The organism is Pseudomonas bharatica (assembly GCF_048586865.1).
In the GTDB taxonomy this organism is placed as follows: Bacteria; Pseudomonadota; Gammaproteobacteria; order Pseudomonadales; family Pseudomonadaceae; genus Aquipseudomonas; species Aquipseudomonas bharatica.
In genome coordinates this window covers 110253-225595 of the sequence record NZ_JBMAWR010000001.1, presented here as the reverse complement: position 1 = coordinate 225595, position 115343 = coordinate 110253, and the positions used below count along the sequence as shown (strand labels likewise).

Here is a 115343-nt window from a genome sequence, read left to right as displayed (position 1 = left end):
CGAACCGCAGTGGTCTGTCGCGCAAGCACATCTTCAATGCCATCGAAGCCAGCCTGACCCGCCTGGGTACCGACTACATCGACATCTATTACCTGCACCGCGAAGACCACGCCACCCCGCTGGACGTCACCGTCTCGGCCATCGGCGAGCTGCTGCGCCAAGGCAAGATCCGCCATTGGGGCGTGTCCAACTTCCGCGGCTGGCGCATCGCCGAAATCTGCAACCTGGCCGAGCGCCTCGGCGTGCCGAAGCCGGTGGTCAGCCAGCCGCTGTACAACATCGTCAACCGCCAGGCCGAACCGGAACAATTGACGGCTGCGGCGTACCACGGCCTCGGCGTGGTGCCCTTCAGCCCCTTGGCCCGCGGGGTACTCAGCGGCAAGTACGCACCCAACGTCGAACCCGAGGCCGGCAGCCGCGCAGCGCGCCAGGACAAGCGCATCCTCGAGGTGGAATGGCGTGCCGAGTCCCTGGCCATCGCCCAGAAGATCCACGCCTATACCGAAGCCAAGGGCGTGGGCATGGTCGAGTTCGCCATCGCCTGGGTGCTGAACAACCAGTCGGTCAGCTCGGCCATCGTCGGCCCGCGCACCGAGGCGCAATGGGACACCTACGGCGGCGCGTTGCAGGTGAAGATCAGCGCCGAGGACGAAGCCTTCATCGATTCGCTGGTCACCCCGGGCCATGCCTCGACCCCGGGCTTCAACGATGTCGCCCACTTTGTCAGCGGGCGTGCAGCACGCTGAGTTCGTTACCGAGCAGGTGGCTGATGGCGGCCTTGAGCTTCATCGGCCGCACCGGCTTGTGCATCAGGGTATGGCCCAGCTCGCGCACCTGCTGCTTCAATTCGTTGCTGTAGTTGGCGGTGATCATCAGCGCCGGCAGGGGTGAGACCCGCCGCGCGTTGATCGCCGCCACCGCGTCCAGGCCATTGCGATCGTTGTCCAGGTGATAGTCGACGATCAGCAACCCGGTTTCCTGCGCGGGCAACTGTCCGGCCAGTTCCTCTTCGTTCAGCGCGGTATTGACCCGGCAGCCCCACTGCTCCAGCAAGGTCCGCATGCCGGCGCAGATCGCTGCATCGTTATCCAGCACCCAGATCCGCGCCCCTTCCAGACGCTCCAGCGACGGCAGCGGCTCCGGCACCGTGACCAGGGCCTGCGGCGGCTGGCGGCTGAGCGGCACCTCGATGGCGAATACCGAGCCCTTGCCCGGCGTCGAGCGCAACTGGATGCGATGGCCCAGAATCCCGGCGATCTTCTCGACGATGGCCAGGCCCAGCCCCAGGCCCCGGTCCTGGTCGGGGCGCTGGGAGTCGCCGCGCTTGAATTCCTGGAAGATTTCCTCGCGCTTGTCCGGGGCGATGCCGATGCCGGTGTCCCAGACTTCGATCCACAGGCGCCCCGCCCGGCGCCGGCAGCCCAGCAGCAGGCGCCCGCTCGGCGTGTAGCGAATGGCATTGCTCAGCAGGTTGCGCAGGATCCGCGCCAGCAGTTGCATATCGCTGCGCACCCGCAGGCGGGTCGGCACGTAGTCCAGGCGCAGGCCCTCGCTGGCGGCGGTGGCGGAATATTCAGCGGCCAGGTTGTCGAGCAGGTCGCTGACGGCGAAGGTGGCGATATCGGCCTTGATCACCCCGGCGTCCAGCTTGGAGATATCCACCAGGGTGCCGAGCAGGCTTTCTACATCGTCGAGCGCATTGCTGACGTTGCGCACCAGCGCCGGGCTGCCGCTCTGCTCCTGCAAGGCGCTGGTGAACAGGCGTGCGGCGTTCAGCGGCTGCAGCAGGTCATGGCTGACGGCGGCAAGGAACTTGGTTTTCGACAGGTTGGCCTGCTCGGCTTCCTGCTTGGCATCGCGCAGCCGCGACTCGGCGCGGCGACGCTCCTCGATCTCGCGCAGCAACTGCTGGTTGAGCTGGGTCAGCTCGGCGGTGCGCTCGCGCACCCGCAGCTCCAGGTGCTGGTAGGCCTGGTGCAGCGCCTCGGCGGTCCGCCGGCGCTCGGTGATATCGCGGATCATCACGAAGATCCCCACCACCTCGCCGCTGGGCAGGCGATTGGGCACATAGGAGCGCAACATGTAGCGCTCCTGGCCATGGGCGTTGGTTTCGGCGAACTCGAAGGTCACGGCCTCGCCGGCCAGGGCCTGGGCGATATAGCTTTCCAGACGCTGGTAATGCTCGGCGCTGTGCACGTCGCGCAGGCGCTGGCCGAGCATCGCCTCGTGGGGCCAGCAATACCATTGTTCGTAGACCTTGTTGGTGAACTCGTAGACCAGGTCGGCGTTCAGGTAGGCGATCAGCGCCGGCACCTGGTCGGTGATCAGGCGTATCCAGCGCTCACTCTCGCTCAGGGCTTCGGCATGCTGATAGCGCTCGGTGATATCGGTGAAGGTATTGACGAAGCCACCGGTGGGCAGCGGGTGCGTGCGGATCTCCAGCATGCGCCCGTCATACAGGCGTTGCTCCAGCTCCCGCAGCGGCCGACCGTTGGCATCGCGGCTGGCGGGGGTCAGCAGGTCCAGCTCGCTGTCACCGATGACATCGGCGAACTGCCGGTGTGCGGCAATCGGCGCCAGGCCGCTGAGTTCGAGAAAACGCCGGTTCCACAGCTCAAGCACGCCATCGGCATTGACCATGGCAACGCCTTGGGACAGGTTGTCCACGGCACGTTGCAGCAAGTGCGACTTCTGCGCCACGGCCTGCTCGCGGCGCTGGGTTTCGCTGTGCTTGACCTCGGTGATATCGGTCAGCAGCACCACGCGCCCGCCGCCCTGGGTCGGGCGTTCGGACACCTGCAGCCAGCGGCCGTCACGCAGCCGGTAAAGCAGGTTTTCGTCGTTGATGCTGCGCGGCTCCTCGGTGAACAACCCGGTACGCAGCATCAAGCGGCGCACCTCGGAAAGGTGCATGCCGCTGATGATGCGGATCCGGCTATTTGCCCAGAGCGCCTTGAAGCGCTGGTTGAACAAGACGATGCGCAGGTCGGCGTCGAACAGCACGAAGGCGTCGGAGATGCTCTCGATCGCATCCACCAGGTATTGATGAGCGGTTTCCGCGCGGTGGCGGGCGTCGCTGAGCAGGTGATTGCTTGCCTTCAGCTCGGCCATGGCCTGGTTCAGCGCGTCGGTGCGCTCGCGCACCTGCTCGGCCAGCACCACCGAGTGCTGGAACGCCGCATAGGAATCGTCGGGGCGCGCCGCACCGGACTCCAGGCGCTCGATCAGCGCTGCATTGATGCGGCCGAGCTTGTGGTTTTCATGGCGCAGTTGCGCGATCAGCGCCTGGGCTTCAGTCGAATCGGCGGGCACGGGAACGTCCGATGGCAACGCCGGTGAAGGTCTGGTTGATGTGCATGCCATTGAACTGTTCCCCATAGGTGTTGAACCCCACCACCGCATGCCGGCGCAGGATCGCTTCGACCTGGGCTTTTTCCGGCTGGCCTTCCAGCTCCAGGCGGCGCAGGAAACAGTCGCAGCCGATGGTCAGGACCAGCGTGCCAAGCCGCTCGCAAAGGCCGTCGAACACCGCGTTCAAATTCGGAACCAGCGGCCCCGGGTGCATGGCGGTGAGGACGATGCCGTTTTCCACGGCGCAATAGAAACTCAGGCTCAGGTCGTCGTGGACCTGCTGGATCGCCCGCACGTAGTAGCGCTCGTTGATGCGCACCGCCAGCGGATGGGCAGCGAAGGTGCGCTGGTCGATCTGCGCCACCGGCACGCCGAGCAACTGTGCATAGGCCAGGGCGGCGGGCTCGGCATTGAGCTCGTAGACCCGGCGCAGGGCGCGGTCGGCGCGGGTTACCACGAGCTTTTCCTCGCGGGGCTGGATGTGATGGGTGGTGAACACCTCGAAGTCCAGCCAGGTGTTGACCAGCAGCACCACCGCCGCGCCGCTGTGGAAGGCGCCGTCGTAGTAGACGTGGGTATGGTCCAGGTAGTTGTCGTCGCCGGCCGAGCCGCCGAAATGGGGAATATCGCCGAGGGCAGCGTTAAGCGCGGCAAGCAGCATTTCCTCGCGGCTCGACAGGCCATCGAGCAGGGTCAGGGCGAAGCTGTGGCCCTTGATCGGCGCCAGGGTGTTGCCGCGGCATTCGTTGACCAAGCGTTCGACGCAGCGCTGGGCGTCGATCAGGGTGAAATCGTGGATCGGCGCGATCAATTCGGCGGCGATGGAGAAGTGCCGGTGATCGAAACCCAGGGCGGTGATGCAGCCGCGACCGTAGCCTTCCGGGGTGATTTCCCCGGCGCTGGTGCAGCCGGCCAGGCGGATCCCGCCGAGGCTCTGCTGCAGGGCCTCGGCCAGGGCTGGAAGGTCGTATTCGGCGGAGCAGAAGAACAGCACGAAGCCCAGGTGCGGGTGCATCAATTGCCGGGCGAGGTCCTGGGCGGCCTCTTCGGCGATCACGGCGCGGGATACGGCACTGAGAACGCCTTCGGCGTTGGACTGCGGCATGGCAGCCTCCAGCGTTTTAATGGATGTATGGCGCAATTCTAGGGGCCGGCGGGAGGGGCTCGAATGCTACTTGGGTAGTGGGTGGTGGTGGCATTGGTTGTAGATTGTGAATGTGTGGTGTTGCTGATGGCCCTATCGCTGGCAAGCCAGCTCCCACAAGGACCGCGTGCACCGCTGAACCTGTGGGAGCTGGCTTGCCAGCGATAGGGCCCGAGAGGCCACCGCAAGACAGGGCTCTTGAGCCGGCAGGATGCGCCTTGCCGACCGAAAGGCCCCGCCCCGCGATGGTGGGGTTCACCAGGTGAGCACGGCACCCAGGGCCAGGGTGTCGGTGTCCTCGTTCTGCGCGTCGCCGTGATGGCCGTCGATCTCGAACTGGTTGTACTCGGCTACCAGCTTGAGGTTGTCGTTGATGTCGTGGAACAGCGCGATGCCGCGGGTTTCATAGTCCGCGCCGGTGTTCACCGCGCCGTTGCCGTCGTCCTTGGTCTTGCCATACGACAGCGCCAGGCGGTTCTTGCCGAACTTGTACGAGCCCTGCACCAGGTAGCCCTTGCTATCCACTTCGCGCAGGGTCGCTTCGCCGGCATTGTTGGTGAAGAACGGGTTGATGCCCTTGGCGGTGAAACCCGAGCCGGTCAGGGAGAACGCGCCCATTTTTGCCTGCACGCCATAGCCCAGGCCCTTGGAGGTGACGCTGTCGACGTTGTGGTCGGTATTGTCGGAGGTCTGGTAGCTGCCGTTGATCCAGCTATAGATCTGCGCGCCGCCAAGGTCGAACTGGTAGGTGATCTCGCTCTCGGTACGCGGGTTCTTCTGGTAGGCCTTGCCCACCGCGCTGTCGTCGTTGGTGTCCACCGGGTCGAGGACGCCCACGGCGATGCGCAGGCCGTCCATCACCGGGGTGCGGTAGGTGATCTGCGCCGACGGGAACGGGTACGGATAACCGCTGCCGATGTTGCCGAACGACACCCCGCCGCCATCCACCAGGCCCAGGGTGTCGCTGACCTGCCCGTAGCCGGCCAGCAGCTCGTCGAGCAGGATGTTGGAGCGGGCGAACAGGCCGAAGTCCTTGCCGATCAGCACTTCGCCCCATTCGGGATTGGCTACGGTGCCGTAGAACTGGCGCACGTCGATGGCGGTATCGGTGCCGTTCTGCTCGCTATCGTTGATGGTGACCCAGAACGAGGCGCGGCCGCCGAGCTTGAGGTTGCCCATCTGCTTGGTCATGTTGAAGCCGAGGGTGTTGGGCAGAAAGCCCATCTTGATCCGCGATTGACGGCGGTCGTACTGCTCGCCGGCGCGGTCGATATCGCTGTTGACGTAGAAGGCGTTAACGTAGCCATCGGTGGAGAAAGTCGTTTCATCCTTGTCGTACAGCATGATTTCCGCCTGGGCCAGCGGGGCGAGCCCGACGCTGGCGAGGCCGGCCAACAGCGGCAGGAAACGGGCATTGGCATTCTTATTGTTGTGCATGACGCTCTCCGCGAACGGTGGGGACGGTTGTCGGAGCCGATTATCGAAAGCCCGGACGCCCTGCCCTACGCTGCCTTGGACGCGGATTCGCGGTGCTTTGGCCGCGGCCATGGGCCGGGCGGTCGAGGGAACTAAGCCCCTGTGCGGGCGGGTCACAAGGCTAAAGTGTCGAGTGCGGGGCCCAAGGTCGGGGTTGCCCATGCAAATTTGCAGATTGGCCTTGCAGTTTTGTCGATTGAGCTTGGCAAATTTGCACTGCTACGATCCGGGCGATCCTTGGCCAATACTCCACGCCTCGATAATTCATGTGGAAAATCAATAACAAAGCAGGGAGACAGCGATGACTGCGCCAGTTTCGACTACCGACAATTTCCAAGCGCAAACCGCTCAGGTCCTTTCCGAAGTCCGCAACCATATCGGCCACTTGACCCTCAACCGCCCCGCCGGCCTCAACGCCCTCACCTTGCAGATGGTCCGCGACCTGCGCCGGCACCTGGAGGCTTGGGCGGCGGATGCCGATATCCATGCCGTGGTCCTGCGCGGCGAAGGCCCCAAGGGCTTCTGCGCCGGCGGCGATATCCGCTCGCTGTACGACAGCTACAAAAGCGGTGCCACCCTGCACCATGATTTCTTCGTCGAGGAGTACGACCTCGACCTGTTCATCCATCACTACCGCAAGCCCATCGTCTGCCTGATGGACGGTTTTACCCTGGGTGGCGGCATGGGCCTGGCCCAGGGCGCCGAGCTACGGGTGGTCACCGAGCGCAGCCGCCTGGCCATGCCGGAGGTGGGCATCGGTTATTTCCCGGATGTCGGCGGCAGCTACTTCCTCTCGCGGGTGCCGGGTGAGCTGGGCACCTACCTGGGCGTGACCGGCGTGCAGATCCAGGCCGCCGACGCGCTGTATTGCGGGCTGGCCGACTGGTACCTGGAGAGCGACAAACTGGACGATCTGGACCGGGCTCTCGATCGGTTGAGCTGGGGTGAATACCCACTGAAGGACCTGCAAGGCGCCCTCGCCCGCCTCGGTAGCCAGACCCTGGCCAATCCGCCACTGGCCGAGCTGCGCCCGGCTATCGACCACTTCTTCGCCCTGCCGGATATCGCCGGCATCCTCGAGCAATTGCGCACGGTGAACGTCGCCGGCAGCCATGAATGGGCGCTGAAAACCGCCGACCTGATGGACAGCCGCTCGCCGCTGGGCATGGCGGTCACCCTTGAGTTGCTGCGCCGCGGGCGTGGCCTGTCCCTGGAGGACTGCTTCAGGATGGAGCTGCACCTGGACCAGCAGTGGTTCGAGCATGGCGACCTGATGGAGGGCGTGCGCGCCCTGCTTATCGACAAGGACAAACAGCCGCGCTGGAACCCACCGACCGTAGCAGGCCTGGACCGCCAGCGCGTCGACCAATTCTTCGAAGGCCTCTGAGAGCCGGAGCACCGCTATGCAAGACCTGGAACTGACTGAAGAACAGAGCATGATCCGCGACATGGCCCGCGACTTCGCCCGCAACGAAATCGCGCCCCATGCCCAGGCCTGGGAAAAGGCCGGCTGGATCGACAACGAGGTGGTGCGCAAGATGGGCGAGCTGGGCCTGCTCGGCATGGTCGCGCCGGAAGAATGGGGCGGCAGCTACACCGACTACGTGGCCTATGCCCTGGCCGTGGAAGAAATCGCCGCCGGTGACGGTGCCACCGGGGCGATGATGAGCATTCACAACTCGGTGGGCTGTGGCCCGCTGCTGGCCTACGGCAATGCTGAACAGCAACAGGCCTGGCTGCCGCGCCTGGCCAGCGGCGAAGTGATCGGCTGCTTTTGCCTGACCGAACCGCAGGCCGGCTCCGAAGCGCACAACCTGCGCACCCGTGCCGAACTGCAGGACGGCCACTGGGTGATCAATGGTGCCAAGCAGTTCGTCAGCAACGCCCGCCGCGCCGGCCTGGCCATCGTCTTCGCCGTCACCGATCCGGAACTGGGCAAGAAAGGCCTGTCGGCGTTCCTGGTACCGACCGACAACCCCGGTTTCGTGGTCGATCGCAGCGAGCACAAGATGGGCATCAAGGCGTCCGACACCTGCGCCGTGACCCTGAACGATTGCCGGATCCCCGAGGCCAACCTGCTGGGCGAGCGCGGCAAGGGCCTGGCCATCGCCCTGTCCAACCTCGAGGGCGGGCGCATCGGTATCGCCGCCCAGGCGCTGGGCATCGCCCGTGCGGCGTTCGAAGCGGCGCTGGTGTACTCCCGCGAGCGCATCCAGTTCGGCAAGCCGATCAACGAACACCAGAGCATCGCCAACCTGCTGGCGGACATGCAGGTGCAGATCAATGCCGCACGCCTGCTGATCCTCCACGCCGCACGCCTGCGCACGGTCGGCAAACCGTGCCTGAGCGAGGCCTCGCAAGCCAAGCTGTTCGCCTCGGAAATGGCCGAGCGGGTGTGCTCCATGGCGATCCAGGTGCATGGTGGGTACGGGTATCTGGAGGATTACCCGGTGGAGAAGTACTACCGGGATGCGCGGATCACGCAGATCTACGAAGGCTCCAGCGAGATCCAGCGCATGTTGATTGCCCGGGAATTGAGGAATTATCCGTTGTAAGTGCGGCTCCCACAGGTTCAGGTCGCTGCGAACCCTGTGGGAGCTGGCTTGCCAGCGATGAGGCCTCCAGCTACCCCACCTTCCTGGCCGTGCACCGCTCAGTCGGCATCGCGGCCGGTGAACGTCACCCGCGCGGTTCCCTTCGGCGGGGCGATGACACCGTAAACGTTCTGGGTACCGTGGCAGATGACCCGCACATGGGTCGCCTGGAAGGACTGCGGTACGTTGAAGTGGAAGCGGTTTAATTCATTAGTGTTCAAACGGGTGCCGTGAAGCACGAAGTACAGACGTTCGTTCCTGGCATTACTGATCCACGCATAGCATCGAGCGGCGTCAACCTCCGCAGCGCTGGCAGCCGGATGAATAACCCCGTAGGCGCAATGCAGGGCTGGGTAAGCGATTCCGGCCCGCTGCAGGTCGGGATCGTAGAAGCCAACCAGCGTAGTGGCTGGCACACCGATCTGCTGCGGGCGGCCAGCGACATGCTCGGGAAAGTCTTCATACGGCTCCCAGGCCCTGCCATCCGAGACGAAGTTCAGCACATCGCCCTTGTTCAGTTGCAGGGTGGTGCCGTTTAAATGAAGCGTGGTCTCGTAGGTTGCCTGGTGAATGATGCGCACGCCTTTCCCTCGATTGGCGGTTTCCGGAATGGGCAGGAAGATCTCTGCAGCCCAATGCCCGTCGAAAATATCCACTTCCACCCGCTGGAAACTTCTCAGCAATGGCATAAGCCCGCCCTGACCCGCCTCTTCGGGGGCGGCGCGATACAACTCGCCCCACTCGACCATGCTTTTGCGGCCTTCATCCCACTTCATATAGCCAGTCGAGGATGTCTTGCTGAACACCGCCTTGCCCTCGATGAAGCCCTGCGCGATCTTCAGGCTGTATGGGGTGAGCATGGTGTAGCGGTTGGTGTCAGGGTACAGCGGGTAACCTTCCGCCATGGTGTCCTTGCCGAAGGAATGGCCATGGAAGGGCTGTTCACACCGGCCACTTTGGCACGTCGGCACGCCGGTTATGGCTTTTTCGAAATTGGGCAGGAAGACATTCCTGTCGCTGTCCCAGCCCCAGGTTGAATTCGGTGAAAAGGCGGCGCGGTGGATGGACCCATCGAAGCCGCCGGGGTAGTGATTGATGCCGAAGTTATGCCCCAGTTCATGGCTGAACTCGTTCCCGTCGCAACCATACAGCGTCACGATGCTGCCTCCACCGGAAAGACCGTGCACTACACGGCCATTGCTGTAGTTGCCCACCGAGCTGTGCGCCGTCAGCTGCGCCACTACCCAATGTCGGTTGAGCCCGTCCTCGCCACTGCCGGGTGAGCTGTGCACGCCAACGGCCGCGTTATTGATTCCCAGGGAGATCAGCTCCTTGCCGATGCGTTGGCGCAGATCACCGCCATGCACCTCGCCCTTTTCCGCGGAGTGGTCGGTGTAGTGGGTGCCGTCGGCCATTTCAATGACCTCGCAGTGCACCGGCTCGTACTGGTTGACGATCAGGCGAGAGCACGGAATGGTCTGGTAGTACTGGCGTTGCAGCTCATCGGTGAAATCATCGATGAACACGCGTTGGTTGGGAGTGAGCATGCCGATATCGATGGTGTTGAGCAGCAGCTCGCCAGCGGCGCCGACATCCGGGGAATAGCTGCCTTCACGTCCCAATGCCTTGAAATCGAGCCTTAGACCCGGCATCACGAAGCGATAAGGTAGGAAGACGGACCAGTACCAACTGCTATAGACGATCCTGGCATACTCGTCATCGCTGGAGCGCTCGGTGACGGGCGGCACATATTCGGGCTTCCCCATCTGGAGTTCCTGATCACCGACCCACACTTGCACGCGGTCAACATAGAGGCCATCGAGGTTCGTCGGTTTGAACAACACCAAGGTATGGCGGTTCGCCACAAGCCGGGGTTTGAATTCGTCGGGAATCGGCTCGTTGGGCTGGGGCAGCGTCGAAGCCTGGGCGAAGACCACCGCCCCCTCGAGGTTGCCTCCGGTCAGGTTGTTTCGCGCTACGGCCTGGTTGAAATACAGCGGGGGCTTGACGGTAGACATGTTGATACGCCTCCTGGGCGGATAGGACGTCGAACGTGGCCAATCACAGTCAAAAAACCTCCCGGCCGGATCAGTCCCGGCCAGTGAACGTCACCCGCGCAATCCCCTCGGGCGGGTCTATCCCCCGCGAGGCGTTCTGGATGTCGGCGCAGTAGACCACGATGTAGATGGCCTTGAACGCCTGCGGAATGTTCAGGTGCAGGCGGTTGAGTTCGCCCGGGTTGACCCGGCTGTTGCGCAACGGGAAGTACAATCGTTCGTCTTGCGCGTTGGTCACCATGGCGTAGGCATGCAACTTCAGGGAGATCTCCTCGGGAACGCCGGGATAGGTCATGCCCCAGGCACAATGCAGCGCCGGATAGATAATGCCGGCGCGCCCCAGCTCCGGATCGTAGTAGCCGAGCACGGTGGTGACCGGAACCCCCACCTGCTCCGGCTGGCCGGCGACGTTCACGGAGAAGTCCTCGACCCGGGTCCAGGTGCCGTCCATTTCGTAGTTCAGGAAATCGCCCTTTTTCACGGTGACGCGGGTGCCATTGACATGCAGCACGCTGTCGGCCGCCGCCGTGCTCAGGATGCGCACGCCCCGCAGCCTGTCGGCCGTCGCGGGCAGGTGGATGTCGGCGGCCCAGTGCCCCTCGCCCAGGTCCACCTCGATCCGTTTGAACCGTTTGAGCAGCTCGGTCATCGAGGCCAGGTCCAGTTCATCCACCCCGGCGCGGTGCAGTTCGCCCCACGGCAACATGGCCTTCTGCTGTTCGTCCCATTTCAAATGGCCGGTGGCCGAACGGGTACTGAAGATCGCATTGTTCTCCAGGTAGCCCTGGATGGTCTTGAGGCTCCAGGGAGTGAACTGGGTGTAGTGGTTGACCGAGGGATAGTGGGCAAAGCCATCGGACATGGAATCGCGGCCGAACTGATGCCCATGGAACGGCGGCTCGCAGGTTCCGCCCTCGCAGGTATCCTCACCGCTGCGTTCCTTGAGGAAGTTGGGCATGAACACGTTGTTGTCGCTGTCCCAGCCCCAGGCCGAGTTGGTGCCCCGGGCTGCGCGATGCACCGAACCGGCGAAGCCGCCGGGATGATGGGACAGGCCATAGTGATGGCCGAATTCATGGCTCAGTTCGTTGCTGGCGATGTATTGCAGCGTCACCATCCCGCCACCGCCCGAGCCACCATGGATCACCACGCCGTTGCGGTAATTGCCGACCGAGGTGTGCGCCGTCAGCAAGGCGATCACCATATGCTTGTTCAGGCCGTTCTCGCCGCTGCCGGGCGAGGAATGAATGCCCTGGCTGGCATTGTTGATGCCCAGGCACACCAGTTCCTTGCCGATGCGCTGGCGCAGGTCTCCAGCGTGCCAGGTGCCTTCATCCTGCGAGCGCTCCAGGTACAAGGTGCCATCGGCCATTTCGATGAACTGGAAGTGCATCGGCTCGTACTGGTTGACGATCAGGCGGCTGCACGGAAGGGTCTGGAAGTACTCGCGATGCAGTTGGGTGATGAACTCGTCGGTAAACTTGCGCCGGTTGGGGGTCAGCATGCCGATATCGATGGTGTTGACCAGCATTTCGCCTGGCGCGCCGACATCGGCGTCGGCGAAGGTCCCCGAGAGGGCCCCGGCCCTGAACACCAGGTCCATGCCGGCCATCACCTGCTGCCAGGGCAGGATCGCGCTCCAGAAGTTCTCGCCGTAGACGATGCGGCCATATTCCGCATCGCTGTCGCGCTCGGCGATCGGCGGCAATTGCTCCGGCGGCGCCATGGCCAGGGTGAAGTCGCCGACACTCAGCTGGATACCCTCGGCAGCGTCAATGGCACTGATGGGTTTGAACATCACCAGGGTATCGCGCAGGCCGGTCAGGCGCGGCTGCACATCGCCGGCAATCGGCGAACTGCGCGACGGCAGCACCGAGACCTGGGCGAACAGGACACTGCCCTTGAGCTCGCCGACCAGGTCGTTGCCCAGGTCGCGGTCGTTGAAATACAGCGGGGATTGGCTGCTGGACATGGTGACGGGCCTCGTGGCGGAATGACATGGCTGTACGAGGCCCATTCGAACACCGGTGGGAAAAGCCAACAACTGACAGAAATATCAGGTGCCCACCCGGATTTGTCACACCAAAGTGAAGATCATCCGGCTTGTCAGCCCCTGGCTTTCGGAACCGACCAGCTCGAACTTCCCGGGACGGGCCTGCGGCGTCACTTCGATGACATGCTTGAGCATGGCTATCCCGTCGTAGGGCAACGGCAGGTCGACCGACCATTGCCAATACGCCGGCTCGTTGTACGGCAAGCGTGCGTCGTTCTCGTCGTAGAAGGACACCAGGGCAACCACGTAGATCGATTTGTCCGTGGGAATACTGATCGGCTCGCCCGCCGGCGGGGTTTTCCATTCAGCGCGAACCGCAGGCAGCAGGTCGGTGCGCAGGTTATGCATCACCACCTCGCCCACTGCGACTTCCTGGAAGTTGTGCACCACATGGATGTTCACCGTCACGGGCCAGGTACCGCGCCAGGTGTCGAGGAAACGGTGGTCAACCTCGATCCTGCCGCTCTGCGTCTCTTCGTTCTCGCTGATGAACAACCCCGTGAACGGGCCTTGCTCGCCGTTGATCTTGACGACATAGCGCACCAGGCCCACTGCTGGCTCGGCCGGCGCATAGGTGATGTGCACGGTCGGCGCTCCGATGGTAGCCGGGGCATAGAGATGCTTGTGACTGACGATCAGCTCGAAGTCGGCAGCAGAGCCGGCCCGCGGGGCGGAAACCACCGGTGCTGCTTGCTCCAGTGTCAGGGTCATCATCAACTGCAACCCATAGGCGCTATGGAGCATGGCCTGGACCTTGCCGGCCTGCGCAGCGGGGGTGATCTGCAACACGTGACCGTGGGGGACGACTCCCGTGGGCTGTCCGTAAAGCTGAACGAACCAGTCCAGCTCTTCAACCGGCAGGACAACACCCATACGGTCGTAGAAGGTCGGCATTATCACGACCCAGGCATCGTCGCCGCTCGGGATCTCGATCCGCTCCGCTGGGTGGATGTTTCCCTCCATCCGGGCCGGGGCGATCTTGCGGGTGTCATGAAGGGATAGCGTTGCCTCGTCCAGCAAGGTGCCATCATGCAGCGCCAGCAGTTTCAATTGCACGGGCCAGGTGCCCTTGTAATGTTCGATAAATCTCCTGTCCACGAGCAAATGGCCGGTGCCCTGTTCCGGCAAGAGGTTCAGTTGCATGCCTTCGGGGATGCCTGGCTGGCCGTTGAGCGTCAGCTGGAAGCTCAGCTCCTTCGGTGCCTCCTGCGGCACCATGCTGACCTGGATGCGCGCAGTAGTAGCGCGCAGCGGCGGGTAAAGGTCACTGGAAGAGAATTCCAGGTCGATAAGCCTGGCGGTGCTGCCAAGCGGAATCCGGTTCATAGCGATCTCCTGAGGATGGTGCCAGCGGGATGAACGATCCGATTGCAGCAACATTCACCTGGAGCCACAACTGACAGAAATATCAGGTGCCCCCAGGCAAATACCGCGCACTTACATCAAGGTCAGTACCTTGGCCCGGTTCACGCCATTGGCAACGACGATCGTCGGTGCCGGCTCAGCCACCTGCGACAACGCGTCCTTGCCCGGCCGGTTGGCCCAGAAGCGGTCCCAGCATGTCTGGGTATCTACACATCGTTTCCCGAAGACCAGTGGCGACCCTGTGTCGCTTGTCAAGAGACCGCATGATGACCACCAAGCGCAAGCCGACAAATCTTCAGCGTTCTCCAGATCGAGCGCCGCCCGCGCGGCGCATCGCCGGCAACACCGGCTCCCACCCATGGCCCGTGAATCTGCGCTGCCAGCCTTTGGATGTTCGGCGATCTACTGCGGGGAGACTGTTGGGTTCGACAGGGTATCGCGTCGTACAAGCAAGGCGATCACCATGGCCTGTCAGGCATAGGTACGTTGCAACAAATGTGGGAGCCGGCGTTGCCGGCGATGCGCCGCGCGGGCGGCGCTCGATCTCAAGGGCGCTGGAAACGTCATGGCAAGCACCTGTCAGCCCTGATGCGATCTACTGACAGGCCTCTCACATTAAAAGATGTGTAGATACCCATGCCTAGCACAGGGGACTGTTCGATCGCAGTTGCCTGTAGTTCCTGCAGTTCGGTTGAGTCGCGGTTTTCCCGCACTATCGGTAATATCCCGCGCCAACGAATACAGGCCCCTCCATGAACGGCGTCCCGGTTCCTGCCAGCCGGACGCCGCTCGACACTGCGAGCCTCATTCCCCGATACAGGAAATCACCATGGCACGCCTGGCCGCACTTACCGTTGCAAGCGCCCTCTCCCTCCTCAGCATCGACACGGCGCTGGCCGTGGATGCCAGCGCGGGGACCTTCACCATTACCCAGAGTTGCGAGGCCTTCCAGTCTTTCAAGAACCGCACCAACCCCGGTGGGCTGTCCGTGCAGCCTGGCCAGGCGTTGCCCATCGCCGAGGTCAATCGCGAGCAGTACCAATGGGTGCGGGTCAATGTCGGCAGCGGTAGCAAGGACCTGCGCTGGGTCGCCGCCGAGTGCGGCCGGGTCGAGGGCTTGCACATCGCCCAGCCCGGCGCGCGTGCCTGCAGCGTTGCCGACCAGTACGACAGCCACGTGCTGGCGATAACCTGGCAGCCGGGCTTTTGCGAGCACGACCGCAGCGGGCCGGGCAAACCGGAATGCCAGGCCATGCGCGAAGGCGAGCTGAAGGTCGATCATTTCACCCTGCACGGCCTGTGGCCGAACAAGCAGGCCTGTGGCATCGACTACGGCAGTTGCGCCGGCCCGGCGCTGGACCTGGACCAGGCCACGGTGGACTACATCAAGCCGTGGATGCCCAACTTCCACTACGACACCCGGTTCGGCAACCACGAATGGAAGAAACACGGCGTCTGCCAGACCGCCATGGACGATGACCAGTACTTCAGGCTCGCGGTGGACCTGGTGAAATCCTTCAACGATTCGTCGGCCGGCGCCTATGTCCGCGAGAACGCCGGCGGCTCGGTGTCCAGGGAACAGTTCCAGGCAAAGCTGGCGGATGATTATGGCAACAAGGCCGCCGCCAACAACTTCCAGCTGATCTGTACCGGGGAGTACCTGGAAGAGGTCCGCGTCGCACTGCCCAGAGACTTCAAGGGCGAACGCAGTTTAAAAGGCGTGCTCGGCCAGGACTTCCTCGCCGAGCGCAGGAGCGACCGCAACGAGTGTCGTGGCGAGCGGATCCGGATCGAGGCCAGTGGGATGGCGAAGTGATTTCCTGCGCAAGGACCTGGCAGGCGTCGACGAAGGGGGCACCGGGCCCCCTTCGTGGCGTTCACCCCTGCTATTTGAGCAGGTCCTCCCGGCCCAGCATCGGCAATGCCACCAGCGACCTTATTTCCGTTTCGCTGACCATCGGTGGTATGAACTTCTGACCCAGCACATTCGGGCCCGTATAGAAATCCATGGTGTATCCAAACAAATCGAACAATTCCTCATCGAATTGCCGAACCGTGCCCTTGTACAGTTTCCGGGTGGTGGAAGTGATCTGCTGTTTGAACCCGCCGCTCAAGAACAGTCCCCCCGCAGCCTCCGTACCGTTGTTGAGGTAGGCCGCCTTGAACGCATCGAACTTACCCGTAGCCTTTGCCTCGTCCACATGCTGGACCAACTGGGTCAGCGCCTTGGCCCGTGCTTGCTGGGCGAACCGCAGTTCACTGGGCACCGTGGGCCACTTCGCCGGAACCTTGGACAGCGGCCCGCCCCGAGTACGGAACCAGTTGCGCGGAAGCCCCTTCAGACCGTGCAGGCCCATGGAGATCCCGGCCGCCGCGCTGGCGATACCGAAGGCCTGTCCCCAGGCTTCCAGCGTCCTGGAGAGTTGGGGATCACTTTCCGCAATGATGATCGAGGCCACGTCGAAGGCGAAGGAAATCGCTGCCAGGGCGGTGGTCGCGACCGCCAGCAGCATCGAGGTGCCAGCAGTGAACGGAGCCAGCAGCACCCCCACCGCACCTGCCACGATACGGAATGCCGTGCTCTGGATGGCTGGCGCATTGTTCCAGCGCGAATACTGGGCGACCACTGCTCGGCCACTGGGGTCTGCGTTGTTGACCGGATCGGCATTGCCGAACACATAGCCTCCGGCACCACCGATACCGAACGGGCTGTTGCTGTCGCGAGAGAGGAACCGGCCAAGCGCCGGGTCGTACAGGCGATAGCCATTGCCCGGGTGGTATAGCCCCAGACTGTTCAACGGTTCGCCCTTGAAGCCCAGCCAGTTGGTTGCTTTCGTGCCGGAATAACGCTGGCCGTAGGGCTCGTAGCGGAAATAGGTGATGGCCTTGGTTGTCAGGTCGACGCTGGCGAATACCGTACCGTTGGCATCGCGCAATTCGAAGGAACGGCTTTCGTTGCTGTCGGTGATGGCATCCTGCAGCAGGCAGGCTCGGCTTTCGTTGCGCACGATGAGCGAACGCTTCTTGAAGCTGGCTCCTGTTGTGCTGTCCGTCTGCACCAGCGCATAAACGCAATCACCCCGATAGTGGTAGGTGTCCGTCATGTTGCCGATAGTGCCGCCGCGTACCCGGCCTTCCTTGTCATAGCTGAAGGTGTACTTGGTCTTGTCGCCATCGGCGGAATAGGTGTTGACCTGACCGTTGCCGTGGTAGCTCAGCCTGCGGGTGCCCCCCCCGATGCAAAGCAGGTCGTCACCGTCACCGAGCAGGAGGTCAACAGCTACGAGTACGACAAGTCCCTGAGCCAGTTGCTGGAACTCGCGATCGTGGTGATGACCTGCACGTCACGCCCGGTAACGTTCCAGAACTTGTTGAGATAGGAACTGCCCGGGATCTCCAGCCTGGTATCGGCCTTGATCCCGGCCTGAATCAGTTGCATCCGGGCATTGACCTGCTTGCACAGGTCCATCACCCAGGTGTACTGGCCTAGCCGACCTGGCAGCGGCACGAAGGTAGTCTGTTCCAGTACGCTCTGCGTCGCCTTGTCGAGCACGCTGACCGTGATCCGTTCGCCCTCGGCAAGATCACGGCCAGACCAGACACTACCCAGGTCCACCCAATTATTCGCCATCGCGCAAGCTCCTCGGATGAGCGTCGCAGGACGGTTGCGGAAGGCATCGTCGGGCCGACGCGGAAACCACAAGAAAGGGAGAGATGCGCTTTACGCTAGAGCGGGCCGGGCCGGGCCGGCTCACAACTGACAGAAATATCAGGTGGGTGGTTATCCAGTGGTTCTTTCGGAAGCTGGCCCTGGGCAGGATTTATAGAGTCCGGCGCGGACTCGTAGGAGCGAGGCTTGCTCGCGAAGGACCGCGCAGCGGTCCCGGATTTGCGGCGACAACACAATTTTGGGACCGCTGCGCGGTCCTTCGCGGGCGAGCCTCGCTCCTACAGAAGCAGCGCGCGTGGGCGCGTGGTATCAGGCCGCCGAGCCGCTGGTGCGACACTGCGCCGCACCCCGCACCACCTGTCGGCCCGCCCCCGAAACCCATTAGAATTGCGCGCCCCTTTTTCGCCTCATCGCATCGAGCAGCGACAACCCCAACAAAAACCAGCAGCCCCGGCCCGCAACGGTCCGGCTGACATGCGCGCGCGTCCCGAGGGTGTCTGTCCGCTGTTCAATCGATTTTCGAGGTACCTATGTCTCCGCGTTTGCTGGCGATGGCGCTGGCACCCCTGCTCGGGCTGTTCATCATGGCCCTGGGCAACGGCTTCCTGTCTTCCCTGACCACGCTGCGCCTGGATGAGGCCGGCGAGTCGGCCACCCTGATCGGCATGGTGTCGTCCGCCTACTTCATCGGCCTGACCCTCGGCGCCGTGTTCAATGACCGCCTGATCCTGCGCATCGGCCATATCCGTGCCTACAGCAGCTTCGCTTCGCTGATCGCCGTGACCATCCTGCTGCAAGGCCTGTTCGTCGATACCTGGGGCTGGATGGTGCTGCGCCTGATCAACGGCTGGGCCACGGTCGGGGTGTTCCTGGTGATCGAGAGCTGGCTGCTGATGGCCGGCGATACCAAGGTGCGCGGGCGTCTGCTGGCGCTGTACATGATCGCCTTCTACGGCGCCGGCGTATTGAGCCAGGCCGGCCTGGGCGCCCTGAGCGGCTGGGGCGACACGGCACCGTTCATGGTCGCCGGCATGCTGGCTTCGCTGTCGGTGCTGCCGATCGTGATCCTGCCGCGGGTTTCGCCGATCCTCGAACATGTCGAACCGCTCAAACCGCGCCAGTTGCTAAGCGTCACCCCGACCGGGCTGGTCGGTTGCTTCGGCTCGGGCGTGACGATCGCCGCGGTCTACACCCTACTGCCGCTGTACCTGCAACGCAGCGGCCTGGACGTGGGCGAAGTCGGCCGGATGATGGCCTGGGTGATTCTCGGCGCCATGCTCCTGCAATATCCGGTGGGCCGCTGGTCCGACCGCAAGGACCGTCAGGACGTGCTGATCGCCCTTGCCGCGCTGTGCGTGGTGCTGTCGGTGGTGATCGTGCTGCTGCCGTCCAATTCGGTATTGTTGCCGGCCATGCTGTTCCTGCTCGGCGGCGGAGTGTTCGCGGTCTACCCGGTATCGGTCAGCCATGCCGCCGACCGCGCCCCGGTGGAAGCCTTGGTGCCGATGATCCAGGGCATGCTGCTGATCAACTCGCTGGGCTCGGCCTTGAGTCCGCTGGCGATCTCGCCGGTGATGAACAGCTACGGCGCGGCCGGGCTGTTCTGGGCTTTCGCCGCGGTCAACCTGGCGATGGTCGGCTTCTTCGTACTGCGTCGCGGCAAGCGGCCGGTGCCGGCCAACCCCGCGCCGTTCGTGCCTTCGGCCACCTTCTCGCCGACCGGCGCGGAACTGCGGGTTACCGACGACCTGCGCCACGCCGCCCAGGAGCACCCGCCGGTGCCCGAGTGCGACAACGCCCATTCGCCGCCCGTGCCCCGCGCCGGGGTGGAGTGACGCACCGCGCGGCCGTCTGCCCCGCCCTGGTCAGGGCGTGGTCTTCGGCCGCGGTACCAGCCAGCCGAGAATCACGCCTTTCTTCGGCGCCGCCTCGATCAGTGGCCTGGCGTCGTACCAGCGCACACGATCGAGGGCATCCTGCTTGTCGCCCCAACTGTTGCGCAGGCGCAAGCCGTAGCGGCACTCTCCCGAGGCTTCGCACAGCCTGGCGTAGCCATAGATCACGTAGGAATGGGCGAAGTCCTTGCTGCAGCCCTTGGCTCCGGTCTTTTTGAGCGCGCATTCCACTTCGAGGATCAACGGCGAACCGCCATCGATGGCCTTTTTGATCACGGCCAGGGCGCCGGCATAGGTGTGGGGCTTTTTCTCGCTGTCGGGGTATTCCACCAGCTTCATGTTGCGCTCGAACAGCACATGGTTGGGCAGGCGCTTGCAGCGGTCCGGGATCACCACCCGCAACAGGAATTCACCGAATTTCCTGCCATTGAGGCCCTTGGCCAGTTGCGGGTTATCGACCGAGGGCACGATCTGGCGCAGTTCGGCCAGGACCGTCTCGGGAATGTCGGCGGTAGTGGCGAACTTGCCGTTGTACTTGCGGTAGAACGCTTGCAACTGCCCGAGCAGTTCGCGCTGTGCCGCCACCGAGGCCTCGCTGATGCTGCCGTCTTCCACATAGCGGCTGCCCAGGAACGCACGTTCATCGATGCAGGCCTGGTCGATGGCCGAACCCCGGATTACCGCGGTATTGAACAATGCCAGGATCGCGCTGCCGCCTTCGGTCAGTTCCTCGGGTTTGTTGAAGCTGTAGCCGCCTTCGCCGTAGACCGGCATTTCCTGGCCCCAGACCGCCACGCCCAGCGGTGACACCAGGCGATTGGGCTCCACCGCGGTGCAGCTTTCCTTGTAGGCCTGGCAGTTGTGGTAGTTGAACACCGTAGCGGCAGAATGCCCGTAGCAGAAACCGAAGCCCTGCTGGCTGGTGGGCGCGGGCATGTTCTCCAGGACCTTGATGTCCTTGTCCGAGACGGTCCATTGCTCGTCGAAATAAAGGTCGGCACGCACGTATTGGTACTTTTCTTCGGCATGGACGAAGACCGGCAGCAGGCACAGGACGATCGGCAGGAGGCGCTTCACGGCAGGAGTCCCCGGGAGGAGGCTATCAAGCGAAGCGTACAAGCAGGTATGTCGTTACGCCACTAGTTGATGTGCCTGCCTTGCAATATCAGGTCAAACCGGCCCCCAGGCGGTCATCAACGGGCCCTCGATACCGCCCAGAGGATCGGCCTCCGGCAGCGGCACCCGGGCGATGCGCGCTTGCGAACCGGCATGCCCGGCGCTGCCGGGGCGCTGGATGTCGTAGTCTTCCTGCCCGCGCGGGTAGGCGCCGACCACCAGGAAGTCCTTGCTGCACTCGACGCAACGGTGGCCGGTGCCGGCTGGCAGCACCAGCACGTCCCCCGGTTCCAGGCTCAGGGTCTGCCCCGACTCGCCGCCCAGGGTGACCCGCGCCCTGCCCTGCACCACGGCCAGCGCTTCATGGGCCGTGGAATGGTAATGGTGATAGTCGAAAATGCCATCGCGCCAAAGCGGACTCCAGTGGTTATCGCGGAACAGGGCCTCGAAGGCGGCGGCTGCATCGCTGCCCGGCCTGGGGCGCAGGTGGTAGCGCAACACCGGCAGGTGGCTGTTGGGCGTGGCGCCGTCGTCATGGAAGTACAGTTGCTGGACCTTGGGCAGTGCGCCGGGCAGGTCATCGAAAGCGTGCATGGTTCACCTCTTCTTGCGCGCGCCCAGTTCGATCCAGGTTGGCGCGTGGTCGCTGGCCTTGGGCTCGTTGCGCACCCAGGCATCGACCCCGGCGTTCTTCAGGTAGGGCGCCAGGGATGGATTGAGCAGCAGATGGTCGATGCGCAGGCCGGCGTTCTTTTCCCAGTGCTGGCGGAAGTAATCCCAGAAGGTGTAGATGCGCTCCTCGGGATAGACGTGGCGCAGCGAATCGACCCAGCCCTGCTCCAGCAGGCGCTGGTAGCAGGCGCGGCTTTGCGGTTGCAGCAAGGCGTCCTTGAGCCAGGAACGCGGGTTGTAGATATCCTGGTCGGTCGGCACCACGTTGAAATCGCCGGCCAGCACCACCGGGTGTTCGCTGTCGTGCAGCGCCCGTGCATGCTCGATCAGGCATTCGAACCAGGCCAGCTTGTAGTCGAACTTCGGGCCTGGCTGGGGATTGCCATTGGGCAGGTACAGGCAGGCGACGATCACGCCATTGGCGGCGGCTTCCAGGTAGCGGCTCTGGGCATCGTGTTCCATGCCCGGCAGCCCGCGGCGGATCTCCAGCGGCTCGGCGTCGCGGGCGAGGATGGCCACGCCGTTCCATGAAGGCTGCCCCAGGAACAGGCTGCCATAGCCGGCTTCGGCGATTTGCTGGGTGGGGAAGTCGGCGGCCTTGAGCTCCTGCAGGCAGACGATGTCGGGTTTCTCGCGCTCCAGCCAGGCCAGCAGATGGGCCTGGCGTGCGCGGATGCCGTTGATGTTGAAGGTGGCGATCTTCAGCGCTTTCATGCGTCGGGGTCCGCCAGCCGGCTGTCCAGCGCATCTTCAAGCGCGCGGGCATGCCCGCTGTTGGCCAGCGCCTTGAGCGCCATGTACTCGTCCCAGTCCACCACTCCGCTGCTGAGCAGTTCCTCGGCGCCCTGCAACAGGCTGGTGTGCCAGGCGTCGGGTGAGTCAAGGCGGTAGCCGTCGTCCATCAGCATGTCGTGCCAGGCCTGGAGTTCCGGGCGATGGGGTTTGTCATTCATGGCGATGTCCTGGTTCGGTATCTGTTGGTTTGAGCCCGGGCGGGCGGCGGGCGTTCAGAAAAAACAAACTTTTCCCGCTGCCCGTGCCTCAACACCCAGGAGGCGGCAAGTCGCCGCCATGACCTGAACAGGAGGAGCTCACTCATGGCTCAGCAACTGCAAGGCAAGAACATCCTGGTAATCACCTCGAACGCCGGGGTCGAACGGGACGAACTGCTCAAACCGCTCGAAGAGCTGCGCAGCCAGGGCGCGACCCTGGTCCACGGCTCGATCGAGGGCGGTACGGTGCAGACCTTCCTGCATGACACCGAGAAGGACCGCACCGTCGAATCCGATGCCCGGCTCAAGGACATGCACGAAGCCGACTTCCACGCCCTGGTGATCCCGGGCGGAACGGTCAATGCCGATACCCTGCGTACCGACGAGGATGCCCGCCGCCTGATCAAGGAATTCAGCCTGGCCGGCAAGGTGGTCGCGGCGATCTGCCATGGCCCCTGGGCGTTGATCGATGCCGGCGTCGCCGAAGGCAAGACGCTGACTTCCTACCCCAGCCTGAAGATCGACCTGGCCAATGCCGGGGCCGAATGGGTCGATAAGGAAGTTCAGAAATGCGGGGCCAAGGACTGGACCCTGATCACCTCGCGCAAGCCGGATGACATTCCGGCGTTCAACCGGGCGATCGGCGAGGCGCTGGTGGCCTGACGGCTCGAGTGCCTGGACGGGCCTCATCGCCGGCAACGCCGGCTCCCACAGGTTTTGTGTGCACCGCGAACCTTGTGGGAGCCGGCGTTGCCGGCGATGAGGCCCTCAAGGCTGTCAGTGATCCATCTCGTCCTTGACGATCTTGCCGCTGTGCGGGTCGACCTTGAATTCGTATTTCATGCCATCGGCCTTGACCCCCTCGCCTTCCCAATAGCCGTCATCGGCTTCGATCTTGGTGATCTGGGTGTAGCCGGCCGCCTTGAGGGTGGTTTGCGCCTGGTCCTGGGTGACTTTCCAGTCCGCGCCGGGCTGGTCGGCAAAGGCCGGCGCGGCCAGCGCGCCGACCAGGGCCAGGCCGGCGAACATCGAGGTCAGTGGTTTCATGGGGCATCTCCTTGTTTTGCATGAAAGGTCTGTGGTGGACCCGTACGCCGATACCAAGGTTCAGCCGGATTCGCCGCAAGCGACGGCACGGCTTACACTGTGCGGCCGTTTTACTCGTCAAACCCAGGGGTTATCCATGGCCAAACACGACATCACCTACATTCCCGACCCGGACCCGGAGTCGATTTCCTCCGATGTGACCGGCTTCAACGGCATCCTGATGTCCACGCAAATCCCCACCCGCGCCGACGGCAGCCTGGAACTGGGCGATATCACCGCGCAAAGCGAATGCACGCTGCAGGCGCTGAAAGTGGCGCTGGAAAAGGCCGGCAGTTCGATGGACCGCGTCCTGCACCTGACCATCTACCTCACCGACATGGCCGAACGCGCGGCGTTCAACGAGGTATACCAGCGTTTCTTCAAGCAGCCCTGGCCGGTGCGTGCCGCGGTGGGCGTGGCGCAACTGGCGGTGGAAGGCATGAAGGTGGAAGTCACGGCGATGGCAGCGAAGGCCTGATTTTCCCTGCTCTACACAAAACCTGTGGGAGCGGGTTCACCCGCGATGGCTATGGTGTATCCACTATCGTAATCGCGGGTGAACCCGCTCCCACAGGGGACGTGTGCGACAGCGTTGTCCGTCCCGCCTGGCAGCATTCGGATGCCCCCCGGCCAATTCGCCGCTACAATGCGCGCCTTGACCGTGAAGCAGCCCGAAAAAAACATCATGTCCTTGCCCAAGCATCACCTGGAATTGCTCAGCCCCGCCCGCGATGTCGCCATCGCCCGCGAGGCCATCCTGCATGGCGCCGACGCCGTGTACATCGGCGGCCCGAGCTTCGGCGCGCGGCATAACGCCTGCAACGACGTCAGCGATATCGCCGAGCTGGTGACGTTCGCCCGTCGCTATCACGCGCGCATCTTCACTACCATCAACACCATCCTCCACGACAACGAGCTGGAGCCGGCGCGCAAGCTGATCCACCAGCTCTACGATGCCGGCGTGGATGCGCTGATCGTCCAGGACCTGGGGGTGATGGAGCTGGATATCCCGCCGATCGAACTGCACGCCAGTACCCAGACCGATATCCGCACCCTGGCCCGGGCAAAGTTCCTCGACCAGGCCGGTTTTTCCCAGCTGGTACTGGCCCGCGAGCTGAACCTCAAGGAAATCCGCGCCATCGCCGACGAAACCGACGCGGCGATCGAGTTCTTCATCCACGGCGCGCTGTGCGTGGCCTTCTCCGGCCAGTGCAACATCTCCCACGCCCAGACCGGGCGCAGTGCCAACCGTGGCGACTGCTCCCAGGCCTGCCGCCTGCCCTACACCCTCAAGGATGAAAAAGGCGGCGTGATCGCCTATGAAAAGCACCTGCTGTCGATGAAGGACAACAACCAGAGCGCCAACCTGCGCGCGCTGGTCGATGCCGGGGTGCGTTCGTTCAAGATCGAAGGCCGCTACAAGGACATGGGCTATGTGAAGAACATCACCGCCTACTACCGCCAGCGCCTCGACGAGATCCTCGAGGAGCGCCCGGACCTGGCCCGCGCCTCCAGCGGCCGTACCGCGCACTTCTTCGTGCCGGATCCGGACAAGACCTTCCACCGCGGCAGCACCGACTATTTCGTCAGCGAACGCAAGATCGATATCGGAGCCTTCGACTCGCCGACCTTCACCGGCCTGCTGGTGGGCAATGTCGAGAAGGTCGGCAAGCGCGACCTGAGCGTGGTCACCCATGAGCCACTGTCCAACGGCGACGGGCTGAACGTGCTGGTCAAGCGCGAGGTGGTGGGCTTCCGCGCCAACATCGCCGAGCTCAAGGGCGAGTTCGAGGAAGACGGCGAGAAGCGCTACCGCTATCGCGTCGAGCCCAACGAGATGCCCGAGGGCCTGCACAAGCTGCGCCCGAACCATCCGCTGAGCCGCAACCTCGACCACAACTGGCAGCAGGCCCTGCTCAAGACCTCGGCGGAACGCCGGGTCGGCCTGTCCTGGGTGGCCCGCCTGCGCGAGGACGCCCTGGAACTGACCGCCACCAGCGAGGAAGGCGTCAGTGCCACTGCCCGCCTGGCCGGTCCGTTCGGCGCCGCCAACAAGCCTGAACAAGCCCTGGAACAACTGCACGACCTGCTGGGGCAACTGGGTACCACCCAGTACCACGCCGACGCCGTGGAACTGGATGCGCCGCACGCCTTCTTCATCCCCAACTCGCAGCTCAAGGCCCTGCGCCGCGAAGTGATCGAGGCCCTGACCGAAGCGCGCATCGCCGCTCATCCTCGTGGTGGGCGCAAGGCGGAAACCACGCCGCCACCGGTCTACCCCGAGTCGCACCTGTCGTTCCTGGCCAACGTCTACAACGAGAAGGCCCGGGCGTTCTATCACCGCCATGGCGTCGAGCTGATCGATGCCGCGTACGAAGCCCACGAAGAGCCGGGCGAAGTGCCGGTGATGATCACCAAGCACTGCCTGCGCTTCTCGTTCAACCTGTGCCCCAAACAGGCCAAGGGCGTGACCGGCGTGCGCACCAAGGTGGCGCCGATGCAACTGATCCATGGCGATGAAGTGCTGACCCTGAAGTTCGACTGCAAGCCGTGCGAGATGCACGTGATCGGCAAGATGAAGGGCCACATTCTCGACCTGCCGCAGCCGGGCAGCGCCATCGTCGGGCATATCAGCGCCGAAGACCTGATGAAGACCATTCCCCGCGGGCCGCACTGAGGCCCCACCTGGCATTCGTTTTGCGTCGAAATCGTCCTCCTAGACGATCAATTCCCCTGTGGGAGCGGGTTCACCCGCGATTGCTATGGTGACTTCACTACCGTAATCGCGGGTAAACCCGCTCCCACAGTGATCGCATTCCGCCATTTATCTCCACCTTCGATCCGACCACCAACCGGTAGCTCTTTGCGCAACCTGTAGGAAATATTGCTATCATCCGTAAGCTTTTTCCTACGCGACTCAGGGCCCGCCTGAGCGCCATGTCAGGGAAAAACCCAAAAAACGGCATTCAACTTTTATCGACACAGGCCGATGCAGGAACGCAGGCCGTGCCAGAGCGGCTCAGGATCAAGTCAAAATTTCGGCGCTTTATTTTCGTTGCTCCAGCAATCGGAAACACCGGCGTAGAAAAAACAAATTATTGACACCGTCATTTTGATATCACACCCTTGCCTCCTTGGAAGACTTTTGATCTGCCCCTTCTGTAGTCCAGATAGCCGTTGGCTGGAAGTACATATATGAGTCAAGCAGACGATATTGGAAATCTGTTCCTACGCTTTGGGGCCAGCGCCGACAGCTACCGGGAAATCAACACCGAGTTCGAGTACCTCGAACCGCTGCCCGGCAGGACCGAGCCGGCGCCGCTTGCGCCCGCTGTGGTGAAACCCGCCCTGGTCGAGGTCAAGCGCCTGGCCCTGGCGCCTGCCGTTCCCGTGTCATCCAACCCTGCTCCGGCACATTCGCCGTCGAGCCTGGAGGCACCGGCCGGGTCTTTGCGCGAGCGTCTGCTGGAGATCGCCCGCGAACGCCGCCAGGCCGCCGAAGAGAGCAACCGTCGCGCCCTGGACAAGGCCATGCGGGTGCAACCTGCGTCGCGCCCGCAGGCCCGAGTGCTGGCAGTGGTGTCAGCCAAGGGCGGGGTCGGCAAGACGACATTGACCACTGCCCTGGCCAGGCTGCTCAAGCGCCCGGCCGGTCGTACCCTGGTGCTCGACCTCGATCCGCAAAATGCCGTGCTCAGCCACTTCGGCCTGCCGCGCAGCACGCCGGGGCTGAACCAGGCACGCCTGCAGGCCCTGGACTGGAGCCAGATCTGCGTTCCTTGCGACGCCGGGATCGAGTGCCTGCCGTTCGGCCCCAGCAATGCCGCGGACCTGCGCGCCTTCGAAAACCTCCTGGCCAGCAACCCCGAGTGGCTGGTCCAGGAACTGTCCACCCTCGACCTGGGCAAGGACGACCTGCTGCTGATCGACACCGCCACCGGTGCTTCGCCGTGGCTGCACCAGGTGCTGGCCATCGCCGACCAGGTGGTCGCCTTGACCCTCGCCGACGCAGCTTCGTACCTGGTGCTGGACAAGTTGCAATCCTGGCTGTCGCCACTGCGCCCCGAGCACTGCGCGTTCCTGGTCAACCAGGTCGATGCCCGCAGCGCCCTGAGCCTGGACATGAGCGAAGTGCTGCGCCAGCAACTGGGCAGCCAATGCCTGGCCGCCATCCCGTTCGACCCTCAGGTTGGCGAGGCCCTGGCTTTCGAATACGACCTTTTCCAGCAACCGGCCGATAGCCCCGCCTGCCAGGCGCTGCGCAACGTTGCCGGCCAGTTGTCCCACCGCCTCGAGCAGATTCGCGAAGAAAACAGCGCCTCATGACCGCCCAACTCACATCGACGCCGGAGTTGCCGACGTCCAGGAGAGCGCGGGCGCTTGCCTGGGTCGCCCGGATGGAACAGCTGCCGTCCCCACTGAAACTCGGCCTGAAGATCGCTGCGGCAGTGCTCGGCCTGCTCCTGCTTGCCGCCGTGGTCACCGCGCCCCTGGACCTGGAGCGCCAGTTCGCCTTCGCCGGCCTGTGCCTGGTCTGCCTGCTGGTGCTGCGCAAGGTACCCGGACGCCTGCCGGTGATGGCGATGATCGCCCTGTCGCTGCTGGCGACCCTGCGCTACGTCTATTGGCGCCTGACCGATACCCTCGGATTCGACAACTGGCTGGACATGTTCTTCGGCTATGGCCTGGTGGCCGCCGAAACCTATGCCCTGATCATCCTCGCCTTCGGCTACATGCAGACCGCCTGGCCGCTCAAGCGCAAGCCGAAGCTGCTCGACGTGCCGCCACAGGAATGGCCGGTGGTGGACGTGTTCGTGCCGACCTACAACGAAGAGCTGAGCATCGTGAAGCTCACCGTACTGGCCGCCCAGGCCATGGACTGGCCGCGGGACAAGCTGCGCATCCATGTGCTCGACGACGGTCGCCGCGAGGAGTTCCGCGAGTTCTCCCGGCAGATCGGGGTCAACTACATCGTTCGCGACAACAACCGCCACGCCAAGGCCGGTAACCTCAACGAAGCGCTGAAGGTCACCGACGGCGAATTCGTGGCGATCTTCGATGCCGACCACGTGCCGACCCGCTCCTTCCTCCAGGTCACCATGGGCTGGTTCCTCAAGGACCCGAAGCTGTCGCTGCTGCAGACCCCGCACTTCTTCTTTTCTCCAGACCCGTTCGAGAAGAACCTCGACACCTTCCGTTCGGTACCCAACGAAGGCGAGCTGTTCTACGGCCTGATCCAGGACGGCAACGACCTGTGGAACGCCACGTTCTTCTGCGGCTCCTGCGCCGTGATCCGCCGTACCCACCTGATGGAAGTCGGCGGGGTGGCGGTCGAGACCGTGACCGAGGACGCCCATACCGCCCTCAAGCTCAACCGCAAGGGCTACAACACGGCCTACCTGGCGATCCCCCAGGCGGCGGGGCTGGCCACCGAAAGCCTGTCGCGGCACATCAACCAGCGCATCCGCTGGGCCCGGGGCATGGCGCAGATCTTCCGCACCGACAACCCGTTCATGGGCAAGGGCCTCAATTTCGGCCAGCGGGTCTGCTACGCCAACGCCATGGCGCACTTCTTCTACGGCCTGCCGCGCCTGGTGTTCCTCACCGCGCCGCTGGCCTACCTGATCTTCGGCGCGAAGATCTTCCACGCCTCGGCGCTGATGATCACCGCCTACGTGCTGCCCCATATCATCCACGCCAGCCTCACCAACTCGCGGATCCAGGGGCGCTTCCGCCACTCGTTCTGGAACGAGGTGTACGAGTCGGTACTGGCCTGGTACATCATGCGCCCGGTGCTGGTGGCCCTGATCAACCCGAAGATCGGCGGCTTCAACGTTACCGACAAGGGCGGGATCATCGAGAAGGACTACTTCGACTGGAAGCTGGCCCGGCCCTATATCGTGCTGCTGACGCTGAACCTGATCGGCATGGTCTGCGGCATCGTCCAGTTGATCGTCGGCGACCCGGACGCGGCGGTGACCATCGTCATCAACCTGGGCTGGACCCTGTACAACGTGATCATGACCAGCGCCGCCGTGGCGGTGGCCAGTGAAAGCCGCCAGGTGCGCACCGAGCCGCGGGTGCATGCCGAGCTGCCGGTACGCCTGGCCCTGCCGGACGGCCGCCAGATCGACACCAGCACCCTGGACTTCTCGCAGAGCGGTGTCGGCGTGAAGCTGCCGCGCGACCTCGCCCTGGAGAAAGACATGGAGGTCCAGGTCACCCTGCACCGCGGCGGCCAGGCCTGTGTGCTACCGGCACGGGTGATGTTCTCGCGCAACGGCATGGCCGGCATGCGCTTCAAGGAACTGAGCCTGCGCCAGCAAAGCGACATGGTCCGCCTGACGTTCTCCCGCGCCGACACCTGGGCCTCGACCTGGGGCGGGGCCAAGACCGACACCCCGCTGCACGCCCTGCGCGACGTCGGCAAGGTCGGCCTGCGCGGCATGTACGACCTGGGGCAGGCCACCCTGGCGGCGCTCCACCATCGCCGCTATTTCCGCAAGAACCCGACTTCTACCTCCGAACCTGCAGTGGAAACCCAATGACCTTCCAGGCTCCCGACGCCCGCCCCGTGAACCCGTTGCGCCGCCCCGCCCTGCTCGCCTGCGCCCTGCTGCTGGCCGGCGCGGCCCAGGCCGAGGACCTTGCGGCCAGCGCATCGACGCCGGCAGCGCCGGAGGCGGCACTCAGCCCGGCAGGCACCTCGCCCGGCTACCGCATGACCTTCAAGGACCTGGGCAAGGACTACACCATGAGCCTGCGGGGCATCGAGTCCGCCGACACGGTGAACTTCGACATGCGCGCCGACGAGGTGGTCACCGGCGCCCAGCTGACCCTGCAGTACACCTATTCGCCGGCCCTGCTCAGCGACCTGTCGCAGATCAACATCATGGTCAACGACGAAGTCGCCGCCAGCCTGGCGCTGCCCAAGGAAAGCGCCGGCACCCTGCAAAAGCAGACGGTGGACATCCCGCCCTACCTGATCACCGAGTTCAACCGCCTCAGCGTGCAGTTGATCGGCCACTACACCATGCAATGCGAAGACCCGCAGCATTCCAGCCTGTGGGCCAAGGTCGGCCCCGACAGCCAGTTGAGCATCCAGGTGTCCCAGGTCGAACTGCCCAACGACCTGGCCAACCTGCCGCTGCCGCTGTTCGACCGTCGCGATCGCCGCGCCCTGGCCCTGCCGTTCGTGTTCGCCGCAGCGCCCGACAACACCACCCTGGAGGCCGCCGGCGCCGTCTCGTCCTGGCTGGGAGCGCTGGCGAGCTACCGTGGCGCGCGCTTCTCGACCCAAGTACAGGGCCTGCCCGCCAGCGGCAACGGCATCGTCCTGGTCAACAGCAGCGACGCCTCGCACCTGGCCGGCCTCGACCTGCCGGCGGTGGACGGCCCGACCCTGTCCATCGTCGCCAACCCCAACGACCGCTTCGGCAAGCTGCTGGTGATCGCCGGTCGCGACAGTGCCGAGATCAAGCAGGCGGCCAGCGCACTGGTGCTCGGCAGTCGCAGCTTCTCCGGGCAGCGCGTGAAGATCGAGGCCGTCGACCTGCTGCCGCGCCAGCCCTACGACGCACCCAACTGGCTGCCCAGCGACCGCCCGGTGCGCCTTGGCGAACTGCTGGAGCCGCGCCTGCTCAATGTTTCCGGCTACGCCCCGGGCATGATCACCGTGCCCCTGCGCCTGCCGCCGGACCTGTTCAACTGGCGTGAAGACGGCGCCCGCCTGGACCTGAAATACCGCTACACGCCCCAGCAGACCTCGAACAATTCGTCGCTGATGGTGAGCTTCAACGACCGTTTCATCCGCTCCATGCCCCTGCCGTCGATCCAGAGCATGGGCGCCGGCGAAAGCCTGCTGGCAATGCTGAAGAAGGACGACAGCCTGGTACGCGAAGCGAGCATGCTGCTGCCGCTGGATTCAGTGGCGCTGCAATCGCGCCTGCAGTTCCGCTACCAGTTCGACTACGTCAAGCAAGGCGAATGCGGCGACATCATCATCGACAACATGCGCGGCGCCATCGACCCCGACTCGACCCTTGACCTGAGCGGCTACGACCACTTCATCGCCATGCCCAACCTCGGCGTCTTCAAGGACAGCGGTTTCCCCTTCACGCGCATGGCCGACCTGTCGCAGACCGCCGTGATCCTCCCGGACAACGCCGGCCCGGCCGACTGGGACGCCTACCTGACCGTACTCGGGCGCTTCGGCGACTCCACCGGCTACCCCGCGACCGCCGTGCGTGTTGCCCAGGCCGATGACATCGCGCAGTTCGCCGACAAGGACCTGCTGGTGCTGTCTTCGGCGCACAACCAGCCGCTGCTCACGCAATGGGCCGAGCATCTGCCAAGCCGTGCCGAAGACGCCAAGCGCTACGTGGAGTTCTCCGACCTGCCGCTGCGCCTGCGCCAATGGCTCAGCCCCGACCCGGCCGCCAACCTGCGCAAGGCCCGCGGCGCCCTGACCTTCAGCGGCGAAGACAGCGCATCCTACGTCAGCGGTTTCGAATCGCCGCTGCAGAAGGGTCGCAGCGTGGTCCTGCTGTCCAGCCCGCGTCCGGACAAGCTCGGCGAAATCACCGACGCACTGATTGGCGGCGAGCACTACACCCAGGCCCTGCAAGGCAGCCTGGCGGTGATCAAGGGCAAGAACATCCAGTCGCTGGTGGCCGAGGAGGACTACTACGTCGGCCACCTGGGCCCGTTCAGGTACATCCAGTGGGTACTGTCTCGGCATGTTCTGCTGCTGTTGGTGCTGACCGTGGTCGGCGTGTCGCTGGTCAGTTGCGCCGCCTACTTCTCGCTGCGGGCCATTGCCCGGCGCCGGCTCAAGGACCAGTAAGCCATGGGCAGCCCTTGGAAAACCCTGCTCGCAACGGCGCTCGCGGCCTGGCTGCTGCCTGCCGGCGCACAGGCCGCGGAGCAGTGCGGCGTCAGCGAATGGCCGTTGTGGCACCGCTTCGTCGAGCATTTCATCCAGCCCGACGGCCGGGTGCTGGACGCCAGTACCCCGCAGTTGCACAGCTCGTCCGAAGGCCAGTCCTACGGCATGTTCTTCGCCCTGGTGGCGAATGACCGCGATGCCTTCGACAAGCTGTGGGCATGGGCGAAAAACAACCTGGCCGGCAGCGACATCGGCGCCAACCTGCCTGGCTGGTGGTGGGGCAAGGACGACAAGGGCCAGTGGCGCCTGCTCGACAGCAACTCGGCCTCCGACGCCGACCTGTGGTTCGCCTACGCCTTGAGCGAAGCGGCGCGCCTGTGGAAGGACGAACGCTATAGCGAAGACGCCAGGCTGTTGCTGGCCAATATCAAGGCCCGGGAAGTCGCCGACCTGCCCGGCCTGGGCAAGATGCTCCTGCCCGGTCCGTTCGGCTTTGCCCAGCCCGATCATCTCTGGCACCTCAACCCGAGCTACCTGCCGGTACCGGTGCTGCGCCGCCTGGCCGGGGTCGATCCACAAGGGCCGTGGAACGAAATCGCCCGCAGCACCGGCAGCCTGATGCAGCGCGCCGCCCGGCACGGCTTCGTCGCCGACTGGGTCGGCTATCGCGGTACCGGGCCCACCTCCGGGCTGTTCATCATCGACCCGCTCAAGGGCGACCTGGGCAGCTATGACGCAATCCGCACCTACCTCTGGGCCGGGCTGACGCCCAACAGCGATCCCCTGGCCAAGCCGATCCTCGACAGCCTCGACGGCATGTCGCGGATCGTCGCCACCCAGGGCACGCCACCGGAGAAGGTCGAGGTGCACGCCAACAGCACTAGCAATGCCGGCAATTTCGGTTTCTCCGCCGCGCTGCTGCCCTACCTCAAGGCCCGCCAACAACCCTGGCTGGAGCAAGGGCAACGGGCCCGTGTCGATGCCGAACTGGCCCAAAGCCTTACCCCGCAGGCCGTGCAGGCCAGCCAACCACCCTATTACTCCGTGGTCCTCAGCCTGTTCGCCCTTGGCTACATGGATGAGCACTACCGCTTCCTCGCCGACGGGAAGCTGCAACCTCTCTGGGAGACTTCATGCGCTCGCGCCGCCAAACCCTAGCCGTCGGCCTGCTTGCCGCACTGTCCTGCTCCGCCGCCCACGCCGAACTCAGCGCCAACGGCAAGGCCCTGCTCGAACAGGGCCAGTACTGGCAGGCGCGCAAGGACAAGGCACGGGCTTCCGAAGCCTGGCGCAAGCTGCTGCTGATCGATCCGCAGCAATCCGATGCCATCTACAACCTCGGCCTCATCGAGCTGGACAGCGATCGCCCGGCCAACGCCAAGCGCTATCTGGAGCAATTGCAGGCGGCCCATCCCGGCTCGCAACAGGCCCTGCTGCTGGACCAGGAAATCCGCCTGCACGGTGCCGCCACCGGCGAGCACCTGAACCAGGCGCGTATCGCGGTGGAATCCGGCGAAGCGGAAAAGGCCGTAGAAACCTACCGCGGACTGTTCGGCGGCCAGCCGCCCCAGGGTGACCTGGCCCTCGAATACTACGGCACCCTCGGCTACACCAAGGGTGGTTTGCCGGAGGCCCGTCAAGGGTTGGAGCGCCTCATCGCGCAGGGCGGCGACAATCGCCGGGCCAGGCTGATCCTGGCCAAGCTGCTGCTCGGCAACGAAAGTACCCGCGCCGACGGCCTGCGCCGCCTGGCTTCGTTCCGCGATGATCCGGTGATCGGCAGCCAGGCCGTGGAAGCCTGGCGCCAGGGGCTGTCGTGGCTGGGCGGGAGCAAGGCCGACATGGCCTTGTTCGAGGAGTACCTGAAGGCGTATCCGGACGACGAGGAAATCCGCGAGCAGATGCGTACCGGCCAGCGTCGGGCGCAGTCCGGCTATCAGCAGAATCCCCATCTGGCCCGGGGCTTCAAAGCCCTCGAAAGCGAAGACCTGACAGCCGCCGAGCAGTCGTTCCAGGCGCGCCTGCGCGAAGCGCCACAGGACGCCGATGCCCTCGGCGGCCTGGGGCTGGTGCGCCAGCGCCAGGGTCGCCTGGCAGATGCCGATGCCCTGCTGCGCCAGGCGATCAAGCAAGGCAATGCCAGCCGCTGGCAGAGTGCACTGCTCGCCAACCAGTACTGGGTGCTGCTGGACCAGGCCGCACAGGCGCGTGACGCCGGCAATCCGGACAAGGCCCGGGAACTGCTGCAACGGGCCATCGCCAGCAATCCGCGGGAAGTCCAGGGCCATCTCAACCTGGCCGACCTGCAGGCGTCCCAGGGCCAGTTCCAACTGGCCGAGACCACCTACCGCCATGCCCTGAGCCTGGATGCCGGCCAGGCCGACGCCCTCGCCGGCCTGATCGCCATCCTGGCGCAAAACGGCAAGCTGGCCGAAGCACAGCGCCTGATCGACAACCTCGGCGATGCCCAGCGCCAACGCGTGGACATGAGCAGGCTGCGTGCCGCCATCGCCGTCGGCCAGGCCAAGGACGCCGAAGCCCGGGGCGATCTGGCCGCCGCGCGCAAGGCCCTGGAGGACGCGGTGCGCAACGACCCGCAGAACCCCTGGACGCGCTCGGATCTGGCCGAGATCTATCTGAAGACCGACGCCGCGAACAAGGCCCGGCAGACCATGGACGAACTGGTCCAGGCCAACCCGGGCAAGCCCGAGGCGCTGTATGCCGGTGCGCTGTTCGCCAGCCGCCAGGAACAGTGGGCCAAGGCCCGCCAGTTGCTCGAACGCATCCCCGCCAGTCAGCGCAGCAAGGCGATGAACAACCTCGCCGAGGAAGTCGAACTGCGCCAGTTGGCCGCCCAGGCGCAAGCCCTGGCCAAACAGGGCAAGCGCAGCCAGGCCCTGAACCTGCTGCAACGGGCCGAGAATGGCGTCAGCGCCAGTCCCGACCTGTATGCCGCCCTCGCCGCGGCCTATATCGAGATCGGCTACAGCGACCGCGCCGTGTCCATGCTGCGCAACGCCATCGCCCAGAGCAGCACGCCGACGCCGGCCCTGCGCATTGCCTATGCCGGCGCCCTGCTCAAGAGCGGCGACGACATGCAGGTCAGCCAGATGCTGCGCGAACTGCGCAGCCTGCCGCTGACCCGCGCCGAGCAGCGCAGCTACGACGACCTGCTGTTCCAGTACACCGTGCGCCAGGCCGACCTGCTGCGCGAGAAAGGCGACCTGGTCGCCGCCTACGACACCCTGGCCCCGGCCCTGGCCCAGCGTCCGGACGATGCCCAGGCGGTGTCCTCGCTGGCGCGCATGTACCTGGATAACCGCAATCCGCAGAAGGCGGTGGACCTCTACCAGCCCTTGCTTGCCGCCCAGCCGGACAACGCCGATGTGCAAATGGGCGCGGCCCTGGCCTACCAGCAGAACGGCCAGACCGCCCAGGCGGAGCGGGCCATCGAACGTGGCCTGGAACTGGCCCCGGAAAACCCTCAGGTACTGAGCACGGCAGCGGCCTGGTACCGCAGCCGCGGCAAACTGGCCAAGGCCCAGGCACTTTATGCCCAGGCACTGGCCTTGCAGGGCCCGAAGGAAGAACTGATCGACAACCCGTTCGGCCAGGCCATCGCCGCCAACCCCTTCGTCGGGCAACCGGGCCAGCGCAAGGCCTCGCGCCTGGGCGATATCGCCCTCAACGAGATTCCCGAGCCGGCCAAGGTGCAAACCAGGAACCGCGCCAGCGAGCCGGTGCCCTTCGACGAGCCCGTGCTGCTGGCCAGCCGCGATGCCGAGCCGCTGCAACGCCGCGCTACCCGGCCGGTGGACGAGCCGCAGCGCGACGAGGTCGAAGCGGATCCGCGAGCGGCCATCGAGACCGAACTGGCCAGCCTGCGCGAGCAGCGCAGCCCGCAGCTCAGACAAGGCGTGACCTTCCGCAGCAACAACGGCGAGTCGGGCCTGAGCAAGATCACCGACATCCAGGCGCCGCTGGAGATCAGCTTCCCGGTCAACGACGAACGCATGGCCGTGCGGGTGACCCCGGTGTCGCTGAACGCCGGCGGCTTCCACTCCGCAAGCAACAGCGTCCTGCGTTTCGGTGGTTTCGAGGCGGGCCAGGCGCTGGACATGGACACCTTGCTGCAAGGTTCGCCCGGTTCGCAGAAGGACGCCGGCGTCGGGCTGGCCCTGGCCTATGACATGCCGGCGCTGGGTATCAAGACCGATCTCGGCAGCACCCCCATCGGTTTCCGCGAAACCAACCTGGTCGGCGGCATCAGCCTCGACCGGCCGTTCGCCGAGAACAGCAACTTCCGCTACAACCTCAACCTGTCGCGACGGGCCATGGTCGACAGCCTGGTGTCATTCGCCGGGGCCAAGGACGAACGCAGCGGCGTGGAGTGGGGCGGCGTCACCGCCACCGGCCTGCGCGGCCAGCTCAGCTACGACAACCAGCGCTGGGGCAGCTATGCCTATGCCGGCTGGGCCAACCTCGACGGCAAGAACGTCGAGGATAACCAGCGTATCGAACTGGGCAGCGGCATCTACTGGTACCTGGTCAACAACGAGGATGCCCGCCTCACCGGCGGCCTGGGCCTGTCGGCGAGCAGCTACGAGAACAACCAGAGCTTCTTCACCTACGGCCACGGCGGCTACTTCAGCCCGCAGAACTTCTTCTCCATCGGCCTGCCGGTGAGCTGGGCCCAGCGCGGCCCGGACTGGTCCTACCAGATCCAGGGATCGGTCGGCCTGCAGCATATCGAGCAGGACGGCGCGCCCTACTACACCGACAAGAACGCCCAGGCGACCCTGGAAAGCCTCGCTGCGATCTACCAGGCCAACAACCCCGGCAGCCTGGTCACCACCCGCTACGAATCGCAAAGCAAGACCGGCATCGGCTATTCCCTCGGCGCCAGCGGCGAATACCGCCTCGGCGACGGTTTCTTCTTCGGCGGTGCGCTGGGCGTGGACAACGCCCGCGATTATCGCCAGTTCACCGGTGGCCTGTACCTGCGCTACCTGTTCGAGGACGGCGGCGGGGCCATGCCCCTGCCGGTCAGTCCTTACCGTTCCCCCTATTCGAATTGAGCCAAAGGAGATCCATACATGGCTGCTTCCCTGCTTGCCGGCCTGACCATCCTGATGATCGGCGACAGCCACCTGGCCACGCCCAACTACCTGATGCAGGACCTGCACGACAACCTGGTCAACCAGGGCGCGCAGGTGCATACCCTGGGCGTGTGCGGTTCCAAGGCCGGTGACTGGACCGGCACCGTGGTCGGCGAGTGCGGCGGTGCCGAACGGCGCAACAAGGACAAGGCGGTGGTTCTGGGCAACAAGGCCACCACCCAACCGGTGGGCCAACTGGTCGCTGCCGACAAGGCCAACCTGATCGTGGTCGTGATGGGCGATACCATGGCCGACTACACCAAGCCGGCCTTCCCCAAGGTCTGGGCCTGGCAGCAGACCAAGCAACTGACCAAGGCCATCGCCGAGACCGGTGCCAAGTGCGTCTGGGTCGGCCCAGGCTGGGGCACCGAAGGTGGCAAGTACAAGAAGACCTTCGCCCGCGTCGAGATGACCTCGAAGTTCCTCGCGGCCAACGTTGCCCCTTGCGACTACATCGACTCCCTGACCTTCGCCAAGCAGGGGCAGTGGGCGACCACCGACGGCCAGCATTACACGCCGATGGGCTACACCAGCTGGAGCAAGGCGATCACCGACGCGATGCTGAAAACCCCGGCGGTACAAGGGGCGAAGAAATGAGCCTGCGCACCCTGCTCGCCCTGCCCCTGGCGCTGGCCGCCGCTGCGGCCAACGCCGACGTCGCGCTGTACCCCACCGGCCCGGGCGAAGACTCGGCCTTCCTGCGCTTCGTCAACGTCGCCCCCGGCGCGCTGAAGATGCAGGCCGGCGGCTCCGGCGCCAGCCTCGACCTGGATGACGCGAACAAGGTCTCCAGCTACCTGCCGGTGCCGGCCAACAAGGCCATCAAGGGCACCCTCAGCCGCGGCGGCCAAAACGCGCCGCTGGACCTGCAGGTGGCGCCGGGCGAGTTCGCCACGGTGTTCGCCTTCGATAACGGCGGCAAGATCAGCCAGCGCGTGGTCCGCGAACAACCGGACGACTTCAACGGCCTCAAGGCCTCGCTGGCCTTCATCAGCCTCGACGCCACCTGCCAGGGCGCCAGCCTGCGTCCGGCCGGGCGCAACGCCGACCTGTTCAAGGATGCCGCCGATGGCAGCGTGCAGCGTCGCTCGATCAACCCGGTGAAGCTCTCGGTTCAGTTGGTCTGCGCCAATGCCAACGTCGGCGAGCCGCTGGACCTGGGCGAGCTCAAGGCCGGCGAGCGCTACAGCGTGATGCTGCTGCCGGGCGCCAATGGCCCGCAGTTGCTCAACGCCACCGATACCCTGGCCAACTGACAGGACGTCCGCCGCACCATGGTTTTCGCCTCGCTCGAGTTCCTGACCCTGTTCCTGCCGCTGTTCATGCTGGTCTACGCCCTGAGCCCGGCGCGGGGACGCAACCTGGTGCTGCTGCTCGGCAGCTGGTTCTTCTATGGCTGGTTGAGCCCGCTGTTCCTGCTGCTGCACGTGGTGCTGACGGTGATCGCCTGGGCCGGCGGCCTGGCGGTGGACCGCAGCCGCGAGGATGGCCGCGGTCGGGTGCGCCTGCTGGCGGCACTGATCGTGCTCAACACCCTGGTGCTGTGCTGGTACAAGTACGCCAATATCGTCGCCGCCACCTTCAACGAGCTGATCAGCCATTACGGCTACCTGCCCATGGAGTGGCAGCGCGTGGCCCTGCCGGCGGGGCTGTCGTTCATCGTACTGCAGGCGATCTCCTACCTGGTCGATGTGCACCGTCATACCGTGCCGGTGGAACGCAGCCTGGTGAATTTCGCCACCTATATCTCGATGTTCGGCCACTCCATCGCAGGCCCCATCATTCGCTATGACTGGGTGCGCCGCGAGCTGGAGCAGCGTTACTTCAACTGGCAGAACTTCTCCCTCGGCGCGCGGCGCTTCATGATCGGCATGTGCATGAAGGTGCTGGTGGCCGACACCCTGTCGCCGCTGGTGGACGTGGCCTTCCATCTGGACAACCCGTCGTTCCTCGACGCCTGGCTGGGCTGCCTGGCGTACTCGCTGCAACTGTTCTTCGACTTCGCCGGCTACAGCGCCATGGCCATCGGCCTGGGCCTGATGCTCGGCTTTCACTTCCCGGAAAACTTCAACCGGCCTTATCTGGCCAGCAGCATCCAGGACTTCTGGCGGCGCTGGCACCTGTCGCTGTCCAGCTGGCTGCGCGACTACCTGTACATCGCCCTGGGCGGCAACCGCTTCGGCACCTGGAACACCTACCGCAACCTGTTCCTGACCATGGCCATCGCCGGGCTCTGGCATGGCGGCGACAGCTGGAACTACCTGCTCTGGGGCGCTGCCCACGGCGTGGCCTTGTGCATCGACCGGGCCTGGAGCCGCTCCAGCCTGCCAGCGATTCCCAGGGTGCTGTCCCATACCCTGACGCTGCTGTTCGTCTGCCTGGCCTGGACCCTGTTCCGCGCTCCGGACTTCGCCACCGCCATGGACATGTACGCCGGGCAGTTCGGCCTGCACGCCTTCGCCCTCGGTGAAGCGCTGGCGGCCACGGTGCGGCCGGTGCATGGCCTGGCGGCGGCGCTCGGGGTATTTTGCGTGATCGCGCCGCTGTACCAGGCACGGCTCGAACGATCCTTCGGTCACAGCGCGCTGTATGCGCTGCTGGCTGCCCTCTGGCCCGTGGCCGGTTTCCTGCTGGCGTTCTCCCTGATCGCCAGTCGCGATGCCGTGCCCTTCCTGTACTTCCAGTTCTGATGACGACCAAGACCCCGCCGCCAAGCACCGCACCGACGCCCCCGAGCGCCATCGCCCTGCGCACCAGCCCGCTGGCCGGTGCCGTCCTCGCCGCCTTCCTCGCCGCCGGGCTGTTGTCCTGTGGCTGGCTGCTGGCGAGCGGCAAGCTGCAATTGCTGCCGGGCAAGGCACTGTCCAACGACGCGGTACTGGAGGGCGAAATCACCCACCGCATTGCCAAGGAACTGGCCAAGGCACCACTGCCGGAGCATGCCGCGCAGCTCGAACGCGCTGCCAGCTGGCTGGCCCTGGGCGATACCGGGCCGCGGGTCCGCGAGGGTTGTCCGCAGTGGCTGTTCATCAGTGACGAGCTGAAGATCAACCGGCATGCAGCGGACAACGCCAAGGCCAAGGCGGCGGCCGTGATTGCCCTGCGTGACCGGTTAAAGAAACGGGGCATCCAGCTACTGGTCAGCGTGGTCCCGGACAAGAGCCGGATTGCCGCCAGCCAGCTCTGCGAACTGCCACGTCCGCCCAGCCTGGAACCACGGGTGCGGGACTGGACCGCCAGCCTGCAGGCCGCGGGCGTCAATGTGCTGGACCTCACCCCAACCCTGCAACCGCTGGGCGCCGAGGCGTTCCTGCGCCTCGATACCCACTGGAGCGAAGCCGGGGCCCATGCGGCGGCGGTGGCGATTGCCGGGAAACTCGCCGGCATGGGCTTCACGGCCACACCGACGCGCAGTTTCGACAGTGCCCGGCAGCCTGCATCGCCACGTCCGGGGGACCTGGTGCGGCTGGCCGGGCTCGACTGGTTACCGGCGCACCTGCAACCGGCTGAAGAAGTGGTGATGACCTCGACCATCAACGAGCAGGTGCCGCAAGCGCAAGGCGGCGGCGATAGCCTCGACGACCTGTTCGGCGACGACAACCTGCCCAACCTGGCACTGATCGGCACCTCCTTCTCGCGCAACTCGAACTTCGCCGGCTTCCTGCAACAGGCGCTCAACGCGCCGATCGGCAATTTCGCCAAGGATGGTGGGGAATTCTCCGGGGCGGCCAAGGCGTACTTCGCCAGCCCGGCCTTCTCCCAGACCCCGCCGCAACTGGTGGTCTGGGAGATTCCGGAGCGGGATGTGCAGACTGGGTATGGTGGGGATCTGAATTTGCAATGATCGCTCGGTTCTGCCAAATGACCCTCAGGGCCGGCTCTGCGGCTGACCCAGCCCCCTGTGGGAGCCGGCGTTGCCGGCGATGAGGCCGGCACTGGCAATGATGTTGTCCGGTCGGGCCAATCGCTGGCAACGCCAGCTCCCACAGGGTTCTGCAGAGCACGCGATGAGGCCGGTGGTCACCATCAATCTCGCGGACCACACCCCGCTTCCGCAGCCGGCCCATCCAGGTACTCGCGGCTCCACTGCTCCAGCGGCAACGGCGGTTGCTGCTGGAAGATCCGCGTCATGATCCGCTTCAGCGCTTCGGGGTTGCGCATCGAATCCACCCCTGCCCCCGGCCAGGAAGCCGGCGTCTGCACCTGCCATTGCCCCTGCCCATCGCACGTCGCCATGCGGAAGCGGAAGGTGTAGTTGCCCGGAATGCCCATGCGCAGGTCGCTGACCACCAGCGCATCACCGACCACGTCATAGCGCAGCCAGTCGCCGGTGAACCAGCGCAGGCGCTCGTACAGGGGCGAGCCTTCCAGCACCCTGGCCGTTTCCAGATTGAGTGGCTGACGCTGCCATTCCGGCGGGTCGTCGTCGAACAGGCTGCTGACGCCCTCGTAGTAGTCGCCCTCCGGCGTCTTCGCCACAACCCGCCAGAGCAGTGTGTTGAACGGCATCGGCAGTGCACGCAGTTGAGTGACATCGATCTCCCGGGCGCGCAGGGCGGCGTGGAAACGCTGTTCGGCAATGTTCTTCGAGAGCAGGCCGAAGCCCAGGTAAACCGTGCTCAGCAACAGCAGTACGCCGAGCACCTGGGCGGCGCGTCCGCTGAACCCCTTGATCGCGGCATAGATCACCCCGAGCAACAGCGGCAGCGTATACAGCGGATCGATGATGAACACCGCCGCCCAGCTTTGCGGCGTGGGTTGCAACGGCCAGAACAGTTGCGTGCCGTAGACGGTGAAGGCATCCAGCAGCGGATGGGTGATCAGCACCAGCCACAGGCCGAGGAACAGCCGCGGCCCGCTGTAGCCCGCGTCGGCACGGCGATGGCGGACCAGCAGCAGGACCAGCCAGGTCAGCAGCAGGGCCAGGCCGGTGAGGACGAACAGGGAATGGGAAAAGCCGCGGTGGAAGGTCATGCTCGACACGGGGTCGGCGTAGCGGATGGCGACATCGAGGTCCGGCAGGGTCGCCAGCAGCGCACCGTAGAGCAACGATCGCCGCCCTTGTACCTTGCCCAGCACCGCGCCCTGGATGGCGCCACCCAGAACTGCTTGGGTCAATGAATCCAATGGCTTTTTCCTTGAGCAAGGGGCAAAGGGCAGATGCTAGCTCAGTGACAGGCAGGAAAGCACCCTGTGCGGAGACTTGGGTGTATTTCAGGGCCTCATCGCTGGCAAGCCAGCTCCCACAGGTTCAGCACAGATCTTGAGACTTGTGCAGTACCTGTGGGAGCTGGCTTGCCAGCGATAGGGCCAGTTCAGGCAAAACATGTCCATCAGGTGTCATATAAAGCTACGAAAAGTGAGTAGCTTCCGACTTTTTTGTAGGCATTTTCCCAAGCATACTTCTGCGCGCTTTTGACGGTTGCGCTCATGGAAACCAGCACCTAGTCTCCGCCGGTCGTTGCAAATTCAACGATCGGCTTTGACAGGCCGGGATTGCATGAACGCTAGCTACCGTTATGGCGGCTGTGCGTGTGGGCACCTTCGGGTGCGCCAGGATTCTCATGCTCTCTGGTCTGTCAACCCGCGCACAGCTGCCACCCACCTGTTTGACAGCAGGAGTCTTTCCAACTCTCAAGAGCATGAGATCACCATGAAAAAACTTGTACCTGACCCACCTCGCCTCACCACCGTCCACACCCACTTCGCCACCTGCCAGAACCACCACCCGCCCCTCTTTGCCGTCTGCGAAGGCGCCGATATCGGCGATGCCCTCGAACATCTGGCGATTGCCTTGAAATCGGCGGCGGAAACCAATGCCCAGATGTGCGACCTGGCGGACCGCAAATATGGTGATCTGCTGTGGGGTACGCAGCAGTCGCTGGAGATCTCGCAGGCGTTGGTGGCTTCGTTGTTGAAGGCGGTCAAGCGGCAGGGCCTGGAACAGTTCTAATGCCTGGCGCGTACCCTGTGGGAGCGGGTTTACCCGCGATTACGTTAGTGAACCCACCATCGTAATCGCGGCGGTTCGGCGTTCCGATAAACCCGCTCCCACAGGGTCCGCGTCGTGCTTTGGAACTGTTCTATTTGCTTTTCAGCTTCAGCCAGGATTGATGCAGGTCGATCGCCCAGCCATCGATGACCTGGCGAACATCGTCCGGGCGCAGTACGGTCTTGTCGTTTTCCAGTTCCTTGCCGGTGCCCTTGCGCACCACCTGGGCCACGACCTTCTGGTTGCCGCCGTCGAGGAATGCCGCCTCGGTGGCGATTTCGGCCTGCCGGTCGCGGCTGCCGGCCGCCGTGCTCGCGGCCGCCACCACCAGGGCGATGGGGATCACTTCATAGGGCTTGAGCCCTTCCACATCACTGCTCACCGCTGTGATCGCCGGACGCACCACGATCACCCCCGGCCCGGGCTTGCTCGCCAACGGTAGGGATTTGCCCAGCTCGCGCTTGAGCGCCTGGTCGTAGTAATCGGTGATGCCCTTGAGGGTGGTTGCCGGAATCTGCGCGGTCGGCGCCGGCTTCGGATAGAACTGGCTCGGCTCGATATACACGCTGGTGTAGGCCTTGCTGTCCAGTTGCGGGTCGATCCAGCGCATCACCGGCGCGCCGGACGGTGATTTCGCTTCTTTCAGGCGGCTGTAGTCCTTGAGAAAGCCCGAGTAATCCTCCGGCTTGCTGAGGTTGCTGGCGCAACCGGCAAGCAGCAACGAGCTCAGGCCAATCGCTAGTGCGACTTTCATAAGTGCTCCCCACTACGGAAATCCATGGAAAAAACCCGCTGGCACCACGCCAGCGGGTTTAGGTATAGCCCAGCTTCTGCGGCTTGCCCCGGGAAAACCGGGGCAGATCCGCAAAACATGCGCAGCGTCAGCTTTTCGGGCTGACCATGGCCTCCACGGTGCTGTCCAGGCTATCGGCCGCCTTGCTCGCCCGCCCTGCCCCGGCCACCTGCCGCGCCTGCGGACGGGCCGCATCGGCGAGGATCACCTGGGCCGCCTTTTCCGCCGCGACGTAGATCGAGGTGACGATGAAGAAGCCGGGGATCTTCGGGAAGATCGAGGCGTCCACCACCCGCAGGTTGCTGGTTCCGCGCACCCGGAAGGCGCTGTCGAGCACCGCCATCGGGTCGTTGGCCGCGCCGATCGGGCAGGTGCAGGAGGCGTGGTGACCCCAGGCCTGGTTCATCACGTACTCCTTCAATTGCTCGTCGGTCTGCACCGCGTCGCCGGGCAGCTCTTCCTCGGCTATGAGCCTGGCCTCCTTCAACGGCTTGGCCAGGTTGCGCACGAACTTGATGCCCTCGACCACCGATTGCAGGTCTTCGCCCTTGGTGTCGTTACCCTCCTCGAAATAGCGGAAGTTGATCATCGGCGTCTGCGCCGGGTCCTTCGAGCGCAGGGTGACATAGCCGGCGGTGTTGTTGGTGTGCGCCTTGAGCACCGCCCAGGTCAGGTAGTTGAGCTTTTCCACGATCAGCTTCGAATAGCCCGGGAAGTACCCGCGGAACAGGGCCAGCAGCGAGAAGCAGAACAGGTCCGGCAGCGGCCGTTGCTTGAGCGACTTCTTGATCACCGCCAGCACCGCGCCGTTGGTGGAGTACACCCCGACCTTGCCCTTGGCCCACTCCTCGTACTGCGGGTCGCCCTTCTCGTAGCGCGCGCCTTCGAGGACTTCCCAGTTGTCGAAGTTCATGCGGTTGACCACCCCCACTTCATAGCGGTCCTGCAGGTTGCGCCCGACGCCGGGCAGTTCGACCCGCACCGGCACGCCCACCGATTCCAGCACCTCGCGCGGGCCGATACCGGACAGCATGAGCATCTGCGGGGTGTTGAAGGCACCACCGGCGAGAATCACCTCGCGGCTGGCCCGGACCTGGCGCAACTCGCCGCTCGAGGTCGGGTTGCGCGGCAAGGTGCAGGCCTGGTACATCCGCGAACCCTTGATGTACTCCACGCCATAGGCGCGTTGCTCATCGTCCAGCAGCACCCGGGTGACCAGCGCATCCAGCTCGATGTGCAGGTTATCGGGAAAGCGCTGCTGCACATCGAGCAGGCGCTCGCGGGTGCCCATGCGGTGATGCTTGTGGGTGGCCAGCGGCGGGTAGCGCAGGCCGATCGCCTCGTCCTTGACCAGGCGCCAGTCGTTGGGGTCGCCAACGCCCTGCAATTGCCAGCCAATGCGCTTGAGCGGCTCGGCCAGGGTCTCGAAGGCCTGCTTGGCGGACTTGACGATGGAGCGCACCAGCGAAAAATCGTCGATCACCGCTTCGGGTACCGCCTTCTCCGTGTGCAGCCAGCCCTTGAAGCCATGCCGCGACGGATTGAAGCCGAACCACGAGAGAAACCGCTGGAACGGTCGGTGGTGGCAGTTCTCCAGGCGCTGGAAATGCTCGCGCATGGCGCTGGCCTTCCAGGACGCATCGCCGGTGATCCGGGCGATGTGGTCCCAGTCCTGGTTATGCGGGTAGACGGTGATCATCGCGTTGTGCGCGGTGCAGCCGCCGAGGCAGCTGGCACGCGGGTACAGCACGCCATCGACGGTTTCGCCTTCGTAGCTGCGGGTGAACTTGGGGTCCTGCAACTGGCGTGCGTCGCTGCTGTAGTGGCGCACGAAAAAGTCCCAGCGCATGGCGTTGTTCTCGGTGGAACGCGGATGGAACGCCGGCACCTGGTACTGCTCCGGCAGGCCCGCATCGTCGCCCTTGGCCACCGGATCGCTGCCCGATTCCAGAACCAGCACGCGCCGGCCCTCCTCGGCCAGGCGCGCGGCCAGGGTGCCGCCGCCGGCGCCGGAGCCGACCACTATGTATTCGTATTCAGTCTGGTCAGTCATGACAGCGGCCTCAGAAGGTTTTCAGCAGGGAGATCAACGCGCGCTTGTCGTCGTCGCTGAGCGGTTGTTCGTCCTTGTCCTGGAGGAATTTCGTGCCGAAGTAATGACCCTTGTCGACCACGTAATCCGGGCACTTGCTCACTTCCAGCAGCGGCTTGACCAGGCGCTTGAAGACCTTGCGCGCTTCCTCGTCGCTGGCGCCCGGCGGCAGTTGCTTGAGGTCGTGCTTGATCTTCACCAGCAGGTCGAGCACCTGGTCGCGTTTCTCCAGGTCGATGTTGGACAGCAGGCTCACCGGCGTACCCTGCGGGATAGGCCCGATCTGGATGCCGTCGTCACCGAACAGCCACGGCAGCCAGCGGGTCAGCACGCCTTGCAGGTCCTGCAGGAACTTCGGCAGGTAGCCGCTGCTCACGCGCAGGTAGCTGGTTTCGGTGGTGGTGTCGATGGTGCCCGGATGGGTCAGGCCGGAACGGGTGACCACCTGGAAGTTGCCCTGGCGTTTTTCCGGCCACAGCAGCATCTCGATGGAGCTGTCGAACGAGGCGATGCGATCATCCACGGTGCCGGTCCACTTGAACGGGCCGAGGGCGTTGTTGAGCAAGAACGGCGCCGTCGACCAGGCGCTGACCAGCGACGCCGGACGGGTGTAGCCCCGACCGCCACCGGGCATCTCGTATTCCCGCGCCTCGCCGGTGTAGGGGTTCTGCACCAGCATCTTGCCCACCGCCGGCAACTGCTTGTAGGACTCGGAAGAGAAGTTGTCCCAGATGTTGTCGGCCAGGGCGTTGGTCGCCAGCGGGCTGCAGGCGTTGGTTTCGAGCAGCGTTACCGGCACGCGCAGTTCGGTGGACAGGAAGTTGTCGGTGAGGAAGTCATCCTTCTTCACAATGTTGCGCATCGCGTTCTTGAACTCCGGCGTCTTGCTGTAGCTCCAGTAGTCGTTCCAGCACTTGAGGTAGTTGCCGTTGACGCAGCCGTTGTCCGGGAACTTCGCCCAGGCTTTTTCCGGCAGCTTGCTGGAGTGGCAGCGCGCGCAGGTTTCGGCGAAGACTTCCTTGCCCCGCTCCAGTTGCGCCGGCGAGGCTTGCAGATGCTGCTCGCCACCGGGTGCATTCTTGAGGTTGTCGGGGGTCGCCGAGGCGAGGAAGAACAGCGCCAGGTCAGGCGTCTGCGCTTCGTTGGCACGCCAGAAGGCCGAGTTCTTGCGGGCGGTCTCGATGGTGAACGGGGTGATCGGCTTGCCACCGATCAGCGGCCGGAAGTGCTGCGTCCATTCCTCGCTGAACAGGCCGATATTAACGAACACCCGGTTCAAGGCACCCAGGGCGCCGACCGAGTCGGCACCGTCCTTGAGCACCCGCGGGGTGAACACGGTGTCCGGCTTCTTGTAGAACTGCATCAGCGGGCTGTCGGCAGGAATGCCCGGCACCTCGTTGAACTGCTTGTTGTTCAGGTCGCCACCCTTGAGGGTTTCCTTGCCCAGGTGCGCGGCCAGCTCGATGCGCGCCTTGAGGTTGTAGACGGCGTTCATGGTCCGCGGGTTGTTGATGTAGTCGGTGGACACCAGCGAGGTATCCAGGGCCCCCGGCCGCGAGGTGTGGAACAACTGGTGCGGGAAGCTGCTGTCGTCCTTCTGCCACATGAAGATGCGATCCACCCAGAAATACTGCGCCCCCGGGTTGGAGTTGAGGTTGGCCCAGGCCGGGCTCTCCGGGTTGGCCGGCGGATTGGTCGGGTTCGGCCCGACGTGGCAGAACCCGCAGGACATGCCGACGCGATACGGCTTCACCAGCTTGCTGTCGTTGTAGTAGCTGGGGTCTTCGTAGTAGCGCTTGGGATCCCAGTGCTTCTGCGCTTTCTCGTCGAAATCCGGGTTGGGGAACAGGCGCAGGCCGACGATGCCGGTGCCGTAGCCGTAGTAGGAGCCGGTCTCGATGTTCTTGCCACGGGCACCGATCTTCACGCCTGGGTACTTGGCCTCGTTCTCGAACGGGTCGGGAGCGCAGGACGGGTCACGGTTATCCAGCCACAGGCCATGGCGGTCTTCGCGCGGGCCTTCGCCCTTGGTGTAGCACGGCTCGTTGACCACGCCCAGGTACTGCCAGCGGTTGCTACGGTTGGCGGCCAGGGACGGATGGTTGGAGATGGTCTTGAGGAAGTCCAGGTTGCCGACGCTGTCACGCGAGAGCTTGTCCCACAGGGCATCGTTGCCGGCGGTCCAGACGATCCAATTGTTGCGCCCGCGGGCGAAGGCGTCCACCGCCTGCTGCTGGGTAATACCGGGGATGAAGGGCGAGAGGCGGTCCACCAGCAGCGCCGGTTGCTTCGAAACGCCATAGTCCATGTCGGCGAAGTAATCCTCGTCGGCGCCCTTCAGGCTGTCGGCATCGCGGCCGACGCACTGGGCTTCGTCAAGGATCTTGCCGGGTTGGTCACCGCAAGGGTTCTTCGGTTTATCGGAACACCCCTGCAACAGCACCAGGGGAAGAAAGAGGCTCAACATCAGCTTCACGGGTGTCATGCGTTTGCTCCTTGCAAAACGTGCAGACCGGTCCCTTCTGTCCTTGAGGAACACGTTATTGCGGCCGGTCCGGTTGGCCGATCTCAACTGAATGCAGTGCCCGCCGCGCTCGGTTGTGCGGCGGACCAGTTGGTTACAACTCCTTACAGCACATCAAGCATATGCCATTAAGTGATGGCACATTGCTTTCATTTGGTTATGAAAACCATCGGCTTATCGCAGCTGCTCATAGGTTTGCGTGCAGGGCTTTTGTGATGGGGTTCACAGTAGTGGCAAGTGGCTATTTCCTTGCTCTACACTCCAGCGCCAAGGGAAGCATCTCCACCCATCGGCGGGACGGCACATGGACAGGCAAGATACGGTCAGCACCGATCAAGACACCCAATTCAGCGCCGAACAGGCGCGCATCACCGAACGTCATCGCTTGCTCGGGCTGCCAACCGGCGGCAAGCGCCTGGCCCTGGCCCTGTCCGGGGGTGGCATTCGCAGCGCCACCTTCTGCCTGGGCGTGGTCCAGGCCCTGGCCCGGGCCAAGGCACCTGGCGCGCCGCCGGGATCGAACGACGACAGCAAGGCCGACGACCTGGGCAAGCGCCTGTTGCCACGCTTCGACTACCTGTCGACCGTCAGCGGCGGCGGTTATTTCGGCTCGTTCCTCGGCAGCCTGTTCCTTCCAGGGCGCCTGCGCGATCGGGAGAACACCGGCGTCATCGGCGCCGGCGAGTCCGCGCCCAGCAACGACGCCAAGCGCCAGGCGGCCCGGCAGGCCTACGAAACCCTCGACTACGAGCCACCGGGACGCATCCACACCGGCGACGACTATCGTCGCCAGCCGGTTGGCGCCGCGCCGCTGGGCTGGCTGCGGGAAAACGGTCGCTACCTCACCCCTGGCGGTGGCGGCGACCTGTTCTATGTGCTCGGCATGTCGCTGCGCAACCTGCTGGCGGTGCACACGGTCATCGGCATGCCGCTGCTGTTCGGCCTGGCCCTGGCCGTGCTGCTGCAGGTCGGCATCAGCGACCTGGCGCTGTGCTCACCGCTGGGCGCCTTTTTACCGCTGAACAGCGTGCAACTCCTGTGCGGCTCGCTGTGGTGGCTCCCGGCGGCGCTGATCGTGTTCGCAGTGGTGCCGCTGATGCTGGCGTACTGGATGATCTATCGACGCTGCAACACTGACGAAACCCCGCATCCGTGCAACCGCGCCACCGTGCTCTATGCCACCACGGGCGCGGTGATGATCCTCCTCGGCTTGTTCGCGCCCTGGCTCGGCGGGGCCTTGCGCGCCTTGCTGGTGCTGGGCGGAGTGATCTGCGGCGTCGGCCTGGCCTACTGCCTGTGGTTATGCATTTACCTGGGGCATGGCCGTCCCTCGCCGGAGAAGATTCTTGCCCGGCAAAACACGGTCGCCACCTACCGTGTGCTGGTCACCCGGCGCCTGGCCACGGCCATCATCGCCACCCTGGTCGCAGCCTTCTTCGCCCTGATTCCCTGGGCGAGCCAATGGCTGTTCCTGCGTGTCGAGCAAGGGCCGCTGCTGTCCGGCGGCATCGTGCTGCCAGCACTGATCGCACTGGTGCGCTGGGTCTCGGTATCCAGCGACGACAAGGCTACCCCGGGCTGGCTGAGCAAGCTGCCGATCAGCATCATCGCCGGTACCGCGGGGGTGGTGATCCTGCTGCTGGTCTCGCTGTTCTGGGGGCTGCTGGTGCAGTACGTGCGCTACACCGGCGACTGGTTCGGCGACTCCCATGCCTGGGCCCGCCTGCTTGGCCTGACGGTCATGGCGGCGCTGTTCAGCCTGGGCACGGGCAAGTTCATCGGCTTCCTCAACCTGTCGTCGTGGCAATCCTTCTATCGCGCCCGGCTGGCCCGCGCCTACCTGGGGGCCTCCAACGGCCTGCGCTTCTCGGGCAATACCCGCAAGCAACGCCGGCGCCTGCTCAGCGTCGCCGAAACGCTGCCCGGGGACGACGTCAGCATCGAAGCGTACTACGCCCATGCCACCTGCGCGCCGGTACACCTGATCAACGTCACCCTGAACCAGACCGTCGACCCGGCCGAGCAACTGGTGCAGCGCGACCGCAAGGGCAAGCCACTGTGCCTGGCGCCCTCCGGCCGATACGGCGAAGGCAGCGTCAGCTACATTCTCGACGGCGAACCGCGCCAGCGTGCCCTGCAACCGGAGTCCGGGGAAATCTACCAGCCGCTGACCCTGGCACACTGGATCGCCACGTCCGGGGCCGCGTTCTCCACCGGCCTTGGACGCGCCACCACACTGGGCACTTCCCTGGCCTTCGGCCTGACCAACGTGCGCCTGGGCACCTGGTGGCCGGCGGACTTCCTGCAGAACGGCGAAAAGGACAGCGGCCTGCGCGCCACTCGCGACACCCTGTTCGGGCGCACCCTGACCACCCAGCATTACCTGTTCTATGAAATCACCGCGCACTTCCACGGCTTGAACCGCGACTTCCAGTACCTCTCCGACGGCGGTCACTTCGAAAACACTGCCTGCTACGAGCTGGTCCGCGAAGGCCGCAAGATCGACCTGATCGTGATGTGCGACTGCGGCGCCGACCCGACCTACCAGTTCGATGACCTGGCCAACCTGATCCGCCTGGCGCGGATCGACCAGGCGCTGGAAATCAGCGAGGACCCAGGCATCTTCGAGGTCGAGGAACTGGCCCCGTATTTCGGACGGATCCAGGACTTCAAACTGGACAGCGAACAACGCAAGCAAGCGGAGTACCGGCGCTGCGCCTTGCTCCTGAACGTGCACAACAAGCAGCAGCAACTGACCTCGCGCATCCTGCTGATCAAGCCGAACCTGATCGCGGGCCTGCCGGTGGACCTGCTCAACTACGCCAGCGAACACCCGACCTTCCCCAACGAAAGCACGGCCAACCAGTTCTTCGACGAGGCGCAGTTCGAGGGGTATCGGCAGCTAGGCTTGCAGATCGGCCGGCGGTTGTTCGGAGATGGGAAGGAGGAAGCGAAGGTGGCGGATGCGTTGTGGAAGTACCTGGAGTATTAGGTGGCTGTTCGGGCTCTATCGCTGCGGTGCGGCGGTCCGACAAGCCAGCTCCGACAACCTGTGGGAGCTGGCTTGCCAGCGATGAGGCCGGATCAGGCAACAACCGAATAGGCAATTGCCGAAAGGGTAATCAACCCCACCGCCACCACGAACACGTTAGACGCCTTGCCCGAGTACTGGCGCAACGATTGCACCTTGTTGATCGCGTACATCGGCATCAGGAACAGCAGGCAGGCGATCACCGGTCCGCCGAGGGACTCGATGATGCCGAGAATGCTCGGGTTTAGCGTGGCGACGATCCAGCAGGTCAGGACCATGAACAGCGCCGTTACTCGCTCCAGGCTCTTGGCCGACAGCGAGCGATCACGACCGCGCAGGCTTTTTACGATCAGCCCCTGGAAGCCTTCGCTGGCACCGACGTAATGGCCGAGGAAGGACTTGGTGATGGCCACCAGCGCGATCAGCGGCGCAACGAAGGCGATCACCGGTGTCTGGAAATGGTTGGCCAGGTACGACAGGATCGAAATGTTCTGCGCCTTGGCCGCCGCCAGGTCGGCCGGAGACAGGGCCAGCACGCAACTGAAGCAGAAGAACATCACCGTCAGCACCATCATCAGGTGCGAGGCCGCCAGGATGCGCCCGCTCTTGTACTCGGCACGCTCGCCGTACTGGCGCTTCTGCGCCACGGCAAAGGCCGAAATGATCGGCGAGTGGTTGAAGGCGAACACCATGACCGGAATCGCCAGCCATAGCGTCTTGAGCAGCAGCCCGGCGTTCATGCCTTCGCCGGCCTGGGCGAAGAACGCGCCGTTCCAGTAGGGAATCAGCCCCAGGGCAAGCAACAGCAGCGCGGCGACGAAGGGGTACACCAGCACGCTCATGACCCGCACGATGATGCCCTGTCCACAGCGCACCACGATCATCAGGCCACAAATCAGCAGCAACGACAGCAGCGCCCGGGGCGGTGCGGTGATGTGCAACTGGTGTTCGAGGAAATTGCCCAGGGTGTTGGTCAGCGCCACGCTGTACACCAGCAGGATCGGGAAGATGGCGAAGAAATACAGCAGGGTGATCAGTTTGCCGGCACCGGCGCCGAAATGCTCTTCCACCACTTCGGTGATGTCTTCGTTGCCGCCCTTGCGCCCGGACAGGACGAAACGGGTCAGGCCGCGATGGGCGAAGAAGGTCATGGGGAATGCCAGCAGCGCCAGGATCAGCAACGGCCAGAAACCGCCGACCCCGGCGTTGATCGGCAGGAACAGGACCCCGGCACCGATGGCGGTGCCGTACAGGCCCAGGGTCCAGGTGGTGTCGTGGCGGCTCCAGCCGCTGGAAATGGCAGGCGCAGCGGCGTCGCCACGCAATGAGGTGGTGCTGTTTACATCAGTCATCGATATCGCCTTGTAATTATTTTTGATAACCACCGTCGCCTGTGCCGGACGCCGGTCTTAACACTCGACAAAAGCGACGGCCAGGCCGCCGCGGGAGGTCTCCTTGTAGTTTTCATGCATGTCGGCGCCGGTATCGCGCATGGTGCGGATGACCCGGTCCAGGGAAATGAAATGCTCGCCATCGCCACGCAGGGCCATCTGCACGGCGTTGATCGCCTTGACTGCGGCGATCGCATTGCGCTCGATGCACGGCACCTGGACCAGGCCGCCGACCGGATCGCAGGTCAGCCCAAGGTTGTGCTCCAGGGCGATTTCCGCCGCGTTTTCCAACTGTTCCGGGGTAGCGCCCAGGACATCGGCCAGGCCGGCGGCGGCCATGGCGCAGGCCGACCCGACCTCGCCCTGGCAGCCGACCTCGGCGCCGGAAATCGAGGCGTTTTTCTTGCACAGGATGCCCACCGAGGCGGCAGCCAGGAGGAAGTCGACCACGTCGTCGTCACGGGCTTCGGGGCTGAACTTCATGTAGTAATGCAGCACTGCCGGGATGATCCCCGCCGCGCCATTGGTCGGCGCCGTGACCATGCGCCCGCCGGCGGCGTTTTCCTCGTTGACCGCCAGGGCAAACAGGTTGACCCACTCCATGGCGCTGAGGGTCGAGCCGATCACATTGGGCTTGCCCAGCTCCTGCAGGCTGCGGTGCAGCCTGGCCGCGCGGCGCTTGACCTCGAGGCCGCCAGGCAGGATGCCTTCGTTGCTCAGGCCGTTGGCGACGCACTCGCGCATCACCGCCCAGAGTTGCAGGAGCCCGGCGCGTACCTCGCCTTCCTCACGCCAGGCCAGCTCGTTGGCCATCATCAACTGGCTGACCCGCAAGCCGTGGCGCTTGCACAGGGCGAGCAGTTCTTCGGCGCTGGAAAATGCGTAAGGCAGTTCGACCTGCGGACCGGCAGGGCCCGCGCCGATTTCCGCCGCCTCGACGATGAAACCGCCGCCCACCGAGTAGTAGGTTTGCTGCAGGAGCAGGCCGTTGTCGCCGAAGGCTTCCAGGGTCATGGCGTTGGGGTGGTATGGCAGGCTCTCGTCGAGCAGCAGCAGGTCGCGTTGGCTATCGAAGGTGATCGCCCGGCTGCCGCCCAGCACCAGCACGCCGGTGCTTTGCAGTTGTTCGATCCGCGGGCCGATGCACTGCGGATCGATCCGGTCCGGCCACTCGCCCATCAAGCCCAGCAGGCAGGCGCGGTCGGTAGCGTGGCCGACCCCGGTCGCCGACAACGATCCGTACAGGCGCACTTCGACACGGCTCACCGTTTCCAGCAGCCCCTGTGCACGCAGCGCCTCGACGAAGGTTGCAGCGGCGCGCATCGGGCCTACGGTATGGGAACTGGACGGGCCGATGCCGATTTTGAACAGATCGAAAACACTGATAGCCATGCTAATGCCTGCCTGCCCGAAAGCGGTGAACCCTTTCGGTGCACGGTGAAAAAATTGAGGGGTGTCGCCAAGTTGGGCGATACTGCCCTGCGAAATTTCCTACTACCAACGAAACTTTCTAACCGAGGCTTTAGCAGGACTAAACGATGCGGCGATCGATGAATGGCCAGATGTATGTCTGGCTGCATGTGTTTTCCTGCGCGGCGCGGCACCTGTCGTTTACCCGTTGCGCCGAGGAACTGCATATCACCCCCGGTGCGGTGAGCCAGCAGATCCGTCAGCTGGAAGAGCGCCTGGGCTTTCGCCTGTTCCTGCGCCGGGCCCGGGGCGTGGAGTTGAGCGCCGAAGGCCAGCGCCTGGCCGTGACCGTACACGAGGCCTACGGCAGCATCGAAGCCGAGCTGCTGCGCCTGGATGCCGGCGAGATCCGCGGCACCCTGCGTTTACGCTCGATTCCCTCGTTCCTGGCCAAATGGCTGACCCCGCGGCTGCCGCGCCTGCAACAGCGCTTCCCGGACATCCAGTTGCGCCTGGTGGCCGAGGACAGCAACCAGGCCTTGCACGAAGGGGACTTCGACCTGGCCATCGACCTCAACGACGGCAGCTACCCGGGGATGTACTCGACGCCGTTGCTGGACGAGGAAATCTTCCCGGTCTGCTCCCCCGCCCTGCTCCGCGGCCGCCCGCCGCTGCACGGGCCGAACGACCTGGTGCACTACCCGCTGCTGCATGACATCACCGCCTGGCGCGGCAGTTCGGAATACGCCGAATGGGAGTTCTATCTCGAAGCGATCGGCGCCGGCGGCCTGGATGTGCGGCGCGGGCACACCTTCAACCGCAACCACCTGACCATCGAAGCGGCGATTGCCGGGATCGGCGTGGCGATTGCCCGGCGTACGCTGCTCAATGACGAGCTGGAACGGGGGACCTTGATCGTGCCCTTCGGAGCACCGGTACCTAATCACAAGCGTTACGTGCTGTTGTACAGCGCCGGGACCCTGGCGCATCCGAGTGCCCGGGCGGTGCATGACTGGCTGGTGGAAGAGGCCCGGGCTTTCGGCTGAACGCAAAACCCTGTGGGAGCGGGTTCACCCGCGATGCGGTAGTGACTTCACCATGGCAATCGCGGGTAAACCCGCTCCCACAGGGTACGCGTATGCCAGTCAAACGATTTGCGCGAATGCGGGTGAGGTTTTTTTACTGTCGCGCGTCATCTTGCACGTCTAGTTACAAGGCCCGTCCCACACGCAAGGAATTCCCGATGACCACCAACACCGAACGCGCCAGCCTGCGCTCGCAGCGCCTGAACCAGATCACCCATGCGCCGCATAGTGAGCTGGACGCGCTGGTGAAGTCCCACGCGCCTTTCGAAACCCGTGAAAACTTCGCTCGCTTCGTCGTTGCCCAGTACCTGTTCCAGAACGAACTCAAGGCGCTGTACACCGACCCACGGCTGATCGCCATCGTTCCCGACCTGGCCCAGCGCTGCCGCGCCGAACAGGCCCGCCTGGACCTGGGCGACCTCGACACCGAAGTCCCTGCCGACTTCCCCGGCGCCCTGCAGAATCCGGGCATCGCCCAGGCCATGGGCTGGATCTTCGTCTCCGAAGGCTCCAAGCTCGGCGCCGCGTTCCTGATCAAGCGCGCCGTGGCCCTGGAGCTGAACGAAAACTTCGGCGCCCGCCACCTGGGCGAGCCGGCCGGCGGCCGTGCCGAGGGCTGGAAGCAGTTCTGCCGCATCCTCGACAGCCTGGAACTGAGCGCCGAGGAAGAAGCCGCCGCCGAACAGGGCGCGGTCGCCGCCTTCGAGCGCTTCACCGCGCTGCTCAAGCATGCCTACGCCACTGCGCCTAAAGCCGAACTGGCCTGATCATGCTCCGGCCGTCATCATGACGGCCGGATTTCCCCGTGCAGTCGACAAACCCCATGACCCGACCCTCTTCCTCGAAGCTTTCCCGCGTGCTCTATGGCCTGCTGGCCTACGTGAGCCTGGGCATCGGCCTGGTGGCGATCGTCGTGCCCGGCCTGCCGACCACCGAATTCATCCTCCTCGCCGCCTGGGCCGCGACCCGCAGCTCGCCGCGCCTCAGCGCCTGGCTGGAAAACCACCGGCTGTTCGGGCCGATACTACACAACTGGCGTAACGGCAAGGTGATCCAGCGCCGGGCCAAGGTCAGCGCCACGCTCAGCATGCTGTTGTGTGCCACCCTGATGCTGGTGTTTCTTGAGCACCACTGGCCGGTATGGCTGGCGATCGGCGGCATGACCCTGGGCAACCTGTGGATCTGGTCGCGCCCCGAAGCCCTCCCCGCCACCGCCGCCAAGCCGAGCGGTATTTGACCTGCGTGCGCTGATTAACTTCACTTGTCTCCTTCGAGCCCAGGAGGACAACGATGCTGAACATGCTCGGCGCCATCGCCCATGACCTCGACCTGCCACGCCCGCAGGACGGCGCGGTGCGTTTTTCCACGCCCGGCAGCCTGCCGTCGGCCTTCGCCGTGACCGAGATGGCCGGGGTCAGCGTCGCTGCCGCCGGGTTGGCCGTGGCGGCACTGATCGAGCAACAGGCCGGGGAATGCCGCCAGGTCCAGGTGGACAGGCGCCTGGCCGCCATGTGGTTCGAGTCGAGCCTGCGCCCGCAAGGCTGGGAGTTGCCACCCAAGTGGGATGCCATCGCCGGCGATTACCAGACCCGCGACGGCTGGATCCGCCTGCACACCAACGCCGCGCACCATCGCCTGATCGCCGAAGCCGTGCTCGGCCCCGCCACCGATCGCCAGGCCATGGCCCGGCGGGTACTGGCCTGGTCGGCCCAGGAACTGGAACAGGCCATCGTCGAAAGCGGTGGCTGCGCAGCGCAGATGCTCGGTTGGCAGCAGTGGTCGGATCATCCCCAGGGCCGGGCGGTAAATGCCGAGCCGCTGATCCGCCGCCAACGGGTGGACGCCGACGGCTCGCGCAACTGGTCGGGCAACACCGAGCGACCGCTGGCCGGCGTGCGGGTACTGGACCTCACGCGGATTCTCGCCGGCCCGATTGCCACCCGCCTGCTTGCCGGTTTCGGCGCCGAGGTGCTGCGCATCGACCCGCCGGACTGGAACGAGCCTGCGGTGGTCGCGGAAGTCACCCTCGGCAAGCGCTGCGCCCGCCTCGACCTGCGCAATTTCGACGACCGCAAGATCTTCGAGCGCCTGCTGGCACAGGCCGACATCCTCGTCCACGGCTACCGCGCCGACGCGCTCGAGCGCCTGGGTTATGGCGACGAGCAGCGCCGGCTACTCAATCCGGCACTGGTGGATGTCAGCCTCAATGCCTACGGCTGGAGCGGCCCGTGGCAGTTGCGCCGCGGCTTCGACAGCCTGGTGCAGATGAGCACGGGTATCGCCCATGCTGGCATGCGCTGGCAGCAAGCCAGCCGGCCGGTGCCCTTGCCGGTACAGGCGCTGGATCATGCGACCGGCTACCTGATGGCGGCGGCCGCAGTGCGCGGGCTGGCGCAGCGCCTGGCCACGGGACAAGGGGCGATGGCGCGGTTGTCCCTGGCCAGGACAGCGAAATGGCTGGTGGAACAAGGCACCATGCCGGACGACCTGCCTCTCGCCGCAGAGACCACGGCGGACCTGGGACTGTGGCGGGAGCACACACCCTGGGGCCCGGCGCAGAGGCTGCAAGCGCCGTTGCAGGTGGTGGGGGCGGAGTTGCATTGGGAGCGAGGAGCTTCGGAACTGGGCTCGGCCGAGGCTTGTTGGTAAATCATCCCGGCCTCGGCGCTGGCAAGCCAGCTTCCACAATGTGGGAGCTGGCTTGCCAGCGATGAGGCCCGAAAGAACACCCTCACTCCCGACTCCCGATCACCGTGTCCACCGGCACCACCACCTGCCCCAGATCGATCCGCTTGAACACCGGACTCGCGCCCAGCCGCGCATTGAACCGTGTGTTGAAACTGAACTCGTCCTCCGTCGCCACGCTCAATGGCCGCCCGTAGGCCGCCTGCACCTGGGCCGCGTCATAGCCGAGCAATTGCAGCAGGGTCGGGAACAGGTTGTAGTGACTCGACCGGTCGCGGTTCTGCGCCAGGTGCGCCGACCAGTCCGGCGCCTTGACGTGCTCGCCCTGGATCACCACCAGCGGCACCAGCCCTTCCTCCATCACCGGATCGCTGTCGCAGTGGGTGTTCAGCCCCGGGTTGCCGCGCTCGTGCAGGTCCTGCCCGTGGTCCGAGGTGTAGAGCAGCACCGCCTGGTCGAGATCGGCCCGGGCCAGCAGGCGTTTGAAGAACTCACCGACATTCCATGCCAGGGTGTTGCGGTAGGCATTACGGTACAGCACCCAGTCCTGCGGACTGCCGGCGAAGCCGTCGCGGCGCCCGGTATCGGCGATATCGGCGTATTGCCCGCGAGGCAAGGCCGGGTGCCAGAGCAGGAAGTCGTCCGGGTATTTGTCGTGCACCGGAAAATGCGCGCCGACCTTGTTGACCAGGATCAATTGCGGCCGGCCGTCGCCGAGCAGCTCCACCAATTGTTGCGCGACCGCCATGTCGCGCTGCTGCACCGGTGTGTCGTCGAACTGGATGAAACGGTCGATATCGCGCTTTTCGGTTTCGCTCATCAGGTTCTGCAGGTTGCCGCCGGTGCGCTGGGCGTCGATGTAGACGGTCTGCATGCCGGCCTGGTGGGCGTATTGCCAGATCGACGGCTGGGTCGAGTTGATCCGCAGGTAGTCGGCGCGGGTGCCGCCGTAGCGCAGGGTGACATTGGTGTCGGCGCTGCAGTTGGCAATGGACGCAGCGTAGCCGAAGTTGAAGATCTTCAGCCCCGGGTGCGGCTGGGTCAGCGGGGTTGGCACGCCATGGGCGGTGTTGAGGTCGAGATAATTGCCGGACACGCTTTCGTCGATCAGCAGCACGATGTCCCGGGCCATGGGCGGACCGCTGCGCGCCAGGCTCACCGGCTGGCGCGCCCCGACGTGGTCGTGCAGGGTTTCGTAGACCAGCAGGTTGAGATAGGCCAGCGGCGTGTACATCACCGGCAACCCGCGCGCGCCCTCCCCGGCACGGACGAACAGGATCGCTGTCAGCAGCAACAGGCCGAACAGCGGCGCTGCCCACGGTAGCCCACGGGGCACGCGCGGTCGGGCGCCGGGACGCAGGCCGACACCGAGCAGCAGCAAGAAGCCCCGGGCCAGCGCCAGGACGATCGTGTCCTGGTACTGCACCAGCGCTTCCTGGATGAAACCGCCGGAATAGACCATCGAGATGAATGCGCTGTAGGTCAGGTAGCTGGCAGTGATCCGGGTGTAGGCATCGAAGAACACCGCACTGGCGAAGAACACCATGGCCATTAACCAGCGCAATGCACCCTGGCGGACCTGCGCGGCCAGCCATAAACCCAGCGCCAGCACTACGAACACCCCCGCATAGAGCACCAGCGCCGGGCTCATGCCCAAGGCCTGCAGGCGCTCGAGCACGGCATCGTGAAAACAGGCCAGATAACTCAGCAACAGCAAACCCTTGAGATATGCGCGCATGGAATAAGTCCGCCTTCGCCAAACCGGGGGTTTTCGAAAGGTAGCCAGCCAGCGAAGGACTTTCCAGCTATCGACTGCCAAATAAATGGCGATTTTTTGGCGCCGAAAAATAGGGACTAACACTAAGGAAAGCATCGCAAACGGCTTACCCTTCAACCTCTGAAAGCCTTTCATGGCGCGGCTTTCGACCGTTTATCGAGAAACTCATCGATGACGCTGCAACACCTTTTCGATGCAAAGGCGCGGATTGAAAGGGATTGATGGCAAAACGACCCATGCATCAGGCGACGTAAGTTAAGCGAAAGATGCCATTCCCTTGACACTTTTTCCGCAGCCTGCGCTATACCCAACACACATCGCTGTTACATCCCCATTACGTCATGCGAGGCCGCCGGAATGGACGTGAGTGTGTTCGGTACGGGTTACGTGGGTCTGGTCCAGGCAGCCGCCCTGGCGGATGTCGGCCATCGGGTGCTGTGCGTGGATGTCGATAGCCACAAGATCAGCCAGCTTCGCCAGGGCGTGCCGCCGATCCATGAGCCCGGGCTGTCGGCCCTGCTCGAGGACAATATCCGCGATGGCCGCCTGCTGTTCAGCACCCAGGCCAGCGATGCGGTAAACCACGGTGAACTGATCTTCATCGCTGTCGGCACACCGCCCGACGAGGACGGTTCCGCCGACCTTTCCCATGTGCTCGGCGTCACCCGGCAGATCACCGAACTGATGGACAGCGACCGTACCCTGGTCATCAAGTCCACGGTGCCGGTGGGTACCGCCGACCAGGTGGCGCAACTGGCCCGCGAACAACTCGATCGCCTGGGCAAGCTGGGCCTGAAGGTGCGGGTGGTGTCCAACCCGGAATTCCTCAAGGAGGGCAGCGCCCTCGCCGACTGCCTGCGCCCCGACCGGATCATCGTCGGCACCTGCGACGCCGATGCCCAGGACCAGCTCACCGAACTCTATGCGCCCTTCTGCCGCAACCATGAAAAGCTCATGTTCATGGACAACCGCAGCGCCGAGCTGACCAAGTACGCCGCCAACGCCATGCTCGCCACGCGCATCAGCTTCATGAACGAGCTGGCCAACCTCACCGAGCGCCTTGGTGCCGATATCGAGGCAGTACGCAAGGGCATCGGCTCCGATCCGCGCATCGGCTATCACTTCATCTACCCCGGCTGCGGCTTCGGCGGCTCGTGCTTCCCCAAGGACCTGCGCGCCCTGCTGCACACCGCCGAGCACAACGGCATGCCGCTGCGCCTGCTGCAGAGCGTCAGCGAAATCAACGACAGCCAGCGGCAGATCCTCTTCGCCAAGCTCAAGCAGCATTTTCCCGGGAGCCTGGCCGGTAGGTCGGTAGCGCTCTGGGGGCTGGCCTTCAAGCCCAATACCGACGACATGCGCGAGGCGCCCAGCCGCTACCTGATGGAAGCGCTGTGGGCCGAGGGCGCGACGGTGCATGCCTTCGACCCGGAAGCCATGGCCGAATGCCGGCGCCTTTACGGCTACCGCAAGGACCTGCACCTCTGCGCGACCCGCGACGATACCCTGGAAGACGCCGATGCCTTGGTGATCTGCACCGAATGGAAAAACTTTCGTGTGGTGGACTTCACCCTGCTGGCGAGAAAGCTGCGCCAGCGCCTGATCATCGACGGCCGCAACCTGTACAACCCCGACCAGGTCGCCACCTTCGGCCTGGACTATTGCGGCATCGGCCTGCGCCATGTCGTGCCCGAGGTTCCGGCGCCATGAAAGTCCTGGTGACCGGCGCCGCCGGCTTCATCGGTGCCCATTGCGCGCTGCGCCTGCTGCGCGATGGCCACCAGGTGATCGGCCTGGACAATTTCAATGCCTATTACAACCCGGCGTTGAAGGTGGCCCGGGTCGACTGGGTACGCCAGCAGGCCGGGGACTTCGCCCCGCGTATTCTCGACCTCAACGATGCCGAGGGCCTGGAGCGCCTGTTCGCCAGCGAGCGCCCCGAGATCGTCGTGCACCTGGCCGCCCAGGCCGGGGTGCGCTATTCCCTGGACAATCCCCGGGCCTACCTGGACAGCAATATCGCCGGTTTCCTCAATATCCTCGAATGCTGCCGCCGCCATCCGGTGCAACACCTGCTGTTCGCCTCGTCCAGCTCGGTTTACGGCGCCAACCGCCGGGTGCCCTATTCGGTACGCGACGGCGTCGACCACCCGCTGTCGCTGTACGCCGCGAGCAAGAAGGCCAACGAGGCCATGGCCCACTGCTACAGCCACCTGTTCGGCATCGCCGCAACCGGCCTGCGCTTCTTTACCGTGTACGGCCCCTGGGGCCGGCCCGACATGTCGCCGATCCAGTTCGCCACCGCCATCCATGAGGGCCGACCGCTGCGCCTGTTCAACCATGGCCGGCATCAGCGCGACTTCACCTGCATCGACGACATCGTCGAAAGCCTGGTGCGCCTGATACCCCTGGCGCCAACGGCCAATCCGGACTGGGATGCCCTGCACCCGGACCCGGCCAGCAGCCACGCGCCCTGGCGCCTGTACAACATCGGTGGGCAACGCCCGGTGGCCCTGCTCGACTACGTCGCGCTGCTGGAGAAGCACCTGGGGCGCAAGGCGCACATCGAGCTGCTGCCGCTGCAACCGGGCGATGTGCTCGACACCTGCGCCGACGCCAGCGACCTCGCCTTCGCCACCGGCTACAGCCCGCTGATCTCCCTGGATGAAGGGCTCGGGCGCTTCGCCGCCTGGTTCCTCGACCACTACCTGCCGCTGCTCGGGACGCCAGCGCAGATCCACCGGGCCACGCCCGCAGAGCAACGGAGGTCGTCATGACCGGACAACCGCAAAGCGCCCAGGTACAGGCGCTGCAAGAAGACAAGCGGATGGACCCCAAGCACCGCATGCGCATCGATTCGGCGGTGCACAAGCAGGGCCGTGGCTGGTTCACCGGGCGCATCGGCGGCCGGCCCTGGACCCTGTCGCGGACCAACCGCTGTGTCGCCGCCGTCGGTGCGGTGCTCCTGATCATCCTTCTGGCGCCGCTGCTGCTGGTGCTCGCGGTGCTGGTCAAGGCCAGCGGCCCGGGGCCGGTGTTCTTCGTGCAGCGGCGCACCGGTTACCGCGGGCGCTGCTTCGGCATGTACAAGTTCCGCACCATGGTCGCCGAGGCCGAGGCGTTGAAAGAATCCCTGAGGCACCTGAACAAGCACGGTGCCCACTCCATCGACTTCAAGATCGACGATGACCCGCGGGTAACCCGGATCGGCCGCTGGCTCCGGCGCAGCAGCCTCGACGAGTTGCCCAACCTGTTCAATGTGGTGCGCGGCGAGATGCGTTTGGTGGGACCCCGACCTACCTCGTTCAACGCCTACCGCTACAAGGACAGCCACCTCGCCCGCCTGAGCATCTACCCCGGCATGACCGGACTCTGGCAGATCTCCGGGCGCAGCGACATCGACTTCGACCAGCGGGTCGAGCTTGACCTCAGCTACATCGCCGAACAGAGCCTGAGCCTGGACCTGAAGATCCTGCTCAAGACCCCCTTCAAAGTCTTCACTGGCCACGGAGCAAGTTGAGATGGACGGTTCTACTTCAAGAAGCATGAGTATCGCGACCCCAAGCGAAACCAACCTGACCTCCACCGTGCTCGACCAGAATCGACGCCTGCTGTTGCTCACCGCCGCCAACAGCGGTGCCGGCACCAGCACCAGCGCCCTGGCCGTCGCCAAGCAATTGGCGCAGATGAGCGGTGGCACGGTGTTGCTGATCGATGCCAGCAACGCTCCCGACAACCTCAGCCAGCAACTGGGCCTGGGCAAGTTGCGCGGCTTGCGCGACCTGCTGTTCGACGACCAGACCCCGCCGCTGCCCCAGGACTGCATCGTGCGCCTGTCCGACCAGAGCTTCGACCTGCTGCCCTGCGGGCTGCACAAGCGCGGCGGTGCACGGCTCGATCCGGAAATGCTGCGCGTGCTGCTGCGCAGGCTGGCCAACGACTACCGCTTCGTGGTGATCGACGGCGAGGCGGTCTACGCCGGGGCCGACAGCCTGGTGCTCGGGCCACTGGTGGACGGGGTGATCCTGGTCATCGACGCCGACGACACCCGCCGCGAAGTGGCCCAGGCCGCCAGCCAGCGCCTGGTCCAGGCCGGGGCGCTGCTGATCGGCAGCGTCTTCAACCGGCGCCGGTACTACATGCCCAAGTGGCTCTACAACAACCTTTGAGCCGACCGTGCGAGGGACAACGACATGAACACTCCCCTGATCGCCCTGTTCGCCCTGGTCCCGCTGCTGGCGGCCTGCAGCAGTAACCAGGAAATGCACCAGATGCCGGTGCAGATCATGACCGCACCGGCCGCCGGCGCCCAAGCCACCGAGCTGGAAAGCCAGGAGCAGGTACTGCGGCCGCAGGACGTGCTGGACGTGATCTTCCATATCGCCACCAGCGGCACCGATGCCTACCGCATCCAGCCCGGCGATACCATCGGGCTCAACTTTCTCTCCGCCAGTTCGCTGAACGGCAACCAGCTGGTGCTGCCCGACGGCCGTATCGAGCTGCCGGCGGCCAACACCTCGGTACAGGTCGCCGGGCTTACCTCCGACCAGGCCCGCGCCGCGATCCAGCAGGCCTACCGCAACAAGAGCCTGTTCCAGCCCAACCGCGACCAGTTGACCGTGCAGGTGATCAGCCCGCTGACCAACGAGCAGAACCTGAAGAACGCCCTGAACCACCCGGCCACCGGCCTGAGCCGGGAAATCACGGTGAACAGCGACGGCCGCGCGAACTTCCCCGAAGTCGGCTCGGTGGCCCTGCAGGGCATGACCGTGAGCCAGCTGGAGGCCTACCTGAACGAGCGCTACGCCAAGCTGCCAGGGAAGATGAGCGTGGACGTAATGCTCAAGTCCACGGCGGTGAACGAGATCTACGTGCTGGGTGAAGTCGGCGCACCAGGGGCTTATCCGATCCGCCGCCCGGTCTCGGTGCTCGAGGCCCTGACCCTGGCCCGCGGCCCCAGCATCAAGGCCCGCCTGGACTCGGTGATGATCATGCGGCGCAAGGGCAACCAGGTGACGGCGGTGCCCTACAACATCGACCAGGCCCTGGACGCCAGCGCCCAGCAGGTCGCCTACCTGCAACCGGACGACATGCTCTACGTGCCCAAGACCAAGCTCGCCAGCGCCGGCGAACTGGCCCGGCAACTGGCCGACGTGGTGCTGTTCCAGGGCTTCGGTGTGAGTTTCAGCTACCGCCTCGACAACAAGGGCGGCTCCAACTGACCTTCGGGAGTATCGCGACATGAATCCCAAAGAGAATTACCTGCACGAGTTCTTCCGCATCTTCTTCGCCAACCGGCAGTGGGTGAAGCGCATCTTCCTGGCCTTTGCGGTGATCGCGCTGCTGTTGCCGTTGGTGCTGCGCCAGAGCTTCGATATCGGCGCCGAGGTGATCGTCCAGTCGAAAAAACTGTCGCAGAGCGACACCAACACCGCACTGGCCCAGGAAACCGACAAGTTCATCCCGCCGTCGCTGGCCGACATGGAAACCGAGAGCAATATCCTGCGCTCGCCGACCCTGATCCGCCAGACCATCAGCCAGCTGCGCAGCGAAGGCAAGTACAGTGCGGAGCCGGGCATGCTGGAGCGCTGGGTGCTCGCTCCGCTGCACGCCCGGGTCATCGACCCGATGCGCACCGCCCTCGGCCTGCGCGTGCAGGCGGCCGGCGACAGCGAACTGGATGCCCTGACCGACCAGGCGGTGAAAAACCTCAAGGTCGATACCCTGCCCGGTTCCAACGTGATCTCGGTGAACTACAGCTTCGCCGACCCGGCCCAGGGCACCGCCTTTGTCGCCCGCCTGCTGGACAACTACCTGAAGAACCGCCAGGACCTGCAATCCAACGAGCTGCCGGAGTCCTTCTATGAACAGAAGAAACTCCAGTACCAGACCCGCCTCGATGACCTGGAAAGCAAGCGCCTTGGCTTGCTGGAGGCCAACGGTTCGTCCGATCCGAAGGAGGAAATCACCTTCCGCCTGAACGCGATCAACACCGAGGAACAGGACCTCAACCAGTACCGTGACCGCCTGCTGCAAAGCCAGCGCTGGCTCGACTACCTGAAGTCGGCCCTGGCCAGCGCCAGCTCGGCGAAGATGAGCGACTACGCCTTCCCGTTCACCTTCACCACCACGGTGGACAACATCGCCTTCGAGGATCGCGAGATCAAGCAACTGGGCGAGCAATTGACCACCCAGGTATCGCGCTACGGCAATGACACGGCGATCTTCCAGCCCGGCAGCGAGCCCATGCAACTGCAACGCGAGCAGATCACCCGCACCCGCCAGCAATTCCTCAAGGTGGTGTCCAACCGCATCAGCGAGCGCGAGAAGGACCTGACCGTGGTCCAGGAAGTGATCGCGCAGAAAACCGCGCGCATCGGCGAGCTGAAAGGCCGCATCCACCAGTTGCAGGAAACCCAGAGCAAGGCGCGCCAGCTCGACACCGAGATCGATGCCCTGCACAAGGCCTTCTTCACCTACACCCAGCGCTATGAAGAAAGCCGCGGCCAGGGCCAGCTGGACAACCTGTCCAACGCACGCATCCTCAGCGCGCCCTACCAGCCCACCGAAGCCGCCTTCCCCAGGCCGCTGCTGATCGTGCCGTTCGGCATGCTCACCGGGCTGCTGTTCGCGATCGCCCTGGTGTATGTCCGCGAGTTCTTCGACCACCGCTTCAAACATCCGGCACAGATCGGCCAGGAGCTGAACCTGCCGGTGCTGCTGGTAATCAACGACCAGACCCCGGAACTGCCCAACCCGCACCGGCAATGGTCGCTGCCGCGGCTGTGGCACTGGGTGCGCAATTGAACGCCGCGGCCCCGCGCCAGCCGATCATCCACCTGCTCAACAGCGGTGGGTTCTACGGCGCCGAGCGCATGCTGCTGGACCACTGCCTGGCCACGCCAGGGCAGCATCGGGTGTTGTTTCTCGAAGCACCGGATGAATTGCTGGCGCGCTTTCGCCGCGCCGGGGTGGACTGCCAGCGTTGCACCGGGGTGGCGGGGCTGCTCGGCGAAATCGGCCGTGGGCGGCGGGCGAAACCGCTGCTCAACGCCCACAACTTTCGTGGCCTGCTGTTCGGTTGCCTGGCTGCGCTGCTGTGGGGCGTGCCGCTGCTGGCCACCCAGCATGGCTTCACCCCGCACAATCGCAAGCAGCGCCTGTACACCTGGCTGACCCTGCGCCTGTGCCGTTCGCCGCTGGTGAGCAAGGTGGTATGCGTGGCCGAAAGTATCGCCCGGATCCTGCGTGACGCCGGGGTTGCCAGCAGCAAGATCCGGGTGATCCCCAACGGCCTGCCGGACACCGCGCAGCCACTGCGCCATGCGCCTCATCACGGTCAATGGCTGGCCGGCTACGTGGGGCGCCTGAGCAGCGAGAAAGGCCCCGACCTGTTCCTCGATACCCTGATCCCGCTGTGCCGGCGTTATCCGCACTTGCATGCGGTGATGCTCGGCGACGGCCCCGAGCTGCCGGCCCTGCGCGCACGGATCGCCGCCGCCGGGCTGGGCGAGCGCATTCTGCTGCCCGGCTTCCAGCAGGACATGCGCCCGTGGATGGGCCGGCTCGACGCCCTGGTGATCAGCTCGCGCACCGAGGGCACGCCGATGATCCTGCTCGAAGCCATGCAGGACGGGGTTCCGGTGGTGGCCTTCGGCGTCGGCGGGATCCCCGATGTGATCGAACACGGGCGCAGCGGCCTGCTGGCCCGGCCGCTGGCCGTGGACGAGCTGGCCGCGCAATTGGCCGCGCTGATCGACGACCCGGCCCAGGCCGGCGAGCTGATCGCCCAGGCCCGGCGCACCCAGCGCGAGCGCTATCACCTGCCCACCCTGGCCCAGCGCTGGGCCCAGGTCTATCTGGGCACCGCAACGGAGGTCCGCGCATGATCCTGCCTCTTTCCCTGATCGGGCTGTTCGGCCTTGTCGCCGTGGCCCTGCTCATCAGCCCCTGGCCTTACCTGGCGCCGGGCGCGGTGCTGGCCCTGGGCGCGATCCTGGCGCTGTGGCGGCGCCCGGCCTGGGGCCTGCTGGCCATCGTCGCCCTGGTGCCGTTCGAAGGCCTGTTCAAGGACAGCGACCTGTCGGCGGCCAAGCTGGTGGGTGCAGCACTGGCCCTGGTGCTGGTCCTGCAACTGGCCAGCGGCAAGCTGGACGGCCTGCGCCTGCGCAGCAACCTGTGGCCCTTGCTGCTGGGTTTCCTGGCCTGCTATGGCTTGAGTTTCTGGCTCAGCGACGACTGGCTGCTGTCGGCGCAGCACCTGCGCGAGTTGCTGATCGGCTTGCTGCTGTTCGTCATGACCCTGCTGGTCGGGCGCGAAGTCAGCCTGCCGGTGCTGGCCCGGCTGGTTTCCCTTAGCGTCGCCACCACCTGCCTGCTGGCCATGTATTCCAGCAAATACCAGGACCAGGGCCGCGCCGCCGGGTTGCTGGACGACCCCAACGTATTCGCCATGCTCATCGCCTTCGCCGTGCCATTGACCATCTGGTTGCTGCTCAATGCACCGCGCCTTGCCGAAAAGGCACTGTGGCTGCTGTGCGCCGGGCTCTTGCTGGCCGGCATGACACGCACCGAATCGCGCTCCGGCCTGGTGGTATTGCTGATCAGCCTGGGCATCGGCCTGTACCACTACCGGGTGCAACTGACGCGGATCCGCCCGCGCCACCTCGGGCTGGTCATGCTGGCCCTGGCCATACTGCTGCCCACGGCGGTGGCGGTGATGCCGGCCAAGTACATCGAGCGCATCCAGTCGCTGAGCGTGCTCAAGTCCGGGGTCAATGCCTACGAGGACGATTCCCTGGGCCGCCGCGCCTCCTATATCGTCGTTGGCAGCCGGATGATCCGCGAGAACCCGGTGTTCGGCTCCGGCCCCGGCACCTTCCCCCTGCATTACGCCCATACCGGCTACGCCAAGGCGTTCTCCGCGAACCGCAAGATCACCGACCTCTATCGCCGTGCGCACAACACCTATCTTGAGCTGTTCAGCGAAGTCGGCATTCCCGGGGCGCTGCTGTTCATCGGCATGATCGCCCTGGCCCTGCGCAACTTCTGGGCAGCCCGCGCTGCCTGGCTGCGCCAGCATGATGTGGCCCGCGCCGACCTGCTCACCCACCTGAGCATGAGCATGCTCTCGATCGGGTTGTTCCTGATGTTCCTCAGCGCGCCGAACCACAAGTACTTGTGGATCATGCTCGCGCTGTCCGCGGTACTGCGGGCCCGGGCCGAGGCGTCCCGCCAGCTGGAGGCGCAGCCATGAGCCGGGTCGCCATCGTCATCCCGATGTTCAACGAAAGCCGGCATATCGGCCGCACCCTCAGGGCCGTGCACGAGGCGGCGCGCAGGGCCGAAGCCATGTGCCGCGTCATCGTGGTCGACAATGGCTCCAGCGACGACAGCCCGCAGATAGCCCGGGCCCTGGGTGCCGAGGTACTGAGCCTGCCGGGCTTGAGCATCGGTGCCCTGCGCAACCGGGGTGCGGCCGCGTGCGACAGTGAATGGCTGGCCTTCCTCGACGCCGATATCGAGGTGCCGGATACCTGGCTCGAGCGGCTTTTCGCACTCAGTGACGAAGACCGTGGCGATGTCTTCGCCCTCGACTGCGACACCCCGCGGCAGGCGCCCTGGTTCGCCATCGCCTGGCAGCGCCGTACCGTGCGCAGCAGCGAGCTGCTGCAGCCGCGGCAATGGCTGCCCAGCCCCAACCTGCTGATGCCACGGCATTGGTTCGCAAAGGTCGGCGGCTTCAACGAAGGCCTGCGCAGCGGCGAGGACAAGGATTTCACCCTACGCCTGCACCAGGCCGGCGCGCGCCTGGTGGCGCTGCGCGATCCGGTGGTACTGCATTGGGGTTACGAGGCCAGCTGGAAAGAATGGCTGGGCAAGGAGATGTGGCGCCAGGGCAGTCATTTGCAATTGCTGCGCAGCCATGGCGCCAGCCTGCGCTTGCTGCGCTTCCCGGCCCTGTCCCTGGGCGCCTGGGCGCTGGATGCCATGGCCCTGTCGGCGCTGCTCGACGGTTTTCCGCACCTGGGCCTGCTGCTGGTGCTGCTGGCCAGCCTGCCCGCCCTGGCCCTGAGCCTGCGGCAAAGCCTGAGGCAGCGCGACCCACGCTTGATGGCGCAGCTCTGGGGCCTGCATTTCATTCGCCTGCACCTGGCCGGCATGGCCTTCGTCCTGAGCCTGTTCAACCTCACCGCAAGGAGGCCTGCCCGTGGCTGAACTCATCTTCTGGTCGTGCCTGTTGCTACCGCTGTATGCCTGGCTCGGCTACCCGCTGGTACTGAGCCTGCTCGCGCCCTTTCGCCACCAGCCCCAGGCGCGCTCGGCACCCCCGCTGGCGGTCAGCGTGGTGATCGCCGCGCATAACGAGCAGCGGCATATCGCGCAGAAGCTGCGCAGCGTGCTAAGCCAGGCAGACGCCAGCGCCAGCCTGCAGGTCATCGTCGCCAGCGACGGCTCCAGTGATCGCACCGTCGCGTGTGCGCGCAGCATCGACGACCCGCGCATCCTGGTCCTCGACCTGCCGCGCATTGGCAAGGCCGCCGCCTTGAATATCGCGGTCGAGCGCTGCCAGGGCGAGATCCTGGTGTTCACCGATGCCGACAACCAATGGGTCGACGACACCCTCGGTCACCTGCTGCGGCCGTTCGCCATGCCCGGTGTCGGCGGTAGCGCCGGGCAGATGATCATTCCCCGAACGGGCAAGGGCCTGAGCCTGGGCGATAGCCTGTATCGGCATTACGAAGGCTGGGTGCGCCGCGTGGAAAACCGCAACGGCTGCATGGTGTCCGCCGACGGTGCCTTGCTGGCGCTGCGCCGCGAGCTGTACGAGGCGATTCCCGAACAGGTCAACGATGACTTCTTTATCAGCACCTGCGCCCCGGCGGCGGGCCAGCGCATCGTCTATGTGCCCGAAGCGCTGGTGCTCGATTGCGGCGTGGACGAGCCCGGCAAGCAGTTTCGCCGGCGCCAGCGGGTCACGGTCGGCGGCTTGCGCAGCCTGGCCGCACGCAGCCAGTTGCTCGACCCGACCCGCCACGGCCTGTACGCCATCGCCCTGATCAGCCACAAGCTGCTGCGCCGCCTGGCGCCACTGCTGCTGGTGCCGCTGTTGCTGAGCAACCTGTGCCTGCTGGATAGCGGCGCCTTCTACCTGTGGACCTGCACCCTGCAGTTGCTCGGCTACGGGACTGCCCTGATCGGCCTGCTGGATGCCGGCAGGCGCCTGCCCAGGCCCTTCCGCCTGGCGGCCTACGTACTGGTGACCTGTGCCGGGATGAGCGTCGGGCTGTGGCAATTCCTGCGCGGCCAGGGCTATCGCCAATGGAACCCCGAGCAGAATCGCTGAGGCCATGACCATGCCGATCAAGACCACGCTCAAGCGCGCCCGGGGCTGGATCTACCTCAACTCTCCGGAAGGCCGCCGCCAATTGCAGAACGCCGGGCTGATCCTGATGCTGCACCGCGTACTGCCGGACGATCGCGCCGCCACCCTGCCCCATCGCAACGAGCTGTGCGTCGGGCCGCTGGCCTTCGAACGCTTGCTGCGCTGGCTGCGCGGGCATTTCGACTGCCTGCCGCTGCTGGACCTGCTGCAAGGGCCGGGCCATGGCAAGCGCCCGCGGGTGGCGCTGACCTTCGATGACGGCTGGCGCGACAATGCCCTTCACGCCTTCCCGCTGCTGCAGCGCTACGAGATGCCGGCGAGCATCTTCCTGTCCACCGACTACATCGGCAGCCGCCAGCGCTTCTGGTGGGAGAGCCTGGGCGAGACCCTGTGGGGCAGCCATGGCGAGCCGGCACGGCACCTGCTGATCGAGAAGCTGCGCCGGGTCGGACGCCCGCTGCCGGCCGCCTACTTCATGCACGACGCGCCGCGGGCCCGCAGCCTGGCCCTGGCGTACTACCTGCACAGCCTGAAAAGCCTGGCGCCAGCCGCCTTGCAGCTATTGACCGACGCCTGCCCGGCGGAGTCCCTGCCCCAGGCCCTGAACTGGCAGCAGGTGCGCCAGCTGGAGGATTCCGGGCTGATCCGCTTCGGTCCGCATGGCGCCAGCCACGCCTTGTTGCCGGGGCTGGACGAACATCGCCTGGAGGAAGAAATCAGCCGCAGCCACCGCGCCCTGCGCAACGGCTGTCGCGATCCGCTGCCGGTGTACTGCTACCCCAATGGCGACCATGACCTGCGGGTGCGCCAGCGCCTGGCCGCGCACCAGTATCCTTGGGCCTTGGGCACCCGTCCCGGGTTGTGCCTGGGCAGCGAGGATCCCCTGGCCCTGCCGCGTATCGGTGTCAGCCAGCGCAATGCCAGCCGCCCCTCGCTGCTGGCCTGGCGCATCAGCCAGGCAGGCCGGCCATGAACCGTAGCCACTACGTGCGCCATCTGCTGCTGAGCATGGCCACCAAACTGGCGATGATCGCCCTGCGCCTGCTGCGCAATGTGCTCCTGGCGCGCCTGCTCGGTCCCAGCGAACGCGGCCTGTTCGCCTTGCTCAGCAGCCTGCCGGACCTGATCGCTGCCGCTACCAGTGGCGGGCTGAACAGCGCGATCGGCTATCAAGCGGCGCAGCAACGTGATCCCGGCCTGCTGCTGACCCAGGTGCTGGTCTACGGCTGCCTGCTGGCGGGGTTGCTGACCCTGTTCTGCCTGGGCCTGCTGCGAGGCCCGGGCATCGAACTGGAAGTCACCGAACAGTTGGGTTTGCTGGCCTGGCTGCTGTTGCTGGCGGTGCCGTTGAGCGTGCTGAAGAGCGGCCTGCTGACCCTGCACAACGCCACCGGAGGCGTCGGCGCCTTCAACGCCCTGCGCCTGACCGAATCGCTGGCGCCGTTGCTGCTGTTCATCGCCTTCTACCTGATCTGGCCCGAGGCGGCCCTGCCGGCCGCCCTGGCCAGCTGGTTGCTGGGCCTGGGCCTGGTGGCCGTGCTCGGCCTGCTGTGGCTCGGCCGCGGGCGCCGGCTGCGCCTGTGCTGGGACCGCAGCGGCCAGCGCGAGCTGCTGGCCTATAGCGCCAAGAGCCATCCCGACCTGCTGTTCCAGCAGGTGATCCTGCGCTCGGACTACCTGTTCGTCAGCGCCCTGCTCGGCAGCGCCGCCCTGGGCCACTACGCCATGGCCAGCGCTGCCGCCGAATTGCTGCTGATCGTTCCCGAGGCGGTGACCACACCCTTGATGAAGCGCCTGCTGCAACAGGACCCGGGCATGGAGCGCCTGACCCCGCTGGCCCTGCGCCTGACCGCCACGGTGATGCTCGGCGCCTGCCTGGGCATGGCCCTGATCGGCGAATGGCTGATCGTCACCCTGTTCGGTGTCGCCTACCAACCGGCCTACCCGGCGCTGCTGGCGTTGCTGCCGGGGCTGTTCGGCCTGTGCTACGCCAGCATCCTGCGCCTGGACCTGCTGGGCAAGAACCGTCCCGGCAGCGTGTCGCTGATGATGGGCGCCGGCGCCGCGCTGAACCTGGTCCTGAATGTGCTGCTGATCCCTCGCTACGGCATCGTCGGTGCCGGGCTGGCCTCGTCGGTCGCCTACCTGGCGGTGACCCTGGCGATGCTGGTGCTGTATTGCCGGCTCAGTGGCGTGGCCTGGTGGCGTGTGCTGATCGTGTTGCCGGGCGACCTTGTGCCGCTGTGGCGCAGGCTGCCCGGGAGGCTCACGCAATGAAAGGCCTCGGCGTGCTGATCGCGCTGTGCCTGTGCAGCGCATTGACCCAGGCCGCGCAACTGCGCTGGCCGGATATCCGCGATGGTGCGCTGTACCTGACGCCAGGGCGCAACGACACCCTGCGTCTGGATTGGGTCGGCGCCTGGCAGGCCGGGGCCAATCCGGAGCAGGTGTTCCTCCTCGATGGCCAGGGGCGCCTCGCAGCGCAACGCGCCATCGCCGCCAGCGAGGTCCGTGGCCAGCAGCAATGGCCGTTGAGCACCGGGCGTGGCAGCTATCGCCTGGAAATCCCCGGCTATAGCTTCCGCCGCTACCAGCCAGCATTCAGCGACAGCACCCGGGCGCAGTTTGCGCCGGCCAGGGTGCACTTCAGCCTTCAGGTGCAAGCCGGAACCCTCTTCTATTTCCGCGTCGGCCCCGGCGAAGCGGCGGTGCTGGCGGGCAAGTACCAGGGCGGCGTCAGCGGCCTGCGTGCGGTGCGGCTCGAGGATGGGCAAAGCCTGGACCTGCTGCTGGCCCCACAGCCGGCCTACTGGCAGTACCAGCAGGTCAGCCTGCCGCGCAGCGCCAGGGCGCAGGTCTGGCGCCTGGAACTGCAAGGCAGCGGCAAGGCGGCTTTCTGGCTGGATGGCACGGCCAACCTGTTCGCACGCCGTCCCGAAGACCTGCAGCCCTTGCAGGAACAGCCCGGCACTGTCGCTCTGCGCCTGGGCAGCACGCAACTGGGGCCGACCGCGAAACTGGGGCTGAACCTGCCCTACCTGCTGCCCCCACCGTCCAGCCATGCCTTGCTCGACGCCCTCAAGCCCCGGGCCGGTGGATTCTATAGCTTCGTCGATGTACTGGCACGACAGCCTGATTTCGAGACGGGCTTCCGGCGTTTGTATCGCCAGCGCTTCGGCATCGAGGATGACATCACCCTGCTCGCTGCCACCGGACGCCGGGCCGATCTCAAGGATGACGCGGTGAGCCGCCGCGGCCTGCACGCCTGGCTGGCGACCAGCGTCGCCCTGGGCGGCAGCGGTCGGCATTACATTGCCTTTGCCGACGAGCCCAACCTCAATTACCCGGCCTACGCGGATTTCCGCGCTTTTTTCGCTGCGCGCCTGCAACAGGTCGAGGACTATCCAGGGGCCCGTGAAGCGGGCGTGCGCATCGCCCTACCGGCCAGTTCGCGGCTGGTCAATGGTCCCACTGCCGAGCACAGCGAGCAGCGCCGCGGGCTGGACTGGGCGCGGCGCCTGCTAGACGAGTTCGGCCCGCGCATCGACGCCCTGGCCTGGCATGAATGGATGGTGCGCGACCTGCTGGCCACCCGCGCCTACCGCGACCAAGTGCGCCAGGCCGCGGCGCTGGTCGGCCTGGACCAACGGGGGCGACCGCGCAAGGCCTTGCTGCTGGACCAGACCAACCTGTCAAGCGGCTCCAGCCTCAGCCTCTACGAGCAGGACGGACACCTGGGCGCGCTGTGGTGGGCCTCGGTGGCGATCAACGCCAGCGCCGACGGCCTGCTGGACATGCTCAACTGGTTCCAGGCCGCCGACGAGCCGGACTACCCCAAGGGCATGCTGCGGGTCCTGGGCCCACGCAAATTCGAACTCAAGCCGGTGGGCCTGGCCCAGCAGTTCATCCAGCGCCACTGGCTGGACCAGGTGCTGCATCTGGACAACGACGCCTTCGAAGTGGACGCCCTGGCCATGGCCCGCGGCTCGCGGCGCAGCCTGCTGGGGGTGAACAAAAGCGAACGCCTGCAACGGGTGCATTTCGACAGCGGCGCCCGGCAATGCCCGACACAGACCGAGTTGACCTTCTTCGGACCCGACCACCAGCCACGCAAGGCCGAACCGGCCTGCCACGGCGGGCGCATCGGCTTCGAGCTGCCGGGGCAGACGATCTTTGCCCTGGGCTGGAACGCGTCGTGACCTGCACGGCGCCGATCACCCGTCTTGCCCGATCCAGGAGGCAATCATGCGTGTACTGAACCAGCTGCAAAACCATATCAGGCACAAAGGACTGCGCTCGGCCCTGAACACCGCCTTCCGGCACTATGTGTTCTATCACTGGGAACTGCTCTGGATGGAGCGCGACCTGGTCAGCCCGGTACCCCCGCACAATCTCAAGTCGAGCCCGCCGACCCACAGCGAGCTGATCACCCTGCACAACGTGCATGCCTTCGCCCGCTATTTCGGCGACCGCCTGGACACCATGCGCGAGCTGGTTGCCGAGGGACACACCGGGATCGTCCGCCGCGACCCCGAGGGCCACGTGGTGGCCTTTATCTGGGGCAGCCCCAAGGACTATCACGACCACCACTTCTACGGTTGCTGGTTCCCGGTCAAGCCCGGCGAGTTCTTCGAGTTCGGCGGCGAGCTGACCCGCGCCTACTGGGGCACCACGCTGTCGGTGGACCTGCAGCTGGACCTGTGGAAGGCCATGAGCAAGCAGGGCTGCGACAAGGTGGTGGACGTCTGCGAAAGCCACAACATCCCGGCGCTGAAGCTGCACATGCGCATGGGTTACCACGAGCAGCACCGGGTGACCCATGTGTATTGCCTGTTCGGGCGCTGGAAATTCTTCCGCCAGAGCCGCTACGAAGGTTCGCGCCTGGCCGGGCTGCGCAAGCCGGCCGCTGCCGCTGCTGCCGGAGTGGCCTGAGATGGGCTTGCGCTTGAGCTGGGTGGCCTCGCTGGCGGAACCGGGGTTTCCTGCCGCGGACTACGAAGCCCTGCGCCAGCGCCTGCCCCGGGCCACGCCGTTCAACAGCCTGGCCTGGTTGCGCGCGGCAGAGGCGGCCGTGCAACCGCGGCACAGCGTGCACGTGCTGCTGGGCCATGACGGCGAGCGCCTGCGCTTGTGCCTGCCCTTGCTGCGCATGCCGCTGCGCGGTGGCTTGCCGGGGTTGGTGGTGGTGCGCCACCTGGGCTGGCCGTTGAGCGATCGGGTCGGGTTGATGATCGATCTCGACGAGCAGGATGCGCCGCAGGTGCTGCGCGAGATTCGCCAGCACCTGCCGCATGCGCTGTTGCAACTCAACGAACTCACCGTCGGCGAACCCTGGCTGCTGCAGTGGAGCCGGCACTGTTCGACCTACGAACGACGCCGCATATGCACTGTGCCGGTGCACGGGATCAGCCCGGCGGACCGCCAGGAAGTCAGCGGCGACCCACGCTACAAGTTGCGCCGGGCGCGCAAGCGGATCGCCGCCTGCGGCGCGCAGGTGCGTCGGGTGCGGGTGGATGCCGGCAACATCGAGGCCTGGCTGCAACGTATCGCTGCGGTCGAGGACGCCAGCTGGAAAGGCGACGACGGCGTCGGCATCTTCAGCACGGCACCGTCCAGGGCATGGATGTTCCAGGCCCTGACGGCCCTCGCCGGGCAGGATAGCGTGCGTCTGGTCGTGCTGGAGCTTGACGGCGCGTGCATCAGCTATCGCCTCGGGCTGCTCGAGCGCGGACGCCTGTATGACTACAACCTGGCCTTCCTGCCCGCACACGCCGGGCTGGGCAGTGGCCGGGTACTGTTGCAGGAATGGATCGACTGGGGGCTCGACGAAGGCTGGCAATGGATCGATGCCTCGCGGGTCAGCCTGGAAAACTCCAGCCATCAGTTGCACGAACGCATGACCGGTCAGGTCGAGCATCTGCGCCATGGTTTCTACAGCTGGCGATTGTCCGGCATCTGCCTGGGCCTGGCCCTGCGCATGTGGCGCCGTTGCCAGTCCTGGTTGCGGGCCGCCGGTAAATCTTCCCCTCGTCCCTCCGTTGCAGGAGTTGCACAATGCCCCTCCAGGTCATAGTTAACGCCGATGATTTCGGTCTCAACGAAGCCACCAATGCAGTCATCCTGCGGGCTTTCCAGAACGGTCTGGTCAGCTCGGCCACGGCCATGGCCAACATGCCGGCGTTCCGCAATGCCTGCGCCTTGGCCAGGCAGCAGCCGATGCTGCGCGGGCGGATCGGGCTGCACTTCAATATCAGCCATGGGCGGCCATTGAGCGAGGCGATCCTGGAGGAGCCGTTGTTCTGCAATGGCGCCGGGGAATTCGAATTCAGCCTGTCACGCAAGAGCCTCTGGCTGCAAAAGCGCACGCGGCAGGCGGTGGAACGGGAACTGGCAGCGCAGTGGCAGCATTGTTTGAGCCTGGGATTGCTGCCCAGCCACCTGGACTCGCACCAGCATGTGCACAACGTCTGGCCCATCGGCGAGATCGTCGCCCGCTTCGCTGCGCGGGAGGGCGTGCCCGTGCGCCTGGCGCGCAATATCGGCGGCAATATCGGCACGGCGAAGCGCTTGTTCAAAAGCCTGCTCAACCGGCGGCTGCGGCAACTGGCCGGGGCCAGTGCGGATCACGTGTGCACGCCGGTGGACCTGCGCGCAGGCCTGGCGCCGCAGAACGGTTTACTGGAGGTGGTGGTGCATCCGAGTGCGCTGGGATACGCCGACTTCGGGGATGCCTACCTGGATAGCGGGGAGTCGTTGCTGGACTTGCTGGAGGATCGGTTGCCGGGGGTGAAGCGGGTTGGGTATGGGGTGTTGGCGAGAGGCATGGCCCGGACGCAAAAGCTGAGGGCCACGGGGTCCATGTAGGCGCGTGCGGGATGGTTTCGGGACCGCTATCGCGCTCCATCGCAGGTGCCTCACTCCTCGCCAATTTTCGGGAAGCGCCTGCAGCTCTTGCGCTCCATCATCTGCTTGTCCGTCGGCCGTTCATCGATGAACCGTGCCTGGCCGTCGCTGTGGATTTCCAGGAATCCCCAGCGCAGGTCCTTTTCCGTCTGGCCCGGCTTGGGCGGTTCGAACCACCAGACTTCGCGGCTGATCAGTGCCATGTGCACCCCCTTCGGCTGAATATCATCGGTTTCCTGTCACTATAGCCACCGCCCCGCATAACTATGTGCCACCTCCTGTCCGGCAGGACGCGGTGTGCTTGCGCTCCTTCAACAAGGAGTGCCATCGATGAGCGAAAACACCTCCCCCACCTTTCATGACCTGCATGTCAAGGAGCGCCTGCCGCGCTGGCTGGAGCATCTTACGCCGACGCAACTGGCCCGGCTGAAACACCTTGAGGATTATGCCAACTGCACCTGGGCCAATAGCGCCTCGCCCGAGCTGCGCCTGGCCCTGGCCGAGGCCCAGCAACGCAACCGCGAGGTGACCTTCGCCCTGGCAAGGGCCACCGCCGACCTGCGCAGCATCCCTGAGTTCAGCGGGCCATTGCTGATGCAACAGCTCGGGCTGGGCGGCCTGGAACTGAAGAACCTGAAGTTCGTGCGTTTTACCCGCGACTGGAACTGGAAAGCGCTGGCTACCGACCTTAACCACAGGGTCGAGCCGCTGCTGCGGGCCGCCCTGCAAAATTTCGAGAAAGACGCGGAAATGCAACCGGAAAGCGCGGCCATCAGCGGCGACTTCAAGGTCGGCTCGTTCAACGGCTACGCTCGCTACAGCTTCGATGCCCTGCCCTTCAGCGCGGCGCAGTTTGCCGCGCAGTGCCATGAGCTGGACCTTGGTCAACGCTACCAGCAGCACCTGGAGCAGGTGCTGAACCGCGAGGAGGTGCGCAGCCTGGGCATCCGCGCCCGCCGCGAGGCCCTGCAACTGGAATTGATCGTCGCGCGCATGCGCGGCCTGGAGGGCGACCATGCCCAGGTCCAACGCCTGATCGACGGCGCCAGCGACGCCCCGCGCTGCCAGCATTTCAGCCTGTTCGGCGTGGATGTCCTCGACGCCCTGCTGATCCGACCGGCCCACAGCGAAGCGCTGTTCCTGTACCTGCCCGGCATGCCCCGGGCGCTGAGCCATTACCCCAGCCTGGCGGCCTGCCAGCGCGCAGTGCTGCGGCAACTTTGCGATCCGGCCTTGCGCCAACGCTTCTACACCTTCATCCAGCAGGACAAGCTCGAACACTTCGCCAGTGTGTTGCAGCGCAACCTTACCGGCCAGACCCTGGCCAGCGACCGCGACCGGCTTTGGAGCGCTGCGGCCGACACCAACCTGCACTGGGTAAGCAAGCGCATCGAGGACGACCTTTTCCCGTTTCTCCAGGACCGTCACTACCGCCGCCTGCGCAACGAGGCGCGTTTGCTGGCCGTGCCCAGCGCCGACGCGGACGAGGCCGCGCGCCAACGGCGCCTGCACTATTGGGAGTCCGTCGGGCTCGACGTGCTGGGCGTCGCGGCGTTCTTCATTCCAGCCGCCGGCAGCCTGATGATGCTGGTGTTCGCTGCACAGGTTCTCGACGAAATCTACGAAGGCGTGGAAGCCTGGGAACAGGGCGACATCGATGGCGCACTCGAACATGCCAAGGCGGTGGCCATCGATATCGGCACGGCGGTGGCCACCGGCGTCACCCTGCATTACGCCGGCAGGCTGCGCTCGAAGCTGGTCGAGATTCTCCGCCCGGATGGCACGCCACGCCTGTGGAACGGCGATCTCAGGCCCTACCGCGTTGATCCGCCTGCCGCCGCCCAGCGCAACGAGCTGGGCCTGCTGCACAGCGCTGGCGAGCATTATCTGCAACTGGACGACGGTCATTACCGCGTACAGCCCCATGCCGACGGCCAGCGTTGGCAGATCCGCCATCCGCACAATGCCAGGGCAGCGCAGCCACTGCTCGAACACAACGGCGACGGGGCCTGGCACGCTGCCCACGAACGGCCGCTGGAGTGGCCGCAGGCCACCCTGCTGCGCCGCCTCGGCGCCAGGGTGGCGCAGTACAGCGACGACGAGCTGGATATCGCCTGTCGCATCAGCGATACCACCCGGGATGAACTGCTGGACGTGTACCTCAAGCACAGCCCAACACCACCGCGCCTGCTCGCGACCCTGCAACGCCTGCGCGCCGGCCTGCCTGCGCAAGACCCGCTGGAGGCAGTGCTCGAAGGCCTCTACCACCCGGCCCGCTGCCTTCCGGCCAGCGAGCGCCTGGCCTTGCTCAGCCTGCCCGAGCAGCCTGGCTGGCCTGCCGACTGCAGCCTGGAACTGCGCGCCGGTGACCGCTCCGGACCACTGCTGGAACGCGCCGGCGAACGCTTCGCCGGGGATGTGCGCCTGATCATCAAGGGACCCGATGGTTATCTCTGCGAACCGGGCGGCCCGGTACAGGCGGACCTGTTCGATGCCATCGTCAAGGCATTCCCTGAACTCTCCAGCACTGCGCGGGCCCTGAAAAACCGCATCGTCGAACGGGCCCTGCTGCAGCCCGCGCGCACGCGCAGCTGGATCTGGTCCGGCCACAGCGCCGGCTGGCGCGACGAGGGCCGCCTGCTGGGCGGCTTCGATGCCGCGCCGCGCACCTTCCACTATCCCTCGTTCCGCCCGCCCGTCGACCCGCTGCGGGCACGCTATTGCCGACTGTATCCGGCCAGCAGTGACGAACAGGCGGGCAATGCGCTGCGCGCCTGGAGCGACGCCGGCAAACAGCCGCACCTCGAACTGCGCGCCCTGGAGCAACAGCTCGACTACCTGCGCACCACCCTGGGCCAGTGGGCGTCGGCTGCGCCACGGCGCACCGTGGCGCGGGACACATTGATCCGCAGTTGGCAACGCAACCAGCTCGACCAGCGCGAATTGAACCTCACCTCCGTCGGCCTGACCGACGAGGACCTCGCCACCCTGCCCCACCTGGCCGGTGCCTTCGGCCACGTCGAAGAACTGCACCTGAGCGGCAACCCGCTGCGCTCGATGCCCTACCTGTTGACCCGGCAGCTGCCGGCGATGCGTACCCTGTTCGCCAGTGCCATGGAACTCGAAGCGCTACCCGGCGGCCTGCCGCCAACCCTGCGCAGCCTGGAACTGACCGACAACAATATCGTCTGGAGCCCGGCGTCCCAGGACGCACTGGCCAGCTATCCGGCGCTGGAGCGCCTGAACCTGTCCGGCAACCCGCTGACCGTCACCCCATACCTGCCCGCCGCGCCCAGCCTGATCGAGGCCAACCTGTTCGACTGTTCGCTCTATGAAATGCCCATGCATCTGGAGCGTCTGCCGAACCTGGAGCACCTGGACCTGTCTTCCAACCACATCAGCGTGCTGCCTCCGGGGCTGGAGCAGCAACTGTCGGCCGACGCCCGGCGGGCCCTGAGCCTGGAACACAATCCATTGGACGAAGATGCGCTGAACCGTATCGACAACCACTACCAGGCCACCGGCATCGACCTGCTGGTGGCCGAGGACGACTACACCAGCCTGCTGCTGGACGCCGACGATTCGACCCAGGCCTGCTGGGAACGCCTGGCCCGCCTGCTGCCGGTGGAGTATCGCCGCGACCTGCGCGGGGTAGCCGACGAGCCCGCCTACCAGGCCACGCCGATCACCACCCGGCGGCGCTTCTGGTTCATGTTGCACTGGCTGGAAGGCAGCCCGCTGGCCCGGGCCGCAGCGCAGCGCATCGACGCCAGCAAGCTGCTGCACTACGAGCTGCTCGCCGATCTGCAACAGCCAGAGCCCTTCGCCACCCAGCGCCAGCGCACCGAGCACTACCTGAATGTCGCCGTGGCCGCTGCGCGCAGCCTGGCAGTGGACCAGGCCCTGCTCGCGCGCCTGCCCGGCCTTGGCGCGGAACCCATGGAGGCCCTGCGCGCCCTGACCCTGCAGCGCCTGGGCAGCGACCCGCAGCTACAGCTGCGAATCGCTCCAACCGCGCGTGAGCCGGTGAACCTTGACGGTGTGCAGCAGCAGGCGCAGCAGCTCGATGGCCTGTGGACCAGTGCCCTGCGCCATCAACTGCGGCTGATCGACGGCACAACGGCCATCGGACGCGATGCCATCCTCGCCGAACAACCCAACGGCGAACCGGCCTTGCCGTTCTGGAAGCGTCATCTGGAACAGCGCTATCACGTCCAGTTCGAGCAATTGCAGGAACAGGCCAACGCCCAGTTGCTGGATGCGGAGAACCTGCTCAGCGAAGGCGAATACCTCAACGAAGCCAACCACCTGCGCCGGCAACTGGAGCGTGAACGCCAGCGCCTGCTCGACGACCTGACCCGGAGCATCGCCGAAGGCAGCCAGACCCACTGGTAGCCCTCAGCACTGCACGCTGGTGAAACGCTCCCCGGCCAGCCAATGCTCGAAGCGCTCCGCAGGCATTGGCCGGCCGATCAGGTAACCCTGGCCATGGTCGCAGCCGGCATTGCGCAGGAATTGATGCTGTTCTTCGGTCTCGATGCCTTCGGCGGTGATGCGATAGCCGAGGGCATGCCCCAGGTCGATGATCGCCCGGGTAATCGCGACGTCGTTCTCGCCATGGGGTAGGTCCTTGATAAAGGCCCGATCGATCTTCAGGTGATCGATCGGCAAAGCCTTGAGGTAAGCCAGCGACGAATAACCGGTGCCAAAGTCGTCCACTGCCGTGGCCACGCCCAGCGCCTGCAACTGTGCCAGCACCTCGCAGGCGCGCTGCTGGCTTTCCATCAGCAGGCTCTCGGTGATTTCCACTTCCAGCAGCTCGGCGCCCAGCCCGTGACGTTCCAGGCAGCGGACCAGGCTGTGCACGTAGTCGCTGCGCTCGATCTGCAAGGCGGCGACATTGATGGCGATCGGCCCCGGCAACAGTTCGCGATCGCGCCACTGGCGGATCTGCTGGCAGACCATGTCCAGAACCTGCTCGCCCAAGGGAATGATCAAGCCGGTGCGTTCGGCCAGCGGGATGAAATCACCTGGCGACACCAGGCCCTGCTGCGGATCGCGCCAACGCAGCAGGGCTTCGGCGCCTTCGACACGGCCATTGAACAGGTCGATGCGCGGCTGGTACCAGAGCTCGAACTCGCGTTGCTCCAAGGCGCGGCGCAGAGCACTTTCCATCGCCAGGCGCTGCTGCAGGCGAGCGGTCATGTCAGCGTGGTACAGGCGCCACGCGTTGCGTCCGCCTTCCTTGGCCGCGTACATGGCGGTGTCGGCATGGCGCATCAGGATTTCGGCGCTGAGCCCGTGCTCCGGGCACAACGCCACACCAATGCTGCCGCTGACCAGCGCGGCATTGCCCTTGAGGTCGAAAGGCCGTTGCAGCGCGCGCAACAGGCCGTCCACCACCCTGCCCACCTCGTCCGGGCTGCCGGCCCGGGCGAGAATGAACGCGAACTCGTCGCCACCCAGCCGGCACACCGTGTCATGGGCGCCGATCCCGGCCACCAGGCGCTGCGCGGCCTGCTCCAGCAGCAGGTCGCCAAGGTCGTGGCCGAGGCTGTCGTTCACCTGCTTGAACCCGTCGATATCCAGCAACAGTACGGCGCTCTGTATCCGTGGCGCCGCCAGTGCCTGTTCCAGGCGACGCAGGAACAACACACGGTTGGGCAGGCCGGTAATGGCGTCGTAGTGGGCCAGGCGCTCGAGTTGTGCCTGGGAATGCTTGAGCTCGGCATTGCGCTGGTTGATCAGGCGGTTGCTGCGATTCAACTGGGCGACGAAGACGCTGAACAGGCCCGTGGCGCACAGGGCGAAGAGGAACAACGGCGAACCGAACAGGCTGATCGACGACCAGCCGCTGCGCGGCATCGCCGCCAGTTGCCAGGTCCCGCCTGGCACATCGACGTTCAGGGTGACCGCCGAATCGGCGAACAGCCGCGCCTCGCCCCAGATCATCGCCCCGGCCGCGCCCGCGCCATCGGCACCACGCAGGGCCAGGCGGAAGTTGGCATCCTCGACCACGCCGGCGGCCCGCAGCAGGCTGTCGATATCCGCCACTACCGAGACATTGCCCCAGTACAGGCGCACGCCCTTGTGGCCCTTGAGGAACACCGGCCGCCGGTAGATCAGGCCGCGACCGCCCTGGTACAGCTGCACGGGGCCGGCCAGCACCGCATCGCCGCTCTCCCGCGCCCGTTGCACCAGCGGGTATTGCGCAGGCAGCAGACGGTAGTCAAGCCCGACGATGCGTTCGTTGTGGTTGGCGTTCAGCGGGTAGACATCGGCGACCACATCGTTGGGTGCCACCGAGATATGGCGGATATAGGACACCGACTCCAGGGCCTGGCGCGCCATGTCGTGAAAATGCGCCGTGGAAATATTGCCATCGGCACTGAGCAACTGGGCGATGCCCTCGGTCTCACCAAAGGCCGAGCGCATCTGCGCCTCCAGGGCGGCACGAATACCCGACAGGCGCACACTGGCATTGGCGAACTGCTCGCTTTCCTGGCGCTGTACATCGAGCCGGCCAAGGGCGACGGAAAGCCCGATGCCGATCACGGCAAAGCCAAGCGGTAGCAAGCGATAGGCGGTGGAGCGCACGCGGGTGGGGAGAACTCGGGTGGTATTGCCCTGGACCAGTATTCTTGTCGTCATACGCCGGCTGCTTGCGTCCGTTTCCCGGGTTATCGGCGATGGCAAAACAATATTGAGGTGCGCTGGCTTTTTTTTGCAGTGCGGCGTTATTCTCGACTGAAACGTTTCACCCATCAAAGAAAAAGAGGTGTCGTGCCATGGATCGTTTGCTGGATTCGCTGTTTCCCACTGCCGAGGAAATCCCTGAGGCCTGGCGCCTGGGGCCGCCCCTGGAGCAACGCGACTACCTGGTGGACGGCGAACTGCGCCGCTGGGAAGGCCCGCTGGCCACGGTGCGCAGCCCGGTGTGGCTGAAACAGGACGATGGCAGCGAGCAGCAGGTGATCCTCGGCAGTGCCCCGCTGCTGGATGCCGACACCGCCCTCACCGCGCTGGACGCCGCCGTGCACGCCTATGACAAGGGGCGCGGGGCTTGGCCGACGATGCGCGTGGCGGAGCGCATCCGCCATGTCGAAGGTTTTCTCGGGCGCATGCGCCAGCAACGCGAGGCGGTGGTGAAGCTGCTGATGTGGGAAATCGGCAAGAACCTCAAGGACGCCGAGAAGGAGTTCGACCGCACCTGCGACTACATCGTAGATACCATCGGCGCCCTCAAGGAACTGGACCGCCGCTCCAGCCGCTTCGAACTGGAACAGGACACCCTCGGCCAGATCCGTCGCGCACCGCTTGGCGTAGCGCTGTGCATGGGCCCCTACAACTACCCGCTCAACGAGACCTTCACCACCCTGATCCCGGCGCTGATCATGGGCAACACCGTGGTGTTCAAGCCGGCCAAGTTCGGCGTACTGCTCATCCGCCCGTTGCTCGAAGCCTTCCGCGACAGCTTCCCGGCCGGGGTGATCAACGTGATCTACGGCCGTGGCCGGGAAACCGTCAGCGCCCTGATGGCCAGCGGCAAGGTGGACGTGTTCGCCTTCATCGGCACCAACAAGGCCGCCAGCGACCTGAAGAAACTCCACCCCCGCCCGCATCGCCTGCGCGCGGCGCTGGGCCTGGATGCGAAGAACCCCGGCATCGTCCTGCCCGAGGTCGACCTGGACAATGCGGTCAACGAAGCCTTGACCGGCGCCCTGTCGTTCAACGGCCAGCGCTGCACGGCGCTGAAGATCCTGTTCGTCCACGAGCAGGTGGTGGAGGCCTTCCTCGAGAAATTCCAGGCCCGGCTCGCCGCGCTCAAGGCCGGCATGCCATGGACCCCGGGCGTGGGCCTGACCCCGCTGCCCGAACCCGGCAAGATCGACTACCTCAACGGCCTGGTGGCCGATGCCCTGGAGCATGGCGCCAGGGTGCTCAACCCCGGCGGCGGACAGAGCCGCGGTTCGTTCTTCTACCCCGCGCTGCTGTACCCGGTGAGCCCGGCGATGCGCGTCTACCACGAGGAACAGTTCGGCCCGCTGGTGCCGGTGGTGCCGTACCGCGACCTGCACACGGTAATCGACTATGTGCTGGACTCCGATTTCGGTCAGCAGCTCAGCCTGTTCGGGACCAACTCCAGGGATATCGGCATGCTGGTGGACACCTTCGCCAACCAGGTCGGCCGGATCAATATCAACGCCCAGTGCCAGCGCGGCCCCGACACGTTCCCGTTCAATGGCCGCAAGAACTCTGCCGAAGGCACCCTGTCGGTGCACGATGCGCTGCGGGTGTTTTCCATCAGGACCCTGGTGGCCACGCGATTCCAGGAAGCCAACAAGCAACTGATCAGCGACATCATCCGCAACCGCGAGTCGAGCTTCCTCACCACCGATTACATTTTCTGAGCACCGTCCGGCGGGCTTCATGCCCGCCTGTCCTGTGGTCGCACCAACGGATTTGCACTTTTGCCGATCCTGTACAAACATACAGGTCTACGTCCGAATATCGTTTTCGGAACGCGTCCATCGTTTTTGTACAGGAGGAACAGGCAATGGCAGCAAAACCCATCCCCGAGGGGGCGCACAGCATCACCCCCTACCTGGGCATCAAGGATGCCCACCAGGCCATCGATTACTACAAGGCCGCCTTCGGCGCCGTCGAGATGTTCCGTCTCGAAGGCCCGGACGGTCGCATCGGCCACGCCGAACTGAAGATCGGCGACTCCTCGATCATGCTCGCCGAGCCCTGCGACCAGGCCTCGCTGGTCAGCAGCCAGTCGCAGCCGGGGGTTTCCGTCGGGCTGCATCTGTACGTGGAGGACGTCGACGCGCGCTATGCCCGGGCGATCGAGGCAGGCGCCACTCCGGTCAGCCCGGTGCAGGACCAGTTCTACGGTGATCGCAGCGGCACGCTGAAGGATCCGTTCGGCAACCTGTGGTTCGTTTCGACGCACAAGGAGGACCTCAGCCCGGAAGAGATCCGCGCGCGTGCGGCGAAGTTGTTTGGTGGCTAGCAAAGATCCAGAATGCGACGCGGACCCTGTGGGAGCGGTTCACCCGCGATTACGTCGGTGGACTCACCATCGCAATCGCGGGTGAACCCGCTCCCACAGGGTCCGCGTCGCACTTTAATTCGCACCCCAAGGACCTCCATGCGAATCATCGATAAAAACGCCGCCCTGATCCGCAGCCTCACCCCCGCCGAGGACGACCTGCTGCGCGGTTTCAACCGCGGCACCCTGGAAGGGCCGCGCCTGCTCCAGGCCAACCAGTTGCTGATGAAGATCCGTGGCGCGGGGCACTGGCTGGCCTGCGACTGCAATGCCAGGGCGATGCCGGTGCTCAACGTCACCCTGAACAGCCACACCGGCACGCTGTTCCTCAAGAACAACCCCGGCACCGCCGACCATGCCGCCGATTGCCCGTTCATCAAGGATGAGCGCGAAGCCGGCGACAGCGACACCCAGGACACCCCGCCCGCCGCCTGGCTGGCTCCGGATGCGCCGCTACGCCTGCTCGGCGATTTCCGCCGCGCCGCAACCACGGACGCTGCTCCCGGCGTGGCCGGCAGCGGCGACAAGCGTGACCAGCACCGCCTGCTGTCCCTGCTGCTGACCTGGATCGAAGCCAGTGGCCTGAACGTCTATGCCACACACCTGAAAAAGGACCTCACCGCCCAGTTCGCCGAACTGCGCGGGGTCGCCGCGCGCTATCCGCTGATCGAGCGGGTCCCGGCCAGCAACTACCTGGAAACCCGCCTGGACATGAAGCACATGATGATGCTCAAGGCACGCCTGCGGGACTCCACGGTATTCGGCAACCATCGTCGCCATGGGTTGCTGCTCGATTGCGTCAACCAGATCAAGGCGCGCAAGGTGTACAACGAGCGCAGCGAAGACGGCTTCGACTTCCAGGGGCATCACCTGCTCTGGGGTGGTAGCCGCACCCCGGGCCCGTTGCTGGCCCTGGCCCTTTATTCACCGACGAGTGCCGGCAGCCATTTCTACGAACTGATCCATATCGCCAGTGTGCCGGTACTGTCCCGCGGACACCTGTTCCCGGTGTTCCGCGACGAAGAGCGCGAGCCATTGAAAATGCTGGTGTCGCTGATCGACTGGATGGCCGGCAAGGGCGTGCGGGTGACCATGCGCCGACCGGTGATCGGTGGCCAGGTAATGGACGAGCTGGTGCTCAGTTCCGACCAGGACCGGGTGCTGTCCATTTCCCTGACCGAGAAACCCATGGGCCCGGAGCCGGAGGTGGAGCATTTCCGGCGCTACGCCGATTTCAAAGGGCTGGATACCTTCCGCAAATACGTGGCAGGGTTCTTCATGCGCGGGCGGGAATAACCCTATAGCCAAGCGCCACTGGTCGCCGCGCCCACCTGCGTGATCGCACAAATCTCCCCGGGCATCCCCCAATGAAGGGTATCCATGAAAAAAGGGAGTTCGATCATGAAACGTACAGCTTTAGCCGCCCTGCTCTTCAGTGCCCTGCTGGGCGGGCATGCCATGGCCGATACCGGGCCGACCAACCCCACTTCGCCGGGAGTGGGCTCCGGCGTGCCACCGGAGATGCCGGCGCCAGGCAGCACCGACCCGCGCATCCAGGGCAGTGATCCAGGACGCCAGGGTGGTGCGCCAACCGACGGCACGGATCGCACCCGTCCGCCAACCATCGATGATCGCGGGACCGAGCGCGGCAACGAGCGCAACGGCACGGGGAGCGGGTCCGGCATGGGTGGCTCCGGTACCGGCATGGGTGGTTCAGGGTCAGGTAGTGGTACCGGCATGGGCGGGTCCGGTACAGGTACGGGCACCGGCTCCAGTACCGGCAGCGGTACCGGTTCGGGTGGTGGTCAATAACCTGTCTGTCGATGGTTCATCGCCGGTAGCCGTATCGCCGGCGATGGCCCCTTGGCTGAAATATTCTGAGAAAATCTTTCTCCGGCATGGTCTAACCTCCATCAGCCAGCATCCGCCCGCTCAAAGGAGGTGACTACCCATGGCCGCGGCTATCGCCCCCCGTCCACAAACACTGGAAATCGCTTATCTCAGGGATACCCTCCTGGGTGTATTGACCCGTACCGAAGAGTGCCAAGTGCAGCTCGAAGCCCTGAATATCGCCGGCAAGCCCGGCGTGCAGTTGCAGATCACTCCGCCGGTGCCTGAGCGCCTGGAACGGGCCCACACCCTGGTGTTCACCTGGCGCGGCCATCAATGCCGGGGCATCGTGCAGTCGGCACGACAATGCCACGACGGCAGCCTGCAACTGCGACTGGAACTCCAGTAAGGCTCAACGGCCGGTCAGCAGACGGGACACCCTTGCATGCTCGCGCTGCTGGCGAACCCGGCTGACCAACTCGGCCAGCGCCCTGCCATTGGGCAACTCGCTTAACTGGACGTCACGCACGGTCAGCGCCGGACGTCCGGCATCGGCGGGAAAATGCAAGGTCAGCGACATCCCGTCGCTACAGCTCACTTGACAATGATCAGGCAGGAACGCCCCTTCGATCAGTTGGCGCAATTCCAGATCGCACACTCCATGCATAGGCATGATAAAGATCCTCCTCAGACCAGGATGGCCGTCCAAGTCAGAACCTGCCGTGCGCCGGCGTCCAATGGAAAAAAGCCATGTGCAAGCGCTTGCGCCATTGATGCCGGGCATCACCTCATGCCGTCGGATCTTGTACGTCCTGTGCGTGGGAGGGGCCCGCGACGACGTCGGTTCAACGGCGTGTCGCGGGCAGCGGACGAAAGGTCAGGCCCGGGTCATCTGGCCAAAGCGGCCGGCTTGGAAGTCCTCGAAGGCCTGGACGATTTCCGCCTCGCTGTTCATCACGAACGGGCCGTAGCCGACGATGGGTTCATCCAGCGGCTCGCCGCTCAACCAGAGCAGCATGGCATCGCTGTCGGCCTCGATGAGCACCTGGTCACCGTCGCGTTCGAACAGCACCAGCTCTGCGGCGCCGACGCTTTTTTCCGCATTGACCCGGACCGTGCCGCGCAGCACGACCAGGGCAGCATTGCGCCCTTGCGCGCCTGACAAGCGCAGCGATTTGTCTGCCTTCAGTTGCACGTCCAGGACGTCCATTGGCGTGAAGGTCCGCGCCGGGCCTTCATGACCAAGGTACTCGCCGGCAATGACCCGCAGGCTGCCGGCCTCGTCCGCCAGGGCAACCCGTGGGATATCCGCGTCCAGCAGCGTTTGGTAGCCCGCCGGTGCCGATTTGTCGCGGGCCGGCAGGTTGACCCAGAGCTGGACCATTTCCAGCATGCCGCCGCTCCTGGCGAACGATGGCGCATGGAATTCCTCGTGGATGATCCCCCCGGCGGCGGTCATCCATTGCACGTCACCCGGGCCGATGAAGCCGCCGGCACCGCTGGAGTCGCGGTGCTCGAGTTCGCCCTGGTAGACGATGGTCACCGTCTCGAAACCGCGATGGGGATGCTCGCCCACGCCACGCCGGGCGCTGGTCGGTGAGAAATGCTGCGGCCCGGCATAATCCAGCAGCAGGAACGGGCTGATATGCCGCGCCAGATTGTCGTAGCTGAACAGACTGCGCACCGGAAAACCGTCGCCGACCCAATGGGCGGGCGGGGCTTGGTACACACCTTGGATCTTCTTCATGAGAAACCTCCTCGTTGCATGGAAAACACCATACCCATGCAAACAAAGCGGCGGTAGAGGGCAAAAAGCGCCTTCACTGTTCTACTGATGGAACGATCAGGCCGTTTTGAACTGCGGCTCCGCAGCGGCCTGCAACAGCCAGGCTTCGACGCGGTGGGCGCTTTCGTGAGGGTCCTCCTGCATGAAGCAGTGCCCGCCAGCGACCTTTTGCGGCACCACGTTCGGGTTAAGGCGGGCCCAGCGCGCCAGGGACAGCGGGACGAAGGGGTAGGTCTGCTCGCCATGCAGCACCAGGGTCGGGGTCTGCACACGAGACAGCGACGCCCACATGCGTTTCGGAAAGGAACTGAAGATTTCCACTTCGCGGCTCGGTCGACAGCGCAGCACCACGCCCGCACCGCACTCGCCGATGGCATGGGTGACATACGCCTGCAAAGCCGCTTCGCTCCAGCCCTTGAAGATACCGCGGCCTTGCAGCGAATCATGCGCCGCCTGGCGATCGGGCCAATAGCTGCGGCGGGTCGCGGCCTTGCGTGCCAGGCCATGGCGACGATGCATGCCGAACCAGCTGGCCACCCCCATCACGCCGATCATCGAGCGGCTGAACACCACCGGATCGAGCAGCACGGCACGCTGGAACAGCCGCGGTTGCAGTTCCAGCATGAGCCCGGTCAGCACCCCGCCAAAGCTATGGCCAACGGCGAAACAAGGCACGTCCCCATACTCCCCGCGACCGGCATCGAAGGCTTCCAGCGCCAGTTCGGCACTGCGGTTCCAGCCCACGAAGGGCCCGCCGTGATCGCTGTCGCCATGGCCCTGCACGTCGCTCAGCCACAGGTCGAAATGCACCGCCAGCAACTCCAGCAGTGGCTGGTAGGCCAGGCAGCAGAAGCCGTTGCCATGGATGAAATGCAGCAGCGGCTTGCCGCTGGCCGGCGAACGCCAGCCGCGCAGGGTGAAGCGTTCGGCGCAATCATGCGCCCAGGGGATCAGTTCCATCGGGGCTCGCAGCGGGATTCAGGAAAAACCCGATTCTACAAACACCAGCGGATACAGCGAAAGCACCAGCAGTGTCGCCATCAGCAGGTTAAACAGCCGAAGCCGGCGGGGATCCTGCAAGAACCGCCGCAAGGCGCTGCCGAACATGACCCAGACACACACCGACGGCAGGTTGACCAGGCAGAACACCAGGGCGATGACGATGACATTGACCAGGTAACCCTGGGCCGGCGTATAGGTGGTGATCGCGCCGACCGCCATCACCCAGGCCTTGGGGTTGACCCACTGGAACGCGGCCGCACCGAAGAAGCCCAGGGGCTTGCGGCTTTGCGGCGAGGCCGCCGACATCGGACCGGACGTGGCGATCTTCCAGGCCAGGTACAGCAAGTAGGCCGCCCCGACATAGCGCAGCACCGTATAGATCACCGGATAGACCTTGAACACTTCGCCCAGGCCCAACCCCACCGCCATCACCATGACCATGAAACCGATGCTCACACCCAGCGCATGCGGGACGCTGCGACGCACGCCGAAGTTCACCCCGGAAGCCATCAGCATGGTGTTGTTCGGGCCGGGTGTGATGGACGAAACGAAAGCGAACAGCACGAAGGCTGACAGCAGGTTCAGGGAGGTGAGCAGCATGGCGGTCGATCCTGGTTGTTGTGGGATCCACCCTACAGTGCACGGGCGAACGCAGACCGGTACAGCCAGGGAGAATTAATCAGGTACACCACAGTGTTAAGCGCCTGCATGGACTTCCGGGCTGCGGGCAGCCTCTACAACGCGGTTGTTCTGGACTACGATGTCGCCACCCTTTTCCTACGGGACTTCTCCATGCCTCTGAACATCCGCCCTGCCCGCCCCGAAGACGCTGCCCAGATCCTCGCCTTCATCACCGAACTTGCCGACTACGAACGTGCCCGCCATGAGGTGGTCGCCACCGTCGAGCACATCCAGCGCAGCCTGTTCGCCGCCGACAGCAGCGCCAGGGCGCTGATCTGCGAACGCGACGGCCAGGCGATCGGCTTCGCGGTGTATTTCTTCAGCTACTCGACCTGGCTGGGGCAAAACGGCCTGTACCTGGAAGACCTCTACGTCACGCCGGAAGCCCGTGGCACGGGCGCAGGCAAATTGCTCCTGCGGCACCTGGCGCGACTGGCCTGCGACAATGACTGCGGCCGCTTCGAGTGGAGCGTGCTGGACTGGAACCAACCCGCCATCGACTTCTACAAATCCATCGGCGCCGAGCCCCAGGACGAATGGGTACGCTACCGCATGGACGGCGAAACCCTGCGCGCCTTCGCCAGGGGCTGATGGCGCGACCACAAGGGACTGCCCGGGATAACCACACATGGCCGTGAAAGCTAATACCCAGACCTTTACCATCCTCGCCCAGGACCCGGCGGTGCAACGCGCGCCCGGGCAGCCGCTGTTCGCCCGGGTTTCCGTGCCCCTGGAACGGCTGGCCGACGGCCCCACCGGCTACCGGGTCAAGGTGGTCGATTTCGATGCCGACGCCAATCGCCTGTACCTGCCGCATCACTACCAACAGGCACCGGACGACAAGGCGATCGATCCCTTCGATCCGCCGGATGCCAGCCTGCTCGGACGCCCGGATTTCCATTGCCAGCAGGTCTATGCGGTGATCATGCGCACCTTGGCGCGCTTCGAACTGGCCCTGGGGCGACGTGTAGCCTGGGGCTTCGACGGCCATCAATTGCATGTGGTGCCCCATGCCTTCGTCGAGGCCAACGCCTTCTATTCCCGTGAAGACCGCGCCCTGCTCTTCGGTTACTTCCAGGATGACCAGCAGGACTGGGTGTTCACCTGCCTGTCCCACGACATCGTCGCCCACGAGACCACCCACGCCATTCTCGACGGCCTGCGCGCCGGCTTCATGCGTGCCTCGGGCCCGGACCAGGCGGCTTTCCATGAGGGCTTCGCCGATGTGATCGCGCTGCTTTCGGTGTTCTCCCTGCGCGAGGTGGTCGAGTTCGCCCTGACCTGCCACCGCGGCCTGCCGATCCAGCGCCAGGGCAGTGTCCGCCTGGTCGACGGCGCTTCGCTGCAGATCGATGCGCTGGCCGATACCCTGCTGTTCGGCCTTGGCGAACAGTTCGGCCAGGCCGTTAGCGGCCTGCGCGCCAACCCGCTGCGCCGCTCGGTGCAACTACGTCCTTCCACCGCCTGGCTGGAGAGTGCCGAGTACGACGAGCCTCACGCCCGCGGCGAAATCTTTTCCGCCGCCATGCTGCGCTGCATGCTGGAACTGTGGGTGGCGCGCTGCCAGGACCTCGGCACCTTCGGCGACAACCTGTATAACCTCGACGCGGTCATCGATGAGGGCGCCAAGGCCGCGGACCAGTTGCTGACCATCGCCATCCGCGCCCTCGACTATTCACCGCCACTGGACCTGGAGTTCGGCGACTACCTCGCCGCGCTGCTGACGGTCGATACGCAAGTGGCACCGGACGATTCGCGTTTCAGCTACCGACAGATCATCCGCGACACCTTCGCCGCCTATGGCATCCAGCCCCCTGCCGGACGCACCGACCCGGATGGCTGCTGGCTGACGTTCGCCGACAACGACAAGGTGCGCTATCAGAACAGCCATTTCGACTCGATGCTGCGCGATTCCGAGGAAGTGTTTCGGTTTCTCTGGGAAAACCGCGAAGTACTGCAGATCGACGAGCGCGCCTACACCGAAGTGGTCTCGGTGCGCCCCAGCCTGCGTTTCGGACCGGACGGCTTCATCCTGCGCGAGACCGTTTGCGAGTTCACCAGCCGGATCAACCTGTTCGGCGCCGAGTTCACCTCGGTGTTCAAGGAGCCGCGTCCCGAGTGGCTGAAATCCACCACGCCATTCACCGTGTATGGCGCCGGCACCTTGATCTTCGACCAGTACGGGCGGATCAAGTACTGCATCCAGCGTCCGCTGACCGACGCCCGCTGGCAGGTACGTCGCCTGGAGTGGCTGTACGGCCCCGGCAGCGATGCCGTGGAGCCCGGCTCCGCCGCCGACCTCACCCGTATCCACCGCGCCCGGGCCATGCAAGTGCCCTCGGAGACCCGTCCATGAGCCCGATCCGCCTGCACCTGTTCGCCTACCAGGTCGGTTTCGGCGACTGCTTCCTGCTGCGCTTCGTCTACCCGGACGACACTCGCCGCCATCTGTTGATCGACTTCGGCACCGTCGGCATGCCCGCCGGTGTCGACAAGGCCACGCAAATGCTGCGTATCGCCAACGACATCGCGGACAAGTGCGCCGGCAAGCTCGACGCCCTGGTCGCCACGCACCGGCATGCCGACCATATCAGCGGGTTCGACCCACTCAAGAAGGGCAACGGCCCCGGCAGCATCATTGCCCGGTTGAACCCCGATGTGGTGCTGCAACCCTGGACGGAACAGCCGGACCTGGCCGAAAACGCCACTGCCCCGCTGGCCGCAGGCCATGCCCAGGCCCTGGCCGGGATGAACGAGGTGGCGCGCCGGTTGAAAGCGCGGCTGGATACCGGGCCCAAGGGACTGGCGCCGGAGCTTAACCGGCGCCTGGGCTTTCTTGGCGAGAACAACATCGCCAACAAGGGCGCGGTGAACAACCTGATCGCCATGGGCACCCGCCCGGGTGCCCGGGCGGTCTACGCCCATTTCGGCAGCGACGACCCGCTGAGCGATGTGTTGCCGGGAATTCGCACGCGGGTGCTCGGCCCGCCCACCGTGGAGCAAAGCGCCGAGGTCCGCCGGGAACGACGCACCGATCCGGAGTACTGGCTGCGCGCACCCTTGCTGTTCGCCCGCAAGAGCAGCGCTGGCAGCGCGGCCTCGCCCTTCCCCGACGCCCCCGGGATACGCGGTAGCAAGTTGCCGCAGAGTGCCCGCTGGATTGCCGGAAGGGTGCGTGAGGCCAGGGGTGCGCAGTGGTTGTCCATCGTCACCGCGCTGGACAAGGCGATGAACAACACCAGCCTGATCCTGCTGTTCGAGGCCGGCGGCAAGAAACTGCTGTTTCCCGGCGACGCGCAGATCGAGAACTGGCGCTATGCCCTCAACCAGCCGGAGATCGCTGAACTGCTGAAGTCGGTCGACCTGTACAAGGTCGGCCACCATGGCAGCCTCAATGCTACGCCGAAGACGCTGTGGAACGGCTTCAGCAAGAAAGGTGAAGCGCAAACTGCCGGGCGCCTGACCAGCGTGCTGTCCACCCTGCCCGGCCAATACGGCGGCAAAAGCGCAGGCGCCAACACCGAAGTGCCGCGGGTGCCGCTGCTCAACGAACTGGCCAAGGACTCCGACCTGCATGACACCCACAGGCTGGCAGCGGACGCGCTGTATGACGAAGTGATCCTCGAACTCTGAGTGTCACTCCCGCACCGCATAGCGCTGCGCCAGTACCGCGCACACCATCAGCTGGATCTGGTGGAACAGCATCAGCGGCAGGATCAGCGTCCCCACTGCGCCACCGGCGAACAGCAGCTGCGCCATCGGTACGCCGGTGGCCATGCTTTTCTTCGAGCCGGCAAACAGGAGGGTGATGCGGTCTTCCAGGCTGAACCCGAGCCAGCGCCCCAGGCTGCGGGTAGACCACAGCACCAGGGCGAGCAGCAGGCAGCAGACCAGGGCCAGGCCAAGCAGCTTCGAGGGCGGCACCGATCGCCACAGCCCGCTGACCACCGCATCGCTGAACGCGGTATAGACCACCAGCAAGATCGAACCCTGGTCCACCGACTTCAGCCAGCCGCTATTGCGCGCCACCCAGGCACCGAGCCACGGACGGGCCAGTTGCCCTGCAACGAAGGGCACCAGCAGTTGCAGGATGATCGCCCACACCGCCTGCAGGTTAGAGCCGCTATCGCCCTCCACGCCCATCAGCAGCATCACCAGCAGGGGCGTCAGCACGATGCCCAGCAGGCTCGAGCCCGCCGCACTGCAAATCGCCGCCGGCACGTTGCCCCGGGCCAGCGAAGTAAAGGCGATCGCCGACTGCACCGTGGCCGGCAATGCGCACAGATACAGCACGCCGAGGTACAGGGCATCGCCCACCAACGGCAGGATCAGCGGCTTCAACAACAGCCCGAACAACGGGAACATGACGAAGGTGCAGGCGAACACCAGCAGGTGCAGGCGCCAATGTCCCGCCCCGGCGAGCACCGCCTCGCGCGAGAGCTTGGCGCCGTGCAGGAAGAACAGCAGGCCGATAGCCAGATGGGTCAGGGTTTCGAAGACTGCCGCTGCGTTACCGGAGGCCGGCAGCCAGGTAGCGATGGCGATCACTGCGAGCAAGGCCAGGGTGAAGTTGTCGAAGAGCAACCGCAGGTGTTTCATCGGGTGTTTTCCACGGGTTGTTGTGAGGTGCGCAAGACGATAGGGTGTTCGCCACGTTCCGGCTAACGCCAGAAACCCGGTAATGTCGTCGAATGGACAAAATCATGCACTTGGATGAGCTCGCCAGCCTGCCCCGCCCGCTCTACGGGCAGCGCGACAGCTTGCCGAACATCGCCCTGGACTACCGGCATCGGCATGCCTGGGGCCAGCTTTCCCATGCCCTGCACGGCGTATTGCAGGTGCATACCGATAACGCCCGGCTGGTGGTGCCGCCGCACCGCGCGGTGTGGATTCCGCCCGGTTCGATGCATCGGGTCGAAAGCACGGCCGATGCCTGTATCCGCAGCCTCTATATCGATGCTGCGCAGTCGCCGTGGCCGGGCCTGGAGTGCCGGGTGATTGCCGTCGATCCGTTGCTGCGCGAGCTGATCCGCGCATTCAGCGAGTTGCCGGTCGAGTACGACCAGGAGGCCGCCGATGGACGCCTGGCGCAGGTCCTGCTGGACCGCCTGTGCCTGGCCGAACAGCTTGACCTGGTCCTGCCCCAGCCCCGCGACCCGCGCTTGCGCGCCCTGTGCCGCCAGGCCACGGCACGGCCTTGGGCGGATATCCGGCTGGGCGAGGCCAGCCGCAAGGCCGGCGTCAGCGAAAAGACCTTCAGCCGACTGTTTCTCAAGGAAACCGGGATGACCTTCCGGACCTGGCGCCAGCGCATGCGCCTGGTCAGCGCCCTGCCGGCACTGGAGCGCGGCGAACGGGTTACCGACGTGGCGCTGGCCTGCGGCTATGAATCGCTGTCGGCATTCAGTGCGGCATTCGCCAGGCTGTTCGGCTTGTCTCCCGGCGAACTGGCCCGGGGCGGCAGCATGACGCAGGCCTGAATGAGAAGCGCTTGCTATGCTGGCGCAGCGATTTTCCCGTCACTACAACAAGGAATCGACCTTTGAAAGCTGCCTGCGTACTGCTTCTGGGCCTTTTGCCCCTCATGGCCAACGCCGCGCAAGTCGGCGAGCGCCTTGCGCCCTTCACCCTGAACGACCAGCATGACCAGGCGTTCACCCTCGACGCCAGCACCCGGGTGTTGCTGGCCGCCAGCGACATGGACGGCGCGAAGCTGGTCAAGGCCGCGCTGGCCGACCGGCCCAAGGGCTGGCTGGAAGCGCGCCACACGGTGTTCGTCGCCGATATCCAGGGCATGCCAGCGCTGATCGGCAAGCTTTTCGCCATACCGAAGATGCGCGACTACAGTTACCGCGTGGTGCTCGATCGCGAAGGCCAGGTGGTTCCGCAGTACGCAGTGCCTGCGGGCCAGGTGCAATGGCTGCAACTGGAAGACGGCAAGCTGGTGTCGAAGCGTTCGTTCAGCGATGCCGAGGCCCTGGGCAAGGCCCTTGCCGAGCTGCCGCAAGGCTGAGCTTCACGCCTCCAGGCCGCGGTCCACGAACCAGGTCAGCGGCAAGGTCAACATCAGGGTCGCCGCCAGTACCATCAAGGCCAGCGGCATCCCGCCAAGATCACCCAGGCGCCCGAAAACGATGGGCGCCAGTGCCCCGCCACCGATGGTCCCGGTATAGAACAGGGCAAAGGCCTGCTCGCGCTGCCCCGGCGCAGCCAGTTCCGGAACCACACCGTAGAGCACCGACGAGGTGCCGTTCAGGACCAACCCCAGCAGCGGCAGCAGGATCATCAAGGCATTCAACGGCAGGTACACCGCAGCGACGATCAGTGCAGCGGTCAACGACTCGCTGAACCACACGGTTTTCAACAGCCCGACCCGTGCACCCAGGTAGCCGCAAATCAACTTGCCGAAAGCGCCGCCGATAAACAGCAGCGTCAGGGCCAGGCCGATACCGGCGGTACCGGCACCCTTGTCGCTGAGCAGGAATGGCAGGAAGGTGAGGAAGCCCATGCGCACCGCACTGTCGAGAAACCCGGTCGCCAGCAGGGCGCGAAGGCCGCCCGGCGAGCCCTTGCCCTCCCCGATCCCGGCCTTGCCGGCAGTGGTGGCGGACGGGTCGATATGACGGGGTATCAGCAGGTACATGCCCAGCGCAGCCAACAGGCCCAGCACGCCGGCCAGGGTCACGCTGAGGCGCCAGCTCATCACTGTCAGCGACACACCGACCAATGCCGGAACCAGGGTCTTGCCGATATCACCGGCGAAGTTGTAATGCGATAGCGCCTGCTTCACCTGGCGCCCCGGCGCATGGGTATCGGTAACCAGCGAAGAGGCCAGCGGATGCTGGGTGCTGGCACCCAGGCCACCCAGCACCAGCGCCGCCAGCAAGGCTGCCAGCCCGCCAGCCTGGCCGGCCAGCAGATAGGCCACGCCCGCCAGCGCAGTGCCGCCGATAAGCAAGGCCCGCCGTCCGAAGCGCCTGGCTGCGCGACTGGCGAGTAATTGAAAGCCGGCCATGGTTGCGGAGTACGCGCCGCGCATCAGGCCGATCTGCGCGTAGCTGAGCCCGAACTGGGTTTGCCAGATCGGCAGCAGGACATAGATCAGGTCGGTCAGGCCATCGTTGACGGCATGGGCACCGCACGCCGCCAGCAGGGCGCGGCGGCGCGGGGAAGCGGTTTGGGTCTGGCCTGAAACAGCGGCCGGGCAGGCATCGGACATGACTGGCAATCCACTGCTAATTGGATCCACTCATTAAAACAGTAACAAAATATTAACGCGACCCTGTTTTTCGGGCCGCTTTCATCAACCCGGAATTTCCGGCTCGACCAGATTGGCCAACTGGTTCAGAGATTCCTGCCAGCCCAGGTAGCAGCTTTCCAGGGGGATGAGATCAGGCAAGCCTGCCTGGACGATAGTCACCTCGGTGCCGCACGAGACGCTGTTGAAGGTGATGGTGACGGTGATTTCCCCCGGCAGGCCGGGATCGTCGAAGCGATCGGTATAGCGGATGCGTTCGTTCACCAGCAATTCCTGGTATTCGCCGCCGAAGGCGTGGCGCTGGCCGCTGGAAAAATTGCTGAACGACATTTTGTAGGTGCCGCCGACCCGCGCATCGAGATGATCGACCTTGCAGGTGAAGCCATGGGGCGGTAGCCACTTGGCCATGGCGTCGGCATCGAGGAAAGCACGGTAGACCCGCTCGACGGGGGCCTTGAAGACACGGTGCAGGCGCACGGCATTGTTGCTCATGGACGCTATCCTTGTGGTTTATCCGGACGAGGCTATCAGTGAAGCCCAGCCCCGCGACAACGTCCAGCCGTGGCCTGCACCGGCCCTGTCAGCGCTCGCTTTCGAAGCGGTCGCTGACCAGGATCGCCTGCGCCAGCTCTTCATCGCTGGCCTGCAGGCCAGGGTTTTCCTGGCGTACACGCTGCAACACGGCTTCCAGGTAGGCGCCGCGGATCGCGCCACCGCTGGCCACGAAGCTGGACGCCTCGTCCCGGGCCGGGATGATGCGCTTGTCGTCCTTGAAGGTGGAATACAGCGAGGCCGAGACGCCGGCCGAGGTGGCGACATCACCTGCGTCCACGCGGGCCAGCGCCGAACCAACAGGCAGGCAAAGCAACAATGAAGATACGAGCAAAATACGCCGCATGACGAAGTCCTCCGGTCTACCTGAACGGAATTGTCAGGTATTACCCAGTCTAGGATTCATTTCCCCGGGTCGGAGTTCCCTAGCGGGTTCTGCTAGGGTGGCGGTTTTTCCGCCGTGGACCCTTCGTCAATGCGCTTCCCCACCCTCCTCCTGCTATGTACCTGCCCGCTGCTTGCCGTGGCAGACCCTGCCTTCGACAGCCAGGTGCGCAGTGCCGCCGAACGCGTCATGCGCGACAACGGCGTCGCCGGCCTGGCGATCGCCATCAGCGACCATGGAAAACAGTACTTCTACGAGTTCGGCGTGGCCGACAAGGCCACGGGGCAAGCGGTCAGCCGCGACACCCTGTTCGAGCTGGGCTCGATCAGCAAGACCTTCACCGCCACCCTCGCCGCCCGGGCGCAGATCGACAAGCGCCTGTCGCTGCACGCCAGCGCCGCCGAATACCTGCCGGAGCTGGCGGGCACTGCATTCGGCAGGCTGAGCCTGATCAACCTGGCCACCCACAGCAACGGCGGCATGCCCCTGCAACTACCGGAGGGAATCTCCAACCAGGCGCAGTTGTTAGACTGGCTCAGGCACTGGCAACCCGAGCATGCAGCGGATGGCTGGCGTGCCTATGCCAACCCGGGGATCGGCATGCTCGGGGTGATCACCGCACGGCAACTGGGCACCTCGTTCGTCAGCGCCATGCAGGAGCAACTGCTGCCGGAGCTCGGCCTCGAACACACCTACGTGCAGGTCCCGGCCAGTCAGCAGGCGCTCTATGCCCGCGGATATGACAAGAATGACGCTCCCGTGCGGGTCAACCCAGGGGTGCTGGCCGACGAAGCCTACGGCGTCAAAAGCAGCAGCCGCGACATGCTGCGCTACGTCGAGGCCCATCTTGGCCGGGTGCAACTGGCCGCGCCGCTGAAGCAGGCGCTGGACGACACCCGCCGCGGCTACTACAAACGCGGCGCGATGACCCAGGACCTGATCTGGGAACACTACGATTACCCCCTCGCGTTGCAGACCTTGCTCGATGGCAATGACAACCGCTATGCGCTGGCCGGCAGCCCCGTAAACGCGATCAATCCACCGTTGGCACCACAGTCGAAAGCCTGGGTGAACAAGACCGGGGCCACCAACGGTTTTGGCGCCTATGTGGCGTTCGTGCCGGAGCAGCAACGCGGAGTAGTGTTGCTGGCCAACCGCAATTATCCGAACGGGGAGCGGGTGAAACTGGCCTGGCGGTTGTTCGAGTTGCTGGATGAGCAGCGGTAGACCTAAGGGCTTGCAGATTTGCAGGAGAATTCGCACAGCAATTCCGGTAGGCTCTGGCTTTTCCCAACAGGAGTACTTCCCCATGGCCCGAGCCACTGCCCGCCACATCCTCGTCAGCAGCGAAGACAAGTGCAACGAACTTAAGGCACAGATCGAAGCCGGCGCGGACTTCGCCGAAGTCGCCAAAGCCAACTCCACCTGCCCGTCCAGCCGCCAGGGCGGCGACCTGGGCTCCTTCGGTCCGGGCCAGATGGTCAAGGAATTCGATACCGTGGTGTTCAGCGCCCCGATCAACGTGGTGCAGGGTCCGGTGAAAACCCAGTTCGGCTACCACCTGCTGGAAGTGACCAGCCGCCAGGACTGATCGGTCTTGATTGGCAAGGCCATCCTGGCCTTGGGGGGCTGCCTCGCAGCCCTTCTGGGGTTCAACGCCCAGGCCGCCCCCACCCACGCCCTTACCGTCTACGGCGAGGCGCCGCGCTATCCGCAGCACTTCAGCCATTTCCAGTACACCAACCCGGACGCTCCGAAGGGCGGCAGCCTGCGCCGCTCGGCCATCGAGATCGGCCAGTTCGACCATATCCTGCCGTATATCGACAAGGGCATCGGCGTCAGCGAAATCGACGGCTGGCTGTACTCGCCCCTGGCCGTCCGCTCGCTGGACGAGCCCTACACCGTCTACGGCCTGGTCGCCCGGCGCATGGAGCGGGCCGACGATGGCCTGTGGCTGCGCTTCTACCTTGATCCGAAGGCCCGTTTCGCCGATGGCAAGCCCATCCGTGCCGAAGACGTGCGCTTCACCTACGACCTGCTGCTGCGCGAAGGCAACCTGAAATACCGCACCCAGTTCGCCGATGTCGCCGATGTGGTGGTCGAGTCGCCGACCCAGGTGCGCTTCGACTTCAAGACCAGCCAGAACCGCACCCTGCCCCTGGACCTCGCGTCGCTGCCGGTGCTGCCGGAACACTGGTGGCGCGGTCGCGATTTCGCCAACGGCGGCGGCTTCGAGGCACCGCTGGGAAGCGGCCCGTACAAGGTCGGGCGGATCGACAATGGCCGCAGCATCACCTTCGAGCGCGACCGCGACTGGTGGGGCAAGGACCTGCCGGTCAACCGCGGGCGCTACAACTTCGACCAGTTGCGCATCGAATACTTCGGCGATACCGACGTGGCGCGGCAAGTCCTGCGCGGTGGTGGCTACGACTACAACCGCGAGTTTTCCGCCACCGGCTACACCATCGGCTACGCCGGGCCGGCCCTGGACGATGGACGCCTGCAACGCGCCCACCTGGCCAGGGAAGCGCCGCAGAACGCCCAGGGCTATGTGTTCAACCTGCAACGCCCGATGTTCCAGGACCGCCGCGTACGCCAGGCCATCGCCCTGCTCTGGGACTTCGAATGGAGCAACCGGCGGATGATGCGCGACCTGTACATCCGCCAGCAAAGCTACTTCGCCAACAGCCCGCTGGCCGCCCGCGAGTTGCCGGATGCCGAGGAACTGAAGATCCTCGAACCGCTGCGCGGGCAGGTTCCCGACGAGGTGTTCACCCGCGTCTTCGAGGCACCGCGTACCGACGGTTCGGGGATCATCCGCGACAAGCAACTGCAGGCCCTGGCGCTGCTGGGCGAGGCCGGTTGGCACCCGGACGGCGATCGCCTGGTGAATGCCGCTGGCGAGCCGCTGAGCTTTACCTTTCTCAACGGCCAGAACGGCATGGAGCGCCTGCTGCTGCCCTGGAAGCGCACCCTGGCGCAGATCGGCATCGACATGCAGATCCGCCGCGTGGATTCGGCGCAGTACGTCAACCGCCTGATGGCGCGGGACTACGACATGATCGTCACCGGCTATCCGGTCAGCCCCTCGCCGGGGCTGGAGCTATACAGCTATTTCGGCTCTGCTGCGGCCAAGGACCCGGGCTCCAACAACTTCATGGTCCTGCAGAGCCCGGTGGTGGACCACCTGATCGACGGCCTGGTACGTGCCGACACCCAGGCCGGCATGCAGCGCCATGCCCACGCGCTGGACCGGGTGCTGCAATGGAACTACTACTGGATCCCCAACTATTACCCGCCGGGTACCTCCAGCGTATGGTGGAACCGCTTCGGCCTGCCGAAGGTCGCCGCGGCCAATGACCCGGCGCTGGACACCTGGTGGGAAGTCAGCCCGACCGCGCTGACCAACGAGCAGATGGCGCAGCGCACGGGAGGCCAGCCATGACCGCGTATATCCTGCGGCGCCTGCTGCTGGTCATCCCGACGCTGCTGGTGATCCTGCTGGTCAACTTCGTCATCGTCCAGGCCGCTCCTGGCGGGCCGGTGGAGCAGGCCGTGGCGCGGCTGCAGGGCATTGGCGCCGGCGCACCGGGCGGCGCCTCGGTGCAACTGGACTCACGCGCCAGCCGCGGCCTTGACCCGGCCTTGCTGGAAACCATCAAGAAGCAGTACGGCTTCGACAAGTCGGCGCCGGAACGCTTGTGGTTGATGCTTTGCAGCTACGCCCGGCTGGACTTTGGCAACAGCTTCTTCCGGGGAGCCAAGGTCACCGACCTGATCCTCGACAAGATGCCGGTGACCCTGTCCCTTGGCTTCTGGGCGACCCTGATCACCTACCTGGTATCGATCCCCCTCGGTATCCGCAAGGCCGTGCGCCATGGCAGCGCATTCGATGCCTGGAGCAGCAGCCTGATCGTGATCGGCTATGCCCTGCCCGCCTTCCTTTTCGCCCTGCTGCTGATCGTGCTGTTCGCCGGTGGCACCTCGCTGAACTGGTTCCCGGTGCGCGGGCTGGTTTCGGAGAACTTCGCCGAACTGAGCCTGGTGGGCAAGGTCGCCGACTATTTCTGGCACCTGGTGCTGCCGGTGGGTGCCCTGGTGATCGGCGGTTTCGCCACCCTGACCCTGCTGACCAAGAATGCCTTCCTCAACGAGATCACCCGCCAGTACGTGATCACCGCCAAGGCCAAGGGCCTCACCGAACGCCGGGTGCTCTACGGCCATGTGTTCCGCAACGCCATCCTGCTGGTGGTGGCCGGGCTGCCACAGGCGCTGATTACCGTGTTCTTTGCCGGCTCGCTGATGATCGAGGTGATCTTTTCCCTCGACGGCCTGGGACGCATGAGCTATGACGCGGCGGTGAGCCGCGACTATCCGGTGGTGTTCGGCACCCTGTTCATCTTTACCCTGTTCGGTTTGCTGATCCGTCTGGTCGGCGACCTCTGCTACACCCTGGTCGATCCGCGCATCGACTTCGCCACGAGGGCGCACTGATGATCTGCCTGTCGCCCATCGCCCAGCGTCGCTGGCAACGTTTTCGCAAGAATCGCCGCGGCTGGTTCTCGCTCTGGGCGTTCGCCGCCCTGCTCACCCTGAGCCTGGGGGCCGAGTTGATCGCCAATGACAAGCCACTGCTGCTCAAGTACGAAGGCAGCCTGTATTTCCCGGCGTTCAAGCGCTACACCGAGCAGCAGTTCGGCGGCCAGTTGCCCTTCCAGCCGGACTATCGCAGCCAGTACGTGCGCCAGCTGATCGAGGGCAACGGCGGCTGGATGCTGTTCCCGCCGATCCCGTTCAGCGCCGATACGCCGAACTACGACCTGCAGGTACCGGCGCCGAGCCCGCCTTCGGCCAGCAACTGGCTCGGCACCGACGACCAGGCGCGGGACGTGCTGGCCCGGGTGATCTACGGCACGCGCGTGTCGATCCTGTTCGCCGTGGCCCTGACCCTGATCTCCACGCTGATCGGCGTGACCGCCGGGGCACTGCAGGGCTACCACGGCGGTTGGGTCGATCTGCTCGGGCAGCGCCTGCTGGAGGTCTGGTCCGGCTTGCCGGTGCTCTACCTGCTGATCATCCTCAGCGGCTTCGTCGAGCCGGATTTCTGGTGGCTGCTGGGAATCATGGCGCTGTTTTCCTGGCTGGCACTGGTGGACGTGGTGCGCGCCGAGTTCCTGCGCGGGCGCAACCTCGAGTACGTCCAGGCTGCCCGTGCCATGGGCCTGCCGGACCGCCTGGTGATCATCCGGCATATCCTGCCCAACGCGATGAACGCCACCCTCACCTACCTGCCGTTTATCCTCACGGGCGCCATCTCGACCCTGACCGCCCTGGACTTCCTCGGCTTCGGCATGCCTGCCGGCAGTGCCTCGCTGGGTGAGCTGGTCAACCAGGGCAAGCAGAACCTGCAGGCGCCCTGGCTGGGCTTCACCGCATTCTTCGCCCTGGCCCTGATCCTGACCCTGCTGGTGTTCGTCGGCGACGCTCTGCGCGAAGCCTTCGACCCACGAGCCTGAGCCCTATTCACGGAACGACCATGCACGACGAAAGCCTCAAGGACTACCAGCGGGTGCGCCGCCTGGCGATCAAATCGCTGTTCGAGATCATCGAGCAATCCAGCGAAGGCACGGTGATCGTCGATCGCGATGCCCGGATCGTCTGGATGAACGAGCGCTATGCCCGGCGTTTCGGCCTGGCCGACGCCAGTGCCGCGATCGGCCAGCCTTGCGAACAGGTCATTCCCGGCAGCCTGATGCGCGAGGTGGTGAGCCAGGGGCGGCCTATCCTGCTGGACATGCTCGACACGCCGAAGGAGCCCCTGGTGGTGATGCGCTTGCCGATCCAGGACGCAGGTGGCGAAGTGATCGGCGCCATCGGCTTTGCCTTGTTCGACGAACTGCGCAGCCTGTCGCCGCTGCTCAAGCGCTACGCCAGCATGCAGCAGGAACTGGCCTCGACCCGCTCGTTGCTCAAGGCGCGCCAGGCCAAGTACAGCTTCGCCCAGTTCATCGGTACCAGTGCCGCCAGCCTCGAGGTCAAGCGCCGGGCGCGACGTGCGGCGAGCAGCGATTCGCCGGTCCTGCTGCTGGGCGAGACCGGCACCGGCAAGGAACTGCTCGCCCACGCCATCCACGCGGCCTCGCCGCGGGCACACAAGGCATTCGTCAGCATCAACAGCGCAGCGATCCCGGAAACCCTGCTCGAAGCCGAGTTCTTCGGTACCGCACCGGGTGCCTTTACCGGCGCCGAGCGCAAGGGCCGCGCCGGCAAGCTGCAACTGGCCGAGGGCGGCACGCTGTTCCTCGACGAGATCGGCGACATGCCCCTGCCCTTGCAAAGCAAGCTGCTGCGGGTGCTGCAGGAAAAGGAGTACGAGCCCGTGGGGTCGAACCAGATGCTGCAGAGCGATGTGCGGGTCATCGCCGCCACCTCCCGGGACCTGCAGGCGGCCATGGCGCGCGGCGAATTCCGCGCCGACCTGTATTACCGGCTGAACGTGCTGCCTATCGAGGTGCCGGCGCTGCGCGAGCGGATCGAAGACCTGCCGGCGCTGACCGAGGCGATCCTGGAAGACCTCGGTAGCCGGCACGAGCTGGAGGACAAGGCGCTGGCCCTGCTGGGCCGGCATGCCTGGCCGGGGAATATCCGCGAGCTGCGGAATGTGCTGGAACGGGCGACCTTGCTGGCGGACCGGGCGCGGTTGGAGGTCGAGGACATTCGCGGGGCGTTGGGGACCTTGATGCCTCGGGCGGTCGAGGAGACGACGCCGGTGCCTGGGTATCGCGAGGCTTGCGCGGCGTTCGAGCGGCAACTGTTGCGCGATGCACTGCAGCGCTGTGCCGGCAATGTACCGGAAGCGGCGCGGCAGCTGGGCTTGGGGCGCTCGACCTTGTACAAGAAGCTGGTGGCTTTGGGGATTCAGTCTCAATAGGGAGATCTTGATCTCTTCAAAGAGACAGCGCCGAGTACCCTGTGGGAGCGGGTTTACCCGCGATCAGCTCGGTGAATTCACCATAGCAATCGCGGGTGAACCCGCTCCCACAGGGTACGCAGGACCCTTCCCAGTCTTACTTCAGAGACAAAATCAACCAAACAATACAAATAAACAGATTTTTCCCTTGTAAATCAGCCAGTTAAACACCTGGCACAGTCCCTGCTATCTCCTTGTTTCCAACAAAAACAAGATTCACCAAGGAGACACTCGATGAGTGTAATCATCGCCCTGGCAGCCCTGGCGCTGCTGATGCTGGCTGCCTACCGCGGTTACAGCGTCATTCTGTTTGCCCCCATCGCCGCCCTCGGTGCGGTACTGCTGACCGATCCGTCCGCCGTGGCGCCCGCCTTTACCGGGGTGTTCATGGAAAAGATGGTCGGCTTCATCAAGCTCTATTTCCCGGTGTTCCTGCTCGGCGCGGTATTCGGCAAGCTTATCGAGCTGTCGGGCTTTTCCCGCTCCATCGTCGCCGCCGCCATCCGCCTGCTCGGCACCCGCCAGGCGATGCTGGTGATCGTGCTGGTCTGCGCCCTGCTGACCTACGGCGGCGTGTCGCTGTTCGTCGTGGTATTCGCGGTTTACCCGTTCGCCGCCGAGATGTTCCGTCAGAGCAATATCCCCAAGCGCCTGATTCCCGCAACCATCGCCCTTGGCGCGTTCTCGTTCACCATGGACGCCCTGCCCGGCACCCCGCAGATCCAGAACATCATCCCCAGCACCTTCTTCAACACCACCGCCTGGGCCGCGCCCTGGCTGGGCGTGATCGGCACCCTGTTCGTCTTCTGCGCCGGCATGCTCTACCTGCAACGCCAGCGCAACAAGGCCCTGCGCGCCGGCGAAGGCTACGGCACCGAGTTGCGCAACGAGCCGGAAACCGCCGACGACCTGAAGCTGCCCAATCCGCTGCTGGCCCTGTCGCCGCTGCTGCTGGTAGGCATCATGAACCTGCTGTTCACCCACTGGATTCCCGAGTGGTACGGGAAAAGCCACACCCTGCAGCTGCCGGGCATGACCGCACCGGTACAAACCGATATCGCCAAGCTCACCGCCATCTGGGCCGTGGAAGCGGCGTTGCTGCTGGGCATCCTGCTGGTGCTGGTCAGTGGCTTCAAGGCCATCAAGACCCGCCTGGCCGACGGCACCAAGGCCGCCGTCGGCGGTGCCTTGCTGGCGGCGATGAACACCGCTTCGGAATACGGTTTCGGCGCAGTGATCGCGTCGCTTCCCGGCTTCCTGGTACTGGCCGACGCGCTGCGCGCCATCCCCAACCCGCTGGTCAACGAAGCGATCACCGTCACCCTGCTGGCGGGCATCACAGGCTCCGCATCGGGCGGCATGAGCATCGCCCTGGCGGCCATGTCCGAGACCTTCATCAGCGCGGCACACGCGGCGAATATCCCGCTGGAGGTCCTGCATCGCGTGGCCGCCATGGCCAGCGGCGGCATGGACACCCTGCCGCACAACGGCGCGGTGATCACCCTGCTGGCGGTCACCGGCCTGACCCACCGCGAGGCCTACAAGGACATTTTCGGCATTACCCTGATCAAGACCCTGGCGGTATTCGTCGTGATCGCCACCTTCTATGCCACCGGCATCGTTTGAGGAACCGACCTGTATGAAGCTTTCCGGAAAAACCGCACTGATCACCGGCTCCACCAGCGGCATCGGCCTGGGCATCGCCCGGGTCCTGGCGCAGGCCGGCGCCGATATCCTGCTCAACGGCTTTGGCGACCCGGCGGCGGCCCTGGCCGACATCGGCCGCTTTGGCGGCAAGGTTGCCCATCACCCCGCCGACCTGGGTGACGTAGCCCAGCTCGAGGCCTTGTTCGCTCATGCACAGGAGGAATTCGGCGGGGTCGATATTCTCGTCAACAATGCCGGGATCCAGCACGTGGCGCCGGTGGACGCGTTTCCCGTGGAACGCTGGGACGCGATCATCGCCCTGAACCTGTCGGCGGTATTCCATTGCACGCGCCTTGCCCTGCCGGACATGAAGCAGCGTGGCTGGGGGCGGATCATCAATATCGCCTCGGTGCATGGCCAGGTTGGCTCGGTGGGCAAGGCGGCCTATGTGGCGGCCAAGCACGGGGTCATCGGCCTGACCAAGGTGGTCGGGCTGGAGACGGCCACCAGCGGAGTAACCTGCAACGCCATCTGCCCGGGCTGGGTGCTGACGCCGCTGGTGCAGAAGCAGATCGATGCGCGCATCGCCGAAGGCACCGACCCGCAGCAGGCACAGCATGACTTGCTGGCGGAGAAACAACCGTCACTGGCGTTCGTCACCCCGGAGCACCTGGGCGAACTGGTGCTGTTCCTGTGCAGCGAGGCCGGCAGCCAGGTGCGCGGAGCGGCGTGGAACGTGGATGGGGGGTGGCTGGCGCAGTAGATTTGTTGGGTTGCTGATGGCCTCATCGCTGGCCAAGCCAGCTCCCACAGTGTCCGCGGCGCTGCTGAACCTTGTGGGAGCTGGCTTGCCAGCGATGAAGCCATCAGCAGCACCATAAGGGCTAGACTCAGGACATTGACAGACCACCAGGAACAATCCTGCATGAACGATGAGCTCTGGCGCCCGGACGCGGCGCGTATTCAGGCCAGCCGGATGGAAGGTTTCCGGCACGCCATCAATCAGCGCTTCAACCTCGAACTGGCGGACTATGCCGACCTGCATCGATGGAGCATCGACCAGCGCCCGGCCTTCTGGCAGGCGCTGGCCGACGAGTTCCGGATACGCTGGCGCACCCCGCCCGCCAGCGTGCTCGAGGAAGGCCCTCGGATGCCGGATGCGCGCTGGTTTCCCGGCGCTACCCTGAACTTCGCCGAACATTTGCTGCGCCGCCGCGATGACGCTATCGCTTTGGTCTCGGTACGCGAGGACGGCCAGCGGGTGACGTTGAGCCATGCCGAACTGGCCGCCGAAGTCGCAGGCTTGCAACAGGCCTTCAAGGCTGCCGGTATCGGTGTTGGCGACCGAGTCGCCGCCTGCATGCCCAACACCTGGCAGACCGTGGTCGCCATGCTCGCCGCCACTAGCCTTGGCGCCATCTGGTCCAGCTCGTCGCCGGAGTTCGGCACCCAGGGCATCGTCGAACGTTTCGGCCAGATCGAACCGAAGCTGCTGCTGGTCTGCGCCGGCTATCAATACGCGGGCAAACCCCTGTCCCAGGTAGACAAGATCAACGAGGTCCTGGCCGCCTTGCCCGGCCTGGAACACCTGCTGGTAGTGCCCTACAGCGCTACCGATATCCGCCTCGACGCGTTCGTCACCCGGGCGCGCACCCGCCTGTGGGACGATTTCTACCAACGCGGCGGCGAGCTTGACTTCGTCGCTCTGCCTTTCGATCATCCGCTGTACATCCTTTATTCCAGCGGTACCACCGGCGTGCCCAAGTGCATCGTCCACAGTGCCGGCGGCGTGCTGGTGCAACACCTCAAGGAACATGGCCTGCACAACGACCTGCAAGCCGACGACTGCCTGTTCTACTACACCACCTGCGGCTGGATGATGTGGAACTGGCTGGTCAGCGGCCTGGCCTTGGGCGCGACGCTGGTGCTTTATGACGGCTCGCCTTTCCATCCCGGCCCCGAACGCCTGCTGGACCTGATCGACGCCGAAGGCATCAGTGTCTTCGGCACCAGTGCCAAGTACCTGGCAGCACTGGAGCAGGCCGGCCTGCGGCCACGGCACAGCCACCGCCTGGAGCGCCTGCGCCTGTTGCTGTCCACCGGCTCGCCGCTGTCACCGCATAGCTACGACTACGTGTACCGCGAGCTGAAAAGCGACCTGTGCCTGGCCTCGATGTCCGGCGGCACCGATATCGTCTCCTGCTTCGTCCTTGGCAACCCGACCCTGCCGGTACGCCGCGGCGTGATCCAATGCAAGGGCCTGGGCATGGCTGTCGAGGTGTGGAACGACCAGGGCCGGCCGGTGCTCGACGAAAAAGGCGAACTGGTCTGTACCCGGCATTTCCCGGCGATACCCCTGGGTTTCTGGCACGACCCGGCTGGCGAGCGCTTCAAGGCCGCCTATTTCAGCCAGTTTCCCGGTGTCTGGTGCCAAGGCGACTATGCCGAAGAATTCGCCGACGGCGGCCTGGCGATCCACGGGCGCTCGGATGCGGTGCTCAACCCGGGTGGCGTGCGTATCGGCACGGCGGAAATCTACCGCCAGGTAGAAAAGATCGAGCAGGTGCTCGACAGCGTCGCCATCGGCCAGCAATGGCAGCATGACGTGCGCGTGGTGCTGTTCGTGCGCCTGGCCGACGGCCTGACCCTGGACGACACCCTGCAAGCGCGGATCCGCAAGGTCATCCGCGACAACACCAGTGCCCGCCACGTCCCGGCGGTAATCGTCCAGGTAGCGGACATTCCGCGCACCATCAGCGGCAAGATCGTCGAACTGGCGGTGCGCAACGTGGTGCACGGCCTGCCGGTGAAAAACACCGACGCCTTGGCCAACCCGCAGGCGCTGGAGCATTTTCGCGACCGCATCGAACTGCGCGATCAGGCATAATCGCCGGCTTTTACCCGCAACCCCGAGGCACCCGCATCATGAAAGCACAGGCCCGTCACATCCTGGTCAAGACCGCCGAAGAGGCCGAGCAGCTCAAGCAGCGCATTGCCAAGGGCGAGGCCTTCGACGTACTGGCGAAGAAATACTCCACCTGCCCTTCGGGCAAGCGTGGTGGAGACCTGGGCGAAATCCGCCCGGGGCAGATGGTCGGGGCGATCGACCAGGTGATCTTCAAGAAACCGCTGCGCACGGTGCATGGGCCGATCAAGAGCAAGTTCGGCTATCACCTGGTGCAGACGTTCTATCGGGATTGATGATTTGTGTCGTTGCTGAGGGCCTCATCGCTGGCAAGGGCAGCTCAGAACCCTGTGGGAGCTGGCTTGCCAGCGATGAGGCCCTCAAGAACAACCCATAATCTAGCCGGCATCGCGCAATGGCTGCTTGTCCAGCAACTCGCAACGCAACTTGCTGACCAGGCTGAGGATCGCCCGCCGGCTATCGAGCTGTTCCGCGCGGATTCCGGCGACCTGCAAATCAGGCTGCGGCGAGCCGCGATTGAATAACTGCACGGTCAGCGATTGATCCGCCGCCAGCGTGCAGCGGCAACGAACCGGCAGGAAACTCTTCTCGATGATATCGCGCAGTTCCAGCGTAGATAGCATGTCCATGACTCCCGGGCAGTTGAGGGACCGCAGCTCCATGCTTGCGGCGCGTTGTGAATCCTAGGCCAAGTGTCCGGCCCTCGTCAGATCTTTTCCCGATAAGCCGTACGGCTTTTTACGTCGACCTAGCATTTTTGCCAGTTGTCCGGACATGCAATGCCCTGTATCGCTATGACATCGTCCAGCGGGCGCTGGATCGAGGCAGTACCTGGCCGTTGATCTTCCATGGAGAAACAACGTATGCGTACACCTCTGTTGCTGACCCTCACTGCTCTTTCGGCAATTCTCCCCACCAGCCAGGCCAACGCAGCCTGCACCTTCGGCCCGGATACCGGCGACAACAATTACACCTGCGACAGCGGCAGCGCCGCTTCACTGACCGACCTGACCGGCAACAACACCCTGACCCTTCCCGCCGGTGGCAGCGGCAACATCACCGGGGCCGTGAACCTGGGCATTGGCAACGATCGCATCGAGATGCATTCCGGGACCATAGGGGGTGCGGTGGTCATGGGTGACGGCATCGACACCTTCATCATGACCGGCGGACAGATCCAGTCCCTGGACCAGGGCGAAGGCCTGGATGTCTTCGAGATGAGCGGCGGACGTATCATTGGCGGCTTCGACTCGGGCGACATCGCCAGGATGAGTGGCGGCCGCATCGGCCGGGTCGATATGAAGCTGGACGACAACCTCTTCGACATGTCCGGCGGGGCCATCGACGGCAACCTCGTCACCGGCTTCGGCCGTGACACCATCATTCTCGGCAATGGCACCATTGGCGGGAACATCAGTGTCAGCGGCGGCGACGACAGCGTCACCATCAGCGGCGGCGATGTCGGCGGCAACGTGCTGCTGAGCAGCGGCAACGACAGGCTGGTGTGGCGTGACGGCGGCCTGGTCCATGGCTCGCTGCAAATGGGTGTGGGCGACGACAGCGCACTGCTGAGCAACCTCACCGACACGCAATTGTCCGTGTTCACGCAACTCAACGGCGACCTTGGCAACGATGTGCTGACCCTGGACAACAGCAAGGCGACCCTCGACCCGCGTTACTTCCTGTGGGAAACCATCCAGTTGCGCAATGGCTCGCAGGGCATTCTCAACAGCACCCTGAGCCTGGGTGATGCGGTCAGCAAGGTCGGCACCCTGGCAATCGACGCCAGCAGCAGCCTGGTTTCCAGCAGCGGCATCGTCGGCACCTTCAGCGCCGGGCAGAACGCCACGGTCGACAACGCCGGCCTGATCGACCTGAGCAGCGGCGGGGATGGCGCCGGACGCCTGACCATCAACGGCAATTACATCGGCAACAACGGTCGCCTGAAGCTCAACAGCGTGCTCGGCGGTGACGGCGCGGCGTCGGATCGCCTGGTGGTCAACCAGGGCAGCATCAGCGGCACCACCACGCTGCTGGTCAACAATCTTGGCGGCGCCGGTGCCCTTACCAGCGCCAACGGCATCCAGGTGGTGGAAGCCGCAAGCGGGGTAACCAGTACCGCCAGCGCGTTCCAGCTCGGCCAGCGGCTGTCGGTTGGCGCGTACGAGTATTACCTGTTCAAGGGCGGCGTGACTGCCGACAGCACGCAAAGCTGGTACCTGCGCTCCTCGGTGGTGGCTGCGCCAGCCGCCGTCGTCGTGCCCGAACCGACGCCGGAAAACCCCACACCCGAGCCGATACCGCCTGTCCCGGCACCGGTCGCTGCCGTCGGCACCCCGCCACTGCCGGAACCGGTGGCCGGCGAAAGCATCCCCCTGTATCGCCAGGAGGTGCCGGTGTACGCCGTCGCCAATCGAGCTGCGGCGCTGGTCGGGCGCAGCACCCTTGGCACCTTCCACGAACGCCAGGGCGAACAGGGCCTGCTCTCCGAGAAAGGCGCGGTACCCGCGGGGTGGGCCCGGATGTATGGCGATCACTTGCGCCAGCAGTGGAGCGGTGATGTCGCGCCGAGCCTGGATGGCAACCTGCGCGGTTTCCAGGTCGGCCACGACCTGTATGGCAGCGACGACGACAGTGGCTATGGCCAGCGGGTCGGCCTGTA

Annotated in this window: 92 protein-coding genes (2 of these 92 cut by a window edge); 61 read left to right on the top strand and 31 right to left on the bottom strand. The window is 65.1% G+C overall.

What is annotated here, in order from left to right; genetic code table 11:
- Positions 1-746: the 3' portion of an aldo/keto reductase gene (locus ACKLLE_RS01000; protein ID WP_279897465.1), read on the top strand. The gene continues 262 nt to the left of window position 1, outside the view; the window shows 746 of its 1008 coding nt (coding positions 263-1008); the start codon falls outside the window, past its left edge; its stop codon occupies positions 744-746.
- On the opposite strand, the gene nahK is transcribed toward ACKLLE_RS01000, so the two are convergent.
- The 3 genes from nahK to ACKLLE_RS00985 form a co-directional block, all read right to left on the bottom strand.
- Positions 724-3363, bottom strand: coding sequence for a hybrid sensor histidine kinase/response regulator NahK/ErcS' (gene nahK, locus ACKLLE_RS00995; RefSeq protein WP_420056460.1), 2640 nt, complete (start codon positions 3361-3363; stop codon positions 724-726). The two genes, ACKLLE_RS01000 and nahK, sit on opposite strands and share 23 nt — an antisense overlap.
- Positions 3293-4456, bottom strand: coding sequence for a nitric oxide-sensing protein NosP (nosP, locus tag ACKLLE_RS00990; protein ID WP_064304547.1), 1164 nt, complete (start codon positions 4454-4456; stop codon positions 3293-3295). Before nosP ends, nahK begins: the two co-directional genes overlap by 71 nt.
- A 294-nt stretch (positions 4457-4750) precedes the next feature.
- A complete protein-coding gene (locus ACKLLE_RS00985; RefSeq protein ID WP_420056459.1) occupies positions 4751-5932 on the bottom strand; it encodes a porin in 1182 nt (393 codons plus the stop codon).
- A gap of 340 nt (positions 5933-6272) precedes the next feature.
- Here ACKLLE_RS00985 and ACKLLE_RS00980 point away from each other — a divergent pair, with 340 nt between their 5' ends.
- Both ACKLLE_RS00980 and ACKLLE_RS00975 read left to right on the top strand, forming a co-directional pair.
- Positions 6273-7358 carry an enoyl-CoA hydratase/isomerase family protein gene (locus ACKLLE_RS00980; RefSeq protein ID WP_420056458.1) on the top strand — a complete coding sequence of 362 codons (1086 nt, stop codon included), beginning with the start codon at positions 6273-6275 and terminating at the stop codon, positions 7356-7358.
- Positions 7359-7374: 16 nt separating this feature from the next.
- Positions 7375-8526, top strand: a complete 1152-nt coding sequence (locus ACKLLE_RS00975; RefSeq protein WP_420056457.1) for an acyl-CoA dehydrogenase family protein — start codon at positions 7375-7377, stop codon at positions 8524-8526.
- Between the two features lie 98 nt (positions 8527-8624).
- On the opposite strand, the gene ACKLLE_RS00970 is transcribed toward ACKLLE_RS00975, so the two are convergent.
- From ACKLLE_RS00970 to ACKLLE_RS00960, 3 genes are all read right to left on the bottom strand, one after another.
- Positions 8625-10583 carry a M66 family metalloprotease gene (locus tag ACKLLE_RS00970; RefSeq protein ID WP_420056456.1) on the bottom strand — a complete coding sequence of 653 codons (1959 nt, stop codon included), beginning with the start codon at positions 10581-10583 and terminating at the stop codon, positions 8625-8627.
- A gap of 70 nt (positions 10584-10653) precedes the next feature.
- On the bottom strand, positions 10654-12594 hold the full coding sequence (locus ACKLLE_RS00965; RefSeq protein WP_420056455.1) for a M66 family metalloprotease: 1941 nt from the start codon (positions 12592-12594) through the stop codon (positions 10654-10656).
- Positions 12595-12699: 105 nt separating this feature from the next.
- Complete coding sequence (locus tag ACKLLE_RS00960) at positions 12700-14001, bottom strand: hypothetical protein (protein WP_420056454.1); 1302 nt, start codon at positions 13999-14001, stop codon at positions 12700-12702.
- Between the two features lie 868 nt (positions 14002-14869).
- Between ACKLLE_RS00960 and ACKLLE_RS00955 the strand changes: the two genes are divergently transcribed.
- Positions 14870-15856 (top strand): ribonuclease T2 family protein, encoded by a 987-nt coding sequence (locus tag ACKLLE_RS00955; RefSeq protein ID WP_420056453.1) that lies wholly within the window; start codon positions 14870-14872, stop codon positions 15854-15856.
- Between the two features lie 70 nt (positions 15857-15926).
- Here the strand turns inward: ACKLLE_RS00955 and ACKLLE_RS00950 are convergent, their stop codons facing one another.
- A complete protein-coding gene (locus ACKLLE_RS00950; protein ID WP_420056452.1) occupies positions 15927-17144 on the bottom strand; it encodes an RHS repeat-associated core domain-containing protein in 1218 nt (405 codons plus the stop codon).
- A gap of 176 nt (positions 17145-17320) precedes the next feature.
- The gene (locus tag ACKLLE_RS00945) at positions 17321-17671 is read right to left on the bottom strand and encodes a hypothetical protein (RefSeq protein WP_420056451.1); all 351 of its coding nucleotides are present in this window, start codon (positions 17669-17671) and stop codon (positions 17321-17323) included.
- A 569-nt stretch (positions 17672-18240) separates the two neighbouring features.
- On the opposite strand from ACKLLE_RS00945, the gene ACKLLE_RS00940 reads away from it, so the two are divergent.
- Positions 18241-19545, top strand: coding sequence for an MFS transporter (locus ACKLLE_RS00940; protein WP_420056450.1), 1305 nt, complete (start codon positions 18241-18243; stop codon positions 19543-19545).
- Positions 19546-19575: 30 nt separating this feature from the next.
- Here ACKLLE_RS00940 and ACKLLE_RS00935 read toward each other — a convergent pair whose 3' ends face one another.
- The 4 genes from ACKLLE_RS00935 to ACKLLE_RS00920 all read right to left on the bottom strand — a co-directional run bounded on the left by ACKLLE_RS00935 (position 19576) and on the right by ACKLLE_RS00920 (position 22346).
- Positions 19576-20682 carry a hypothetical protein gene (locus ACKLLE_RS00935; protein ID WP_420056449.1) on the bottom strand — a complete coding sequence of 369 codons (1107 nt, stop codon included), beginning with the start codon at positions 20680-20682 and terminating at the stop codon, positions 19576-19578.
- A gap of 93 nt (positions 20683-20775) precedes the next feature.
- The gene (locus ACKLLE_RS00930) at positions 20776-21315 is read right to left on the bottom strand and encodes a cupin domain-containing protein (RefSeq protein WP_420056448.1); all 540 of its coding nucleotides are present in this window, start codon (positions 21313-21315) and stop codon (positions 20776-20778) included.
- A 3-nt stretch (positions 21316-21318) separates the two neighbouring features.
- Positions 21319-22107 carry an exodeoxyribonuclease III gene (gene xth, locus ACKLLE_RS00925; protein WP_420056447.1) on the bottom strand — a complete coding sequence of 263 codons (789 nt, stop codon included), beginning with the start codon at positions 22105-22107 and terminating at the stop codon, positions 21319-21321.
- Complete coding sequence (locus ACKLLE_RS00920) at positions 22104-22346, bottom strand: hypothetical protein (protein WP_064304561.1); 243 nt, start codon at positions 22344-22346, stop codon at positions 22104-22106. Before ACKLLE_RS00920 ends, xth begins: the two co-directional genes overlap by 4 nt.
- A gap of 144 nt (positions 22347-22490) precedes the next feature.
- On the opposite strand from ACKLLE_RS00920, the gene ACKLLE_RS00915 reads away from it, so the two are divergent.
- Complete coding sequence (locus ACKLLE_RS00915) at positions 22491-23048, top strand: type 1 glutamine amidotransferase domain-containing protein (protein WP_420056446.1); 558 nt, start codon at positions 22491-22493, stop codon at positions 23046-23048.
- Between the two features lie 114 nt (positions 23049-23162).
- Here the strand turns inward: ACKLLE_RS00915 and ACKLLE_RS00910 are convergent, their stop codons facing one another.
- On the bottom strand, positions 23163-23432 hold the full coding sequence (locus ACKLLE_RS00910; protein WP_064304563.1) for a PepSY domain-containing protein: 270 nt from the start codon (positions 23430-23432) through the stop codon (positions 23163-23165).
- Between the two features lie 136 nt (positions 23433-23568).
- Here ACKLLE_RS00910 and ACKLLE_RS00905 point away from each other — a divergent pair, with 136 nt between their 5' ends.
- The 11 genes from ACKLLE_RS00905 to ACKLLE_RS00855 all read left to right on the top strand — a co-directional run bounded on the left by ACKLLE_RS00905 (position 23569) and on the right by ACKLLE_RS00855 (position 41361).
- On the top strand, positions 23569-23949 hold the full coding sequence (locus tag ACKLLE_RS00905; RefSeq protein WP_420056445.1) for a RidA family protein: 381 nt from the start codon (positions 23569-23571) through the stop codon (positions 23947-23949).
- A 207-nt stretch (positions 23950-24156) separates the two neighbouring features.
- Positions 24157-26148 carry a peptidase U32 family protein gene (locus tag ACKLLE_RS00900; RefSeq protein WP_420056444.1) on the top strand — a complete coding sequence of 664 codons (1992 nt, stop codon included), beginning with the start codon at positions 24157-24159 and terminating at the stop codon, positions 26146-26148.
- A 518-nt stretch (positions 26149-26666) separates the two neighbouring features.
- A complete protein-coding gene (bcsQ, locus tag ACKLLE_RS00895; protein WP_420056443.1) occupies positions 26667-27797 on the top strand; it encodes a cellulose biosynthesis protein BcsQ in 1131 nt (376 codons plus the stop codon).
- Entirely contained in the window at positions 27794-30019 is a 2226-nt protein-coding gene (gene bcsA / locus ACKLLE_RS00890; protein ID WP_420056442.1) for a UDP-forming cellulose synthase catalytic subunit, read from the top strand. Before bcsQ ends, bcsA begins: the two co-directional genes overlap by 4 nt.
- Positions 30016-32316: a cellulose biosynthesis cyclic di-GMP-binding regulatory protein BcsB gene (gene bcsB, locus ACKLLE_RS00885; RefSeq protein WP_420056441.1), complete on the top strand. Its 2301-nt coding sequence runs from the start codon at positions 30016-30018 to the stop codon at positions 32314-32316. Before bcsA ends, bcsB begins: the two co-directional genes overlap by 4 nt.
- Positions 32317-32319: 3 nt before the next feature.
- Complete coding sequence (bcsZ, locus tag ACKLLE_RS00880; protein WP_420056440.1) at positions 32320-33516, top strand: cellulose synthase complex periplasmic endoglucanase BcsZ; 1197 nt, start codon at positions 32320-32322, stop codon at positions 33514-33516.
- On the top strand, positions 33492-37436 hold the full coding sequence (locus ACKLLE_RS00875; protein WP_420056439.1) for a cellulose biosynthesis protein BcsC: 3945 nt from the start codon (positions 33492-33494) through the stop codon (positions 37434-37436). Before bcsZ ends, ACKLLE_RS00875 begins: the two co-directional genes overlap by 25 nt.
- A gap of 18 nt (positions 37437-37454) precedes the next feature.
- On the top strand, positions 37455-38114 hold the full coding sequence (locus ACKLLE_RS00870) for an SGNH/GDSL hydrolase family protein (protein ID WP_279897505.1): 660 nt from the start codon (positions 37455-37457) through the stop codon (positions 38112-38114).
- Complete coding sequence (locus ACKLLE_RS00865) at positions 38111-38773, top strand: alginate O-acetyltransferase AlgF (protein ID WP_420056438.1); 663 nt, start codon at positions 38111-38113, stop codon at positions 38771-38773. Before ACKLLE_RS00870 ends, ACKLLE_RS00865 begins: the two co-directional genes overlap by 4 nt.
- 18 nt (positions 38774-38791) lie before the next feature.
- Positions 38792-40207, top strand: a complete 1416-nt coding sequence (locus ACKLLE_RS00860) for an MBOAT family O-acyltransferase (RefSeq protein ID WP_420056437.1) — start codon at positions 38792-38794, stop codon at positions 40205-40207.
- Positions 40207-41361, top strand: coding sequence for an alginate O-acetyltransferase AlgX-related protein (locus tag ACKLLE_RS00855; protein ID WP_420056436.1), 1155 nt, complete (start codon positions 40207-40209; stop codon positions 41359-41361). The genes ACKLLE_RS00860 and ACKLLE_RS00855 overlap by 1 nt, the downstream gene beginning before the upstream one ends.
- Before the next feature lie 182 nt (positions 41362-41543).
- Here ACKLLE_RS00855 and ACKLLE_RS00850 read toward each other — a convergent pair whose 3' ends face one another.
- Positions 41544-42644 (bottom strand): metal-dependent hydrolase, encoded by a 1101-nt coding sequence (locus tag ACKLLE_RS00850; RefSeq protein ID WP_420056435.1) that lies wholly within the window; start codon positions 42642-42644, stop codon positions 41544-41546.
- A gap of 373 nt (positions 42645-43017) precedes the next feature.
- Here ACKLLE_RS00850 and ACKLLE_RS00845 point away from each other — a divergent pair, with 373 nt between their 5' ends.
- Positions 43018-43470 carry a hypothetical protein gene (locus ACKLLE_RS00845; protein ID WP_420056434.1) on the top strand — a complete coding sequence of 151 codons (453 nt, stop codon included), beginning with the start codon at positions 43018-43020 and terminating at the stop codon, positions 43468-43470.
- Between the two features lie 130 nt (positions 43471-43600).
- On the opposite strand, the gene ACKLLE_RS00840 is transcribed toward ACKLLE_RS00845, so the two are convergent.
- The 3 genes from ACKLLE_RS00840 to ACKLLE_RS00830 form a co-directional block, all read right to left on the bottom strand.
- On the bottom strand, positions 43601-44263 hold the full coding sequence (locus ACKLLE_RS00840) for a DUF3313 domain-containing protein (RefSeq protein WP_064304575.1): 663 nt from the start codon (positions 44261-44263) through the stop codon (positions 43601-43603).
- Positions 44264-44390: 127 nt separating this feature from the next.
- Positions 44391-46355 carry a GMC family oxidoreductase gene (locus ACKLLE_RS00835; RefSeq protein WP_064304576.1) on the bottom strand — a complete coding sequence of 655 codons (1965 nt, stop codon included), beginning with the start codon at positions 46353-46355 and terminating at the stop codon, positions 44391-44393.
- A 10-nt stretch (positions 46356-46365) separates the two neighbouring features.
- On the bottom strand, positions 46366-48879 hold the full coding sequence (locus ACKLLE_RS00830; RefSeq protein WP_420056433.1) for a hypothetical protein: 2514 nt from the start codon (positions 48877-48879) through the stop codon (positions 46366-46368).
- 343 nt (positions 48880-49222) lie between these two features.
- Between ACKLLE_RS00830 and ACKLLE_RS00825 the strand changes: the two genes are divergently transcribed.
- On the top strand, positions 49223-51910 hold the full coding sequence (locus ACKLLE_RS00825) for a hypothetical protein (RefSeq protein WP_420056432.1): 2688 nt from the start codon (positions 49223-49225) through the stop codon (positions 51908-51910).
- Positions 51911-52002: 92 nt separating this feature from the next.
- On the opposite strand, the gene ACKLLE_RS00820 is transcribed toward ACKLLE_RS00825, so the two are convergent.
- Positions 52003-53301 carry a serine/threonine transporter gene (locus tag ACKLLE_RS00820; protein ID WP_420056431.1) on the bottom strand — a complete coding sequence of 433 codons (1299 nt, stop codon included), beginning with the start codon at positions 53299-53301 and terminating at the stop codon, positions 52003-52005.
- Positions 53302-53358: 57 nt separating this feature from the next.
- Positions 53359-54732 carry an L-serine ammonia-lyase gene (locus ACKLLE_RS00815; protein ID WP_420056430.1) on the bottom strand — a complete coding sequence of 458 codons (1374 nt, stop codon included), beginning with the start codon at positions 54730-54732 and terminating at the stop codon, positions 53359-53361.
- 146 nt (positions 54733-54878) lie between these two features.
- Here ACKLLE_RS00815 and ACKLLE_RS00810 point away from each other — a divergent pair, with 146 nt between their 5' ends.
- The 4 genes from ACKLLE_RS00810 (at position 54879) to ACKLLE_RS00795 (ending at position 58484) form a co-directional block, all read left to right on the top strand.
- Positions 54879-55796: a LysR substrate-binding domain-containing protein gene (locus ACKLLE_RS00810; RefSeq protein WP_064304581.1), complete on the top strand. Its 918-nt coding sequence runs from the start codon at positions 54879-54881 to the stop codon at positions 55794-55796.
- A gap of 197 nt (positions 55797-55993) precedes the next feature.
- Complete coding sequence (locus tag ACKLLE_RS00805; RefSeq protein ID WP_420056429.1) at positions 55994-56602, top strand: biliverdin-producing heme oxygenase; 609 nt, start codon at positions 55994-55996, stop codon at positions 56600-56602.
- A 56-nt stretch (positions 56603-56658) separates the two neighbouring features.
- Positions 56659-57072 (top strand): YbaN family protein, encoded by a 414-nt coding sequence (locus tag ACKLLE_RS00800; protein ID WP_064304583.1) that lies wholly within the window; start codon positions 56659-56661, stop codon positions 57070-57072.
- A gap of 53 nt (positions 57073-57125) precedes the next feature.
- Complete coding sequence (locus ACKLLE_RS00795) at positions 57126-58484, top strand: CoA transferase (RefSeq protein WP_420056428.1); 1359 nt, start codon at positions 57126-57128, stop codon at positions 58482-58484.
- Between the two features lie 82 nt (positions 58485-58566).
- Here ACKLLE_RS00795 and ACKLLE_RS00790 read toward each other — a convergent pair whose 3' ends face one another.
- Positions 58567-60258, bottom strand: coding sequence for a sulfatase-like hydrolase/transferase (locus ACKLLE_RS00790; RefSeq protein WP_420056427.1), 1692 nt, complete (start codon positions 60256-60258; stop codon positions 58567-58569).
- A 396-nt stretch (positions 60259-60654) separates the two neighbouring features.
- Here ACKLLE_RS00790 and ACKLLE_RS00785 point away from each other — a divergent pair, with 396 nt between their 5' ends.
- The 16 genes from ACKLLE_RS00785 to ACKLLE_RS00710 are packed head-to-tail and all read left to right on the top strand — an operon-like array spanning position 60655 to position 78547.
- Complete coding sequence (locus ACKLLE_RS00785) at positions 60655-62007, top strand: UDP-glucose dehydrogenase family protein (RefSeq protein ID WP_420056426.1); 1353 nt, start codon at positions 60655-60657, stop codon at positions 62005-62007.
- Entirely contained in the window at positions 62004-63074 is a 1071-nt protein-coding gene (locus tag ACKLLE_RS00780; protein WP_420056425.1) for an NAD-dependent epimerase, read from the top strand. Before ACKLLE_RS00785 ends, ACKLLE_RS00780 begins: the two co-directional genes overlap by 4 nt.
- Complete coding sequence (locus tag ACKLLE_RS00775; RefSeq protein WP_279897531.1) at positions 63071-63817, top strand: sugar transferase; 747 nt, start codon at positions 63071-63073, stop codon at positions 63815-63817. Before ACKLLE_RS00780 ends, ACKLLE_RS00775 begins: the two co-directional genes overlap by 4 nt.
- A 1-nt stretch (position 63818) precedes the next feature.
- Positions 63819-64466: a CpsD/CapB family tyrosine-protein kinase gene (locus ACKLLE_RS00770; protein ID WP_279897532.1), complete on the top strand. Its 648-nt coding sequence runs from the start codon at positions 63819-63821 to the stop codon at positions 64464-64466.
- Positions 64467-64490: 24 nt separating this feature from the next.
- Complete coding sequence (locus ACKLLE_RS00765) at positions 64491-65519, top strand: polysaccharide biosynthesis/export family protein (protein ID WP_064304590.1); 1029 nt, start codon at positions 64491-64493, stop codon at positions 65517-65519.
- A 19-nt stretch (positions 65520-65538) separates the two neighbouring features.
- Positions 65539-67104, top strand: a complete 1566-nt coding sequence (locus ACKLLE_RS00760; protein ID WP_420056424.1) for a GumC family protein — start codon at positions 65539-65541, stop codon at positions 67102-67104.
- Positions 67065-68186: a glycosyltransferase family 4 protein gene (locus tag ACKLLE_RS00755; RefSeq protein ID WP_420056423.1), complete on the top strand. Its 1122-nt coding sequence runs from the start codon at positions 67065-67067 to the stop codon at positions 68184-68186. Before ACKLLE_RS00760 ends, ACKLLE_RS00755 begins: the two co-directional genes overlap by 40 nt.
- The gene (locus ACKLLE_RS00750) at positions 68183-69553 is read left to right on the top strand and encodes an O-antigen ligase family protein (RefSeq protein ID WP_064304593.1); all 1371 of its coding nucleotides are present in this window, start codon (positions 68183-68185) and stop codon (positions 69551-69553) included. The genes ACKLLE_RS00755 and ACKLLE_RS00750 overlap by 4 nt, the downstream gene beginning before the upstream one ends.
- Entirely contained in the window at positions 69550-70515 is a 966-nt protein-coding gene (locus tag ACKLLE_RS00745; RefSeq protein ID WP_420056422.1) for a glycosyltransferase family 2 protein, read from the top strand. The genes ACKLLE_RS00750 and ACKLLE_RS00745 overlap by 4 nt, the downstream gene beginning before the upstream one ends.
- Positions 70508-71644: a glycosyltransferase gene (locus ACKLLE_RS00740; RefSeq protein ID WP_420056421.1), complete on the top strand. Its 1137-nt coding sequence runs from the start codon at positions 70508-70510 to the stop codon at positions 71642-71644. Before ACKLLE_RS00745 ends, ACKLLE_RS00740 begins: the two co-directional genes overlap by 8 nt.
- Positions 71645-71654: 10 nt before the next feature.
- Positions 71655-72656, top strand: coding sequence for a polysaccharide deacetylase family protein (locus ACKLLE_RS00735; RefSeq protein WP_064304767.1), 1002 nt, complete (start codon positions 71655-71657; stop codon positions 72654-72656).
- On the top strand, positions 72653-73960 hold the full coding sequence (locus ACKLLE_RS00730) for a lipopolysaccharide biosynthesis protein (RefSeq protein WP_420056420.1): 1308 nt from the start codon (positions 72653-72655) through the stop codon (positions 73958-73960). The genes ACKLLE_RS00735 and ACKLLE_RS00730 overlap by 4 nt, the downstream gene beginning before the upstream one ends.
- Positions 73957-75882 (top strand): hypothetical protein, encoded by a 1926-nt coding sequence (locus ACKLLE_RS00725; protein ID WP_420056419.1) that lies wholly within the window; start codon positions 73957-73959, stop codon positions 75880-75882. Before ACKLLE_RS00730 ends, ACKLLE_RS00725 begins: the two co-directional genes overlap by 4 nt.
- Positions 75883-75928: 46 nt before the next feature.
- Positions 75929-76615, top strand: a complete 687-nt coding sequence (locus tag ACKLLE_RS00720; protein WP_420056418.1) for a GNAT family N-acetyltransferase — start codon at positions 75929-75931, stop codon at positions 76613-76615.
- Between the two features lies 1 nt (position 76616).
- Positions 76617-77756: a GNAT family N-acetyltransferase gene (locus ACKLLE_RS00715; protein ID WP_420056417.1), complete on the top strand. Its 1140-nt coding sequence runs from the start codon at positions 76617-76619 to the stop codon at positions 77754-77756.
- Entirely contained in the window at positions 77738-78547 is an 810-nt protein-coding gene (locus tag ACKLLE_RS00710; RefSeq protein ID WP_420056416.1) for a carbohydrate deacetylase, read from the top strand. The genes ACKLLE_RS00715 and ACKLLE_RS00710 overlap by 19 nt, the downstream gene beginning before the upstream one ends.
- A 50-nt stretch (positions 78548-78597) precedes the next feature.
- Here the strand turns inward: ACKLLE_RS00710 and ACKLLE_RS00705 are convergent, their stop codons facing one another.
- Positions 78598-78789 (bottom strand): hypothetical protein, encoded by a 192-nt coding sequence (locus ACKLLE_RS00705; RefSeq protein ID WP_064304600.1) that lies wholly within the window; start codon positions 78787-78789, stop codon positions 78598-78600.
- 127 nt (positions 78790-78916) lie between these two features.
- Here ACKLLE_RS00705 and ACKLLE_RS00700 point away from each other — a divergent pair, with 127 nt between their 5' ends.
- A complete protein-coding gene (locus tag ACKLLE_RS00700) occupies positions 78917-82981 on the top strand; it encodes a dermonecrotic toxin domain-containing protein (RefSeq protein WP_420056415.1) in 4065 nt (1354 codons plus the stop codon).
- A gap of 3 nt (positions 82982-82984) precedes the next feature.
- On the opposite strand, the gene ACKLLE_RS00695 is transcribed toward ACKLLE_RS00700, so the two are convergent.
- Positions 82985-85237 (bottom strand): putative bifunctional diguanylate cyclase/phosphodiesterase, encoded by a 2253-nt coding sequence (locus ACKLLE_RS00695; protein WP_420056414.1) that lies wholly within the window; start codon positions 85235-85237, stop codon positions 82985-82987.
- Between the two features lie 137 nt (positions 85238-85374).
- On the opposite strand from ACKLLE_RS00695, the gene ACKLLE_RS00690 reads away from it, so the two are divergent.
- The 5 genes from ACKLLE_RS00690 to ACKLLE_RS00670 all read left to right on the top strand — a co-directional run bounded on the left by ACKLLE_RS00690 (position 85375) and on the right by ACKLLE_RS00670 (position 89883).
- Entirely contained in the window at positions 85375-86997 is a 1623-nt protein-coding gene (locus tag ACKLLE_RS00690; RefSeq protein WP_420056413.1) for an NADP-dependent glyceraldehyde-3-phosphate dehydrogenase, read from the top strand.
- A gap of 146 nt (positions 86998-87143) precedes the next feature.
- On the top strand, positions 87144-87605 hold the full coding sequence (locus ACKLLE_RS00685) for a VOC family protein (RefSeq protein ID WP_420056412.1): 462 nt from the start codon (positions 87144-87146) through the stop codon (positions 87603-87605).
- Between the two features lie 138 nt (positions 87606-87743).
- Positions 87744-88940, top strand: a complete 1197-nt coding sequence (locus ACKLLE_RS00680) for a hypothetical protein (protein ID WP_420056411.1) — start codon at positions 87744-87746, stop codon at positions 88938-88940.
- Positions 88941-89045: 105 nt separating this feature from the next.
- Positions 89046-89456, top strand: coding sequence for a hypothetical protein (locus tag ACKLLE_RS00675; protein ID WP_420056410.1), 411 nt, complete (start codon positions 89046-89048; stop codon positions 89454-89456).
- A 139-nt stretch (positions 89457-89595) separates the two neighbouring features.
- Positions 89596-89883, top strand: a complete 288-nt coding sequence (locus ACKLLE_RS00670) for a hypothetical protein (RefSeq protein ID WP_420056409.1) — start codon at positions 89596-89598, stop codon at positions 89881-89883.
- A 3-nt stretch (positions 89884-89886) separates the two neighbouring features.
- Here ACKLLE_RS00670 and ACKLLE_RS00665 read toward each other — a convergent pair whose 3' ends face one another.
- The 4 genes from ACKLLE_RS00665 to ACKLLE_RS00650 all read right to left on the bottom strand — a co-directional run bounded on the left by ACKLLE_RS00665 (position 89887) and on the right by ACKLLE_RS00650 (position 92862).
- Complete coding sequence (locus ACKLLE_RS00665; RefSeq protein ID WP_064304608.1) at positions 89887-90147, bottom strand: DUF1652 domain-containing protein; 261 nt, start codon at positions 90145-90147, stop codon at positions 89887-89889.
- A 204-nt stretch (positions 90148-90351) separates the two neighbouring features.
- On the bottom strand, positions 90352-91221 hold the full coding sequence (locus ACKLLE_RS00660) for a pirin family protein (RefSeq protein WP_420056408.1): 870 nt from the start codon (positions 91219-91221) through the stop codon (positions 90352-90354).
- A gap of 96 nt (positions 91222-91317) precedes the next feature.
- Positions 91318-92220, bottom strand: coding sequence for an alpha/beta fold hydrolase (locus ACKLLE_RS00655; RefSeq protein ID WP_420056407.1), 903 nt, complete (start codon positions 92218-92220; stop codon positions 91318-91320).
- 18 nt (positions 92221-92238) lie between these two features.
- Positions 92239-92862, bottom strand: a complete 624-nt coding sequence (locus ACKLLE_RS00650) for a LysE family translocator (RefSeq protein ID WP_009397010.1) — start codon at positions 92860-92862, stop codon at positions 92239-92241.
- Positions 92863-93054: 192 nt separating this feature from the next.
- Between ACKLLE_RS00650 and ACKLLE_RS00645 the strand changes: the two genes are divergently transcribed.
- Genes ACKLLE_RS00645 through ACKLLE_RS00635 form a run of 3 tightly spaced genes read left to right on the top strand, consistent with a single transcriptional unit; the run spans position 93055 to position 96576 of the window.
- A complete protein-coding gene (locus tag ACKLLE_RS00645) occupies positions 93055-93534 on the top strand; it encodes a GNAT family N-acetyltransferase (RefSeq protein WP_279897562.1) in 480 nt (159 codons plus the stop codon).
- A 37-nt stretch (positions 93535-93571) separates the two neighbouring features.
- Positions 93572-95299 carry a gluzincin family metallopeptidase gene (locus ACKLLE_RS00640; RefSeq protein ID WP_420056405.1) on the top strand — a complete coding sequence of 576 codons (1728 nt, stop codon included), beginning with the start codon at positions 93572-93574 and terminating at the stop codon, positions 95297-95299.
- Positions 95296-96576 (top strand): ComEC/Rec2 family competence protein, encoded by a 1281-nt coding sequence (locus tag ACKLLE_RS00635; RefSeq protein ID WP_420056404.1) that lies wholly within the window; start codon positions 95296-95298, stop codon positions 96574-96576. Before ACKLLE_RS00640 ends, ACKLLE_RS00635 begins: the two co-directional genes overlap by 4 nt.
- 3 nt (positions 96577-96579) lie before the next feature.
- Here the strand turns inward: ACKLLE_RS00635 and ACKLLE_RS00630 are convergent, their stop codons facing one another.
- Entirely contained in the window at positions 96580-97542 is a 963-nt protein-coding gene (locus ACKLLE_RS00630) for a bile acid:sodium symporter family protein (RefSeq protein WP_279897565.1), read from the bottom strand.
- Positions 97543-97646: 104 nt separating this feature from the next.
- On the opposite strand from ACKLLE_RS00630, the gene ACKLLE_RS00625 reads away from it, so the two are divergent.
- Entirely contained in the window at positions 97647-98423 is a 777-nt protein-coding gene (locus ACKLLE_RS00625; protein ID WP_420056402.1) for an AraC family transcriptional regulator, read from the top strand.
- 62 nt (positions 98424-98485) lie between these two features.
- On the top strand, positions 98486-98956 hold the full coding sequence (locus tag ACKLLE_RS00620) for an FAD/FMN-containing dehydrogenase (RefSeq protein WP_420056400.1): 471 nt from the start codon (positions 98486-98488) through the stop codon (positions 98954-98956).
- A gap of 3 nt (positions 98957-98959) precedes the next feature.
- Here the strand turns inward: ACKLLE_RS00620 and ACKLLE_RS00615 are convergent, their stop codons facing one another.
- The 3 genes from ACKLLE_RS00615 to ACKLLE_RS00605 all read right to left on the bottom strand — a co-directional run bounded on the left by ACKLLE_RS00615 (position 98960) and on the right by ACKLLE_RS00605 (position 101099).
- Entirely contained in the window at positions 98960-100162 is a 1203-nt protein-coding gene (locus ACKLLE_RS00615) for an MFS transporter (RefSeq protein ID WP_420056399.1), read from the bottom strand.
- Between the two features lie 84 nt (positions 100163-100246).
- Complete coding sequence (locus tag ACKLLE_RS00610; RefSeq protein ID WP_420056397.1) at positions 100247-100693, bottom strand: SRPBCC family protein; 447 nt, start codon at positions 100691-100693, stop codon at positions 100247-100249.
- 88 nt (positions 100694-100781) lie between these two features.
- On the bottom strand, positions 100782-101099 hold the full coding sequence (locus ACKLLE_RS00605; protein WP_009396993.1) for a DUF2388 domain-containing protein: 318 nt from the start codon (positions 101097-101099) through the stop codon (positions 100782-100784).
- A 129-nt stretch (positions 101100-101228) separates the two neighbouring features.
- On the opposite strand from ACKLLE_RS00605, the gene ampC reads away from it, so the two are divergent.
- The 10 genes from ampC to ACKLLE_RS00555 all read left to right on the top strand — a co-directional run bounded on the left by ampC (position 101229) and on the right by ACKLLE_RS00555 (position 112956).
- Positions 101229-102365: a class C beta-lactamase gene (ampC, locus tag ACKLLE_RS00600; protein ID WP_420056395.1), complete on the top strand. Its 1137-nt coding sequence runs from the start codon at positions 101229-101231 to the stop codon at positions 102363-102365.
- A gap of 82 nt (positions 102366-102447) precedes the next feature.
- Entirely contained in the window at positions 102448-102729 is a 282-nt protein-coding gene (locus tag ACKLLE_RS00595) for a peptidylprolyl isomerase (RefSeq protein WP_064304619.1), read from the top strand.
- A 54-nt stretch (positions 102730-102783) separates the two neighbouring features.
- Positions 102784-104583, top strand: a complete 1800-nt coding sequence (locus tag ACKLLE_RS00590; protein ID WP_420056670.1) for an extracellular solute-binding protein — start codon at positions 102784-102786, stop codon at positions 104581-104583.
- Positions 104580-105632 (top strand): microcin C ABC transporter permease YejB, encoded by a 1053-nt coding sequence (locus tag ACKLLE_RS00585; protein WP_064304620.1) that lies wholly within the window; start codon positions 104580-104582, stop codon positions 105630-105632. Before ACKLLE_RS00590 ends, ACKLLE_RS00585 begins: the two co-directional genes overlap by 4 nt.
- Positions 105632-106654, top strand: a complete 1023-nt coding sequence (locus ACKLLE_RS00580) for an ABC transporter permease (RefSeq protein ID WP_420056394.1) — start codon at positions 105632-105634, stop codon at positions 106652-106654. The genes ACKLLE_RS00585 and ACKLLE_RS00580 overlap by 1 nt, the downstream gene beginning before the upstream one ends.
- Positions 106655-106674: 20 nt before the next feature.
- On the top strand, positions 106675-108069 hold the full coding sequence (locus tag ACKLLE_RS00575; RefSeq protein ID WP_420056393.1) for a sigma-54 interaction domain-containing protein: 1395 nt from the start codon (positions 106675-106677) through the stop codon (positions 108067-108069).
- Between the two features lie 273 nt (positions 108070-108342).
- On the top strand, positions 108343-109734 hold the full coding sequence (locus ACKLLE_RS00570) for a GntP family permease (protein ID WP_420056392.1): 1392 nt from the start codon (positions 108343-108345) through the stop codon (positions 109732-109734).
- Between the two features lie 13 nt (positions 109735-109747).
- Positions 109748-110518 (top strand): 3-hydroxybutyrate dehydrogenase, encoded by a 771-nt coding sequence (hbdH, locus tag ACKLLE_RS00565; RefSeq protein WP_420056390.1) that lies wholly within the window; start codon positions 109748-109750, stop codon positions 110516-110518.
- A gap of 162 nt (positions 110519-110680) precedes the next feature.
- Positions 110681-112642: an acetoacetate--CoA ligase gene (locus tag ACKLLE_RS00560; protein WP_420056389.1), complete on the top strand. Its 1962-nt coding sequence runs from the start codon at positions 110681-110683 to the stop codon at positions 112640-112642.
- 38 nt (positions 112643-112680) lie between these two features.
- A complete protein-coding gene (locus tag ACKLLE_RS00555; RefSeq protein WP_064304626.1) occupies positions 112681-112956 on the top strand; it encodes a peptidylprolyl isomerase in 276 nt (91 codons plus the stop codon).
- A gap of 102 nt (positions 112957-113058) precedes the next feature.
- Here ACKLLE_RS00555 and ACKLLE_RS00550 read toward each other — a convergent pair whose 3' ends face one another.
- Positions 113059-113304: a DUF1652 domain-containing protein gene (locus ACKLLE_RS00550; protein ID WP_420056388.1), complete on the bottom strand. Its 246-nt coding sequence runs from the start codon at positions 113302-113304 to the stop codon at positions 113059-113061.
- A 240-nt stretch (positions 113305-113544) separates the two neighbouring features.
- On the opposite strand from ACKLLE_RS00550, the gene ACKLLE_RS00545 reads away from it, so the two are divergent.
- On the top strand, positions 113545-115343 hold the 5' portion of the coding sequence (locus ACKLLE_RS00545) for an autotransporter family protein (RefSeq protein WP_420056387.1). The gene runs 667 nt beyond the window's last position; only the first 1799 of its 2466 coding nucleotides appear in the window; its start codon is at positions 113545-113547; its stop codon lies beyond the right edge, outside the window.

Bases quoted from the DNA above. Each gene is read 5' to 3' on its own strand.
- nahK (WP_420056460.1), bottom strand. From the start codon at position 3,363: ATGGCATGCACATCAACCAGACCTTCACCGGCGTTGCCATCGGACGTT.
- nosP (WP_064304547.1), bottom strand. From the start codon at position 4,456: ATGCCGCAGTCCAACGCCGAAGGCGTTCTCAGTGCCGTATCCCGCGCC.
- ACKLLE_RS00985 (WP_420056459.1), bottom strand. From the start codon at position 5,932: ATGCACAACAATAAGAATGCCAATGCCCGTTTCCTGCCGCTGTTGGCC.
- ACKLLE_RS00980 (WP_420056458.1), top strand. From the start codon at position 6,273: ATGACTGCGCCAGTTTCGACTACCGACAATTTCCAAGCGCAAACCGCT.
- ACKLLE_RS00975 (WP_420056457.1), top strand. From the start codon at position 7,375: ATGCAAGACCTGGAACTGACTGAAGAACAGAGCATGATCCGCGACATG.
- ACKLLE_RS00970 (WP_420056456.1), bottom strand. From the start codon at position 10,583: ATGTCTACCGTCAAGCCCCCGCTGTATTTCAACCAGGCCGTAGCGCGA.
- ACKLLE_RS00965 (WP_420056455.1), bottom strand. From the start codon at position 12,594: ATGTCCAGCAGCCAATCCCCGCTGTATTTCAACGACCGCGACCTGGGC.
- ACKLLE_RS00960 (WP_420056454.1), bottom strand. From the start codon at position 14,001: ATGAACCGGATTCCGCTTGGCAGCACCGCCAGGCTTATCGACCTGGAA.
- ACKLLE_RS00955 (WP_420056453.1), top strand. From the start codon at position 14,870: ATGGCACGCCTGGCCGCACTTACCGTTGCAAGCGCCCTCTCCCTCCTC.
- ACKLLE_RS00950 (WP_420056452.1), bottom strand. From the start codon at position 17,144: ATGACGGACACCTACCACTATCGGGGTGATTGCGTTTATGCGCTGGTG.
- ACKLLE_RS00945 (WP_420056451.1), bottom strand. From the start codon at position 17,671: ATGGCGAATAATTGGGTGGACCTGGGTAGTGTCTGGTCTGGCCGTGAT.
- ACKLLE_RS00940 (WP_420056450.1), top strand. From the start codon at position 18,241: ATGTCTCCGCGTTTGCTGGCGATGGCGCTGGCACCCCTGCTCGGGCTG.
- ACKLLE_RS00930 (WP_420056448.1), bottom strand. From the start codon at position 21,315: ATGCACGCTTTCGATGACCTGCCCGGCGCACTGCCCAAGGTCCAGCAA.
- xth (WP_420056447.1), bottom strand. From the start codon at position 22,107: ATGAAAGCGCTGAAGATCGCCACCTTCAACATCAACGGCATCCGCGCA.
- ACKLLE_RS00920 (WP_064304561.1), bottom strand. From the start codon at position 22,346: ATGAATGACAAACCCCATCGCCCGGAACTCCAGGCCTGGCACGACATG.
- ACKLLE_RS00915 (WP_420056446.1), top strand. From the start codon at position 22,491: ATGGCTCAGCAACTGCAAGGCAAGAACATCCTGGTAATCACCTCGAAC.
- ACKLLE_RS00910 (WP_064304563.1), bottom strand. From the start codon at position 23,432: ATGAAACCACTGACCTCGATGTTCGCCGGCCTGGCCCTGGTCGGCGCG.
- ACKLLE_RS00905 (WP_420056445.1), top strand. From the start codon at position 23,569: ATGGCCAAACACGACATCACCTACATTCCCGACCCGGACCCGGAGTCG.
- ACKLLE_RS00900 (WP_420056444.1), top strand. From the start codon at position 24,157: ATGTCCTTGCCCAAGCATCACCTGGAATTGCTCAGCCCCGCCCGCGAT.
- bcsQ (WP_420056443.1), top strand. From the start codon at position 26,667: ATGAGTCAAGCAGACGATATTGGAAATCTGTTCCTACGCTTTGGGGCC.
- bcsA (WP_420056442.1), top strand. From the start codon at position 27,794: ATGACCGCCCAACTCACATCGACGCCGGAGTTGCCGACGTCCAGGAGA.
- bcsB (WP_420056441.1), top strand. From the start codon at position 30,016: ATGACCTTCCAGGCTCCCGACGCCCGCCCCGTGAACCCGTTGCGCCGC.
- bcsZ (WP_420056440.1), top strand. From the start codon at position 32,320: ATGGGCAGCCCTTGGAAAACCCTGCTCGCAACGGCGCTCGCGGCCTGG.
- ACKLLE_RS00875 (WP_420056439.1), top strand. From the start codon at position 33,492: ATGCGCTCGCGCCGCCAAACCCTAGCCGTCGGCCTGCTTGCCGCACTG.
- ACKLLE_RS00870 (WP_279897505.1), top strand. From the start codon at position 37,455: ATGGCTGCTTCCCTGCTTGCCGGCCTGACCATCCTGATGATCGGCGAC.
- ACKLLE_RS00865 (WP_420056438.1), top strand. From the start codon at position 38,111: ATGAGCCTGCGCACCCTGCTCGCCCTGCCCCTGGCGCTGGCCGCCGCT.
- ACKLLE_RS00860 (WP_420056437.1), top strand. From the start codon at position 38,792: ATGGTTTTCGCCTCGCTCGAGTTCCTGACCCTGTTCCTGCCGCTGTTC.
- ACKLLE_RS00855 (WP_420056436.1), top strand. From the start codon at position 40,207: ATGACGACCAAGACCCCGCCGCCAAGCACCGCACCGACGCCCCCGAGC.
- ACKLLE_RS00845 (WP_420056434.1), top strand. From the start codon at position 43,018: ATGAACGCTAGCTACCGTTATGGCGGCTGTGCGTGTGGGCACCTTCGG.
- ACKLLE_RS00840 (WP_064304575.1), bottom strand. From the start codon at position 44,263: ATGAAAGTCGCACTAGCGATTGGCCTGAGCTCGTTGCTGCTTGCCGGT.
- ACKLLE_RS00835 (WP_064304576.1), bottom strand. From the start codon at position 46,355: ATGACTGACCAGACTGAATACGAATACATAGTGGTCGGCTCCGGCGCC.
- ACKLLE_RS00830 (WP_420056433.1), bottom strand. From the start codon at position 48,879: ATGACACCCGTGAAGCTGATGTTGAGCCTCTTTCTTCCCCTGGTGCTG.
- ACKLLE_RS00825 (WP_420056432.1), top strand. From the start codon at position 49,223: ATGGACAGGCAAGATACGGTCAGCACCGATCAAGACACCCAATTCAGC.
- ACKLLE_RS00820 (WP_420056431.1), bottom strand. From the start codon at position 53,301: ATGACTGATGTAAACAGCACCACCTCATTGCGTGGCGACGCCGCTGCG.
- ACKLLE_RS00815 (WP_420056430.1), bottom strand. From the start codon at position 54,732: ATGGCTATCAGTGTTTTCGATCTGTTCAAAATCGGCATCGGCCCGTCC.
- ACKLLE_RS00810 (WP_064304581.1), top strand. From the start codon at position 54,879: ATGCGGCGATCGATGAATGGCCAGATGTATGTCTGGCTGCATGTGTTT.
- ACKLLE_RS00805 (WP_420056429.1), top strand. From the start codon at position 55,994: ATGACCACCAACACCGAACGCGCCAGCCTGCGCTCGCAGCGCCTGAAC.
- ACKLLE_RS00800 (WP_064304583.1), top strand. From the start codon at position 56,659: ATGACCCGACCCTCTTCCTCGAAGCTTTCCCGCGTGCTCTATGGCCTG.
- ACKLLE_RS00795 (WP_420056428.1), top strand. From the start codon at position 57,126: ATGCTGAACATGCTCGGCGCCATCGCCCATGACCTCGACCTGCCACGC.
- ACKLLE_RS00790 (WP_420056427.1), bottom strand. From the start codon at position 60,258: ATGCGCGCATATCTCAAGGGTTTGCTGTTGCTGAGTTATCTGGCCTGT.
- ACKLLE_RS00785 (WP_420056426.1), top strand. From the start codon at position 60,655: ATGGACGTGAGTGTGTTCGGTACGGGTTACGTGGGTCTGGTCCAGGCA.
- ACKLLE_RS00780 (WP_420056425.1), top strand. From the start codon at position 62,004: ATGAAAGTCCTGGTGACCGGCGCCGCCGGCTTCATCGGTGCCCATTGC.
- ACKLLE_RS00775 (WP_279897531.1), top strand. From the start codon at position 63,071: ATGACCGGACAACCGCAAAGCGCCCAGGTACAGGCGCTGCAAGAAGAC.
- ACKLLE_RS00770 (WP_279897532.1), top strand. From the start codon at position 63,819: ATGGACGGTTCTACTTCAAGAAGCATGAGTATCGCGACCCCAAGCGAA.
- ACKLLE_RS00765 (WP_064304590.1), top strand. From the start codon at position 64,491: ATGAACACTCCCCTGATCGCCCTGTTCGCCCTGGTCCCGCTGCTGGCG.
- ACKLLE_RS00760 (WP_420056424.1), top strand. From the start codon at position 65,539: ATGAATCCCAAAGAGAATTACCTGCACGAGTTCTTCCGCATCTTCTTC.
- ACKLLE_RS00755 (WP_420056423.1), top strand. From the start codon at position 67,065: ATGGTCGCTGCCGCGGCTGTGGCACTGGGTGCGCAATTGAACGCCGCG.
- ACKLLE_RS00750 (WP_064304593.1), top strand. From the start codon at position 68,183: ATGATCCTGCCTCTTTCCCTGATCGGGCTGTTCGGCCTTGTCGCCGTG.
- ACKLLE_RS00745 (WP_420056422.1), top strand. From the start codon at position 69,550: ATGAGCCGGGTCGCCATCGTCATCCCGATGTTCAACGAAAGCCGGCAT.
- ACKLLE_RS00735 (WP_064304767.1), top strand. From the start codon at position 71,655: ATGCCGATCAAGACCACGCTCAAGCGCGCCCGGGGCTGGATCTACCTC.
- ACKLLE_RS00730 (WP_420056420.1), top strand. From the start codon at position 72,653: ATGAACCGTAGCCACTACGTGCGCCATCTGCTGCTGAGCATGGCCACC.
- ACKLLE_RS00725 (WP_420056419.1), top strand. From the start codon at position 73,957: ATGAAAGGCCTCGGCGTGCTGATCGCGCTGTGCCTGTGCAGCGCATTG.
- ACKLLE_RS00720 (WP_420056418.1), top strand. From the start codon at position 75,929: ATGCGTGTACTGAACCAGCTGCAAAACCATATCAGGCACAAAGGACTG.
- ACKLLE_RS00715 (WP_420056417.1), top strand. From the start codon at position 76,617: ATGGGCTTGCGCTTGAGCTGGGTGGCCTCGCTGGCGGAACCGGGGTTT.
- ACKLLE_RS00710 (WP_420056416.1), top strand. From the start codon at position 77,738: ATGCCCCTCCAGGTCATAGTTAACGCCGATGATTTCGGTCTCAACGAA.
- ACKLLE_RS00705 (WP_064304600.1), bottom strand. From the start codon at position 78,789: ATGGCACTGATCAGCCGCGAAGTCTGGTGGTTCGAACCGCCCAAGCCG.
- ACKLLE_RS00700 (WP_420056415.1), top strand. From the start codon at position 78,917: ATGAGCGAAAACACCTCCCCCACCTTTCATGACCTGCATGTCAAGGAG.
- ACKLLE_RS00695 (WP_420056414.1), bottom strand. From the start codon at position 85,237: ATGACGACAAGAATACTGGTCCAGGGCAATACCACCCGAGTTCTCCCC.
- ACKLLE_RS00690 (WP_420056413.1), top strand. From the start codon at position 85,375: ATGGATCGTTTGCTGGATTCGCTGTTTCCCACTGCCGAGGAAATCCCT.
- ACKLLE_RS00685 (WP_420056412.1), top strand. From the start codon at position 87,144: ATGGCAGCAAAACCCATCCCCGAGGGGGCGCACAGCATCACCCCCTAC.
- ACKLLE_RS00680 (WP_420056411.1), top strand. From the start codon at position 87,744: ATGCGAATCATCGATAAAAACGCCGCCCTGATCCGCAGCCTCACCCCC.
- ACKLLE_RS00675 (WP_420056410.1), top strand. From the start codon at position 89,046: ATGAAACGTACAGCTTTAGCCGCCCTGCTCTTCAGTGCCCTGCTGGGC.
- ACKLLE_RS00670 (WP_420056409.1), top strand. From the start codon at position 89,596: ATGGCCGCGGCTATCGCCCCCCGTCCACAAACACTGGAAATCGCTTAT.
- ACKLLE_RS00665 (WP_064304608.1), bottom strand. From the start codon at position 90,147: ATGCCTATGCATGGAGTGTGCGATCTGGAATTGCGCCAACTGATCGAA.
- ACKLLE_RS00660 (WP_420056408.1), bottom strand. From the start codon at position 91,221: ATGAAGAAGATCCAAGGTGTGTACCAAGCCCCGCCCGCCCATTGGGTC.
- ACKLLE_RS00655 (WP_420056407.1), bottom strand. From the start codon at position 92,220: ATGGAACTGATCCCCTGGGCGCATGATTGCGCCGAACGCTTCACCCTG.
- ACKLLE_RS00650 (WP_009397010.1), bottom strand. From the start codon at position 92,862: ATGCTGCTCACCTCCCTGAACCTGCTGTCAGCCTTCGTGCTGTTCGCT.
- ACKLLE_RS00645 (WP_279897562.1), top strand. From the start codon at position 93,055: ATGCCTCTGAACATCCGCCCTGCCCGCCCCGAAGACGCTGCCCAGATC.
- ACKLLE_RS00640 (WP_420056405.1), top strand. From the start codon at position 93,572: ATGGCCGTGAAAGCTAATACCCAGACCTTTACCATCCTCGCCCAGGAC.
- ACKLLE_RS00635 (WP_420056404.1), top strand. From the start codon at position 95,296: ATGAGCCCGATCCGCCTGCACCTGTTCGCCTACCAGGTCGGTTTCGGC.
- ACKLLE_RS00630 (WP_279897565.1), bottom strand. From the start codon at position 97,542: ATGAAACACCTGCGGTTGCTCTTCGACAACTTCACCCTGGCCTTGCTC.
- ACKLLE_RS00625 (WP_420056402.1), top strand. From the start codon at position 97,647: ATGCACTTGGATGAGCTCGCCAGCCTGCCCCGCCCGCTCTACGGGCAG.
- ACKLLE_RS00615 (WP_420056399.1), bottom strand. From the start codon at position 100,162: ATGTCCGATGCCTGCCCGGCCGCTGTTTCAGGCCAGACCCAAACCGCT.
- ACKLLE_RS00610 (WP_420056397.1), bottom strand. From the start codon at position 100,693: ATGAGCAACAATGCCGTGCGCCTGCACCGTGTCTTCAAGGCCCCCGTC.
- ACKLLE_RS00605 (WP_009396993.1), bottom strand. From the start codon at position 101,099: ATGCGGCGTATTTTGCTCGTATCTTCATTGTTGCTTTGCCTGCCTGTT.
- ampC (WP_420056395.1), top strand. From the start codon at position 101,229: ATGCGCTTCCCCACCCTCCTCCTGCTATGTACCTGCCCGCTGCTTGCC.
- ACKLLE_RS00595 (WP_064304619.1), top strand. From the start codon at position 102,448: ATGGCCCGAGCCACTGCCCGCCACATCCTCGTCAGCAGCGAAGACAAG.
- ACKLLE_RS00585 (WP_064304620.1), top strand. From the start codon at position 104,580: ATGACCGCGTATATCCTGCGGCGCCTGCTGCTGGTCATCCCGACGCTG.
- ACKLLE_RS00580 (WP_420056394.1), top strand. From the start codon at position 105,632: ATGATCTGCCTGTCGCCCATCGCCCAGCGTCGCTGGCAACGTTTTCGC.
- ACKLLE_RS00575 (WP_420056393.1), top strand. From the start codon at position 106,675: ATGCACGACGAAAGCCTCAAGGACTACCAGCGGGTGCGCCGCCTGGCG.
- ACKLLE_RS00570 (WP_420056392.1), top strand. From the start codon at position 108,343: ATGAGTGTAATCATCGCCCTGGCAGCCCTGGCGCTGCTGATGCTGGCT.
- hbdH (WP_420056390.1), top strand. From the start codon at position 109,748: ATGAAGCTTTCCGGAAAAACCGCACTGATCACCGGCTCCACCAGCGGC.
- ACKLLE_RS00560 (WP_420056389.1), top strand. From the start codon at position 110,681: ATGAACGATGAGCTCTGGCGCCCGGACGCGGCGCGTATTCAGGCCAGC.
- ACKLLE_RS00555 (WP_064304626.1), top strand. From the start codon at position 112,681: ATGAAAGCACAGGCCCGTCACATCCTGGTCAAGACCGCCGAAGAGGCC.
- ACKLLE_RS00550 (WP_420056388.1), bottom strand. From the start codon at position 113,304: ATGCTATCTACGCTGGAACTGCGCGATATCATCGAGAAGAGTTTCCTG.